General features: G+C 73.2%; 109 protein-coding genes and 2 pseudogenes (1 of these 111 cut by a window edge). 61 read left to right on the top strand and 50 right to left on the bottom strand.

The genetic code is table 11. The features are described 5' to 3' along the window. The 3 genes from ACFYXU_RS03605 to ACFYXU_RS03595 all read right to left on the bottom strand — a co-directional run. Positions 1 to 856, bottom strand: partial view of a phospho-sugar mutase gene (locus tag ACFYXU_RS03605; protein WP_376516884.1) — the 5' portion only. 797 nt of this gene lie to the left of the window's left edge; the window shows 856 of its 1,653 coding nt (coding positions 1-856); the start codon lies at positions 854 to 856; its stop codon lies beyond the left edge, outside the window. A gap of 244 nt (positions 857 to 1,100) precedes the next feature. Next, positions 1,101 to 1,904 carry a purine-nucleoside phosphorylase gene (locus ACFYXU_RS03600; protein WP_329854211.1) on the bottom strand — a complete coding sequence of 268 codons (804 nt, stop codon included), beginning with the start codon at positions 1,902 to 1,904 and terminating at the stop codon, positions 1,101 to 1,103. A gap of 209 nt (positions 1,905 to 2,113) precedes the next feature. Further along, positions 2,114 to 2,551: a gamma-glutamylcyclotransferase gene (locus ACFYXU_RS03595; protein ID WP_352016873.1), complete on the bottom strand. Its 438-nt coding sequence runs from the start codon at positions 2,549 to 2,551 to the stop codon at positions 2,114 to 2,116. A gap of 283 nt (positions 2,552 to 2,834) precedes the next feature. Between ACFYXU_RS03595 and ACFYXU_RS03590 the strand changes: the two genes are divergently transcribed. Beyond that, positions 2,835 to 4,274, top strand: a complete 1,440-nt coding sequence (locus ACFYXU_RS03590) for an NAD(P)H-quinone dehydrogenase (RefSeq protein ID WP_361396261.1) — start codon at positions 2,835 to 2,837, stop codon at positions 4,272 to 4,274. A 225-nt stretch (positions 4,275 to 4,499) separates the two neighbouring features. Continuing rightward, complete coding sequence (locus ACFYXU_RS03585; protein ID WP_376516890.1) at positions 4,500 to 5,426, top strand: DeoR/GlpR family DNA-binding transcription regulator; 927 nt, start codon at positions 4,500 to 4,502, stop codon at positions 5,424 to 5,426. 70 nt (positions 5,427 to 5,496) lie between these two features. On the opposite strand, the gene ACFYXU_RS03580 is transcribed toward ACFYXU_RS03585, so the two are convergent. Together ACFYXU_RS03580 and ACFYXU_RS03575 are read right to left on the bottom strand one after the other, a co-directional pair. Continuing rightward, positions 5,497 to 6,042, bottom strand: coding sequence for a helix-turn-helix domain-containing protein (locus ACFYXU_RS03580; protein WP_329854207.1), 546 nt, complete (start codon positions 6,040 to 6,042; stop codon positions 5,497 to 5,499). A 77-nt stretch (positions 6,043 to 6,119) separates the two neighbouring features. Beyond that, positions 6,120 to 7,874, bottom strand: coding sequence for an acetyl/propionyl/methylcrotonyl-CoA carboxylase subunit alpha (locus tag ACFYXU_RS03575; protein WP_389407404.1), 1,755 nt, complete (start codon positions 7,872 to 7,874; stop codon positions 6,120 to 6,122). Positions 7,875 to 8,247: 373 nt separating this feature from the next. Here ACFYXU_RS03575 and ACFYXU_RS03570 point away from each other — a divergent pair, with 373 nt between their 5' ends. Then, positions 8,248 to 8,676: a hypothetical protein gene (locus ACFYXU_RS03570; protein ID WP_376516892.1), complete on the top strand. Its 429-nt coding sequence runs from the start codon at positions 8,248 to 8,250 to the stop codon at positions 8,674 to 8,676. Position 8,677: 1 nt separating this feature from the next. Here ACFYXU_RS03570 and ACFYXU_RS03565 read toward each other — a convergent pair whose 3' ends face one another. The 3 genes from ACFYXU_RS03565 to ACFYXU_RS03555 form a co-directional block, all read right to left on the bottom strand. Next, a complete protein-coding gene (locus ACFYXU_RS03565; RefSeq protein ID WP_376516894.1) occupies positions 8,678 to 9,283 on the bottom strand; it encodes a Maf family protein in 606 nt (201 codons plus the stop codon). Between the two features lie 98 nt (positions 9,284 to 9,381). Beyond that, on the bottom strand, positions 9,382 to 9,510 hold the full coding sequence (gene mmpB / locus ACFYXU_RS03560) for a morphogenic membrane protein MmpB (RefSeq protein WP_267258901.1): 129 nt from the start codon (positions 9,508 to 9,510) through the stop codon (positions 9,382 to 9,384). A 185-nt stretch (positions 9,511 to 9,695) separates the two neighbouring features. After that, a complete protein-coding gene (locus ACFYXU_RS03555; protein ID WP_389456360.1) occupies positions 9,696 to 10,331 on the bottom strand; it encodes a TetR/AcrR family transcriptional regulator in 636 nt (211 codons plus the stop codon). Between the two features lie 70 nt (positions 10,332 to 10,401). On the opposite strand from ACFYXU_RS03555, the gene ACFYXU_RS03550 reads away from it, so the two are divergent. Further along, the gene (locus tag ACFYXU_RS03550) at positions 10,402 to 11,808 is read left to right on the top strand and encodes an MFS transporter (protein WP_361396240.1); all 1,407 of its coding nucleotides are present in this window, start codon (positions 10,402 to 10,404) and stop codon (positions 11,806 to 11,808) included. Between the two features lie 68 nt (positions 11,809 to 11,876). Here the strand turns inward: ACFYXU_RS03550 and ACFYXU_RS03545 are convergent, their stop codons facing one another. Both ACFYXU_RS03545 and ACFYXU_RS03540 read right to left on the bottom strand, forming a co-directional pair. Then, positions 11,877 to 12,089 carry an acyl-CoA carboxylase epsilon subunit gene (locus ACFYXU_RS03545; RefSeq protein ID WP_361396237.1) on the bottom strand — a complete coding sequence of 71 codons (213 nt, stop codon included), beginning with the start codon at positions 12,087 to 12,089 and terminating at the stop codon, positions 11,877 to 11,879. Positions 12,090 to 12,117: 28 nt separating this feature from the next. After that, the gene (locus tag ACFYXU_RS03540) at positions 12,118 to 13,710 is read right to left on the bottom strand and encodes an acyl-CoA carboxylase subunit beta (RefSeq protein WP_329854199.1); all 1,593 of its coding nucleotides are present in this window, start codon (positions 13,708 to 13,710) and stop codon (positions 12,118 to 12,120) included. 134 nt (positions 13,711 to 13,844) lie between these two features. On the opposite strand from ACFYXU_RS03540, the gene ACFYXU_RS03535 reads away from it, so the two are divergent. From ACFYXU_RS03535 to hutH, 5 genes and pseudogenes are all read left to right on the top strand, one after another. Then, positions 13,845 to 14,690 (top strand): biotin--[acetyl-CoA-carboxylase] ligase, encoded by an 846-nt coding sequence (locus tag ACFYXU_RS03535; RefSeq protein ID WP_376516900.1) that lies wholly within the window; start codon positions 13,845 to 13,847, stop codon positions 14,688 to 14,690. 172 nt (positions 14,691 to 14,862) lie between these two features. After that, a complete protein-coding gene (locus tag ACFYXU_RS03530) occupies positions 14,863 to 16,011 on the top strand; it encodes an adenylate/guanylate cyclase domain-containing protein (protein ID WP_376516903.1) in 1,149 nt (382 codons plus the stop codon). Positions 16,012 to 16,247: 236 nt separating this feature from the next. Further along, positions 16,248 to 17,036 carry an enoyl-CoA hydratase-related protein gene (locus ACFYXU_RS03525; RefSeq protein WP_329854196.1) on the top strand — a complete coding sequence of 263 codons (789 nt, stop codon included), beginning with the start codon at positions 16,248 to 16,250 and terminating at the stop codon, positions 17,034 to 17,036. 80 nt (positions 17,037 to 17,116) lie between these two features. Then, positions 17,117 to 18,226: pseudogene (locus ACFYXU_RS03520) on the top strand (diguanylate cyclase domain-containing protein); the annotation flags it as partial. Positions 18,227 to 18,583: 357 nt separating this feature from the next. Continuing rightward, positions 18,584 to 20,125 (top strand): histidine ammonia-lyase, encoded by a 1,542-nt coding sequence (gene hutH / locus ACFYXU_RS03515; protein WP_376517613.1) that lies wholly within the window; start codon positions 18,584 to 18,586, stop codon positions 20,123 to 20,125. Positions 20,126 to 20,308: 183 nt separating this feature from the next. Here hutH and ACFYXU_RS03510 read toward each other — a convergent pair whose 3' ends face one another. Next, complete coding sequence (locus ACFYXU_RS03510) at positions 20,309 to 20,578, bottom strand: hypothetical protein (protein ID WP_361396223.1); 270 nt, start codon at positions 20,576 to 20,578, stop codon at positions 20,309 to 20,311. A gap of 111 nt (positions 20,579 to 20,689) precedes the next feature. Here ACFYXU_RS03510 and ACFYXU_RS03505 point away from each other — a divergent pair, with 111 nt between their 5' ends. Continuing rightward, entirely contained in the window at positions 20,690 to 21,028 is a 339-nt protein-coding gene (locus ACFYXU_RS03505; protein ID WP_376517608.1) for a hypothetical protein, read from the top strand. 197 nt (positions 21,029 to 21,225) lie between these two features. Beyond that, positions 21,226 to 22,494, top strand: a complete 1,269-nt coding sequence (locus ACFYXU_RS03500) for an Ig-like domain-containing protein (protein ID WP_389456358.1) — start codon at positions 21,226 to 21,228, stop codon at positions 22,492 to 22,494. A gap of 195 nt (positions 22,495 to 22,689) precedes the next feature. On the opposite strand, the gene ACFYXU_RS03495 is transcribed toward ACFYXU_RS03500, so the two are convergent. Next, positions 22,690 to 23,535 carry a helix-turn-helix domain-containing protein gene (locus ACFYXU_RS03495; RefSeq protein WP_376516640.1) on the bottom strand — a complete coding sequence of 282 codons (846 nt, stop codon included), beginning with the start codon at positions 23,533 to 23,535 and terminating at the stop codon, positions 22,690 to 22,692. Between the two features lie 128 nt (positions 23,536 to 23,663). Between ACFYXU_RS03495 and ACFYXU_RS03490 the strand changes: the two genes are divergently transcribed. Beyond that, complete coding sequence (locus ACFYXU_RS03490; RefSeq protein ID WP_376516638.1) at positions 23,664 to 24,716, top strand: NAD(P)-dependent alcohol dehydrogenase; 1,053 nt, start codon at positions 23,664 to 23,666, stop codon at positions 24,714 to 24,716. Positions 24,717 to 24,787: 71 nt separating this feature from the next. Continuing rightward, on the top strand, positions 24,788 to 25,135 hold the full coding sequence (locus tag ACFYXU_RS03485) for a DUF1330 domain-containing protein (RefSeq protein WP_376516635.1): 348 nt from the start codon (positions 24,788 to 24,790) through the stop codon (positions 25,133 to 25,135). A gap of 3 nt (positions 25,136 to 25,138) precedes the next feature. Here the strand turns inward: ACFYXU_RS03485 and msrA are convergent, their stop codons facing one another. Next, on the bottom strand, positions 25,139 to 25,801 hold the full coding sequence (gene msrA, locus ACFYXU_RS03480) for a peptide-methionine (S)-S-oxide reductase MsrA (RefSeq protein WP_389407401.1): 663 nt from the start codon (positions 25,799 to 25,801) through the stop codon (positions 25,139 to 25,141). 123 nt (positions 25,802 to 25,924) lie between these two features. Beyond that, complete coding sequence (locus tag ACFYXU_RS03475) at positions 25,925 to 27,034, bottom strand: hypothetical protein (protein WP_361396197.1); 1,110 nt, start codon at positions 27,032 to 27,034, stop codon at positions 25,925 to 25,927. 72 nt (positions 27,035 to 27,106) lie between these two features. On the opposite strand from ACFYXU_RS03475, the gene ACFYXU_RS03470 reads away from it, so the two are divergent. Next, positions 27,107 to 28,261 carry a cystathionine gamma-synthase gene (locus ACFYXU_RS03470; RefSeq protein WP_376516631.1) on the top strand — a complete coding sequence of 385 codons (1,155 nt, stop codon included), beginning with the start codon at positions 27,107 to 27,109 and terminating at the stop codon, positions 28,259 to 28,261. A gap of 33 nt (positions 28,262 to 28,294) precedes the next feature. Here the strand turns inward: ACFYXU_RS03470 and ACFYXU_RS03465 are convergent, their stop codons facing one another. The 3 genes from ACFYXU_RS03465 to ACFYXU_RS03455 all read right to left on the bottom strand — a co-directional run bounded on the left by ACFYXU_RS03465 (position 28,295) and on the right by ACFYXU_RS03455 (position 29,676). Next, positions 28,295 to 28,546 (bottom strand): hypothetical protein, encoded by a 252-nt coding sequence (locus tag ACFYXU_RS03465; RefSeq protein ID WP_376516629.1) that lies wholly within the window; start codon positions 28,544 to 28,546, stop codon positions 28,295 to 28,297. Beyond that, complete coding sequence (locus ACFYXU_RS03460; RefSeq protein WP_389407397.1) at positions 28,543 to 29,019, bottom strand: sigma factor-like helix-turn-helix DNA-binding protein; 477 nt, start codon at positions 29,017 to 29,019, stop codon at positions 28,543 to 28,545. Before ACFYXU_RS03460 ends, ACFYXU_RS03465 begins: the two co-directional genes overlap by 4 nt. Before the next feature lie 117 nt (positions 29,020 to 29,136). After that, entirely contained in the window at positions 29,137 to 29,676 is a 540-nt protein-coding gene (locus ACFYXU_RS03455; protein ID WP_389456354.1) for a MarR family winged helix-turn-helix transcriptional regulator, read from the bottom strand. Between the two features lie 148 nt (positions 29,677 to 29,824). On the opposite strand from ACFYXU_RS03455, the gene ilvA reads away from it, so the two are divergent. The 3 genes from ilvA (at position 29,825) to ACFYXU_RS03440 (ending at position 33,154) form a co-directional block, all read left to right on the top strand. Then, positions 29,825 to 31,054: a threonine ammonia-lyase gene (ilvA, locus tag ACFYXU_RS03450; protein WP_376516622.1), complete on the top strand. Its 1,230-nt coding sequence runs from the start codon at positions 29,825 to 29,827 to the stop codon at positions 31,052 to 31,054. 223 nt (positions 31,055 to 31,277) lie between these two features. After that, positions 31,278 to 32,303 (top strand): ATP-binding cassette domain-containing protein, encoded by a 1,026-nt coding sequence (locus ACFYXU_RS03445; RefSeq protein ID WP_389456352.1) that lies wholly within the window; start codon positions 31,278 to 31,280, stop codon positions 32,301 to 32,303. Further along, positions 32,300 to 33,154, top strand: coding sequence for an ABC transporter permease (locus ACFYXU_RS03440; protein WP_376516618.1), 855 nt, complete (start codon positions 32,300 to 32,302; stop codon positions 33,152 to 33,154). The genes ACFYXU_RS03445 and ACFYXU_RS03440 overlap by 4 nt, the downstream gene beginning before the upstream one ends. A gap of 77 nt (positions 33,155 to 33,231) precedes the next feature. Here ACFYXU_RS03440 and greA read toward each other — a convergent pair whose 3' ends face one another. Both greA and ACFYXU_RS03430 read right to left on the bottom strand, forming a co-directional pair. Next, positions 33,232 to 33,729 carry a transcription elongation factor GreA gene (greA, locus tag ACFYXU_RS03435; RefSeq protein ID WP_361396180.1) on the bottom strand — a complete coding sequence of 166 codons (498 nt, stop codon included), beginning with the start codon at positions 33,727 to 33,729 and terminating at the stop codon, positions 33,232 to 33,234. Between the two features lie 190 nt (positions 33,730 to 33,919). Beyond that, positions 33,920 to 34,321, bottom strand: a complete 402-nt coding sequence (locus tag ACFYXU_RS03430; RefSeq protein WP_376516615.1) for a DUF4307 domain-containing protein — start codon at positions 34,319 to 34,321, stop codon at positions 33,920 to 33,922. Positions 34,322 to 34,419: 98 nt separating this feature from the next. Between ACFYXU_RS03430 and mca the strand changes: the two genes are divergently transcribed. Together mca and ACFYXU_RS03420 are read left to right on the top strand one after the other, a co-directional pair. After that, on the top strand, positions 34,420 to 35,301 hold the full coding sequence (gene mca, locus ACFYXU_RS03425; RefSeq protein WP_361396175.1) for a mycothiol conjugate amidase Mca: 882 nt from the start codon (positions 34,420 to 34,422) through the stop codon (positions 35,299 to 35,301). Between the two features lies 1 nt (position 35,302). Further along, positions 35,303 to 35,542 (top strand): hypothetical protein, encoded by a 240-nt coding sequence (locus tag ACFYXU_RS03420; protein ID WP_329854166.1) that lies wholly within the window; start codon positions 35,303 to 35,305, stop codon positions 35,540 to 35,542. Positions 35,543 to 35,875: 333 nt separating this feature from the next. Here ACFYXU_RS03420 and ACFYXU_RS03415 read toward each other — a convergent pair whose 3' ends face one another. After that, the gene (locus ACFYXU_RS03415) at positions 35,876 to 39,169 is read right to left on the bottom strand and encodes a tetratricopeptide repeat protein (protein ID WP_389456349.1); all 3,294 of its coding nucleotides are present in this window, start codon (positions 39,167 to 39,169) and stop codon (positions 35,876 to 35,878) included. 110 nt (positions 39,170 to 39,279) lie between these two features. Here ACFYXU_RS03415 and ACFYXU_RS03410 point away from each other — a divergent pair, with 110 nt between their 5' ends. Then, on the top strand, positions 39,280 to 41,301 hold the full coding sequence (locus tag ACFYXU_RS03410; protein ID WP_389456347.1) for a thioredoxin domain-containing protein: 2,022 nt from the start codon (positions 39,280 to 39,282) through the stop codon (positions 41,299 to 41,301). Between the two features lie 79 nt (positions 41,302 to 41,380). Here the strand turns inward: ACFYXU_RS03410 and ACFYXU_RS03405 are convergent, their stop codons facing one another. Then, complete coding sequence (locus ACFYXU_RS03405; protein ID WP_329854160.1) at positions 41,381 to 41,788, bottom strand: rodlin; 408 nt, start codon at positions 41,786 to 41,788, stop codon at positions 41,381 to 41,383. A 374-nt stretch (positions 41,789 to 42,162) separates the two neighbouring features. On the opposite strand from ACFYXU_RS03405, the gene ACFYXU_RS03400 reads away from it, so the two are divergent. After that, positions 42,163 to 42,312: a hypothetical protein gene (locus ACFYXU_RS03400; protein WP_376516606.1), complete on the top strand. Its 150-nt coding sequence runs from the start codon at positions 42,163 to 42,165 to the stop codon at positions 42,310 to 42,312. Between the two features lie 100 nt (positions 42,313 to 42,412). On the opposite strand, the gene ACFYXU_RS03395 is transcribed toward ACFYXU_RS03400, so the two are convergent. Next, the gene (locus tag ACFYXU_RS03395) at positions 42,413 to 42,823 is read right to left on the bottom strand and encodes a rodlin (RefSeq protein WP_329854157.1); all 411 of its coding nucleotides are present in this window, start codon (positions 42,821 to 42,823) and stop codon (positions 42,413 to 42,415) included. Between the two features lie 220 nt (positions 42,824 to 43,043). On the opposite strand from ACFYXU_RS03395, the gene ACFYXU_RS03390 reads away from it, so the two are divergent. Both ACFYXU_RS03390 and ACFYXU_RS03385 read left to right on the top strand, forming a co-directional pair. After that, positions 43,044 to 43,457 (top strand): rodlin, encoded by a 414-nt coding sequence (locus ACFYXU_RS03390; RefSeq protein ID WP_329854155.1) that lies wholly within the window; start codon positions 43,044 to 43,046, stop codon positions 43,455 to 43,457. A gap of 167 nt (positions 43,458 to 43,624) precedes the next feature. Continuing rightward, positions 43,625 to 43,858 (top strand): chaplin, encoded by a 234-nt coding sequence (locus ACFYXU_RS03385; RefSeq protein ID WP_329854154.1) that lies wholly within the window; start codon positions 43,625 to 43,627, stop codon positions 43,856 to 43,858. 101 nt (positions 43,859 to 43,959) lie between these two features. Here the strand turns inward: ACFYXU_RS03385 and ACFYXU_RS03380 are convergent, their stop codons facing one another. Then, positions 43,960 to 45,270, bottom strand: a complete 1,311-nt coding sequence (locus ACFYXU_RS03380) for an ATP-grasp domain-containing protein (RefSeq protein ID WP_389407393.1) — start codon at positions 45,268 to 45,270, stop codon at positions 43,960 to 43,962. 157 nt (positions 45,271 to 45,427) lie between these two features. Here ACFYXU_RS03380 and ACFYXU_RS03375 point away from each other — a divergent pair. Continuing rightward, a pseudogene (locus ACFYXU_RS03375) lies at positions 45,428 to 46,549 on the top strand (glycosyl hydrolase); the annotation flags it as partial. 561 nt (positions 46,550 to 47,110) lie between these two features. On the opposite strand, the gene ACFYXU_RS03370 reads toward ACFYXU_RS03375, so the two are convergent. The 8 genes from ACFYXU_RS03370 to ACFYXU_RS03335 form a co-directional block, all read right to left on the bottom strand. After that, positions 47,111 to 48,256 carry a GNAT family N-acetyltransferase gene (locus ACFYXU_RS03370; RefSeq protein WP_389407392.1) on the bottom strand — a complete coding sequence of 382 codons (1,146 nt, stop codon included), beginning with the start codon at positions 48,254 to 48,256 and terminating at the stop codon, positions 47,111 to 47,113. Then, positions 48,253 to 48,933, bottom strand: coding sequence for a lipopolysaccharide biosynthesis protein (locus tag ACFYXU_RS03365; RefSeq protein WP_376517134.1), 681 nt, complete (start codon positions 48,931 to 48,933; stop codon positions 48,253 to 48,255). The genes ACFYXU_RS03370 and ACFYXU_RS03365 overlap by 4 nt, the downstream gene beginning before the upstream one ends. 13 nt (positions 48,934 to 48,946) lie before the next feature. After that, on the bottom strand, positions 48,947 to 50,080 hold the full coding sequence (locus ACFYXU_RS03360) for a glycosyltransferase (RefSeq protein WP_389456345.1): 1,134 nt from the start codon (positions 50,078 to 50,080) through the stop codon (positions 48,947 to 48,949). After that, the gene (locus ACFYXU_RS03355) at positions 50,077 to 50,877 is read right to left on the bottom strand and encodes a polysaccharide deacetylase family protein (RefSeq protein WP_389456343.1); all 801 of its coding nucleotides are present in this window, start codon (positions 50,875 to 50,877) and stop codon (positions 50,077 to 50,079) included. Before ACFYXU_RS03355 ends, ACFYXU_RS03360 begins: the two co-directional genes overlap by 4 nt. After that, complete coding sequence (locus tag ACFYXU_RS03350; protein ID WP_389456733.1) at positions 50,777 to 52,525, bottom strand: lipid II flippase MurJ; 1,749 nt, start codon at positions 52,523 to 52,525, stop codon at positions 50,777 to 50,779. Before ACFYXU_RS03350 ends, ACFYXU_RS03355 begins: the two co-directional genes overlap by 101 nt. A 298-nt stretch (positions 52,526 to 52,823) precedes the next feature. Further along, positions 52,824 to 54,140, bottom strand: coding sequence for an O-antigen ligase family protein (locus ACFYXU_RS03345; protein WP_389456341.1), 1,317 nt, complete (start codon positions 54,138 to 54,140; stop codon positions 52,824 to 52,826). A gap of 2 nt (positions 54,141 to 54,142) precedes the next feature. Beyond that, a complete protein-coding gene (locus tag ACFYXU_RS03340) occupies positions 54,143 to 55,594 on the bottom strand; it encodes a sugar transferase (RefSeq protein ID WP_329854144.1) in 1,452 nt (483 codons plus the stop codon). Further along, on the bottom strand, positions 55,591 to 56,727 hold the full coding sequence (locus ACFYXU_RS03335) for a glycosyltransferase (protein WP_389456339.1): 1,137 nt from the start codon (positions 56,725 to 56,727) through the stop codon (positions 55,591 to 55,593). The genes ACFYXU_RS03340 and ACFYXU_RS03335 overlap by 4 nt, the downstream gene beginning before the upstream one ends. A gap of 149 nt (positions 56,728 to 56,876) precedes the next feature. Here ACFYXU_RS03335 and ACFYXU_RS03330 point away from each other — a divergent pair, with 149 nt between their 5' ends. The 7 genes from ACFYXU_RS03330 (at position 56,877) to ACFYXU_RS03300 (ending at position 61,558) form a co-directional block, all read left to right on the top strand. Then, positions 56,877 to 57,107 carry a hypothetical protein gene (locus tag ACFYXU_RS03330; RefSeq protein WP_389456337.1) on the top strand — a complete coding sequence of 77 codons (231 nt, stop codon included), beginning with the start codon at positions 56,877 to 56,879 and terminating at the stop codon, positions 57,105 to 57,107. 522 nt (positions 57,108 to 57,629) lie between these two features. Then, the gene (locus tag ACFYXU_RS03325; protein ID WP_329854140.1) at positions 57,630 to 57,869 is read left to right on the top strand and encodes a chaplin; all 240 of its coding nucleotides are present in this window, start codon (positions 57,630 to 57,632) and stop codon (positions 57,867 to 57,869) included. Between the two features lie 273 nt (positions 57,870 to 58,142). Beyond that, positions 58,143 to 58,724 (top strand): hypothetical protein, encoded by a 582-nt coding sequence (locus ACFYXU_RS03320; RefSeq protein WP_389456335.1) that lies wholly within the window; start codon positions 58,143 to 58,145, stop codon positions 58,722 to 58,724. A gap of 222 nt (positions 58,725 to 58,946) precedes the next feature. Then, on the top strand, positions 58,947 to 59,222 hold the full coding sequence (locus tag ACFYXU_RS03315; protein WP_389456333.1) for a hypothetical protein: 276 nt from the start codon (positions 58,947 to 58,949) through the stop codon (positions 59,220 to 59,222). Positions 59,223 to 59,455: 233 nt separating this feature from the next. Further along, positions 59,456 to 60,349, top strand: coding sequence for a hypothetical protein (locus ACFYXU_RS03310; protein ID WP_389456331.1), 894 nt, complete (start codon positions 59,456 to 59,458; stop codon positions 60,347 to 60,349). 117 nt (positions 60,350 to 60,466) lie between these two features. After that, the gene (locus tag ACFYXU_RS03305; protein ID WP_389456329.1) at positions 60,467 to 60,979 is read left to right on the top strand and encodes a hypothetical protein; all 513 of its coding nucleotides are present in this window, start codon (positions 60,467 to 60,469) and stop codon (positions 60,977 to 60,979) included. 297 nt (positions 60,980 to 61,276) lie between these two features. Next, the gene (locus ACFYXU_RS03300; RefSeq protein WP_361396122.1) at positions 61,277 to 61,558 is read left to right on the top strand and encodes a chaplin; all 282 of its coding nucleotides are present in this window, start codon (positions 61,277 to 61,279) and stop codon (positions 61,556 to 61,558) included. Positions 61,559 to 61,619: 61 nt separating this feature from the next. Here ACFYXU_RS03300 and ACFYXU_RS03295 read toward each other — a convergent pair whose 3' ends face one another. Next, a complete protein-coding gene (locus ACFYXU_RS03295; protein WP_329854134.1) occupies positions 61,620 to 62,486 on the bottom strand; it encodes a tyrosinase family protein in 867 nt (288 codons plus the stop codon). Next, positions 62,470 to 62,886 carry a tyrosinase family oxidase copper chaperone gene (locus ACFYXU_RS03290; protein ID WP_376513536.1) on the bottom strand — a complete coding sequence of 139 codons (417 nt, stop codon included), beginning with the start codon at positions 62,884 to 62,886 and terminating at the stop codon, positions 62,470 to 62,472. The genes ACFYXU_RS03295 and ACFYXU_RS03290 overlap by 17 nt, the downstream gene beginning before the upstream one ends. A 150-nt stretch (positions 62,887 to 63,036) precedes the next feature. On the opposite strand from ACFYXU_RS03290, the gene ACFYXU_RS03285 reads away from it, so the two are divergent. Genes ACFYXU_RS03285 through ACFYXU_RS03275 form a run of 3 tightly spaced genes read left to right on the top strand, consistent with a single transcriptional unit; the run spans position 63,037 to position 65,248 of the window. Beyond that, positions 63,037 to 63,540: a DUF5949 family protein gene (locus ACFYXU_RS03285; RefSeq protein WP_361396113.1), complete on the top strand. Its 504-nt coding sequence runs from the start codon at positions 63,037 to 63,039 to the stop codon at positions 63,538 to 63,540. An 18-nt stretch (positions 63,541 to 63,558) separates the two neighbouring features. Next, on the top strand, positions 63,559 to 64,206 hold the full coding sequence (locus ACFYXU_RS03280) for a vitamin K epoxide reductase family protein (RefSeq protein WP_361396110.1): 648 nt from the start codon (positions 63,559 to 63,561) through the stop codon (positions 64,204 to 64,206). 1 nt (position 64,207) lies between these two features. Continuing rightward, positions 64,208 to 65,248, top strand: coding sequence for a glycoside hydrolase family 26 protein (locus ACFYXU_RS03275; RefSeq protein WP_389407386.1), 1,041 nt, complete (start codon positions 64,208 to 64,210; stop codon positions 65,246 to 65,248). A 14-nt stretch (positions 65,249 to 65,262) separates the two neighbouring features. Here ACFYXU_RS03275 and ACFYXU_RS03270 read toward each other — a convergent pair whose 3' ends face one another. Both ACFYXU_RS03270 and ACFYXU_RS03265 read right to left on the bottom strand, forming a co-directional pair. Further along, positions 65,263 to 65,856, bottom strand: a complete 594-nt coding sequence (locus ACFYXU_RS03270; protein ID WP_389407385.1) for a TetR family transcriptional regulator — start codon at positions 65,854 to 65,856, stop codon at positions 65,263 to 65,265. 17 nt (positions 65,857 to 65,873) lie between these two features. Continuing rightward, positions 65,874 to 66,560: a hemolysin III family protein gene (locus ACFYXU_RS03265; RefSeq protein ID WP_329854127.1), complete on the bottom strand. Its 687-nt coding sequence runs from the start codon at positions 66,558 to 66,560 to the stop codon at positions 65,874 to 65,876. 197 nt (positions 66,561 to 66,757) lie between these two features. Between ACFYXU_RS03265 and ACFYXU_RS03260 the strand changes: the two genes are divergently transcribed. Continuing rightward, positions 66,758 to 68,575, top strand: a complete 1,818-nt coding sequence (locus ACFYXU_RS03260; protein WP_389407384.1) for a phosphoenolpyruvate carboxykinase (GTP) — start codon at positions 66,758 to 66,760, stop codon at positions 68,573 to 68,575. 124 nt (positions 68,576 to 68,699) lie between these two features. Here the strand turns inward: ACFYXU_RS03260 and ACFYXU_RS03255 are convergent, their stop codons facing one another. The 6 genes from ACFYXU_RS03255 to ACFYXU_RS03230 form a co-directional block, all read right to left on the bottom strand. Beyond that, on the bottom strand, positions 68,700 to 69,617 hold the full coding sequence (locus tag ACFYXU_RS03255; RefSeq protein ID WP_376513528.1) for a poly-gamma-glutamate hydrolase family protein: 918 nt from the start codon (positions 69,615 to 69,617) through the stop codon (positions 68,700 to 68,702). Positions 69,618 to 69,654: 37 nt separating this feature from the next. After that, entirely contained in the window at positions 69,655 to 70,239 is a 585-nt protein-coding gene (locus ACFYXU_RS03250; protein ID WP_389407383.1) for a hypothetical protein, read from the bottom strand. Then, positions 70,226 to 71,794: a substrate-binding domain-containing protein gene (locus tag ACFYXU_RS03245; protein ID WP_389407382.1), complete on the bottom strand. Its 1,569-nt coding sequence runs from the start codon at positions 71,792 to 71,794 to the stop codon at positions 70,226 to 70,228. Before ACFYXU_RS03245 ends, ACFYXU_RS03250 begins: the two co-directional genes overlap by 14 nt. Beyond that, positions 71,791 to 72,927: a hypothetical protein gene (locus ACFYXU_RS03240; protein ID WP_389407381.1), complete on the bottom strand. Its 1,137-nt coding sequence runs from the start codon at positions 72,925 to 72,927 to the stop codon at positions 71,791 to 71,793. Before ACFYXU_RS03240 ends, ACFYXU_RS03245 begins: the two co-directional genes overlap by 4 nt. Before the next feature lie 188 nt (positions 72,928 to 73,115). Continuing rightward, positions 73,116 to 73,517, bottom strand: coding sequence for a hypothetical protein (locus ACFYXU_RS03235; RefSeq protein WP_376513545.1), 402 nt, complete (start codon positions 73,515 to 73,517; stop codon positions 73,116 to 73,118). A gap of 81 nt (positions 73,518 to 73,598) precedes the next feature. Then, on the bottom strand, positions 73,599 to 74,810 hold the full coding sequence (locus ACFYXU_RS03230) for a pyridoxal phosphate-dependent aminotransferase (protein WP_376513523.1): 1,212 nt from the start codon (positions 74,808 to 74,810) through the stop codon (positions 73,599 to 73,601). Between the two features lie 461 nt (positions 74,811 to 75,271). On the opposite strand from ACFYXU_RS03230, the gene mptB reads away from it, so the two are divergent. Continuing rightward, a complete protein-coding gene (gene mptB, locus ACFYXU_RS03225) occupies positions 75,272 to 76,750 on the top strand; it encodes a polyprenol phosphomannose-dependent alpha 1,6 mannosyltransferase MptB (RefSeq protein ID WP_389407380.1) in 1,479 nt (492 codons plus the stop codon). Here the strand turns inward: mptB and ACFYXU_RS03220 are convergent. Continuing rightward, on the bottom strand, positions 76,724 to 78,316 hold the full coding sequence (locus ACFYXU_RS03220; protein ID WP_361396085.1) for a D-aminoacylase: 1,593 nt from the start codon (positions 78,314 to 78,316) through the stop codon (positions 76,724 to 76,726). The genes mptB and ACFYXU_RS03220 overlap by 27 nt on opposite strands. Before the next feature lie 20 nt (positions 78,317 to 78,336). Continuing rightward, a complete protein-coding gene (locus ACFYXU_RS03215) occupies positions 78,337 to 79,602 on the bottom strand; it encodes an alanine racemase (RefSeq protein ID WP_389407379.1) in 1,266 nt (421 codons plus the stop codon). Positions 79,603 to 79,725: 123 nt separating this feature from the next. Between ACFYXU_RS03215 and ACFYXU_RS03210 the strand changes: the two genes are divergently transcribed. From ACFYXU_RS03210 to ACFYXU_RS03200, 3 genes are read left to right on the top strand one after another with little or no spacing between them, the layout of a single operon-like run. Further along, positions 79,726 to 80,883, top strand: a complete 1,158-nt coding sequence (locus ACFYXU_RS03210; RefSeq protein WP_389407378.1) for a sugar kinase — start codon at positions 79,726 to 79,728, stop codon at positions 80,881 to 80,883. Continuing rightward, positions 80,880 to 81,644, top strand: a complete 765-nt coding sequence (locus tag ACFYXU_RS03205; protein WP_361396077.1) for an IclR family transcriptional regulator — start codon at positions 80,880 to 80,882, stop codon at positions 81,642 to 81,644. Before ACFYXU_RS03210 ends, ACFYXU_RS03205 begins: the two co-directional genes overlap by 4 nt. Beyond that, on the top strand, positions 81,641 to 82,051 hold the full coding sequence (locus ACFYXU_RS03200) for a RidA family protein (RefSeq protein ID WP_376513513.1): 411 nt from the start codon (positions 81,641 to 81,643) through the stop codon (positions 82,049 to 82,051). The genes ACFYXU_RS03205 and ACFYXU_RS03200 overlap by 4 nt, the downstream gene beginning before the upstream one ends. 55 nt (positions 82,052 to 82,106) lie before the next feature. Here the strand turns inward: ACFYXU_RS03200 and ACFYXU_RS03195 are convergent, their stop codons facing one another. Further along, a complete protein-coding gene (locus ACFYXU_RS03195; RefSeq protein WP_376513511.1) occupies positions 82,107 to 83,459 on the bottom strand; it encodes a M14 family metallopeptidase in 1,353 nt (450 codons plus the stop codon). Between the two features lie 117 nt (positions 83,460 to 83,576). On the opposite strand from ACFYXU_RS03195, the gene ACFYXU_RS03190 reads away from it, so the two are divergent. After that, positions 83,577 to 84,860, top strand: coding sequence for a serine/threonine-protein kinase (locus ACFYXU_RS03190; RefSeq protein WP_389407377.1), 1,284 nt, complete (start codon positions 83,577 to 83,579; stop codon positions 84,858 to 84,860). Positions 84,861 to 84,926: 66 nt separating this feature from the next. Here the strand turns inward: ACFYXU_RS03190 and ACFYXU_RS03185 are convergent, their stop codons facing one another. Further along, complete coding sequence (locus ACFYXU_RS03185; RefSeq protein ID WP_389407376.1) at positions 84,927 to 86,648, bottom strand: chitinase; 1,722 nt, start codon at positions 86,646 to 86,648, stop codon at positions 84,927 to 84,929. 352 nt (positions 86,649 to 87,000) lie between these two features. On the opposite strand from ACFYXU_RS03185, the gene ACFYXU_RS03180 reads away from it, so the two are divergent. The 12 genes from ACFYXU_RS03180 (at position 87,001) to ACFYXU_RS03125 (ending at position 96,409) form a co-directional block, all read left to right on the top strand. Further along, the gene (locus ACFYXU_RS03180) at positions 87,001 to 87,975 is read left to right on the top strand and encodes a hypothetical protein (protein WP_376513508.1); all 975 of its coding nucleotides are present in this window, start codon (positions 87,001 to 87,003) and stop codon (positions 87,973 to 87,975) included. A gap of 67 nt (positions 87,976 to 88,042) precedes the next feature. Then, positions 88,043 to 88,762, top strand: a complete 720-nt coding sequence (gene cpaB, locus ACFYXU_RS03175) for a Flp pilus assembly protein CpaB (protein ID WP_361396062.1) — start codon at positions 88,043 to 88,045, stop codon at positions 88,760 to 88,762. 7 nt (positions 88,763 to 88,769) lie between these two features. Then, complete coding sequence (locus tag ACFYXU_RS03170; RefSeq protein WP_389407375.1) at positions 88,770 to 90,020, top strand: CpaE family protein; 1,251 nt, start codon at positions 88,770 to 88,772, stop codon at positions 90,018 to 90,020. Positions 90,021 to 90,022: 2 nt separating this feature from the next. Next, a complete protein-coding gene (locus tag ACFYXU_RS03165; RefSeq protein WP_389407374.1) occupies positions 90,023 to 90,388 on the top strand; it encodes a TadE/TadG family type IV pilus assembly protein in 366 nt (121 codons plus the stop codon). Further along, positions 90,385 to 90,783, top strand: a complete 399-nt coding sequence (locus ACFYXU_RS03160; RefSeq protein WP_389456326.1) for a TadE/TadG family type IV pilus assembly protein — start codon at positions 90,385 to 90,387, stop codon at positions 90,781 to 90,783. The genes ACFYXU_RS03165 and ACFYXU_RS03160 overlap by 4 nt, the downstream gene beginning before the upstream one ends. Then, entirely contained in the window at positions 90,780 to 92,123 is a 1,344-nt protein-coding gene (locus ACFYXU_RS03155; RefSeq protein WP_389456324.1) for a CpaF family protein, read from the top strand. Before ACFYXU_RS03160 ends, ACFYXU_RS03155 begins: the two co-directional genes overlap by 4 nt. 117 nt (positions 92,124 to 92,240) lie before the next feature. Next, the gene (locus ACFYXU_RS03150) at positions 92,241 to 93,188 is read left to right on the top strand and encodes a type II secretion system F family protein (RefSeq protein WP_376513498.1); all 948 of its coding nucleotides are present in this window, start codon (positions 92,241 to 92,243) and stop codon (positions 93,186 to 93,188) included. Positions 93,189 to 93,199: 11 nt separating this feature from the next. Next, entirely contained in the window at positions 93,200 to 94,087 is an 888-nt protein-coding gene (locus ACFYXU_RS03145) for a DUF5936 domain-containing protein (protein ID WP_329854101.1), read from the top strand. 207 nt (positions 94,088 to 94,294) lie between these two features. Further along, positions 94,295 to 94,519: a Flp family type IVb pilin gene (locus ACFYXU_RS03140; protein WP_361396046.1), complete on the top strand. Its 225-nt coding sequence runs from the start codon at positions 94,295 to 94,297 to the stop codon at positions 94,517 to 94,519. 38 nt (positions 94,520 to 94,557) lie between these two features. Further along, on the top strand, positions 94,558 to 95,166 hold the full coding sequence (locus ACFYXU_RS03135; protein WP_389456731.1) for a pilus assembly protein TadG-related protein: 609 nt from the start codon (positions 94,558 to 94,560) through the stop codon (positions 95,164 to 95,166). A 28-nt stretch (positions 95,167 to 95,194) separates the two neighbouring features. Further along, complete coding sequence (locus tag ACFYXU_RS03130; protein WP_389456322.1) at positions 95,195 to 95,779, top strand: hypothetical protein; 585 nt, start codon at positions 95,195 to 95,197, stop codon at positions 95,777 to 95,779. Between the two features lie 9 nt (positions 95,780 to 95,788). Then, complete coding sequence (locus ACFYXU_RS03125) at positions 95,789 to 96,409, top strand: OmpA family protein (RefSeq protein WP_376513494.1); 621 nt, start codon at positions 95,789 to 95,791, stop codon at positions 96,407 to 96,409. Between the two features lie 20 nt (positions 96,410 to 96,429). Here ACFYXU_RS03125 and ACFYXU_RS03120 read toward each other — a convergent pair whose 3' ends face one another. Beyond that, a complete protein-coding gene (locus tag ACFYXU_RS03120) occupies positions 96,430 to 97,350 on the bottom strand; it encodes a hypothetical protein (protein ID WP_389456320.1) in 921 nt (306 codons plus the stop codon). A gap of 122 nt (positions 97,351 to 97,472) precedes the next feature. Between ACFYXU_RS03120 and ACFYXU_RS03115 the strand changes: the two genes are divergently transcribed. Both ACFYXU_RS03115 and ACFYXU_RS03110 read left to right on the top strand, forming a co-directional pair. After that, complete coding sequence (locus ACFYXU_RS03115) at positions 97,473 to 97,847, top strand: hypothetical protein (RefSeq protein ID WP_329854096.1); 375 nt, start codon at positions 97,473 to 97,475, stop codon at positions 97,845 to 97,847. A gap of 30 nt (positions 97,848 to 97,877) precedes the next feature. Beyond that, entirely contained in the window at positions 97,878 to 98,996 is a 1,119-nt protein-coding gene (locus tag ACFYXU_RS03110; RefSeq protein WP_389407369.1) for a hypothetical protein, read from the top strand. Here the strand turns inward: ACFYXU_RS03110 and ACFYXU_RS03105 are convergent. Further along, positions 98,968 to 99,339 carry a DUF192 domain-containing protein gene (locus ACFYXU_RS03105; protein WP_389407368.1) on the bottom strand — a complete coding sequence of 124 codons (372 nt, stop codon included), beginning with the start codon at positions 99,337 to 99,339 and terminating at the stop codon, positions 98,968 to 98,970. The genes ACFYXU_RS03110 and ACFYXU_RS03105 overlap by 29 nt on opposite strands. 40 nt (positions 99,340 to 99,379) lie before the next feature. Here ACFYXU_RS03105 and ACFYXU_RS03100 point away from each other — a divergent pair, with 40 nt between their 5' ends. Then, positions 99,380 to 100,117, top strand: a complete 738-nt coding sequence (locus ACFYXU_RS03100) for a prepilin peptidase (protein WP_376513487.1) — start codon at positions 99,380 to 99,382, stop codon at positions 100,115 to 100,117. 454 nt (positions 100,118 to 100,571) lie between these two features. Here ACFYXU_RS03100 and mgrA read toward each other — a convergent pair whose 3' ends face one another. Next, a complete protein-coding gene (gene mgrA, locus ACFYXU_RS03095; RefSeq protein ID WP_389456318.1) occupies positions 100,572 to 101,609 on the bottom strand; it encodes an L-glyceraldehyde 3-phosphate reductase in 1,038 nt (345 codons plus the stop codon). Between the two features lie 111 nt (positions 101,610 to 101,720). Between mgrA and ACFYXU_RS03090 the strand changes: the two genes are divergently transcribed. The 5 genes from ACFYXU_RS03090 to ACFYXU_RS03070 all read left to right on the top strand — a co-directional run bounded on the left by ACFYXU_RS03090 (position 101,721) and on the right by ACFYXU_RS03070 (position 107,421). Continuing rightward, on the top strand, positions 101,721 to 102,482 hold the full coding sequence (locus ACFYXU_RS03090; RefSeq protein WP_329854090.1) for an isoprenyl transferase: 762 nt from the start codon (positions 101,721 to 101,723) through the stop codon (positions 102,480 to 102,482). A 307-nt stretch (positions 102,483 to 102,789) separates the two neighbouring features. Then, positions 102,790 to 104,115 (top strand): PhoH family protein, encoded by a 1,326-nt coding sequence (locus tag ACFYXU_RS03085; RefSeq protein WP_361396022.1) that lies wholly within the window; start codon positions 102,790 to 102,792, stop codon positions 104,113 to 104,115. 378 nt (positions 104,116 to 104,493) lie between these two features. Beyond that, complete coding sequence (locus ACFYXU_RS03080) at positions 104,494 to 105,213, top strand: lytic transglycosylase domain-containing protein (protein WP_329854087.1); 720 nt, start codon at positions 104,494 to 104,496, stop codon at positions 105,211 to 105,213. Between the two features lie 106 nt (positions 105,214 to 105,319). Then, positions 105,320 to 106,750 carry an AI-2E family transporter gene (locus ACFYXU_RS03075; RefSeq protein WP_389456316.1) on the top strand — a complete coding sequence of 477 codons (1,431 nt, stop codon included), beginning with the start codon at positions 105,320 to 105,322 and terminating at the stop codon, positions 106,748 to 106,750. Further along, positions 106,747 to 107,421 (top strand): hypothetical protein, encoded by a 675-nt coding sequence (locus ACFYXU_RS03070; protein ID WP_389456314.1) that lies wholly within the window; start codon positions 106,747 to 106,749, stop codon positions 107,419 to 107,421. Before ACFYXU_RS03075 ends, ACFYXU_RS03070 begins: the two co-directional genes overlap by 4 nt. 127 nt (positions 107,422 to 107,548) lie before the next feature. Here the strand turns inward: ACFYXU_RS03070 and ACFYXU_RS03065 are convergent, their stop codons facing one another. Continuing rightward, positions 107,549 to 108,082, bottom strand: a complete 534-nt coding sequence (locus ACFYXU_RS03065; RefSeq protein ID WP_361396014.1) for an alkyl hydroperoxide reductase — start codon at positions 108,080 to 108,082, stop codon at positions 107,549 to 107,551. 12 nt (positions 108,083 to 108,094) lie between these two features. Beyond that, the gene (locus ACFYXU_RS03060; protein ID WP_024758658.1) at positions 108,095 to 108,649 is read right to left on the bottom strand and encodes a peroxiredoxin; all 555 of its coding nucleotides are present in this window, start codon (positions 108,647 to 108,649) and stop codon (positions 108,095 to 108,097) included. Between the two features lie 132 nt (positions 108,650 to 108,781). On the opposite strand from ACFYXU_RS03060, the gene ACFYXU_RS03055 reads away from it, so the two are divergent. After that, positions 108,782 to 109,756, top strand: coding sequence for a LysR substrate-binding domain-containing protein (locus tag ACFYXU_RS03055; protein ID WP_376512667.1), 975 nt, complete (start codon positions 108,782 to 108,784; stop codon positions 109,754 to 109,756). Positions 109,757 to 109,868 lie beyond the last annotated feature (112 nt).

Genomic DNA, 109,868 nt, shown 5'->3' with positions numbered 1-109,868 from the left:
CGGCCCGGGCGGCCTCGAAGGCCAGGTCCATGGCGCCCGGCTCCTCCGGGTTCGGGAAGGCGACCGTCGGGAAGGCCGGGTCCGGCTCGGCCTGGGCGGCGACGAGCGCGGGCGGCGGGAAGCCGGCCCGGGCGAAGGCGGCCGTCAGGACGTCCTTGCCGACGCCGTGCATGGCCGTGTAGACGGTCCGCGCGGTGCGGGGGGAGCCGGAGGTCAGGACGGCGTCCGTGCGCTCCAGGTAGGCGTCGAGGACCTCGTCCCCGAGGGTCTCCCAGCCGCTCTCGGGCCGGGGCACGTCGTGCAGCGAGCGGACGGCGTCGATCTCGGCGGCGATCCCCGCGTCGGCCGGGGGCACGATCTGCGAGCCGTCGCCCAGGTAGACCTTGTAGCCGTTGTCGCGCGGCGGGTTGTGGCTCGCGGTGACCTCGACGCCGGCGACGGCGCCCAGATGCCTTATGGCGTAGGCGAGGACGGGCGTCGGCAGCGGGCGGGGCAGCAGCGCGGCGCGCAGCCCGGCGCCGGTCATCACGGCGGCGGTGTCGCGGGCGAAGTCGGCGGACTTGTAGCGGGCGTCGTAGCCGATGACGACGAGGCCGCCGGTCCGTCCCTCCGCCTTGAGGTACGCGGCGAGTCCCGCGGCGGCGCGGATGACCACCGAGCGGTTCATCCGCATCGGCCCGGCGCCGAGCTCACCGCGGAGCCCGGCCGTGCCGAACTGGAGCGTCCCGGCGAAGCGGGCGGCGAGCTCGTCGGTCGCGCCGGCCTCGATGAGCCGCGCGAGCTCCTCGCGGGTCTCGGCGTCGGGGTCCTCGGCGAGCCAGGCCTGGGCCCGGGTGAGGAGGTCGTCCTGCGTCACGGTGTGCCTTTCGGGGAGTCGGCGGGGGAGGGGGTGCGGGCGGGTGCGGGCCGTGGACCGCTGCGCGGAGCCTTCCCCCACCCCGCCCCCTCCCGAAACGGGGGGCGGGCCCGCGGCCCCCGTACGGCCCGGGGCCGCGCCCTCGCACGCCGGGCGGGCCGGAACGCGGCCCTGCCCGCGGGGGAGGGGCGGGGTGGGGAAGAAGTCCCGTGCGGCGGCCCCGGCCGGCGGGTGCGCCGAGGACTCAGATCCGGTCGAGGACCCGCGTCAGGAGCTCGCCCATGCGCGCGGCCGAGTCACGGCCGGCCTGAAGGACCTCCTCGTGGTTCAGCGGCTCGCCCGAGAGCCCCGCCGCCAGGTTGGTGACGAGCGAGATGCCGAGGACCTCGGCGCCGGCCTCACGGGCCGCGATGGCCTCCAGGACGGTGGACATGCCGACGAGGTCGCCGCCCATGACGCGGACCATGTTGATCTCGGCCGGGGTCTCGTAGTGCGGGCCGGGGAACTGGACGTACACGCCCTCCTCCAGCGTCTCGTCGACCTCCTTGCACAGCGCGCGCAGCCGCGGCGAGTACAGGTCGGTGAGGTCGACGAAGTTCGCGCCGACGATCGGCGAGGCGGCCGTCAGGTTGATGTGGTCGCTGATCAGGACCGGCTGGCCGGGGCGCATGCCCTCGCGGAGGCCGCCGCAGCCGTTGGTCAGGACGATGGTCTTGCAGCCGGCGGCGACGGCGGTGCGGACGCCGTGGGCGACGGAGGCGACGCCCCGGCCCTCGTAGAAGTGGGTGCGGCCGAGGAAGACCAGCGCGCGCTTCTCACCGATCTTGTACGAGCGGACCTTGCCGCCGTGGCCCTCGACGGCCGGCGGCGGGAAGCCGGGGAGCTCGGTCACCGGGAACTCGGCCTCGGGGGCGCCCAGGGCGTCGACGGCGGGGGCCCAGCCGGAGCCCATGACCAGGGCGACGTCGTGCTGGTCGACGCCGGTCAGCTCGCGAAGACGTGCGGCAGCGGCCTCGGAGGCCTCGTACGGGGTGGCAGTTGCGTTCACTGACTCTCTCGCCTCGGGGAGGGGGGTCCGAGGGGAGCCCCGGACGGATTTGGTACGCGAAGCAGCGTAGCCGGAGAATGCCTACGCGCGTAGATGACGATGCTGACGGACATGCGATCGTTGTCTTGTCGTTTCCGACGAACGAGGGATTCCGGTCACCCGGTCGGATCGGCCCGCCCGGCCGGGGCCGCCCGTGCCGCCCGGCCCGGTCAGCAGGGGCGCTTGCGCAACTCCATCACGTAGTCGTGCGGCGCGCCCGCCGACTCGGCCGCGTCGGCGACCTCGCCCAGGTAGCGCGCGGACGGCAGGCCGCCCTCGTACGCGTTCAGGACGTAGACCCAGGCGGCCTCCTCGCCGTCCAGGGTGTGCACCCGCACCCGCATCCGGCGGTAGATGTCGAGCCCCACGCCCTCCCAGCGGTCCATGGAGTCCTCGTCCATCGGCGCGATGTCGTACAGCGCCACGAAGACCTGGGACCGCGGGGCCTCCACGATCGTGGCCAGCGCTCCCTCCCAGCCCATCTGCTCTCCGCCGAAGGTCAGCCGCCAGCCGTTCAGCCAGCCGGTGCCGCGCAGCGGGGAGTGCGGTGCGCGGCGGCTCATCAGCCGGGCGTCGAGGTTGCCGGCGAACGCGGCGTAGAGCGACATGGGACCGAGGGTACGGGAGGGGAAGGCGTGTCCGGTGAAAGCCGAGGTGACGCCCGTGCGGCCGCCGCCCGCGCCCCGTACGGCGTCCGGCGAAGGCCGAGGTGACGGCCGTCCGGCCCCCCTCCGCGCCCCGTACGGCCGCCTTCGCGCCCCCCGGCGCGAGGCCGCGCCCGGCGTGCGGGAGAATGGGGTACGCACTTGAAGCGTGCGGGACAATGGCGTACGCACTGCATCCCAGCGGGGGGACCCCCCGGCAGAACGAGAGCGCGAGGCGTAGATCCCAGTGACCCGGATCGTGATCATCGGCGGCGGACCCGGCGGATACGAGGCGGCCCTGGTGGGCGCCCAACTCGGCGCGGAGGTGACCGTCGTCGACTGCGACGGCCTCGGCGGCGCGTCCGTCCTGACCGACTGCGTCCCCTCGAAGACCCTGATCGCCACCGCCGAGGTGATGACCACCTTCGACTCCTCCTACGAGGAGCTGGGCATCATCGTCGCGGACGACACCCCGCACATCGAGCAGGCCGCCCGTGTCGTCGGCGTGGACCTCGGCAAGGTGAACCGACGGGTGAAGCGCCTCGCGCTCGCCCAGTCCCACGACATCACCGCCTCCGTGACCCGGGCCGGCGCCCGCGTCCTGCGCGGGCGCGGCCGGCTCTCCGGCCGGCAGGCGATGGACGGCTCCCGCCAGGTGGTCGTCACCGCCGCCGACGGCACGGAGGAGACGCTGACCGCGGACGCCGTGCTCATCGCGACGGGCGGCCACCCGCGCGAGGTGCCCGACGCCAAGCCGGACGGCGAGCGCATCCTGAACTGGACCCAGGTCTACGACCTCAAGGAGCTCCCCGAGGAGCTCATCGTGGTCGGCTCCGGCGTCACCGGCGCCGAGTTCGCCGGCGCCTACCAGGCGCTCGGCTCCCGGGTCACCCTCGTCTCCTCGCGCGACCGGGTCCTCCCGGGCGAGGACCCGGACGCCGCGGCCGTCCTGGAGGACGTCTTCCGGCGCCGCGGCATGAACGTCATGGCCCGCTCCCGCGCCGAGTCCGCCAAGCGGGTCGGCGACCGGGTCGAGGTCACCCTCGCGGACGGCCGGGTCATCTCCGGCACCCACTGCCTGATGGCCGTCGGCGCGATCCCCAACTCGGCCGGGATGGGCCTGGAGGAGGCGGGCGTCCGCCTGAAGGACTCCGGTCACATCTGGACCGACAAGGTCTCCCGCACGAGCGCCCCCGGCGTCTACGCGGCCGGAGACGTCACGGGCGTCTTCGCGCTGGCCTCGGTCGCCGCCATGCAGGGCCGCATCGCGATGTACCACTTCCTGGGCGACGCGGTGGCCCCGCTCAACCTGAAGACGGTCTCCTCCAACGTCTTCACCGACCCGGAGATCGCCACCGTCGGCTACACCCAGGCCGACGTGGACGCGGGCAAGATCGACGCCAAGGTCGTCAAGCTGCCGCTGCTGCGCAACCCCCGCGCGAAGATGCAGGGCATCCGGGACGGCTTCGTGAAGATCTTCTGCCGTCCGGGCACCGGCATCGTGGTCGGCGGCTGTGTCGTCGCCCCGAAGGCGAGCGAACTGATCCATCCGATCTCGATCGCGGTCGACAACAATCTGACGGTCGAACAGATCGCAAATGCTTTCACCGTGTACCCCTCCCTGTCGGGCTCGATCGCGGAAGTGGCACGGCAGTTGCACACCCGAAAGGCCGCGGGCGAGGCGTAACACCCCGGCCCGGCCCGGCTCCCGCCTGCGGGAACGGTTCGCCGACTCGGACATCCCCCGGCAACCCCGGGCAAAGAACGATCAACGACGGGGCCTCCCATACCACTTGGAGGCCCCGTCTGTGCGCAACTTCTGCAATTCGGCGCATAGTGCTGAAAAGTATCGGCCGGTCACGTTACTGTCAGTTTCGTGTTCGCTGCAGAACGTCGCCAGTTGATCCTCGAAATGGTGCGAGCCAATGGGGCCGTGTCGCTCCGCGAGCTCGCCCGCGTCGTCCAGACCTCGGAAGTGACCGTACGGAGAGACGTACGGGCCCTTGAGGCAGAAGGACTCCTCGACCGCCGCCACGGCGGTGCGGTGTTGCCGGGCGGATTCACGCGAGAATCCGGCTTCCCGCAGAAATCCCATCTCGCCACAGCGGAGAAGACGGCCATCGCCGACGTCGCCGCGAGCCTCGTCGAGGAGGGCGAGGCCATCGTCGTCGGCGCCGGGACCACCACGCAGGAGCTGGCCCGCCGGCTCGCCCGCGTGCCCGGCCTCACCGTCGTCACCAACTCCCTGCTCGTCGCCCAGGCCCTCGCCCACGCCAACCGGGTCGAGGTCGTCATGACCGGCGGCACCCTGCGCGGCTCCAACTACGCGCTCGTGGGCAGCGGCGCCGAGCAGTCGCTCCAGGGGCTCCGGGTCTCCCGGGCCTTCCTCTCCGGCAGCGGCCTCACCGCCGAGCGCGGCCTCTCCACCTCCAACATGCTCTCCGCGAGCGTGGACCGGGCGCTGGTCCAGGCGGCGGCCGAGGTCGTGGTCCTCGCCGACCACACCAAGCTCGGCTCCGACACCATGTTCCAGACGGTGCCCACGGACGTCATCACGCGCCTGGTGACCGACGAGCCCCCGGCCCACGACGAGCGGGCCGCCACCGAGCTCCAGGCCCTCGCCGACCAGGGCGTCCAGATCGCCGTCGCCGGTACGGGCGGGGCCGGCGCGCCCGGCGGCGGTGAGCAGCTCCCCCCGGGCGCCCGGCCCCGCCGTGACCTGCCGCTCCCCGTCCAGCGCGGGCGGATGGCGGCCGGGCAGTTCCGCGGACCGGGCGGCGCCATGGCCGCGGAGACGCTGGAGCGCACGGCCCGGGTCGCGGACATGCGCCGCCGCTGACGTCGCCCGGCGCCCGCCGCGGCACCCGAGGGACCCTCCCCCAGGGGTCCCGCGCCGCTCCCGGACGCCCTCAGTCCTTCAGTCCCCGCAGCGTCAGGGCGAGCAGGCGGTCCGCCAGCTCCGCGTCCTCCGGGCACTGCTCGGCCGCCAGCGCGATCGCGTTGGTCAGCTGCATCAGGTCGCCGATCGACACGTCGGCGCGCACCTGCCCCGCCGCCCGGGCCCGTTCGAGCAGCCGCTCGCCCGCCGTGCGCAGCGGGTCGCTGCACCGCGCCAGGGCCGAACTCCGGTCGTACGAGGCGGACATCAGCGCGTGCGCGAGCCCCCGGTACTCGCCCGCGTGGGCGATCAGGGCGCGCAGCCACTCCACGAGCGCCCGGCACGGCTCGTCGGCCTCGGCCAGCTCCCCCGAGCGGTCCAGGAGTTCGGCCAGCGCCTCCTGGAAGACCGCGTTCAACAGGTCGGCCCGGGTGGGGAAGTGGCGGTACAGCGTGCCGATCCCCACGCCCGCGCGCCGTGCGATCTCCTCCAGGGGCGCGTCCGCGCCCTGCGCCGCGAAGGCGGCACGGGCCTCGATCAGCAGTCGCTCGTGGTTGCGGCGTGCGTCGGCGCGCATGGGCGGTACGGGTCCCCTCGACGAAGGGCCCGCAGGCGGCTGCCTACGGGCCCTTCGTACCGTACTTGCTGCGAGGGTCAGTCCTTGATGTCGCAGATGGCGGCACCGGAGGTGAGGGAGGCGCCGACCTCGGCCGTCAGGCCCTTGACGGTGCCCGAACGGTGGGCGTTCAGGGGCTGCTCCATCTTCATGGCCTCCAGGACGACGATCAGATCGCCCTCCTTGACCTCCTGGCCCTCCTCGACCGCGACCTTCACGATCGTGCCCTGCATCGGGGACGCGAGGGTGTCGCCCGAGGCGGTCGGGCCGGACTTCTTCGCCGCGCGACGCTTCGGCTTCGCACCGGCCGCGAGGCCCGTGCGCGCCAGCGTCATGCCGAGCGAGGACGGCAGGGAGACCTCCAGGCGCTTGCCGCCGACCTCGACGACGATCGTCTCGCGGCCCGACTCGTCCTCGTCCGCCTCGGCACCCGCCGGGGCGAAGGGCTTGATCTCGTTGACGAACTCCGTCTCGATCCACCGGGTGTGGACGCGGAACGGGTCGGCGGTGAAGTCGGGGTCGACGACGACGGCCCGGTGGAAGGGGATGGCCGTGGCCATGCCCTCGACCTTGAACTCCGCGAGCGCGCGGGCCGCGCGCTGGAGGGCCTGCTCACGGGTGGCGCCGGTGACGATCAGCTTGGCCAGGAGCGAGTCCCAGGCCGGGCCGATCACGGAGCCGGACTCGACGCCCGCGTCGAGGCGGACACCGGGGCCGGTCGGAGCCTGGAAGAGGGTGACCGTGCCGGGGGCCGGGAGGAAGTTGCGGCCCGGGTCCTCGCCGTTGATGCGGAACTCGAAGGAGTGACCCCTTATGGCCGGGTCGTCGTAGCCGAGCTCCTCGCCGTCGGCGATCCGGAACATCTCCCGGACCAGGTCGATGCCCGCGACCTCCTCGGTCACCGGGTGCTCGACCTGGAGACGCGTGTTGACCTCCAGGAAGGAGATCGTCCCGTCGGCGGCGACCAGGAACTCGACCGTGCCGGCGCCGACGTAGCCGGCCTCCTTCAGGATCGCCTTGGACGCCGCGTACAGCTCGGCGTTCTGCGCGTCCGTCAGGAACGGCGCGGGGGCCTCCTCGACGAGCTTCTGGTGACGGCGCTGGAGCGAGCAGTCACGCGTGGAGACGACGACCACGTTGCCGTGGGTGTCGGCGAGGCACTGGGTCTCGACGTGGCGGGGCTTGTCGAGGTAGCGCTCGACGAAGCACTCGCCCCGGCCGAAGGCCGCGACGGCCTCGCGGACGGCCGAGTCGTACAGCTCGGGGACCTCTTCGAGGGTGCGGGCGACCTTCAGGCCGCGGCCGCCACCGCCGAAGGCGGCCTTGATCGCGATCGGCAGCCCGTGCTCCCGGGCGAACTCCACGACCTCGTCGGCGCCCGAGACCGGGTCCGGCGTGCCGGCGACCAGCGGGGCGCCGGCGCGCTGCGCGATGTGGCGGGCGGCGACCTTGTCACCCAGGTCCCGGATGGCGTGCGGCGGCGGGCCGATCCACGTCAGGCCCGCGTCCAGGACGGCCTGGGCGAACTCCGCGTTCTCGGAAAGGAACCCGTAGCCGGGGTGGACGGCGTCCGCCCCCGAGTCCTTCGCGGCCTGGAGCACCTTGGCCATGTCCAGGTAGCTGGTGGCCGGGGTGTCACCGCCCAGAGCGAACGCCTCGTCAGCCGCCCGGACATGCAGGGCATCCCGATCCGGATCGGCGTACACGGCCACGCTGCCGATGCCGGCGTCCCGGCACGCCCGGGCCACACGGACAGCGATTTCGCCACGGTTGGCGATGAGCACCTTGCGCACGATGGCTCCCTCCTTGAAACAAGCTGAGTTTAGGGACTGCCGACACGGCCTTTCGACCCGTCCCCAGTGGTGAGCTTGCCCACACGGAGCGTGACCCCGGGCGCGCTCGGGTCGTGAATTCCCTTGTCGCACCACGGTACGCAGGGTTCCTTTACGGCACAGTAGCTCCGAGGTGTGGCGCAGGTCTCTGTTCGTGGGGCCAGGGGCCGTTCGGGTTTCTTTGTCGGGTCCCTACGAATGGCTCAACGATTCTTTGCCCCCGAGTCCGTCGTGTCCCGCCGTGCGCGAACTCTTGTCCAGGGGTTTACCGGCCAGTAGCCTCCGTGCTGTCGAACGTACTGCCGGTAACAGGTGAATTCAGGGGGTGGCCGAGGTGGCCCGCAGACCGATAGCGCTCGTGACGGCCGCGGTGCTCTTCCTGGAAGCGCCCGGCATCGTCGCGGTCAACGCCGTCATGGCCGGCTTCCTGGAGGCCCAGTCGATGTCCCTCGACGGGATGGACCCCGACGCGATGGTCAAGGGCACCTGGGGGCTCGGCATCGCCTCCGGCGTCGCCCTCGTCGTCTGCGCCCTCGTCGCCCTCGTCGCGGGCGTGCGCGACCGGCGCCCCGGCCGCTTCGGCCGGGGCCTCCTGATCGGCTGCGCCGTCGTGCACGGGGTCCTGGGCGCCGTCGCCGTCGCCCTGCTCGGCTGGACCGCCTTCGCCTTCCTGGTGGCCGTCCTCGGACTCGTCGTCCTCACCCTCGTCGCGTACGGCAAGGAGACCGCCGCCCCCGAGGGGCGGGCGGTCACCGCCGGCTGACTCAGGCCCAGAGGTCGGTGATCTCGACGTCCAGCTTGCGCAGGAGCCGGCGCAGCAGCGGCAGGGACAGGCCGATCACGTTGCCCGGGTCGCCGTCGATGCCGTCGATGAACGGGGCCGAGCGGCCGTCCAGGGTGAACGCGCCCGCCACGTGGAGCGGTTCGCCGCTCGCCACGTACGCCGCGATCTCCTCGTCCGTCGGCTCGCCGAAGCGGACCACGGTGGAGGCCGTCGCCGACTCGTAGCGCTTGGCGGCCGTGTCGTAGACGCAGTGGCCCGTCTGGAGGATGCCGACCCTGCCCCGCATCGCCTGCCAGCGGGCGACGGCCTCCGCGGCGTCGGCCGGCTTGCCGAGGGCCTGCTTGTCGAGCTCCAGGACCGAGTCGCAGCCGATGACGAGCGCGCCGAACGCCTCGGGCCGGGCGGCGACATGGGCGGCCTTGGCCTCCGCGAGGGTGAGCGCCAGCTCGGCCGGGGTGGGGGCGTGGACCTTGTCCTCGTCGACGCCGCTCACGATCACCTCGGGGGCGAGTCCGGCCTGCCGGAGCAGACCGAGCCGGGCGGGGGAGGCGGAGGCGAGCACGACACGGCGCGGATCAGCAGTCATGGGGGCAGCGTAGCCAGTGGCGGGCGCGCGCACGTGCGCGCGTGCGGTCCGATCCGAAGCGCGCCGCGCGGGGGCCCCGGCCGGTCGGCTCCCCGGGGTCAGCGGGCGGTCGCCACGAACATCGCCACCACCATCGCGAGCGCCAGCAGGACGCCGGTGCGGCGGAGCATCGCCTGCATGTCGCGCAGGAACTTCGGCGGCTGGTTCTTCGGGTCGGACCACAGCATGCCTCCGATCCTGCGGGCGGGACGGGCCGGGCGCCTGAGTACGGATACTCAGGCCCCCGGGTCCGGAAGGCCCAGATCCGGAAGGGCCCTCCCCGTCCGGCGCCTCAGGTCGTACGAAGACCCCGTCCCGCGCCTCAGGCCGTACGAAGACCCCCGTCCCGCGCCTCGGGTCCGTGTCCCGCACCTCAGGTCCGTACGAACACCCCGTCCCGCGCCGCCGCCAGGGCCGCGGCCACCGCCCGTTCGGCGACGGCCCCGTCGAGCTCCTCGTGGGTGACCGCGAAGCGGTAGTAGAGCGGCGCGGAGACGGCGCGGAGGACCTCGACGGGGTCCGTGCCCGCCGGGACCTCGCCGCGCGCCGCGCCCCTGGTCACGACCGGGGCCCATTCGGCGAGCCGGGTCCGGTAGAAGCCGGCGAGGGCGCGGGCGCACTCCTCGTCGCCCGCCGCCGCGGCGATGACCGCGCGGAAGACGGCTCCCATCCGGGGGTCGACGAGCGTCGCCCGGACGAGTTCGGCGTTGGCCCGCAGGTCGCCCGCGAGGCTGCCGGTGTCGGAGGCGGGCAGCGACTGCTCCGCCATGTCGTGCAGGAGGTCGGTGACCAGGCCGACGGGGGAGCCCCAGCGGCGGTAGACGGTGGTCTTGCCGACGCCCGCGCCCGCGGCGATCCGGTCCATGTTCAGGGCGTGGAAGCCGGTGTCGGCGAGGGCGTCCCGGGTGGCGTCGAGGACCGCCCTGCGGACCTTCGCGGTGCGGCCGCCGGGGCGCACGGTGCCGGGCGAGGCCGGTGGGCTCTCACTCAAACGGGTCTCCTGTTCCATTAAGGCCTTCGACTCTGCTACGGTACGGGACATCTTAACGGAACGACGCTCCCATTAAGGAGTCTCCCGCATGGTTGCCCTCGATCACCCCGCACCCGTCTCCGCCCCCGCGGACGGCCCCGAGACCCGGATGACCGGCCGGATGCGCATCGTCCTCGTCGTCCTCCTCCTCGCCCAGTTCATGCTGGCCGTCGACTTCTCGATCCTGAACGTCGCCCTGCCCGTCATCGGGCAAGGACTCGGCTTCACCCTCGGCGGCCTCCAGTGGATCGCCACCGCCTTCGCCCTCGCCGCCGCCGGATTCACCCTGCTCTTCGGGCGCGTCGCCGACCTGATCGGCCGCCGCCGCCTCTTCCTCGGCGGCATGGCCCTCCTCGGCGTCTCCTCCCTCGCCGGCGGACTCGCCACCGGCCCCGAGGTCCTCATGGCCGCCCGGGTCGCGCAGGGCCTCGCCACCGCCGCCGTCACCCCCGCCGGGCTCTCCCTGCTCACCGCCTCCTTCCCCGAGGGCCCGCTGCGGGCCAAGGCGCTCGGCCTCAACGGCGCCCTCATGTCCGCGGGCTTCACCACCGGCGCCATCCTCGGCGGCGTCCTCACCGACCTGCTCTCCTGGCGCTGGGCCTTCCTCGTCAACGTGCCCGTGGCCCTCGCCGTCCTGCTCGTCGCCCCCGCCGTGCTCAAGGAGAGCCGCCCGGCCGTCCGGCCCCGCCTCGACGTGCCCGGCGCGATCACCGTCACCGGCGGACTCCTCGCCCTCGTCTACGGCCTCACCGCCACCGGCGAGCGCGGCTGGACCGACCCCCTCGCGCTCACCGCCCTCGCCGTCGGCGCCGCGCTCCTCGTCGCCTTCGTCCTCGTCGAACGGCGGGCCGCCTCGCCGCTCGTCCCGGTCCACGTCCTGAAGCGCCGCACCGTCGTCTGGGGCAACCTCGCCGGGCTCGTCGCCTTCGTCACCGAGACCTCGCTGGTCTTCCTGATGACCCTCTACCTCCAGGACGTCCTGGGCTTCTCCCCGCTCGCCGCCGGACTCTCCTTCGGCGTCCTCGGCGCCGGCACGGTCCTCGGCGGAGTGGGCGCCTCCCGCTTCATCGGCCGCTTCGGCGCCCGCGCCGCCCTCGTCTCCGGCGGACTCCTCCAGGCCCTCGCCACCCTCGCCCTCCTCGGACTCGGCGACGACCGGGGCAGCCTCGCGCTGCTGCTCACCGCGACCTTCGCCGGCGGCGTCGGCAACATGCTCGCGATCGTCGGCTTCATGGTCACCGCCACCTCCGGCATCCCCGAGGGCGAGCAGGGCATGGCGACCGGGCTCGCGACCATGACCCAGCAGATCGGCATCACCATGGGCACCCCGGTCATGAGCGCCGTCGTCGTCTCCACGCCGCTGCTCCTCGACGGCATCGGCCGCGCGGTCCTCGTCAACGCCGCGATCGTCGCCGTCGGAGCCGTACTGTCGGGCGTCTTCCTCCGCCGTACGTGACCCGCCCCGGGACAGCGAGAAGGCCGGATCCCCGCACACGGGATCCGGCCTTGCTCATGCCGTGACGACTACACCGGCCAGTACGACCGCGCCCAGGCCCGCGGGCCCGGCCGCTGTCCGGCCGTGCGCGCGATCCGCGAGGGATCCGACCAGCCCTCCGGCGCCGCCGGGCCGCCCGTCCCGGCGGACTCCGCCGCCGTCGCCGCGGCCCGGGCTTGGACCACCGCCAGTGCGGCGGCCAGCTCCTCCGGGGTCGGGTTGCCTCGTACGACCTTGATCATGTCGGCTCCTTGAGGGTCCGGAAGGGGCTTAGAGCGGGATGTTGCCGTGCTTCTTCGGAGGGAGGGATTCCCGCTTCGTCCGCAGCTGACGCAGACCCTTCACGATCTGCGGGCGGGTGTCCGACGGCATGACCACCCCGTCGATGTAGCCGCGCTCGGCCGCGATGTACGGGTTGAGCAGCGCGTCCTCGTACTCCTGCATCAGCCGCGCCCGCTCGCCGTCCTGGTCCGCCGCCTCGGAGATGGTGCGCCGGTGCAGGATGTTCACCGCGCCCTGCGCGCCCATGACCGCGATCTGCGCCGTCGGCCACGCCAGGTTCAGGTCCGCGCCCAGGTGCTTGGAGCCCATCACGTCGTACGCGCCGCCGAAGGCCTTGCGCGTGATGACCGTGATCAGCGGGACCGTCGCCTCCGCGTACGCGTAGATCAGCTTCGCGCCGCGCCGGATGATGCCGCCGTACTCCTGGTCCACACCGGGCAGGAAGCCCGGCACGTCCACGAAGGTGAGCACCGGGATGTTGAAGGCGTCACAGGTGCGCACGAAGCGCGCCGCCTTCTCGCTCGCGTCGATGTCCAGGCAGCCCGCGAACTGCATCGGCTGGTTCGCGACGACACCCACCGGGAAGCCCTCGACGCGGCCGAAGCCGGTCAGGATGTTCGGCGCGAACAGCGACTGCGTCTCCAGGAACTCGCCGTCGTCCAGGACGTGCTCGATGACCCTGTGCATGTCGTACGGCTGGTTCGCCGAGTCCGGGATGAGCGTGTCCAGCTCGCGGTCCTCGTCCGAGACCTCGGTCTCCGCGACCTCCGGGAAGGCCGGCGGCTCCGACAGGTTGTTCGAAGGAAGGTACGAGAGCAGGGACTTGACGTACTCGATCGCGTCCTTCTCGTCCCCCGCCATGTGGTGCGCCACGCCCGAGGTCGCGTTGTGCGTGCGGGCGCCGCCCAGCTCCTCGAAACCGACGTCCTCGCCGGTCACCGTCTTGATGACGTCCGGACCGGTGATGAACATGTGCGAGGTCTGGTCGACCATCACCGTGAAGTCGGTGATCGCGGGGGAGTACACCGCACCGCCCGCGCACGGGCCGACCACCAGGGAGATCTGCGGGATCACCCCCGAGGCGTGCGTGTTGCGGCGGAAGATCTCGCCGTACATGCCCAGCGCGCTCACCCCCTCCTGGATGCGGGCGCCGCCGGAGTCGTTGATGCCGATGACGGGGCAGCCCGTCTTCAGCGCGAAGTCCATCACCTTGATGATCTTCTGGCCGTACGTCTCGCCCAGCGCGCCGCCGAAGACCGTGAAGTCCTGCGAGAACACGGCGACCGGACGGCCGTCCACCGTGCCGTAGCCGGTGACGACGCCGTCGCCGTACGGCCGGTTCTTCTCCAGGCCGAAGTTGGTCGAGCGGTGGCGCGCCAGCTCGTCCAGCTCCACGAACGAACCCTCGTCCAGGAGAAGGGCGATCCGCTCGCGCGCGGTCAGCTTGCCCTTGGCGTGCTGCTTCTCCACCGCGCGCTCCGAGCCGGCGTGCGTGGCCTCGTCGATACGGCGCCTGAGGTCCGCGATCTTGCCCGCGGTCGTGTGAATGTCGATCTCGTACTGCTCTGCCGGCTCGGACATCGGGATGCGGCTCCCTGCCTGGTCACGGGGGGTTCGTTGACTACGAATGGCCTACTGCTGGCCTACTGACCCGTAGCGTATCGACGCCGATACGGTTCGGCACTGCGGTCTTTGCCACACCTAGTCTGGCTTGCATGACGTCCTCACAAGGCTCAGGCGGACGCTGGTCCGACCTCGACCGGCCCCCGCTGAACGCCACGGCGCTGCGCCGCGCGCTCGTCCTCCCCGACGGACTGTGGACCTCGCTCGACGTGGTCACCAGCACCGGCTCCACCAACAGCGACCTCGCCGCCCGGGCCGGTGAACTGCCCGAAGGCGCCGTCCTCGTCGCCGAGGAGCAGACCACGGGCCGAGGGCGGCTCGACCGCACCTGGACCGCGCCCGCCCGCTCCGGGCTCTTCCTCTCCGTCCTGCTCAAGCCGGACGTCCCCGTCCACCGCTGGGGCTGGCTCCCGCTGCTCACCGGGGTGGCCGCCGCCACCGGCCTCGCCAAGGCCGCCGGCGTCGACACCTCCCTCAAGTGGCCCAACGACGTGCTGGTTTCCGTCGCGGGCGAGGAGCGCAAGGCCGGCGGCATCCTCGCCGAGCGCGCCGGCGAGGACGCGATCGTCGTCGGCCTCGGCATCAACGTCACCCTCCGTGAGGACGAGCTGCCCGTCCCGGCGGCCGGCTCCCTCCTCCTCGCCGGCGCGGTCTCCACCGACCGCGACACCCTCCTGCGGGCCGTCCTGCGCTCCCTCGCCCAGTGGTACGGCGACTGGACCCGGGCCGACGGCGACCCGGCCGCCTCCGGCCTCCAGACCGCCTACACGGCCGGCTGCGCCACCCTCGGCCGCCGGGTGCGCGCCGAGCTGCCCGGGGAGCGCATGCTGGAGGGAGAGGCCGTGGCCCTCGACGGGGACGGCCGCCTGGTCGTCGCCACGGAGGGCGGCGGCACCGAAGCGGTGGGAGCGGGCGACATCGTCCACCTGCGGACATGACCCGCGTGTGCGGCGCCCTCCCGCCGGTCCGCCCGGAGGGCCCGCGCGCACCCGCCGGGCGGCGGCGATCGCGCGTGAGCCAGCACACACCTGTCGTATCGTGGAGCGCGATCCACGGCGACAGATCGGCAGGACAAGTGGGCAGCGGCAGGGAACGGGCAGGAGGCGGCCGGTGACCGTCGACGACGCGAACGCGGGCGACGGCGCCGAGCCGGCCGGACCGCCGACGTACCCCACGCCCCACCACGAGGTCGACCACACGGCCGAGCCCAGCCACGACCCCCTCGCCATCCGCCTCGAACAGCTCATCCTCGGGGCCGACCGCCGCTACACCCCGTTCCAGGCCGCCCGCACCGCCGGCGTCTCCATGGAGCTCGCCTCCCGCTTCTGGCGCGCCATGGGCTTCGCCGACATCGGTCAGGCCAAGGCCCTCACCGAGGCCGACGTCCTCGCCCTGCGGCGGCTCGCCGGACTCGTCGAGGCCGGACTGCTCAGCGAGCCGATGGCCGTGCAGGTCGCCCGCTCCACCGGGCAGACCACCGCGCGCCTCGCCGAGTGGCAGATCGACTCCTTCCTGGAAGGCCTCACCGAGCCGCCCGAGCCCGGCATGACCCGCACCGAGGTCACGTATCCGCTGGTCGAGCTGCTCCTGCCCGAGCTGGAGGAGTTCCTGATCTACGTGTGGCGCCGGCAGCTCGCCGCCGCCACCGGCCGGGTCGTCCAGGCCGCCGACGACGAGGAGATGGTCGACCGGCGGCTCGCCGTCGGCTTCGCGGACCTCGTCGGCTTCACCCGGCTGACCCGTCGGCTGGAGGAGGAGGAGCTCGGCGAGCTCGTCGAGGCCTTCGAGACCACCTGCGCCGACCTGGTCGCCGCGCACGGCGGCCGGCTCATCAAGACCCTCGGCGACGAGGTGCTGTACTGCGCCGACGACGCGGGCACGGCCGCCGAGATCGCCCTCCGGCTCATCGAGACCCTGAGCCACGACGACACGATGCCCGCGCTCCGCGTCGGCATCGCGTTCGGCACCGTCACGACCCGGATGGGCGACGTCTTCGGCACCACCGTGAACCTGGCCAGCCGCCTCACCTCGATAGCCCCGAAGGACGCGGTCCTCGTCGACGGGGCCCTCGCGGAGGAGCTGACCAGGACCAAGGAGGCTCCCGCCTCGGAGGCGGCGGCCGCGGAGGAGGCGGCCCGCGCCGAGAAGGAGGGCCGCCCGGCCGAGACGTACCGCTTCGCGCTCCAGCCGATGTGGCAGCGCCCGGTCCGAGGCCTCGGCGTCGTCGAACCCTGGCTCCTGAGCCGCCGCCCGACGTAGCGGGTGCCGTGCCGATCGGGCCTGGGCCGGGCTCGCGGTGCCGGGCACCGCGAGCCCGGCCCGCCCGGCTTGCTCCCCGACGCCCTGGCGCCGGATCAGGCCGCCCTCACCCGCCGCGCGGCCGCGCGCGGCGGGTGCGGTGGGCCCCTGCCGGATCCGGCCGCCAGGCCCTAGGATCTCCCGGTGAACGCCCGTTAACACTCGTCGACGGGTCCGAACCGGGAGGGTGTGCGGTCATGTCCGAGCAGCGCTTTGGTGAGTTCGTGGTGGTCCGGAAGGACGGTCACGTCGCGGAGCTGGTCCTCGACCGGCCCAAGGCCATGAACGCCGTCTCCTCCGAGATGGCCCGTTCCCTCGGGGCCGCCTGTGAGGCGCTCGCCGCCGACCCCGAGGTCCGCGTCACCGTCCTGACCTCCTCGAACGATCGCGCCTTCTGCGTCGGCGCCGACCTGAAGGAGCGCAACTCCTTCACCGACGCCGAGCTCGTCCGGCAGCGCCCGACCGCCCGCGCCGCCTACACCGGCGTCCTGGAGCTGCCGATGCCGACCGTCGCCGCCGTGCACGGCTTCGCCCTCGGCGGCGGCTTCGAGCTGGCGCTCGCCTGCGACGTCATCGTCGCCGACGCGACCGCCGTCGTCGGCCTCCCCGAGGTCTCCGTGGGCGTCATCCCCGGCGGCGGCGGTACGCAGCTGCTGCCGCGCCGGGTGGGCGCGGCGCGCGCCGCCGAGCTGGTCTTCACGGCCCGCCGGGTGGAGGCGGCGGAGGCCCGCGAGCTCGGTCTGGTCGACCTCCTGGAGGACGACGCCCGGACGGCGGCCCTGGAGCTCGCCGGCCGGATCGCGGCGAACTCGCCGGTGGGCCTGCGCGCCGCGAAGAAGGCGATGCGGCTGGGCCAGGGCCTGGACCTGCGGGCCGGTCTCGAGGTCGAGGACGCGGCCTGGCGTTCGGTGGCCTTCTCGGGCGACCGGGCGGAGGGTGTCGCGGCCTTCAACGAGAAGCGGAAGCCGAACTGGCCGGGCGAGTAATTTCAACGCATTCCTATCGAATGTCACTAAAAGTGACGTCTCGGTGAGGAAATCGCATCAAACCTCCCTAAGCTGGAGGAATGGGTGAGGACGTGCGGCTGCGGGCCGTGGTGGCGCTGGCGCAGAGGATGGCGGCGGCGCACACCCCGCGCGAGTTCTGGCTGGCTGCGGCGCTCGGGGCCCGCGAGGGGCTCGACGGGAGCTTCGCCGCCCTCTCCGTCTGGCAGCGGGACCTCGGCCGCCTGAAGGTGCTGGTGAACGCCGGGGACCGGGCCGTGGGCGAGGAGGAGTTCCCCGACTCGGAGACGTACCCGGTGCACCAGTTCCCCGAGATCACCGAGTTCCTGCACGAGCTGTGGGCGGGCGGCGGCGAGCCGGACGCCTGGGTGGAGACGGCCGACGCCCCCGTCGCGACCGGCCGGGTGACCGGCCTGCGCCGCCGGGGGCGCGGCTGCTGCGTGGTCGCCCCGATCGTGCTGCACGGGCGCGCGTGGGGCGAGCTGTATGTGGCCCGCACCCCGGAGCAGAATCCTTTCACCCGGGGGGACGCCGACTTCGCGACCGTCCTGGCGGCCGTCGTCGCCGCCGGCATCGCCCAGGCCGAGCGTCTGGAGGAGGTCCGCAAGCTCGCCTTCACCGACCCCCTCACCGGCCTGGCCAACCGCCGGGCCGTCGACACCCGCCTCGACGAGGCCATCGAGCGCTACCGGGCGGACGGCTCCGTGGTGAGCCTCCTGGTCTGCGACCTGAACGGCCTCAAGAGGGTCAACGACACGCACGGCCACGCCGTCGGCGACCGCCTCCTCGAACGCTTCGGCTCGGTCCTGTCCCGCTGCGGCGCGATGCTCCCGGGCGCCCTCGCGGCCCGGCTGGGCGGCGACGAGTTCTGCCTCCTGACCGTCGGCCCGACGGCGGACGAGGTGGTCGCGGTGGCGGAGGAGCTGTGCGTCCGGGCGGCGGAGCTGGAGCTCGGCGAGGGCGTGGCCTGCGGGGTCGCGTCCACCGGCGATCCCATCGGCCCGCTCAAGTCGGCCCGGCGGCTCTTCCGGCTCGCCGACGCCGCCCAGTACCAGGCGAAGGCCGACCGCTCGACGAAGCCCGTCGTGGCGGGCCGCGACGGCACGGTCATCCGGCTCGCCGACGCCCCTCCCGGGGCCCGGGACCGCCGCCGCTTCCGCGACGCCCCACCGACGGCGCCGCCCGCGCCGCCCGTGCCGCCTGCGGTGGATCCGCCGCCGACCGATCCGGCCGCCCCGGGGAACCCGAGGGCGCCGGGGGGCGATCCCGTGGCTTGATCCGGTGGCCCCTGGTCCTGCGGCTCGACCGGATCGGTTGCTCTTGGTCCCGTTCAGGCACAGGCACAGGCACAGGCACAGGCACAGGCACAGGTGTGCAGGTGCAGGTGCAGGTGCAGGTGCAGTCACAGGCACAGGCGCAGACCCGGGGCGGCGGGCATCGGCCCCGTAAGGGTCCGTCCCGTGGGGGGACGGTGACGAAGTCGACTAGTGACATGTCGGTCTTCAATCCGTAGGGTGCTGAATATGGATATGCAGACAGTCGTCCTCGGCACGTCCGGCACGACCCCGCAGGACGTCATCGACGTCGCCCGCCACGGCGCCCGCGTCGAGCTGTCGAACGAGGCCGTGCGCGCCCTGGCCGCCGCCCGGGCCATCGTCGACGCGCTCGCCGCCAAGCCCGAGCCCGTCTACGGGGTCTCCACCGGCTTCGGCGCGCTCGCCACCCGGCACATCAGCCACGAGCTCCGCGCCCAGCTCCAGCGCAACATCGTGCGCTCGCACGCCGCCGGCATGGGCCCGCGCGTCGAGCGCGAGGTCGTGCGCGCCCTGATGTTCCTCCGCCTCAAGACCGTCGCCTCCGGGCACACCGGCGTCCGCCCCGAGGTCGCCCAGACCATGGCCGACGTCCTCAACGCGGGCATCACCCCGGTCGTCCACGAGTACGGCTCCCTCGGCTGCTCCGGCGACCTCGCCCCGCTCTCCCACTGCGCCCTCGCGCTCATGGGCGAGGGCGACGCCGAAGGCCCCGACGGCGAACTCAGGCCCGCCGGCGAGCTCCTCGCCGCCGCCGGCATCGCGCCCGTCGAGCTCAGGGAGAAGGAGGGCCTCGCCCTCCTCAACGGCACCGACGGCATGCTCGGCATGCTGGTCATGGCCCTCGCCGACCTCGACACCCTCTACAAGTCGGCCGACATCACCGCCGCGCTCTCCCTCGAAGCCCTCCTCGGCACCGAGAAGGTCCTCGAACCCGAGCTGCACGCCATCCGCCCGCACCCCGGCCAGGCCGCCTCCGCCGCCAACATGCTGGCCGTGCTGAAGGGTTCCGGCCTCACCGGCCACGCCCAGGCCGGCGAGGCCCCCCGCGTCCAGGACGCCTACTCGGTGCGCTGCGCCCCGCAGGTCGCCGGCGCGGGCCGCGACACCATGGCCCACGCCCGCCTCGTCGCCGAGCGCGAGCTGGCCGCCGCCGTCGACAACCCGGTCGTCCTCCCCGACGGCCGCGTCGCCTCCAACGGCAACTTCCACGGCGCCCCCGTCGCGTACGTCCTCGACTTCCTCGCGATCGCCGCCGCCGACCTCGGCTCCATCGCCGAGCGCCGCACCGACCGGCTCCTCGACAAGAACCGCTCGCACGGCCTCCCGCCGTTCCTCGCGGACGACGCCGGCGTCGACTCGGGCCTGATGATCGCCCAGTACACGCAGGCCGCCCTGGTCAGCGAGATGAAGCGGCTCGCCGTCCCGGCCTCCGCCGACTCCATCCCGTCCTCCGCCATGCAGGAGGACCACGTCTCCATGGGCTGGTCCGCCGCCCGCAAGCTGCGCACCGCGATCGGCAACCTCAACCGGATCATCGCGGTCGAGCTGTACGCGGCCACCCGCGGCGTCGAGCTCCGCGCGGGCCTGACCCCGGCGCCCGCCTCGCGGGCCGCCATCGACGCCCTGCGCGCGGCCGGCGTGGAGGGCCCGGGCCCGGACCGCTTCCTCGCCCCGGACCTGGCGGCCGCCGACGCCTTCGTACGTGAGGGAAAGCTGGTCGCCGCGGTCGAGCCGGTCACCGGACCGCTGGCCTGACGACGACCGCGGTACGAAAGGGCCGCCCCCGGCATCCGGGGGCGGCCCTTCGCGTGCAGACGCGAGGAGCTGTCCCGGAGGTTCTTCGCGCGGGCGCGGGAAGCTCAAGAGCCGCCGTCCCGGCGGCCCTTCGCCATGAGGGAGCGGTTCGGAAGGCGCGGGCCCGGAGGTCGGTCCTCCGCTTCAGAAGGCGCGGCCCCGGCGGCGCATGGCCAGGGCCACGAAACCCGCGCCGACCCCCAGGAAACCCGTCCCGCCGAGCAGGTACGGCAGGGTGTCCCCGTTCCCGGTCTCGGCCAGCCGCCCGTCGTCCGTCAGGGGCCCGTCCTGGGTCACCCCGATCCTCACCCCACCCTGCTGATCGGTGGCGTTCGCGGACGGCACGAACCACAGGGCGCACAGCAGCGTCCCCGCGGCGGCGGCGGTCAGCAGTGGGCGTCGGGCCACGGACACGGAAATTTCGATCCCCCTTGCGGAAACCGCGAATTGGTCGGTGTGCCGATGCTACGGAACACAGCGGGTCGCGGGAAACCCGAGGGCTCCCGGCCCCCTACGCTCCGACCCATGAGCACTTCTGAGAACGCCCGCTACATCCGCCTTCGCGTCGATGTCGTCCTGGAGGTCGACGGACCCGCCGAACTGACCGAGGCCGCCGTGGCCCGGATCGGCGGCGACGAGTTCATGCCCGAGGAGGAGCGCGTGCAGGCGCGCGCCGCCGCCCGCGAGGACGCCGCCGAGGCGCTCGCCCACCTCGTCGAGCCCTTCGACCTGATCCGGGACGTCCCCGGGATCGAGATGGTCCAGGCCTCCTGGAGCAGCGAGGAGATCGATTACGACCCCGACGCACTGGAGTGGGACCTCGACGGGGAAGATGGTGACGAGGAAGACGACGACCAGCCGTAGGGCCGGGCATCCGCCCGGTTCGAAGGGCCCCGGGACGCCGTCCCGGGGCCCTTCCCGGTTTCGCCGGGTCGATCTCGGGAACCGGAAGTCCGGTGGACGCGTGTGGATCAGTGGTGTTCCCCACAAACCGTCCGGTCACGGAACCGGACGGGGTGTCATGGGCGTTCATAGAAGAAGTTGGCAGGGAACCGGCGACGATGGAGAAGCGTGTGATGACGGTCGGCAAGCGCCGCAGGAGCCTGGCGGCCGCCGCCGCGGTGCTCAGCGGCGTACTCGTGCTCTCGGCGTGCAACGACGGTGACAAGGACGGCGGCGCCTCCGGTTCCGCGACGCCGCAGTCACAGGCGCAGGTCGACGAGGCGGCCGCGCAGAAGACCTCCAAGGCGCAGATCACCATCTCGCCGAAGAACGGCGCCCAGAACGTCTCCATCAACAACGACGCCAAGGTCACCGTGACCGAGGGCAAGCTCACCCAGGTCACCATGACCTCGGCCGAGGGCGCCGCGGTCAAGGGCGAGATAGCGGCCGACGGGCTGAGCTGGAAGCCCAGCCAGCAGCTGGAGCGCGCCACGGTCTACAAGATCGCCGCCACGGCCGCCGACGCGGAGGGCCTGGAGGCCCACGAGAACGCCTCCTTCACCACCGTCTCGAAGGCCAACAGCTTCATCGGCAACTTCACGCCCGAGGACGGCTCCACCGTCGGCGTCGGCATGCCGGTCTCGATCAACTTCAACAAGGCGATCACCGACAAGAAGGCCGTCCAGGACGGCGTCAAGGTCACCTCCAGCTCCGGCCAGGAGGTCGTGGGCCACTGGTTCAGCCCGACGCGTCTGGACTTCCGCCCCGACGCGTACTGGACCGAGGGCTCGACCGTCACGCTGAAGCTGGACCTCGACGGCGTCGAGGGCGCCGACGGCGTCTTCGGCGTCCAGCAGAAGACCGTCACCTTCAAGATCGGCCGCAACCAGGTCTCGACCGTCGACGTCGCCACCAAGACCATGACGGTCAAGCAGGACGGCAAGACGATCAAGACCATCCCGATCTCCGCCGGCTCCCCGGACAACACCACCTACAACGGTCAGATGGTGATCTCCGAGAAGTTCAAGGAGACCCGGATGAACGGCGCCACCGTCGGCTTCACCGACGACGACGGCAAGGGCGAGTACGACATCAAGGACGTGCCGCACGCCATGCGTCTGTCCACCTCCGGCACCTTCATCCACGGCAACTACTGGGGCGCGCGGTCGATCTTCGGCAGCGTGAACACCAGCCACGGCTGCGTCGGCCTCGCCGACGTCAAGGGAGCCGGTGACCCGAACCAGACGGCCGCCTGGCTCTTCGACCACTCGCTCATCGGCGACGTCGTGATCGTCAAGAACTCCAACGACAAGACGATCAAGCCGGACAACGGCCTCAACGGCTGGAACATGAGCTGGTCCGAGTGGAAGGCCGGCTCGGCGGTCTGACCCGCGGATCCTCGCACGTACGCGAGCGGCGGCCCCCTCACTCCGAGGGGGCCGCCGCTCGCGTATGCCCAGGCTCGCGTAGGTCGGGTATATGGGTGTACGTCCGGGCGAGGGCGCGCCCGGGAAACCGTCGGCGGGGCGTGGGCCTACGTCTGGCGGGGTCCGGGCGCACGCCCGGTTCCGCGCCCGTCCCGGTCACCGCAGGGCGTGGTCCGCGCCCCAGCTGGCGAGCAGACCCAGCGCCTCCTCCGAGGGCGATCCCGGCTCCGCGTGGAAGGTCGCGAGGCACTGCTCCTCGTCGCCGGCCACCACCAGCGTCTCGCACCAGAGCGTCAGCTCGCCCACCAGCGGGTGGTGCAGCCGCTTGCTGCCGTGCCCCTTGTCCTTCACGAGGTGGGCCGCCCACAGGCTCCTGAAGGCCTCGCTCTTCATCGACAGCTCACCGACCAGCGCCGACAGCAGCGGATCGTCCGGATGACGGCCCGCGTCCAACCGCAGGAAGCTCACCACCTCGCACGCCTTCTGCTCCCAGTCGACGAACAGGTCCCGGTAGCCGTCGCTCAGGAACAGCAGCCGGGCGATGTTCCGCCGCTCCGGCGGCAGCGCGGCGATGTCGCCGAACAGCGCGGTCGCCATGCGGTTGGACCCGAGGACGTCCGTGCGCCGCCCCACGACGTACGCCGGGATCCCCGTCATCGCGTCCATGAGCTGCTGGACGCCCGGACGCAGCCGCTGCGGCCGCGAGGGCCGCCGCCGTGCGGGCGCGGGCTTCGCCAGCCGGGTGAGGTGGTCCCGCTCGGCCTCGCTCAGGCGCAGCGCCCGCGCGATCGAGTCGAGGACCTCCATGGACACGTTGCGCCCGTTGCCCTGTTCCAGCCGGGTGTAGTACGCCACGGACACCCCCGCCAGCTGCGCCAGCTCCTCGCGGCGCAGACCCGGTACCCGGCGGTGCCGTCCGAACTCCGGCAGGCCCACGTCCTGGGGCTTCAGCCGGGCCCTCCGGGAGCGGAGGAATTCACTGAGTTCGGCGCTGAGGTCCATACCGCCCCATTATCGCGCCCGGGCCGCGCGGACGGACGTACGTTCCTGACCCTGCCAGTGGTAGGCACACCGGTCGTAGGTAGAACAGGTGTCTGGGTAGGGTCCGCGCGCTCCGCCATGCTGGAGGCATGACCACGAACGTGACCACCGTCCCCGCCTACGCCGCGCCCGCCCCCGACGCCCCGCTGGAGCGCACCACCGTGCCGCGCAGGGCCGTCGGAGAGCACGACGTCCTCATCGAGATCAAGTACGCCGGAATCTGCCACTCCGACATCCACCAGGCCAGGAACGGCTGGGGCGAGGGCATCTTCCCGATGGTCCCCGGCCACGAGATCGCCGGCATCGTCGCCGAGGTCGGCCCCGGCGTCACCCGGTTCCGGGCCGGCGACCGGGTCGGCGTCGGCTGCTTCGTCGACTCCTGCCGGGAGTGCGACCACTGCCGGCGCGGCCTGGAGCAGTACTGCGAGCGTGGCATGACCGGCACGTACAACGCGCTCGACAAGAACGGCGAGCCGACCTACGGCGGCTACTCCACCCACATCGTCGTCGACGAGAACTACACCCTGCGCATCCCCGAGGGCATCGGCCTCGACGAGGCGGCCCCGCTGCTCTGCGCCGGCATCACCCTCTACTCGCCGCTCGCCCACTGGGGCGCGGGCCCCGGCAAGAAGGTCGCGATCGTCGGCCTCGGCGGCCTGGGCCACATGGGCGTCAAGATCGCCCACGCGCTCGGCGCCGAGGTGACCGTCCTCAGCCAGTCGCTGCGCAAGCGGGACGACGGCCTGAAGCTGGGCGCCGACCACTACCACGCGACCAGCGACCCGGAGACCTTCAGCGAGCTCGCCGGCACCTTCGACCTGGTGGTCTCCACGGTCTCGGCGCCGCTCGACTTCGACGCCTACCTGAGCCTGGTGAAGACGGACGGGGCCCTGGTGAACGTCGGCGCGCCCGAGGAGCCCGTCAAGGTCAGCCTCTTCTCCCTCATCGGCGGCCGCAAGACCCTCGCGGGCTCGGCGATCGGCGGCATCGCCGAGACCCAGCAGATGCTCGACTTCTGCGCCGAGCACGGCCTGGGCGCCGAGATCGAACTGATCCGCGCGGACCAGATCAACGAGGCCTACGAGCGGGTCGTGAAGAGCGACGTCCGCTACCGCTTCGTGATCGACACCTCGACGATCTGAGCACGCGGGCGGCCGGGGCATGACCTCCGGGGTAATCGACCCGGTGGGGCATGCCGCGGCACGCTGGTCCCATGACCGCATACGCCATCGGAAACCTGCACCCGAAGCCCGTCCTCGACGAGGACATCTTCCTCTACATGGAGCGCATCCAGGACACCCTGGACCCCTTCGGGGGCCGCTTCCTCGTCCACGGCGCCCCCGCCCGCGAGGTCCGCGAGGGCAGCTGGCCGGGCGCCGTGGTGATCATCGGCTTCCCGTCGTACGAGGACGCCAGGGCCTGGTACGACTCCGAGGCCTACCAGGAGCTGATCCCCCTCCGCACCCGCCACATGTCCGGCGACATCCTCCTCGTCGAGGGGGTCCCGGCGGACTACGAGGCCGCCGCGACGGCGGCCTCGCTGCGGGCGGCGCACGGCTGAGCGCTACTCGGCCTTCGCCACGCCGATCGGGCAGGACAGGCCCGTGCCGCCGATGCCGCAGTAGCCGGCCGGGTTCTTGTCCAGGTACTGCTGGTGGTAGGGCTCCGCCGGGTAGAACGGGCGGGACTCGTCGGCCGGGAGGACGTGGGTGGTGATCTCTCCGTAGCCGGAGCCCGTCAGAACCTTCTGGTAGGCCTCGCGGGACGCCTCCGCCTGCTCGGCCTGGGCGGGGGAGTGCGTGTAGAGCGCCGAGCGGTACTGGGTGCCCACGTCATTGCCCTGCCGGAAGCCCTGGGTGGGGTCGTGGGACTCCCAGAACAGCTTCAGGAGCGTCGCGTACGAGACCTTCGACGGGTCGAAGACGACCCGGACGACCTCGGTGTGCCCGGTCATGCCCGAGCAGACCTCCTCGTACGCCGGATTCGGCGTGTGGCCGCCCTGGTAACCGACGAGCGTCGTCCAGACGCCCTCGGTCTGCCAGAACTTGCGCTCGGCCCCCCAGAAACAGCCCAGCGCGAAGTCGGCGACCTCCAGGCCCTCCGGGTAGGGGCCCAGCAGCGGGTTGCCGAGGACGGTGTGGCGCTCGGGCACGGAGAACTCCGGCTCGGGCCGGCCGCGCAGGGCCTGGTCGGGAGTGGGGAGTACGGGGGTGCGGGACAGGAACATGCTGCATCTCTCCTCGACGGTCGTCGGCGACAGGCACAACGCGGCGGGACCGGAAGGGATTCCCCACCCGCCCGAAGGCCGTCCTGAACGGCGGTCGCCCCGCCCCGGGAAGCGCGGGCCCGCTCAGCGCGGCAGGGTCGCCGGGCTGCCGCCGTTCGCCTCGTAGCCCGCCACCGCCAGGTTCCGGAAGACCGTGTACTCCGCCGCCGGGTCGCCGCTCAGCGTCCACGGGACCGCGCCGACGTGTCCGTCGACCCGCACCAGCTGGTGCATGGCCTCCGACCAGCGCTGCGCGCGCACCAGGAACCAGACGAGGAGATGGCGCACGTGCGCCAGCATCGGGTCGTCGGGGCGCGCCGAGTGGACCGCGTACAGCGCGCCGTCCATCGCCTTCGACACCACCGCCGTGCGGAAGAAGTCCTGCACGAGCACCACGTCCGGCACGTGCTCGTACACCGCGAACAGCGGCAGCGCGGCCAGCAGCGAGCCCCGCGGCGCGCGCGCCGCGGCCGTCGTCGCGAAGTGGTCCGCCTCCTCGCGCGAGCCGTGCCACTTCTCGCACCAGTAGTGCAGCGCCGCCAGGTGCGCCCCCATGTGCTCCGGCGCGCGGTCGATCACCTTCGCCCACACCTGGTCGAACTGCTCGTGGTCGTAACCGAGTCCGCGCGCCACCGCGAGCCGCGTGATGTACGGCACGGGGTCGCCCGGGGCGAGCAGCGCCGCCTCCTCGGTGACCTTCAGGGCCTCCTCCAGGATGATCCGGAAGTCGTCGGTCCCGGCCGACGAGGACCGCCACGCCTGCTGCACCAGGAACTCGGCGTGCACGGCCGCGCCGCCCGCGTCCTTCGGCTCCTCCGCCCGCCAGGTCCGCAGCCACGCCCCGCCGGCCCCGGGCCGCTCCTGGAGCTCCAGGGACGCCGCGCCCGCGAAGGCCTGGACGCGCTGCCAGCGCACCTCGCCCTCCTTGCCGGTGGCGGCGAGCAGCCGCGACGCCGGCCGCCAGTCCTGGGTGGCCTGCACGACGTCGAGGACGTGCAGGAGCTCCTCGTCGGCACCCGGCATCCGCACGTCCTGGTCCTCCTGGCGCACGAAGCCGTACGCCTCGGGGTCCGCCGCGTCCGGCGCCCCCGGCGCGGCCAGCCGGATCCCGCCGCCGCCCCGGCGGCGCAGCACGTAGGGACCGAGGACGCCGAACAGGAGGCCGAGCGCGATCAGGAACCAGAGAATGTCCATGTGTCCATTGTCCAGGACACCCGGTGAGACGAACTCAGCGGCGGGAGGCGCGCGGCACTACGCTCCTGACCCATGAGCGACCAGCACTCCCACCAGAGCTTCGAGACCCGCGCGATCCACGCGGGCAACACCGCCGACCCGCTGACCGGCGCGGTCGTCCCGCCCATCTACCAGGTGTCCACCTACAAGCAGGACGGCGTGGGCGGGCTGCGCGGCGGATACGAGTACAGCCGCAGCGCGAACCCGACCCGCACCGCGCTGGAGGAGAACCTCGCGGCCCTGGAGGGCGGGCGCCGCGGCCTCGCCTTCGCCTCCGGCCTCGCCGCCGAGGACTGCCTGCTCCGCGCGCTCCTCGCGCCCGGCGACCACGTGGTCATCCCGAACGACGCCTACGGCGGCACCTTCCGGCTCTTCGCGAAGGTCGTGCAGCGCTGGGGCGTGGACTTCTCCGTCGCGAACACCTCCGACATCGAGTCGGTGCGCGGTGCGGTCAACGACCGCACGAAGCTGATCTGGGTCGAGACCCCGTCGAACCCGCTCCTCGGCATCACCGACATCGAGGCCGTCGCCGGTGTCGCCCGCCAGGCCGGCGTGAAGCTCGTCGTCGACAACACCTTCGCGTCCCCGTACCTCCAGCAGCCGCTGGCGCTCGGCGCGGACGTCGTCGTGCACTCCCTGACCAAGTACATGGGCGGCCACTCCGACGTCGTCGGCGGCGCCCTGGTCACCGCGGACGAGGCGCTCGGCGAGGAACTCGCCTACCACCAGAACGCGATGGGCGCGGTCGCCGGCCCCTTCGACTCGTGGATCGTGCTGCGCGGCATCAAGACCCTCGCCGTGCGCATGGACCGGCACAGCGAGAACGCCGAGAAGATCGCCGAGATGCTCACCCAGCACCCGAAGGTCACCCAGGTCCTCTACCCGGGCCTCCCGGAGCACCCCGGGCACGAGGTCGCGGCCAAGCAGATGCGTTCCTTCGGCGGCATGATCTCCTTCCGCGTCCAGGGCGGCGAGGAGGCGGCCGTCGAGGTCTGCAACCGCGCGCAGCTGTTCACCCTCGGCGAGTCGCTGGGCGGCGTCGAGTCCCTCATCGAGCACCCGGGCCGGATGACCCACGCCTCCGTCGCGGGCTCCGCCCTCGAGGTCCCGGCCGACCTGGTCCGCCTCTCGGTGGGCATCGAGAACGTCGACGACCTGCTCGCCGACCTCCGTCAGGCGCTGGGCTAGTCCCGCGCGGTGACGGCCGGGCCTCCCCGGCCGTCACCAGCCCTCCAGCGGGGGCGTCGTCCCCGCCGGCGGGACCTCCCACGGGCGCGTCATCGAGGCCCACACGACGAACGCGAGCACGGCGACCGCGCCCAGGGCCCACAGCACCCGCCGCACCCGCCGGGCCTGCCGGAGCCGTCGCGTCCCGCGCTCGGCGGCGCGCAGCGCCAGGTCGCGGGGGACCGGCGGATGGGCCGTGTCGAGCAGCCGCCGGACCGCCGCCTCCTTGTCCTCGTGACGGCTCACGCCGCCGCCCCGCGGGCGCCCGCCGCGCCCCGGGCCGCCGCCCGCAGCGCGGCGACCGAGCGGGCGCACACCGCGCGGACCCGGGCCTCGGGGAGGCCGAGCACGGCCGCGACCTGCTCCTCCGCGATCCCCTCGTACAGCCGCAGCACGACGACGAGACGTTCCTGCGGGGAGAGCGGGGCGAGCACCCCGCCGCCGCCGCGGTGCCTCCACGCGGTGCACGCGAAGCGGGCGGCGAGGTCGCGCCGCGCGAGATCGTACGGGTCCTCGTCGCGCAGCCGGTCCCACACCGCGTACGTGTGCGCGAGGGCGGCCGTCAGCAGCGCCTGGGCGTACGGGTTCCGGGTGCGGGTCTCGGCCGTGAGCAGCGTCGCGGCGTGCAGCAGCCGCCCCGCCGCCCCGGCCACGAACGCCTCGAACTCCCGGGTGCGGTCGGCGCGTTCGCCACTCCGTCCGCGCTGACGCTCTCGCACCTCCTCATCTGAGGACAGCGCGGGTGCCGGGTCAAGAGGTCTGCGCGGACTCCGTCCCCGGTCCGCGGCGACCACGGAGGCAGAGCCGCTCCGTCCCCGGCGCGCGGCGGCGCCCCGTCAGGCCGTGGCCCCGGACTCCGGCGCGACGCTCCCGGCCGGCTCCGCCGGGACGTGGCCCGCGTGCGCCGACTGCCGCACGGACAGGGCGGTGTTGAAGCGGGTGAGCAGGGAGCAGAAGGACTCCCGCTCGTCCTGCGTCCAGCCCTCCGTGACCTCGGCCATCAGCTGCCGGCGCGAGGAGCGGACCTCCTCCAGACGTGCCAGACCGCGCGGCGACAGCTGGAGCACGACCGCCCGCCCGTCCTCCGGGTGCGAGGTCCGCTTCACCAGTCCGGTGTCGACCAGCGGCGCGACCTGGCGGGTCACCGTGGACGAGTCGATCCCCATGCCCGCCGCGAGCGCCTTCACCCCCATCGGCCCTTCCTGGTCCAGGCGGTTCAGGAGGAGGTAGGCCGCGCGGTCCATGGAGTTGCGGAGCTGGCCGGTGCCGCCCAGACGCGTCTGCTCGGCACGGCGGGCGAAGACGGCCACCTGGTGCTGGAGGGCATCGAGGAGACCGGGGTCGAGCGCAGTCGTCATGTCCTGGGAAGGGGGCATGGCTGGGGTCTCTCTCGTGCGGGGGTGGTCGGTCGGTGGGGGACAGAGTACGCGGACCCGCCGGAGTCCGTACCGGCGCTGCGCAAACCCGTCCCACCACCCGGCCACCGGGCGGTCACGGGGGCCGTGAGCTGCGAGACTTGCTGTCATGAGCTTCCGTACGCCACACCCCTTGCACGGTCTGATGCTCGACGACGTGCGGGGGGCGCAGAAGATGCTGGCCGGGGTGGCCAGGATGACGGCGATGGAGGGCAGCCGCCATCTGTCCTCGCTGGTGGGAGCCCCGGTCCACCTCAAGTGCGAGAACCTCCAGCGGACCGGCTCCTTCAAGCTCCGCGGGGCGTACGTACGGATCTCGGGGCTGCGGCCCGAGGAGCGCGCCGCCGGAGTCGTCGCGGCCTCCGCCGGAAACCACGCGCAGGGCGTCGCGCTCGCCTCGAAACTGCTCGGCGTGCACGCGACCGTCTTCATGCCGGTCGGCGCCCCGCTGCCGAAGGTCGCGGCGACCCGCGACTACGGCGCCGACGTCCGGCTGCACGGGCACGTCGTCGACGAGACGCTCGCCGCGGCCCAGGAGTACGCCCACGAGACCGGCGCGGTCTTCATCCACCCCTTCGACCACCCCGACGTCATCGCCGGCCAGGGCACCGTCGGCCTGGAGATCCTGGAGCAGTGCCCCGAGGTCCGGACGATCCTCGTCGGCATCGGCGGCGGCGGGCTCGCGGCCGGCATCGGGCTCGCGGTGAAGTCGCTGCGCCCCGACGTGAAGGTCGTCGGCGTCCAGGCGGAGGGCGCCGCCGCCTACCCGCCCTCGCTGGCCGCCGGGCACCCCGTCGTGATCGAGGCGCCGGCGACGATGGCCGACGGGATCAAGGTCGGGCGCCCGGGCGACGTGCCGTTCGACCTGGTCAGGGAGTACGTCGACGAGGTCCGCACGGTCTCCGAGGACGCCCTCTCCTCGGCGCTGCTGCTCTGCCTGGAGCGGGCCAAGCTGGTGGTCGAACCGGCGGGCGCGAGCCCGGTGGCCGCCCTCCTCACCGACCCGGCGTCCTTCCGCGGGCCGGTCGTCGCGGTCCTCTCCGGCGGGAACGTCGATCCGCTGCTGCTCCAGCGGATCCTGCGCCACGGCATGTCCGCCGGGGGCCGCTACCTGAGCCTGCGGCTGCGCGTCACGGACCGGCCGGGCGCGCTCGCCACGCTGCTCGCGGTCCTGACGGTGGTCGACGCGAACGTCCTGGACGTGGGCCACGTACGGACCGATCCGCACCTCGCCCTGACGGAGGCGGAGGTCGAGCTGCACCTGGAGACGAAGGGCCCGGAGCACTGCCGGGAGGTCGAGGCGGCCCTGCGGGACGCGGGGTACACGGTGCTGGGCTGAGGCCCGCGCGCCCGGCCCGGGATCCGCGGTGCTCGGCCGTGGGACCCCGCACCCGGCGCGGGGTCCCCTCGCCCGCCTCGGGGGCGTCCTGTCGGCCGGGCCGGAGCGAGAGGCGGACGCCCCCGCATGATCGTGTGACCCGGGTCACGGATTCACCGGGCGCGCGGGGCGCGGAAATCCTACGATCGGTAGGAAACGCCCGAATCTCCCTGGGAGAATCCACATGCCAGGCGCGATCTACGCCGAGGGTCTGGTGAAGACCTTCGGCGACGTACGAGCTCTGGACGGGGTGGACCTGGACGTGCCGGAGGGCACGGTCCTGGGTCTGCTCGGCCCGAACGGCGCGGGGAAGACCACCGCCGTGCGGGTCCTGACGACCCTCATCAAGCCCGACAGCGGACGGGCCGTCGTCGCCGGGATCGACGTCCTCAGGCACCCGGACGAGGTCCGCCGCTCGATCGGCCTCTCCGGCCAGTTCGCGGCCGTCGACGAGTACCTCACCGGCCGCGAGAACCTCCAGATGGTCGGCGAGCTCTACCAGATGCGGTCCCGGGCCGCGAAGGCCCGGGCCGTTGAGCTGCTGGACCGGTTCCACCTCGCCGACGCCGCCGACCGGCCCGCGAAGACGTACTCCGGCGGCATGCGCCGCCGCCTCGACCTCGCGGCGGCGCTCGTCGTCTCCCCGCCGGTCATGTTCATGGACGAGCCGACCACCGGCCTCGACCCGCGCAACCGCCAGGAGCTCTGGGAGGTCATCAAGGAGCTCGTCGCCGGCGGTACGACCCTGCTCCTCACCACCCAGTACCTGGAGGAGGCCGACCACCTCGCCCACGACATCTGCGTCATCGACCGGGGCCGGGCCATCGCACGCGGCACCTCCGACCAGCTCAAGGCCCAGACGGGCGGCGAGCGCGTCGAGGTGGTCGTGCACGACCGGGGGACGATCCCGGAGGCCCGCGGGGTCCTCGCCCGCTACGGCGCCGCGGGCATCGGCCACGGCGAGGTGTCCGTCGAGGAGCACACGCGCAGGCTCACCGTCCCCGTCACCGGCGGCGCCAAGCTGCTCGCCGAGGTCATCCGGGACCTGGACGCCGTCGGCGTCGAGATCGACGACATCGGCCTGCGCCGCCCGACCCTCGACGACGTCTTCATCTCCCTCACCGGCCACGCGGCCGAGCGGGACGAGGAGGAGGCCGAGCAGCGGGCGGCGGCCAAGGCCGGGAAGAGCCGGAAGGAGACCGTGAAGTGACCACCGTCACCGGGCCGGCGGACGACCTGGCAGCCCCGCGCCGGCGCGGGGCCGTCGTCCAGTCCGTCGGCGACTCGCTCGTGATCGCCCGCCGCAATCTGATCAGGATGTCCCGCATCCCCGAGATGATCATCTTCGGGCTGATCCAGCCGATCATGTTCGTGGTGCTGTTCAGCTACGTCTTCGGCGGCTCGATGCAGATCGGCGACTCCACCTCGCCGGCCGTCTACCGCGAGTTCCTGATGGCCGGCATCTTCGCGCAGACCGTCACCTTCGCCACCGCCGGAGCGGGCGCGGGCATCGCCGACGACATGCACAAGGGCCTCATCGACCGGTTCCGCTCGCTGCCGATGGCCCGTGGCGCGGTCCTCACCGGCCGTACGCTCGCCGACCTGGTGCAGACGACGCTCACCCTCTTCGTCCTGGCGATCGTCGCCCTGCTCGTCGGCTGGCGCATCCACGAGGGTGTCCCGAAGGCCCTCGGCGCCTTCGCCCTGCTGCTCCTCCTCGGTTACGCCTTCTCCTGGATCGGGGCGCTCATCGGCCTCTCGGTCCGCACCCCCGAGGCGGCCACCTCCGGCGGCCTGATCTGGCTCTTCCCCGTCACGTTCATCTCGAACGCCTTCGTGGACTCCAGCAATCTGCCCTCCTGGCTCCAGCCCATCGCCGAGTGGAACCCGTTCAGCGCGACCGTCCAGGCCTGCCGGGTGCTCTTCGGCAACCCCGGGGTCTCGACCTCCGACGCCTGGCCGATGCAGCACTCGGTGTGGGCCTCGCTGATCTGGTCGATCCTGATCATCGTGGTCTTCCGGACGCTCTCGGTCCGCAAGTACCGCTCGGCGACGGCCTGAGCCGGCCGGGATCCGCGCGCGGACACGACGAAGGGCCGGTCCCCGGGGGACCGGCCCTTCGCCCGAAGAAGTGCGGCTCAGCCGACGTACGGCTTCGCGCTGAGGATCTTCACCGTGGCCTTCTTGCCGTTCGGCAGCTCGTACTCGGCGTCGTCGCCGGCCTTCTTGCCGTTCACGCCGACGCCGAGCGGCGACTGCGGCGAGTACGTCTCGATGTCGCCGCTCGCGTACTCGCGGGAGGCGAGCAGGAAGGTCATCGTGTCGTCCTCGTCACCGTCGAAGGCGATCGTGACGACCATGCCCGGCTCGACGACGCCGTCGTCCGCCGGCGCCTCGCCGACCTTGGCGTGCTGGAGCAGCTGGGTGAGCTGGCGGACCCGGAGCTCCTGCTTGCCCTGCTCCTCCTTGGCCGCGTGGTAGCCGCCGTTCTCGCGCAGGTCCCCCTCTTCGCGCGCCGCGGCGATCTTCGTCGCGATCTCGGTACGCGCGGGACCAGACAGGTACTCAAGCTCGTCCTTGAGCTTGTTGTACGCCTCCTGGGTGAGCCAGGTGACGTTGTCGCTGGTCTGGGTCACGGGTGCTCCTCGTAGGTACTGGGAATACAAAGCATCGCCCTACACGGGAAGGCCTTGCTGTCCCGGGTGGGCGAAACCACGAGCCTAACAATGAGTGGCGGAAAGCGGGAGGACATAAACCATCAAGATGGCGTCACCCCAGGTCACCGCAGTGACTCGCCGGGACTCGACATGCCGTCCCTACCCACCGCTACCGGGCCGTACACCCGATGAGCTCGGCACTGGTCGCGCGGGCGGTCGTGCGGAGCGTGAAGACGCGGTCGATCCGGGACGCGGCGTCGTCGACGCGGACGTCCTTGCGGGCCACCTCGGTCCCGTCCTCGGAGCGCGAGCGCAGCGTGCAGACGCCCTTGGCGTCCTCGTCCTTGCGGATCTCCAGGTGCACCTGCACCTCGGCGTCGCTCACGACCTCGAACTTGATCATCTCGGCGCTGATCTTGTTGTCGACGACGTAGTACCAGCCGAACCAGCCCATCACGCCGAGGAACACCACCCCGAGCACGGCTCCCACGACCCTGAGCCTGCGGTCGGCCCGCTCGTCCGCGGAGCGCCCGTAGCGTCCCTCGGGCAGCTGCTCTCGCACCGCGCTCATGGGGGATCCTCTCGAAGCCGGGGGTGGCGGAATTTTCACTCCCCCGATTCCGTCACTATAGAGACCACCCTCCGCGTCGAATCACTGAGGATCGAGTCTTGACTGAGCAGCTGCGATTGATGGCCGTTCACGCCCACCCCGACGACGAGTCGAGCAAGGGTGCGGCCACGATGGCCAAGTACGTGTCCGAGGGGGTGGACGTCATGGTGGTGACGTGCACGGGCGGCGAGCGCGGCTCGGTCCTGAACCCCCAGCTTCAGGGCGACCCCTACATCGAGGCGAACATCCACGAGGTGCGCCGCAAGGAGATGGACGAGGCCCGCGAGATCCTCGGCGTCTCCCAGGAATGGCTCGGATTCGTCGACTCGGGCCTGCCCGAGGGCGACCCGCTGCCCCCGCTGCCCGAGGGCTGCTTCGCCCTGGAGGACGTGGACGACGCGGCCGGCGCGCTGGTCCGCAAGATCCGCGCCTTCCGCCCGCAGGTCGTCACGACGTACGACGAGAACGGCGGGTACCCGCACCCCGACCACATCATGACCCACAAGATCTCGATGGTGGCCTTCGACGGCGCGGCCGACGCCGCGAAGTACCCGGAGGACGAGTTCGGGCCGCTCTGGCAGCCGCTGAAGCTGTACTACAACCAGGGCTTCAACCGCCCCCGCACCGAGGCCCTGCACAACGCCCTCCTGGACCGCGGCCTGGAGTCGCCGTACGGGGACTGGCTGAAGCGCTGGGACGAGTTCGGCGGCAAGGCGCGCACCCTCACCACCCACGTGCCCTGCGCCGACTTCTTCGAGACCCGCGACAAGGCCCTGATCGCCCACCGCACCCAGATCGACCCCGACGGCGGCTGGTTCCGGGTCCCGATGGACATCCAGAAGGAGGTCTGGCCGACGGAGGAGTACGAGCTCAGCAAGGCGCTGGTCCCGACCTCCCTCCCCGAGGAAGATCTCTTCGCGGGCATCCGCGACAATGCCTGACATGAGCGCACACCTGGCACTGACCCAGCTTGTCCCCTTCGCCGCCGAAGAGCTGGACAAGAACAAGGTGACCCCCGGCGTCCTCGGCTTCGTCGTCTTCGCGGCCCTGGCCCTCGCGGTCTGGATGCTGATGAAGTCGATGAACCGCCACATGGGCAAGGTCTCCTTCGAAGAGGCCCCGGACCCGTCGGCGGCGACCCCGGACACCCCGGCGAAGAAGGCCGGCACCACGGGCAAGTGACCCACCCGCCCCGGCCCGCACCACGCTGGTGCGGGCCGGGGCGCGGGGCGGGCTGACGGGCACCGGAGGGCTCTGGCTCCCGGTGCCGGTCGGTTCCAGCTTCCGGCCGTCCAGCTCCCGGCCCGGGCGGCTTCGGTCATCGGCACCGGAAGGCCCCGGCTCCCGGCCCCTTACGGCTGCGGTCGCCCGGCCCCGTACGGCTGCGGTCACCCGGCACCGGAAAGCTCCGGGCCCCGTACGGCTTCGGCCGCCCGGCCCCGTACGGCTCCGGTCACCCGGCCCGGGGGAGCCCCCGCTTCCCGCCCGGGGGGAGGCACCCCCACACCCCGTACGTCACCGCGGCCCCGGCACCCCCAGAACCTCCCGCGCGTGGCGCGTCGGGACCAGGCCCAGGTCCCAGGCCTGCCAGGGGGTCCTGGGGGCGATGTCGCGCCTCAGGAGCAGTACGTGGGCCTCGGTGCACTCGTCGACCCTCGGGTCGCGCGCCGGATGCCGGTCCGCCGCCAGGGCCGCCAGCTCCTCGCGCGCCGTCGCCGCACCCGGATCCGGGCTGCCCGGCACCGCGTGCGGGAGCAGCCCGCAGCGCAGGAGGCGGGCCCAGTCCGCGCCCCGCCGGTCCCCGTACGCGTCGAAGAGCGCCCGTGCCTCCTCGCACAGCGCGAGCGCCTGCGGGACCCGCCCGTTCCCGGCGTCCACGACCGCCAGCTCCAGACACGCCCAGGCCTCCCCGTGCGCGACCCCGATCCGGCGGAAGTCCGCCCGCGCGTCCACCAGCAGCTGCCGGGCGAACCCCGAGTTGCGCAGGTTCCCGGCCCGCGCCCCCTGCTGGTCCCGGGTGACCCGCCCCAGCTGGTGGCGGGCGCACGCCAGCCCGTACAGGTCCCGCATCCGCGAGAACATCGACCGCGCCCGCCCCAGCTCGCGCACCGCCTCGTCCCGGTCGCCCCGCTCCTCCAGCGCCTGCCCCAGGTAGTACAGCGTCCACGCCTCGCCGCGCGCGTCCTCCTGGTCCCGGTGCCGGCCGAGCGCCCCGCGCAGCTCCTCCACCGCGCGCTCCGCCTCCCCGGCGGCCAGCCGCGCCCGGGCCAGCTGGGTCAGCGCCCAGGCCTCGCCGCGCCCGTCGTGCACCTTCCCGTACGTCTCCAGGGCCCGCCGCAGCTCGTCCCGGGCGCCCGGCGCATCGCCCCGGAGCAGCAGCACCTGGCCGTGCTGGAAGTGCGCCCAGGCCTCGCCGTGCAGCGACTCGTGCTCCCGGTGCAGCGCGAGGGACCGCTCCAGGAGCGCCGTCGCCTCGGCGAGGCCGCCCCGGTCCCGCTCCACGGCGGCCAGCGCGTGCAGCGTCCAGCCCCGGTCGGCGGCCAGCGACTCCGGCTCCTGGAGCGCCAGCGCCTCCCGCAGGCGGTCCGCGGCCTCCGTCAGCCGCCCCTGGTGGTGCAGCGTGATCCCGAGCGAGCAGAGCGCGAGCGCGGCGCCCGCGTCCTGGTCGGCCTCCTGGTAGAGGGAGACGACCGAGGTCAGCGTCGTGTGGGCCTTGTCGAGCTCACCGAGCTGCCGGGCGGCGATGCCGGTCCGCCACCGCACCGAGCGGGTCAGCAGCCCCTGCCCGACGGACTCGGCCAGCTCGTTGATCTCCCCCAGCCGGTAGAGGTCGCCGCGCAGCAGGCAGTAGTCGCAGAGCGCGCTGAGCAGGCCGAGGACCGTGTCCTGGTCGACGCCCTCCGCGTGCCGCAGGGCCGCCGTCAGGAAGCTGGACTCCTCGTCGAGCCAGCCGAGCGCCGCCTCCAGGGAGCCGAAGCCGTGCCCGTCGAAGCGGTTCGCGCGGGTCGACATCTTGCCGTCGACCATCCGGATCACCGCGTCGGCGAGCTCCGCGTGGTTCCGTACGAGCCGCTCCTGCGCCGCCGCGATCCCAGCCGCGTCCTCCTCGTCCCGGAGCCGCGCGGCCGCGAAGGCGCGCACCGCGTCGTGCAGCCGGTAGCGCTCCCCGCGCACGTGGTCGAGCAGCCCCGCCGACGAGAGCTCCCGCAGCCGCCCGGCCGCCTCGGGACCGCTGCCCCCACCGAGCAGGGCGGCGGCCGCGGCCGCGCCCAGGGAGGCCCGCCCGGCCAGCGCGAGCCGGCGGAGCAGCTGCCGGGCATCCTCGTCGAAGTCGAGGAAGTACCGTACGGAGAGGGCGCGTTCGACGGGGTCGGTGCCCCAGCCGGGGCGGGCGAGCAGATGCGCCAGGTCGTCCATCGAGCGCTGCCCGAGCAGGGACCCGGCCACGCGCAGCGCCAGCGGCAGGCCGCCGCACAGCTCCCGGATCCGCTCGAACGCCTCGGCGTCGTAGGGGCCGGGGTCGGGTCCGCCGGCGGTGGCGCGCAGCAGTTCCTCGGCGCCGGCCGCGTCGAGCGCGTCGACCGGCAGGGCGTGCACCTCGGCGGGGACGTCCGCGCCGAGGTCCAGCGGCTCCCGGCAGGTCACGAGGACCAGGCTGTCGGAGCGCCCGGGCAGCAGGGACCGCACCTGGGCGGGGTCGGCGGCGTCGTCGAGGATCAGCACCACGGGCACCCCGCCCAGCTGCCGCAGGTACAACTCCGAGAGCTTGCGCACCTGTTCGTCGGCCGAGGCGCCCTCGCGGAAGAGCAGCCGGTCGCGCGGGGCGCCGAGCCGGTTCAGCAGGTGCAGCAGCGCCTCCCGGGTCGTCACCGGACGCTCGCCGGCCCCGCCGCCCCGCAGGTCCACGACACAGGCCCCGTGGAACCGCTCGCGCAGCGCGTGCGCGGCCCGCACGGCGAGGGCGGTGCGCCCGGACCCGGGTGCGCCGTGCAGCAGGACCACGGTGGGCCGGGTGCCGGTCGCGTCCCGCACCCAGCCGGAGATCCGGCCCAGCTCCGCACGGCGGCCGGTGAACACCCCGCCGGAGTCGGGCAGATGCCCGAAGGACCGGGCGAGGACGGTACGGCTCCGCGCGGCGGCACTACGGTCCGCCCCCCGCACCCACCGACCACCACCCCCGACGCCGCCACCCCCTCCGTCACCGACCACCGAAGCCCCACCCCCGGAGCCCCCGCCACCCGCAACCGAAGCCCCGCCCTCGGCCTGGGCCCCGCCCTCCCTGCGCGCCCCGCTCTCCGCCACCTCCGGTTCCGCCGCCATGACCGCACCGCGCCCCGTCAGGTCCGCCCGCGCCCGCTCGCGTTCCAGGAAGGGCCGCACGCCCCGGGTCTCCAGGGCCGCCAGCCAGTCCCGGCGGAGGCGTTCGGCGTCTCCCCGGCCGGCCGTCGCGCGGAGCACGGTAGCCGCCGCGCCGGCCACCACGACGGCCGCGCCCGCGCCGAGCGCCGTCCCCGCCGCCGTACCGAGGGCGAGGTCCGCGCCGAAGGCCGCCGCCGCGGCGACGCCGGTCACCAGCGCGGGACCCCCGACGGCCGGCCCCGCGAGCTGGCCCGCCCGGGTGCGTCCGCTCTCCGCCCGCAGATAGGCGGCGTACTCCTCGCCCGCCCCGGCCGCCATCGCGTCGAGGCCCGCCCGGCCCCGCGCGAGCAGCACGTCGGCGTCGCCCGGCGCGCCTCCGGAGGCCCGCACCTCCTCCACGACGGCCCGCTCCAACAGCCGCTCGGCCTCGGCCCGGTGACTCTCCCGCATCTGCGTTCCCCCTCCGCACGCGCCCGACGAACCGGGCCCAGTGTCCTGCGTCGCGCGCGTCGGCGCGAGGGAGCGGAGCGAGCGGGAGACCGCTGCGGCAGGATGGGACTATGCCGAACCGACTGGCCCAAGAGACCTCCCCGTACCTCCTCCAGCACGCCGACAACCCGGTCGACTGGTGGCCGTGGTCGGCCGACGCCTTCGAGGAGGCCCGCCGCCGCGACGTCCCCGTGCTGCTCAGCGTCGGCTACAGCTCCTGTCACTGGTGCCACGTCATGGCGCACGAGTCCTTCGAGGACGGTGCCACCGCCGCCCTGGTCAACGAGAACTTCGTCGCCGTCAAGGTGGACCGCGAGGAGCGGCCGGACGTCGACGCCGTCTACATGGAGGCCGTGCAGGCGGCGACCGGGCAGGGCGGGTGGCCGATGACCGTCTTCCTCACCCCGGACGCCGCGCCCTTCTACTTCGGTACGTACTTCCCGCCCGAGCCCCGCCACGGCATGCCGTCCTTCCCGGAGGTCCTGGAGGGCGTCAAGGACGCCTGGGCCGGCCGGCGTGAGGAGGTCGCCGAGGTCGCGGACCGGATCGTGAAGGACCTCGCGGGCCGCTCCCTCGCGTACGGAGGCGACGGCGTCCCCGGCGAGGAGGAGCTCGCCCAGGCCCTCCTCGGCCTCACCCGCGAGTACGACGCGAGTCGCGGCGGCTTCGGCGGCGCCCCCAAGTTCCCGCCGTCGATGGCCCTGGAGTTCCTGCTCCGGCACCATGCCCGCTCCGGTTCCGAGGGCGCCCTCCAGATGGCCGCCGACACCTGCGAGGCGATGGCCCGCGGCGGCATCTACGACCAGCTCGGCGGCGGCTTCGCCCGCTACGCCGTCGACCGCGCCTGGGTCGTCCCGCACTTCGAGAAGATGCTGTACGACAACGCCCTGCTGTGCCGGACGTACGCCCACCTGTGGAAGGCCACCGGCAGCGACCTGGCCCGCCGGGTCGCCCTGGAGACCGCCGACTTCCTCGTCCGGGAACTCCGCACCCCCGAGGGCGGTTTCGCCTCCGCGCTCGACGCCGACTCCGACGACGGCACCGGCGCGCACGTCGAGGGCGCCTACTACGTGTGGACCCCCGCACAGCTCACCGAGGTCCTCGGCGCGGAGGACGCCGCCCTCGCCGCCACCCACTACGGCGTCACCGAGGACGGCACCTTCGAGCACGGCAGCTCCGTGCTCCAGCTGCCGCAGGAGGCCGGCCCGGCCGACGCCGGCCGGATCGCCTCCATCGCCGCCCGGCTCCTCGCCGCCCGCGAGGAGCGCGCACGCCCCGGCCGTGACGACAAGGTCGTCGCCGCCTGGAACGGCCTCGCGATCGCCGCCCTCGCCGAGACCGGCGCCCTCTTCGACCGCCCCGACCTGGTCGAGCGCGCGACCGAGGCGGCCGACCTCCTCGTCCGCGTCCACATGGACGAGTCCGCCCGGCTGACCCGGACGTCCAAGGACGGCCGGGCCGGCACCAACGCGGGGGTCCTGGAGGACTACGCGGACGTCGCCGAGGGGTTCCTCGCCCTCGCCGCCGTCACCGGCGAGGGCGCCTGGCTGGAGTTCGCCGGCTTCCTCCTGGACCTCGTCCTCGACCGCTTCACCGCCGAGGGCGGCGCGCTGTACGACACGGCCCACGACGCCGAGACCCTCATCCGGCGCCCCCAGGACCCCACCGACAACGCGACCCCGTCCGGCTGGACCGCCGCCGCCGGAGCGCTCCTGTCGTACGCGGCGCACACCGGCTCGGAGGCCCACCGCGCCGCCGCCGAGGGCGCCCTCGGCGTGGTCAAGGCCCTCGGCCCCCGCGCGCCCCGCTTCATCGGCTGGGGCCTGGCCGTCGCCGAGGCCCTCCTCGACGGGCCCCGCGAGATCGCCGTCGTCGGCGACCCCGCCGACCCGGCGTTCCGCGAGCTGCGCCGTACGGCCCTGGCGGCGACCACCCCCGGCGCGGTCGTCGCCACCGGGGTCCCCGGCGGCGAGGAGTTCCCGCTCCTGAAGGACCGGCCGCTGGTGGCCGGGGCGGCCGCCGCGTACGTGTGCCGTCACTTCACCTGCGACGCGCCCGTCACCGACCCGGCGGAGCTGCGCCGGAGGCTCTGACCACGGCCTCGTACGGGAACGGCCCCGTCGCCCCTCCTCGGAGGGACGGCGGGGCCGCGCCGTGGCCGGGTGGTGGCGGTCAGCTGTTGCCGGCGCCGTTGCCCGAGAGCACCGGGATGTCGCTGAGGATGTGCGACAGCGGCTCGTCACCCTTGGCCTGGGTGGAGTTCTCGGTGCACTGCTGGTTCTGCGGGGAGGACAGGACGTTGACGTCCTGGACCGCGATCGGGACGAGGCCGATCAGCGAACCGGCGTTGACCTTGGCCGGCAGGCCGACACACGGCTTGTTCAGGGAACCCTGGACGAGCGCGAACTGCGGGCTCATGTCGCCGTGGGTCGAGGAGTTGCCGAACTCCTGGTGCGCGCCGTTGCCGGACAGCGAGGTGGTGCCGCCGTCGTCGGCGATCGCGAGCGCCTGACCGGCACCCGCCGCCGTCGCGCCGAGGACGGACGCGGCCACAGCAGCCGTCGCCAAGAGCTTCTTCATTGTTGAGGCCTTTCGGATCCTGGCCCCGCTGACTGCAGGGCCGTGCTGATCAACTGGTCAGCGGCCCGGAGGTTCCGGGAAGTCCACCGGACGGACTACGGGCAGATGAGCGAGCACCCCGGCGGGCCCGTGCGCGGCCGTGGGTTTACCGCTCGGCGAGCGGGGGAAACCGGATGTTCCGCGGACACCGGAATTTCATCTCCGCACCGTATTTTCGAATCGCTCGCACACAGGTGCGCGACGCCACCTGAACAGGACCGATCACTCTCCCGCAGCGCCTGTGTCATGATGCGGGAATCGCAGCGGAAGGAGCGAAAATGGCGCCGGATCCCGGGAAATGGGAACGGATGGCCTTCATTCCGAAGAGCCGATATGTGAGTGACCCGTCCCCGGTCGACAGCACCCCGTTCCCCCTCTATTCCGCTCTGGTCAGCCAGTGGGTGCAGGCGGGGCGGGCCGTGCCGGGGATGCCCGACCGGGAGTGGGAGCGCCTGATGGCGACGCCGGTCTGGCCGACCTGGTAGAGCCCCGCCGCGAGGGGGCGGTGGAAGCGCGGAACGACGAAAGGGGCCGCCCCGGAGGGCGGCCCCTGACGTGTGAACGTCGTCGTGCTCAGGCGGAACGTCAGTTGTTGCCGACGCCGTTGCCCGACAGGACCGGGATGTCGTCCAGGATGTGCGACAGAGCCTCGTCACCCTTGGCCTGGGTGGAGTTCTCGGTGCACTGCTGGTTCTGCGGGGACGACAGGACGTTGATGTCCTGGACGGCGATCGGGATGGCACCGATCAGCGAACCGGCGTTGACCTTGGCCGGCAGGCCGATGCAGGGCTTGTTCAGGGAGCCCTGGACGAGCGCGAACTGCGGGCTCATGTTGCCGTAGGTGGCGGAGTTGCCGAACTCCTGGTGCGCGCCGTTGCCCGAGAGCGACGTGGTGCCGCCGTCGTTGGAGATGGCGAGCGCCGGAGAGGCCACGGCGGCGGTGGCGCCGACGATGGAGACGGCTGCGGCCGCGGTGGCCATAACCTTCTTGATCACGGGAGTTCCCTTCTAGAACCTGCTCCGTGCAGGGAGCGACCTGATCAACAGGCCCTCGGACGCCGGGGTTCCGGTGTGTCACCCCGTTGGCGGAGCGCGCGTGGCAGCGCGAAACGCGGACACAGTCGAACGAGTGAAGCGCCGGAACCAAAGCCCGCGGACGCAGTTGATCCGGTCGCATCAATCAGGTCGGTTGGTGGGAACAGGAAACGGAATCACCGTGAACAAGAAGATTATGGCGGCTGCGGCCCTTACGGCCTCTGTTGTCGGCGCTTCTGCTGCGGCGGCCTCCCCGGCGCTCGCCATCGCCGACGACGGCGGCACCACCTCGCTCTCCGGCAACGGCGCGCACCAGTCCTTCGGCAACTCGAAGACCACCGGCGACCAGAGCCCGCAGTTCTCGGCCGTCCAGGGCTCGCTGAACAAGCTCTGCCTCGGTGTCCCGGTGAAGGGCAACCTCGGTTCCCTCGTGGGCGTTCTCGTCCCGGTCGCCGTCCAGGACGTCAACGTCCTGTCCTCCCCGCAGAACCAGCAGTGCGCGGAGAACTCCACGCAGGCCAAGGGTGACGAGCCGCTGTCGCACCTCGTCGAGGACATCCCGGTGCTCTCCGGGAACGGCGCCTTCAACGGCTGATCCGTCCCGCACACGACAGGGCCGGAAGGAACGCACACGTTCCTTCCGGCCCTGTTCCGCGTGCAATGGAGTGAAACAAAGAATGTCGCAGCTCCCTCGGTTGCCTTTGTGCGGCATGTTCGTTGTGCTGCATGGAAATGTTCCGCCACCGAAAGGATGCAGACGAAATGAACTGTAAGAAGGCTGCTGCCGTCGTCGCCGGAATCATCATGGCCATGGGTGCGGCCACCCCCGCCTTCGCGGACGCGGACGCGGCCGGTGCGGCCATCGGTTCGCCGGGCGTCCTCTCCGGGAACGTCGTGCAGATCCCGATCCACATCCCGATCAACGCCTGCGGCAACAGCATCAACGTGGTCGGCCTGCTGAACCCGGCCTTCGGTAACACCTGCATCAACGCCTGAGTTTCCGGCGCCCATGGACACGGGGCCGGTTCCGAGGAGCGTCCGCTCCTCGGAACCGGCCCTCCGTCATGCCGGGACCGGCGACCTCGTGCCGTCCGCGTTCATCGCCGGGTGAGCTGGTCGGTGGAGGCGCGCGGCCGGGGCGGCACCGGCGCGAGGGCCGGGTCCGGCCGACGGACCCGGACGGCCCGGCGCAGCCTGCCCAGCGCCTTGCGGAGCAGGTGCGCGAGCCAGGCCCGGCCCATGGAGAGCGCGGGCGCCGGGTCGTCGGCCGCGAACCAGGCGCACTCGGTCCGCCCCCGGCCGCCCTCCGGCTCCGGCGCGTACCGGCGGCGCGGGGAGACGAGCAGTGAGAGCGCCGCGTAGTTCTCGACGACGAACCGGCGGCCGGGGACCGGGGCGTGCGCGGGGACGGGGCGGCCGGTCAGGTCCAGGTGCAGCGCCCGCACCACGTCCAGGCCGTCCGGGTCGGTGAAGAGCCGGAACTGCGCGCCGGGCCGCGGGTTGAAGTCCAGCAGGTGGTACGCGCCGGTCGCCCTGTTCAGCCGGAAGTCCAGGTCGCACACGCCGCGGTAGTCCAGTGCGGCGAGCAGGTCGCGGGCCGTCCGCTCGACGGTCGGGTTCCGCGTCCAGCGACCGGAGGCGGTGAGCCCCGCCCCGTCCGGCCAGGAGCGCTCCTTGCGCCCGGTCGCCCCCGTGGAGCAGCGGCCCGCGGCGTCCACGTACCCGTGGAAGAACCAGTCGAGGTCCCGGCCGTCCGGGAGCATCTCCTGGAGCAGCAGCCGGCTGCCGGCCTCCGGGGTGCGGGCGTACAGCTCCCGCACCTCCGCCAGGGAGCGCACGATCGTGGTGCTCCGCAGCCCGCCGCCGCCCGGGAGCAGCCAGGGCCGGCTCCACTTGGCGACCACCGGGAGCCCGAGCGACCAGGCCATGGCGGCGGCCTCGTCGGCTCCCCCCGGCAGCTCGGTGCGGGGGTGGGGGAGCCCCAGGCCCGCGCAGGTCTCGGCGAGCTCGGCCTTGTCGGCGACCCGGAGCAGCTGCTCCTCGGTCTGCGCGGGCAGCAGGAAGCGCGGGACGAGACCGGAGCGGCGCCGGGCCAGGGCGAGGGCGCTGACGTCGTCCAGCGGCACCGCGAGCACGGGATGTGACGGATCGTCGGTGATCTCGTCCGCGACGCGGGTCAGCAGCGCGGACAGCTCGGCGGCGGAGTCCGTGCCGGGGCGCGCCCGCGCCGAGCTGACGTACCGGGAACGGGTGACCGGACTGCTGCTCGATTCGATGACGGCGTGGACCGGAATTCCGGCTCTTCCCAGCGAACGCGCGGCACCGAGAGTGCCGTGGTGGAAGGGATTCCGGTCGAGCCGCACAAGGACGGTGGGGACGCTGGTGTCGAAAGACTGATGGCTCAGCACGGCATGCCCTTCCTCTCGGGTGCCCCAACTGGGCGATCAAATCCTCTAATGGACTACTGATCAGAGGGAAGCCGAGTTCACGGTCGGCTCATTAGGAATACTTTCGGAGCATCGGATTGACGGACCATCAAAGGGCGTACGACGCGAAGGAGCGGCCATGGCAGCTGCACATCGGAGAACTCCGAGACGATGGTTGGGGGTGTTCACCGCCGGCCTTCTCGCCTCGGGCTCAGTCGTGCTCTCGTCCCCCGCGCACGCCGCCGATTCCCCGGCGGCGAAGGACCCGGTACCGTCCCTCAGCACCGCCATGGGCGCGTTCCTCGACTCGGGCGACTCCGGGGTCGCCCGCATCGGACAGCTCGAACGGTGGCTCGGCGGTCACGAGCTCCGCGTCGGCCACACCTACCTGCCCGGCGACCTCTGGAAGAACATCGAGGGACCCCCCGGCTTCCTCGACGCATGGGCCCGCTGGCGCAACGAACGGTCCGACCGGCTCCTCGTCCTCAACGTGCCCATGCTGGAGCGCAACGAGGCCCGCGTCCCCGACCACGAGGTCCGCCGCCAGCTCCAGCTGGGCGCCGCCGGGTACTTCGACCACCACTTCGAGGCCCTCGCCCGGCGTCTGGTCGACCTGAACGCCAAGGACACCGTCATCGACCTCGGCTGGGAGATGAACGGCACCACCTACACCCACCGGTGCGCCCCCGACCCCACCGCGTGGAAGAAGTACTGGAACCGGATCGTCACCACGATGCGTTCCGTACCGGGCCAGAAGTTCCGTTTCGACTTCAACCCGAGCCGGGGCCGCGACGCGATTCCGTGGACCGAGTGCTACCCGGGTGACGACGTCGTCGACATCATCGGCATGGATTCGTACGACCAGCCGTCGGGCAGCAGTTTCGACCAGCACGTCAGCGAGCCGTACGGGCTCCAGAAGCAGGTCGACTTCGCCGCCGAGCACGGAAAGCAGATCTCCTATCCCGAATGGGGTCTCTTCCGGAACGGCGACAATCCGGAATACATGCGGCGCATGCTGGAGTGGATGAAGCAGCACAAGCCGCTCTACCACACCATCACCGACTACTGTCCGCACGGCGTATGGCAGTGCGACGACAATCCGCGGTCGTCGCGGGTGTTCCGGGAGATGCTGTACGGCACGGAACCGCAGATCCCGACGGAGCCGACGGATCCGACGGAGCCGACGGAGCCGACGGACCCGACGGACCCGACCGAGCCCACGGACCCGACCGAGCCCACGGACCCGACGGATCCCACGGACCCGACGATCCCCGAGCCCAAGCCGGAACCGAAGCCTGAGCCCAAGCCTGAGCCGAAGCCTGAGCCCAAGCCGGAACCGAAGCCGGAGCCGAAGCCTGAGCCGAAGCCCGAGCCGAAGCCGGAACCGAAGCCGGAGCCGAAGCCCGAGCCGAAGCCCGAGCCGAAGCCGGAACCGAAGCCGGAGCCGAAGCCCGAGCCCAAGCCGGAGCCGAAGCCCGAGCCCAAGCCGGAACCCAAGCCTGAGCCGAAGCCCGAGCCGAAGCCGGAACCGAAGCCGGAACCGAAGCCCGAGCCGAAGCCGGAGCCCAAGCCGGAACCGAAGCCCGAGCCGAAGCCGGAGCCCAAGCCCGAGCCGAAGCCGGAACCGAAGCCGGAGCCCAAGCCCGAGCCGAAGCCGGAGCCCAAGCCCGAGCCCAAGCCCGACTGCTGGACCGTAGAGCTCGGTTCGTGGGTGGAGAGTTGGATCGGCGGGCCCGTCTGCGTGCCGAAGGACAACTGGAAGGACCAGGTCGACCTCGACTGGAAGGACACCCTGAAGGAGGTCTGGCCCTTCTGACGTCTGTCACGGCGGCGGTGCCGGAGTCCCCCCGGCCCCGCCGCCGCGGCGCAGCGCCCGCCCCACCCAGGCCCGTTCCCGCGCCTGCCGGGCCACCCAGCGCCGGGCGTCGGCCGCGCCCGCGCGCAGCCACAGGAGCGGAGCCGTACCGCGCCCCGTGAGGAGCAGCCGCCGGTTGCGGACCGGCTCCGGCCGCCAGTGCTGTTTGTACGGCTCGCTGCCCCGCAGCATGCTCAGCGTGGCGCGCCCGCCGGAGCTGGTCTCGCGCGCCCCGTGGCGCAGCAGCATCGTCGCCACGTCGACCTTGCGGGCGCGCAGCGCCGGATCGGCGCCGTACAGATAGCCTCCGGCGAGCCGCGGGGACATCAGGGTCAGGTCGGCGGCGACCACGTCCCCGGCGAGCCGGAACTCGGTGACCATCGCGTCGCCCCGCTCGACCATCGGCCGCACCGCCCGCGTGAGGTGCTGGGCGAAGCGCTCGCTGGTGTGCTCGGCGGTCACGCCCCGCCCCTGCCACTGGAGCTGGTGGAGCCTCAGGAGCCGGTCGAGCGCCGCCGGGACCTCCTCGCCGGTCACCACGTGCGCGTCGATGCCGAGCGCGTCGAGCTTCCGCAGCTTCGCGCGGACCCGCTGCGCCTTCCCGGACGGGATCCGTTCCAGGAGGCCCTCCATGGGGACGGCGGGCAGCTCCAGGCAGAGCGAGTCGGGCAGCCGCCGGCGCGGGCCCCGCCAGTGCGCGAAGACCCGCTCGCTGGCCGCGCCCGGCCGGACCTCGCGCAGGTCGACGACCGCGCCCCGGGCGGCCCGCGCGAGGGCCCCGGCCAGGGCCGGTGCCGCCTCGGGGCAGCCGTCGTCGAGCAGGACGTCGGTGAAGTCGGTGATGCTGCCGCCGAGCTGGGTGAGGACGGGCAGCGGCCCGCCGGACCGCATCAGGGGCGCGGCGGCGACGAGCTCGCCGTCCTCCCGTCGTACGAGCACCACCCGCAGCGCACCGGGACGGCCGTACGAGAGCCACCAGGAGTGCAGCCAGGAGTGGGACTGGAAGGGGGTGGCGGAGGCACAGCGCCCGTACAGCGCCGTCCACTCGGCCGAGAGCCGCCCGAACTCCTCCGCGTCACGGCAGACCTCGGTCCGCAGGGTTCTCGGGCTCACACCGTCTCCGGCTGGTGCGCGGCGGCCGGGGCGGGGGCGGGCACCGGGGCGGACCCGGCGGGGACGGCGGCCTGGCGGGAGTGCCGGGCCCCGTCGCGCGGGACGGAGCGCTTCGGACGGACCAGGAGGACCAGACCGCCGAGGAGACCGCCCGCGCAGCCGCCGACCAGGGCGGAGAGCGGCGCGGAGGGGGAGACCGGGTCCACGGGCTTGGTGGCGCGGGAGAACTGGACGACCTTCACGCCGGTGCTGCCGGCGACATGCGTGCTGTTCAGGACGAGCGAGCGGGCCACCCCGTCCGCCATCGACACCGCCTGGGCGGGCTTCGCGGCCCGGGCGGTGATCGAGATCATCGGCGCGTCCGGCGAGGTCTCGGCCTGCACGTTCTTGCGCAGGGTGTCGGCGGTCACCCCCGCCCACACCTGGGCGTCGCCGGTCACCGCGATGTCCGTGGCGACCCGCCCGTACGCCTGGGCGAAACCGATCGCCGCCGCCGGGTCGGACTTCTCCGCCGGTACGACGATGACGTAGCTGGTCGCCGCGTACTCCGGGGACTTCAGGGCGCCGTAGCCGCCGCCGAGGACCGCCCCGGCGAGGACGGCCGCCGGGAGGACCGCCCAGCGGCCCGGGGAGCGCAGACCTGCGGGAAGGGCGGCGCGGGATCGGGTGGTGTTCATCGGAGGGGCTCTCTCACTTCGCGGGGGACGGGTCGCCGTGGACGGCGTGGTCATACAGGGACATCAGCTGCCGTGCGCTGTGCGCGATGTCGTAGCGGCGGGCGGCCTCGGGCGGCGGGAGCCGGTCGGGCCGGGCGTCCCGGACGCCGCGCAGCGCGGAGACCAGCTCGGGCTCGGACGCGCCGATCCGGCGCGCGCCCGGCGCCGCGTCCGGGGGCAGGTCCTCGATCGCCGGGCAGGCCACGTACAGCACGGGAAGCCCCGCGGCGAGCGCCTCGACGGCCGCGAGGCCGAAGGTCTCGTCGGGGGAGGTGGAGACGAAGACGTCCATGGCGGCGAGGAGTTCGGGCATCGTGGGCCCCAGCGGCCCGCCCGCCGGCGGGTCCTCGCAGGCCCCGAAGAGCAGGGTCCGGCCCCCGGCCCCGCACTCCCGGGCGACCCGCAGCAGCTCCGCGCGGTGCTCGCCCTCGCCGACCAGGAGCAGCCGGGCCTCCGGCACCGCGGCCACCGCCCGGACCAGCCGGTCGAAGCGCTTCCCGGGCGTGAGCCGCCCGACGCCGCCGACGACGTAGGCGTCCTCCGGGATGCCGAGGACGCCCCGGGTGAGCCGCCGGGCGCGCGGGTCGAAGGCGAAGCGGCCGGTCTCGATGCCGTTCGGCACCACCCGGATGCGCTGCGGGGGCACCCCCCAGTCCGCCAGCCGGCGGGCGACGCTGGGCGAGACGGCGACCGTGGACGTGCCCAGGCGCTCGGAGGCCAGGTAGAGGGCGCGGGTGGCGGCGGAGAGCGGACGGCCCTCGATCTGGGTCTCGCCGAGGGAGTGCTCGGTGGCGATGACCCGGCGGACCCCGGCGAGCCGGGCCGCCGTCCTGCCGTACACGCACGCCCGGTAGAGGTGCGTGTGGACGAGGTCGTAGCGGCCCTGCCGGACGATCCGGGCGAGCCGGGGCAGCGCCCCGACGTCCCGGTTCCCGGTCATGCCGAGGTGGGTGACCTTCGTGCCGTCGGCCACGATGCCCGCGGCGACCGCACCCGGGTTGGTGAGCGTGACGACCTCGCCGCCCACCGGCAGGTGGCGCAGCAGGAGCCGCAGCTGCTGCTCGGCGCCGCCGATGCCGAGTCCGGTGATGACGTGCAGGACCCTCATGGCGCACCGACCGTGGCCGGGGCGGACGGGACGGAGACCAGGTCGGCGGGCCGGCGGCGGCGCAGCGGGTGCAGGACGCGCTTGGCGGCGAGCCGCGCGGCGGTGTCGTTCTCGCCGATGTGGATCCGGGGCAGGGCGTACGTGCTCGTGTGCGGGCCCGGGTCGATCGCGCAGGCGTAGCGGTAGCCGGCCCCGCGGACGGCCTGGACGGCGCGCGGGTCGACCTGCCCGTACGGGTAGCAGAAGCCGTCCACCGGGCGGCCGGTCATGTCCTCCAGGAGCTCGCGGCTCAGCCGCGTCTCGGCGGCGAGCGTCGCGTCGTCCGCCTCGGTGAGCGGGACGTGCCGCAGGCCGTGCGAGCCGATCTCCATGCCGGCGTCGGCGATCCGCCGGATGCCGTCCTCGTCGAGCAGCGGCTTGCGCGGCCCGGCGGTGTCCCAGCCGTTCTCGCCGCCGAGGCGGCCCGGCAGGACGTACACCGTGGCCGTGAAGCGGTGCCGGAGCAGCAGCGGCAGCGCCGAGTCGACGAAGTCCGCGTACCCGTCGTCGAAGGTCAGGCCCACGAGGCCCTTGGCGCGCCCCGCCGCGGTGGCGTCGAGCAGCTCCCGCACGGAGACCCCGCGCAGCCCCCGGTCGGTGAGCCAGTGCAGCTGCCGGGCGAAGCGCACGGGGGAGACGGTCACCCGGTACGGATCGTCAGCGGTGTCCGTGATCGAGTGGTACATCGCCACCCACAGGGGCGGCTTCCACAGGGGCGGCTGCGGCAGCAGACGGCGCAGCGCGGTGGCGGCGGGCATGGGCGGTCCTCCGGAAGGCGGAGCGGGGCAGGGGCGGGATCTCGGGCGCCCTGGGGGCGCAGGCGATGAAGAGGACGAAGACGCCGGCGACGACCAGGGCGGTGGCGGCGACGGCGAGGACGGCGGGGCCTATCGCGAGCTGGACGAGCCAGCCGGCGCCGGTCGCCCAGGCGCCGGCGGCGGCGAGCCGGAGCAGTCCCCCGCCGAGGTGGGCGACGTCGAGGGGGACGGCCTGGCGGTGCGCGCCGCGCAGCAGCAGCACGGCGCTGAGGGTGATGCCGAGGGCGTTGGCGGCGGCGATGCCGACCGCGCCCCAGTAGTGGGCGCCGGGGATGCCGGCGACGGCGGTCGTGGCGAGGCCCGCGGCCATGGCGACGGCCGGGTACCAGAGCGGGCGCGCGGCGGAGAAGTAGCAGCGGACCAGGGCCCCGACCATCGTCTGGCCCAGCAGGCCCAGCGCGTACACCCGCATGACGGCGGCGGTGGCGGTGGTGTCCGAGCTCGTGAACTCGCCCCGCTCGAAGAGCAGTTCCACGATCCTGGGCGCGACGGCGATCACCGTCGAGGAGCCGACCAGGACGACCACGGCGGCCAGCAGCAGGTCCCGCTCGACCCGGCGGCGGGCCGCCTCCGGGTCGCCCGCGGCGAGCGCGCGGGCCACCACCGGGAAGCTGACCGTGCACAGCATCAGGGAGAGGATCATCGGCATCTGCGCGACCTTCTGCGCGTAGTTCAGATGCGAGATGGCGCCGGCGGGCAGCGGGGAGGCGAGGAACCGCTCGATCAGCGTCTGGGACTGGCGGCACAGCGAGAAGACGACGACGGGCGCGATGAGCCCCAGGGCCAGGATGCGTCCCTCGCCCGAGGAGACGGGGCCGGCCGTGACGGGCTCCGGCCGGCCGGGGGCCCGCAGTTCCCGCAGGAGCGTGGGCGCCTGGACGAGGACCATGAGCACCCCGCCGACGGCGACCCCGGCGGCGGCCGACCGCACCCCCCAGGGCCCGCGCAGCACCAGGATCGTGCCGATGATCCCCACGTTGTACGCCACGTAGATCGCCGCGGGCGGGAGGAACCGGCCGTGCGCGCGCAGCGCCGCCGAGCAGTAGCCGACCAGGGAGAAGGTCAGCACGCAGGTCCCGGTCAGCCGCGTGCAGTCGATGGCGAGCGCCGGGTCGGGCAGGCCCGGCGCGAGCGCCGCGACGAGCAGCGGCGCGGCGGCGATCAGGACGACGGCGGCGAGGCCCAGCGCGAGGACGATCCGGGGGAGCGTCCCGCGCACCAGGGCGCGCACCGGGTCACCGGCGAGGGCGGACGAACGGCGGGCCAGGGCGCGGGAGAAGGCCGGCACCATGATCAGCGCCATGGCGTCCTCGATGAGCAGCGTCGAGGCGAACTCGGGCACCGTCCACGCCACCAGGAACGCGTCGGTCCCGGCCCCGGCACCGAAGTACCCCGCCATGATCTGGTCCCGTACGAGCCCGAGGACCGCCCCGGCCGCGGTGAGCCCGGCGGTGACGGCCGCGGCCTTCGCGAGGAATCCGCCGCTCCCGCCGCTTCCGTCGCGCCCGCCGCGCACCCGGGCGTGCGCCCGGCGCCCGGCGGGCGGGACGGGAGCGGCGGGCGGAGCGCCGGCGGGACGGCGCGTCACCCACCGCGCCCCCGTGACGAGCCGGACGTCCGGGGAGCCTCCCGCGCCGACGGGACCTGTCCCGGCCGCCCCCGAGGCGGCGGGATCCGGCCGGGGGGCCGTCGCGCTCCGTACGGTCCGGGCCGCGCGGGACGCCCCCGGCAGCACGACGGCCCCCGGGGCCCACGAGGAGTCCGTGGGGCCCGGAGGCGAGGCCGGCCAGGGGTCGGTCAGCGGGGTGCCGCAGGGCGGCCGGGGCGACGGGCGCGGCCCGTCCGACCAGGCCGCGTCCGTGGGCTCCGGCTGCCCGGCCCACGGGTCACGCACGCCTCGCCTCCGCCACCGACCACCAGGCCGCCAGACCGAACACGACGGACATCAGGACCGTCGAGGGCCCGCCGATGTCCGCGTAGAAGAAGTCGACGAGCTGCCAGACCAGCAGGCCCGTCGCGACCAGCGCGCAGTCCGCGCCCCGCCGCTGCCGCCGCAGCGCGCCGACCAGCAGCGCCACCCAGCTGCCGACCAGGGCGAGGAAGCCCACCAGGCCCTGCTCGCTCAGCACCAGCAGGTACATGTTGTGCGGGGACAGCAGCGGCTGACGGGCGAACCCGGCGCCCGCGCCGGCCGTGTCGCTGCCGGAGGAGAGCGCGAGCGAGGCGTTCGAGTCGCGGTACCGGGGGAAGCCCTTGAGCCCGACGCCCGTGACCGGCTCCGCCCGCCACATCCGCCCGGCCGCCGCCCACATCGTGTACCGGTCCGTCACCGACTGGTCCGGCGCCGCCGTCACCCGCGTGATGCTGGTGACCCGCTCCTTCACCATCTCCGAACCGATCCCGAGGCCCCCGACCAGGACCACCCCGAGCGCGCCCGCCACGAGCGCCACCCGCACCGCCCGCCGGGCCCCGGAGAGCAGCAGCTGGAGCGCGAGGGCGAGCACGGTCGCGATCCACGCGCCCCGGCTGAACGACAGCACCAGCGGCACGAGCAGCAGCCCCGCGCAGGCCGTCGCGGCCGTGCGGACGCGCCCGGGCCCGCTGCCGAGCGCGAGCCCGGTGGCGACGACCAGCCCGTACGCGACGACCGTGGCCATGCCCATCACGTCGGTCGCCCCGAAGGTGCCGACGGCCCGGATGTCCTCGCCCTGGTACGAGGCGCCCGTCCCGGTCAGGTACTGGGCGACCCCCACCGCGCCCTGGAGCAGCGCGAAGAAGACCAGGGCCCAGGCCACCACGGCGAAGTCCCGCCGGTCACGGATCATCAGGAGCACGGCCCCCGGCACCAGGACGAAGATCTGCACGTAGCGGGCGACGCCCGGCAGACTCGCCGCCGGGTCGTGCGAGGTGATCGCGGACAGGCAGACCCCGAGCACCGGAAGCCCCAGGACGACGGCCGCCGCCCGGGTCAGCGGCCGGGTCCCGCCGCGCGCCACCCGCACCAGGCAGACCAGGACGAGGAGCCCGGAGGCCGCGTCCGCGACCGTTCCCGTGCCGCCGGTGCCGCCCTGCGCGCCGCCGCCGCCCGGGACGAGCAGCAGCGCGATCACGGCGAGCACCGGGGACAGCGCCCCGGCCCGGCGGGCCCAGTCCCGCACCGCGGCACCGGTGTCCGGCACCGGCGCCGTCACGGCCGTGGCCATCGTCAGCTCCCCGTGGGTCGGACGAGCCCGGCCGCCGTGCGCAGCAGGATGCAGACGTCCTGCCAGAGCGACCAGTGGTCGATGTAGTGGTTGTCGAAGCGGCAGCGGTCCTCGATCGAGGTGTCACCGCGCAGCCCGTGCACCTGCGCGAGACCCGTGAGCCCCACCGGCATCCGGTGCCGGGCCGCGTAGCCCGCGTGGATCTTGCTGAACTGGGCGACGAAGTAGGGGCGTTCGGGACGGGGCCCGACCAGGCTCATGTCGCCGCGCAGCACGTTCCACAGCTGCGGCAGCTCGTCCAGCGAGCTCTTCCGCAGGAAGCTCCCGGCCGCGCTCATCCTCCGGTCGCCCGCCACGTTCCAGCGGGTCGCCGACTCGGTGTCGTCGGAGGGGCGCAGCGTGCGGAACTTCAGCAGGGTGAAGTGGCGGCCGTGCTGCCCCACCCGCTCCTGCCGGAAGAGCACCCCGGGTCCGTCCGAGAGCCGCACGGCCAGCGCGCACACCAGCAGCACCGGCAGCGCGAAGGCGAGCGCGGGAGCGGCCAGCGCGATGTCCAGGGCTCGCTTCGAGGCCCGTCCGGGCCGCTCGCCGAGCGGGACGACCCGCTGCCAGGCGTACCCCCACAGGTGCGCGCCCATCGGCCCGTCCTGGTGCCGGCCGCCGACCCGCCAGGTGGCGCAGCCGTACTGCTGGAAGAGCGTCACCAGGCCCGGGTCCTCGTCGAGGAACACGGCGTCGCGCACCGCGTTCTGGATGACGGCCCGGTGGATCTCCTCGGTCGTGGTGAGCACCGGGAGCCCGGCCTCACCGGCCGGCCGGGGAGCGCCGCCCTGTTCGGGCACGCCCACGATCCCGACCGGCCGCACCCCGTACTCAGGGTGCTGGGCGGCCGCCGCGGCGAACCGGCGCGCGGCGCCCGCCCCGCCGACGACGAGCGCGGAGCGCGGCCGCTCCCGGGCGATCCGGCGCCGCCGCGCGAGCAGCACCGCCCGGACCAGGCACACCAGGGCGAGGTGCGTGGCGTAGGCCGCGCCGAGCCGCAGCGGTCCCATCGCCAGGGCGGGGGAGTACGCGGAGACCGCGGCCGCCGCCAGGCACCAGGCGAAGCCGGCGCGGGAGCCGAGCGCGGGCAGCTCGTCGAGGATCCGGGTGTGCACGGCCGGACGGTAGAGACCCGCCTGCCCGTCGAGGACCAGGACGACCGCCATGACCGGCAGGACGAACCGGGGGTCCTGGTGCACGGCGCTTAGCACCGACGCGGCCGCGAGGACGGCCAGGGCGTCGACGGTCACGAGCGAGGCCACACCGGACCGTGGCCGCGCGCGGCGGTGGCGCGGCAGCACGAGCCGGCCGGGGGCGCCGCGGCGCGGCGCGAGGGAGGCGAGGCCGAGGGCCTGGCCCGCCGTGGGCCAGGGGCCCGGCGAGGAGGGGACGCTGGTACTTTCCGTGGTCACTGCGCAATCGGCTCTCTGGGCTCGGCCCCTCGCGCTCCGGCCAGTTCGCGGTAGACGTCCGCGACGGCCGCGCCGGTGCGCCGGACATCGAATCTGCTGAGGACGTGCTCATGGGCCTCACGGCCCAGGCGGTGCCGCAGCTCCGGCCTGCCGAGGAGGCGGCCCAGAGCGGTGGCGAGCGGGGCCGGGTCACCGGAGGGGACCAGGCACAGGGGTTCATGGGCGGGCGGCAGGCTCTCGCGCGCCCCGTCCACGTCGCTGACGACGACGGGACGGCCGGCGGCCATGGCCTCCAGCGGCGCGAGCGCCATGCCCTCCCAGCGGGACGGCAGGACGACCACGTCGGCGGCCCGGTACCAGGGCACGGTGTCGTCGACGGCCCCGGTGAACCGCACCGAGGGGCCGGCGGCGGACCGCAGCGCCCGCTCGTCGGGGCCGTCGCCGACCAGGACGAGCCGGGCCGTGGGCACCTCGGCGAGGACGGCGGGCCAGGCGGCGAGCAGGACGTCCTGCCCCTTCTGGCGGCAGAGCCGGCCCACGCAGACGACGGTGGGCGCGGGGTTGCCCGGCGGTCCGTCGGTCGCGAACCGGGCCGTGTCGACGCCGTTGTGGACGACCGACCAGGCCGCCGCGACCCCGGCCCGCTCGCCGGTGCGCCGCTCGGCCTCGCTCACGCAGAGGATCCGGTCCGTCCAGCGGGCGCCGAAGCGCTCCCAGCGGCGGGCGACCGCGGCGGTCCGGCCCTCGACGGCCTCGAAGGACCAGGCGTGCGGCTGGTACACCGTGGGGATCCGCCCCCGTACGGCGAGCCGGGCGCACAGACCGGCCTTGGCGCTGTGCGCGTGGACCAGTCCGGGCCGGACCGTACGGATCAGCCGGGCCAGGTCCCGCGTCTCGCGCGGCACGGAGGGGCCGGGGTCGCGCCCGGCCCGCCAGTCGTGGGTCTCGGCGCCCTCGGCGCGGACGGCGGCGGACAGCCCGGTGCCGGGCGGGCAGGCGACCGCGACCCGCAGGCCGGCGGCGCGCTGGACGCGGACCAGGTCGACGACGACACGGGCGACCCCGCCGTCGCCGGGCTGGACCGCGTGCAGGACGGTGACGGACCCGGGGTCCGTGTCGAATGGTGACAGCACGTCAGCGCCGGACGCCGGCCTGGAGGAAGCCCGCGCCGAGCCGGACGTGCGCCCGGCCGCCTCCCGGACGCCGCGCCCCCCGCGGGTCGAACACGGCGGACCCGCGTCCGAGGGTGTTCGTACGATCGGGATTCCGTACGGTCCCACCGGTGCCGAATTCGGTGATGCCGGAGTTCGGCACACCGTCCGCGGAATTGGCGGAATCGGAGAGGCGGGTGATCTTCGAACGGCTCGTTTCCACGGTCGGGAAATCACCGGAAGTGCCCCGGGCGCCCGTGGGCACCACCGGCGCGGTCCGGCCGGAGTTGTACGTGCGGGGCGCGGAATCCACCGAAGTGCGGGCGGCCCGCACGATCCCCCCGTGCCGCACGGCCCGGTGACGCGCGGCGCCGGGGACGCGGGTCGTCTCGCGGGGCCGGGGTGCGGCTGCGGAGGCGCCGGGGGCCGCGGCGGACGGGGCCGCACACGACCGGGCGCACCACACGCTGCGACGCACAGCAAGAAGCGCTGAATTCCGCATACAGGTTCTCCGCTTTGATGAGAGAAGGGAGGGAAGACCCGAGTAGGCCGGGGGAGAAGAAGGTGTCGTCCGCACGAAATGGGTGAACGCGCGGCGGGCCCGGAAGCAACGTTCGGGAACGTTATAACCCCGATGCGGGGCGATAGTACGCATTAGATGCCCGGAAACGCTAACTCCCGTATCCGGGAGGCAGGTTCCTCGTTGTGCGTGTTGCGCCATTCCACGCCCAGTCCCTCCAATGGCCCTCCTATGGCCCAAAGATCGGTTGAACGTCACCCGTTCGGGAGAGCAACCGATGAAATCGGGAACCGTTGTTGAGGGAGTCGGGCCGAACAGCCCGCGCAGTCCGAGTCGCATGAATTCGATCGAGGAGCACCTCCCCATGTCCCGTATCGCCAAGGCCGTTGTCCTGACCGTGGGTGCCGCCGCCGCCGTCGCCGGTACCGCCGGTGCCGCCTCCGCCGACGCCGGCGCCGAGGCCGCGGCCGTGAAGTCCCCCGGTGTCGCCTCCGGCAACGTCGTCCAGGTCCCGGTCCACATCCCGGTCAACCTCTGCGGCAACACCGTCAGCGTCATCGGCGCGCTGAACCCGGCCTTCGGCAACACCTGCGTCAACGCCTGATCACGCACGCCCGATCAGTCCTTCCGAAGCCGGTGCGCCCACCCCGACGGGTGGGCGCACCGGCTTTTCCTTGTCGTCACTGGTCCGGTACTCGTTCGGCGGCACCTTCGTGCGCCGCCCGGTGCAACGGCGTACGCCCCTCAGGGGGGCAGGTCGGGCGCGGGATTCACTCGAACGGAGACGTGGCGCTGCGTAGTTTCGCGGTTGCGGAGGGCTATACCCGCAGGCACCGTGAGAGGGCAGTTGTCCGACGCATAAGGAAAAGGAACACATATGCGTCTCCTGGCCACACGCCGTCTGACCGTCCTGGCGATATCCGCCGCCCTCACCCTCGGCACGGCGGGATCCGCCGTCGCCGGCGAACACCCCCCGTCCACCGCGGCCGACCGGGCCGAGCCCGCGCCCGTCCCCGGCGCCGCCGCCCTCCCTGCCCGGGCCGACGTGCTCGGCGACCTCGGCTCGGTGACCGCCTCCGTGAGCGAGCTCGTCGCGGCCGCGAGGAAAGCCCCCACCGGCGGGCTGTCCGAGGCCGACGTCGAGACCTTCAAGGCCAAGATCGCCACGGCGGTCGCCGCGGCGAAGGCCACGGCGGCGACTCCTCTCCCCGCCACCGCGGCGACCCCGCTCCCGAACACCGCCGCGACCCCGCTCCCGGACACCTCGGTCGCCGCCCTGCTCGCCTCCGTCGCCTCCGGGGCCGCCGACGGGATGGTTCCGCAGGTCGCCTCCACCGTGACCTCGCTGGTCGACCAGGTCGTCGCCACCGTGCTCGGCGGCGGACTGCCCGCGGTCCCGGCGGCCCCGCCCGCCACCGCTACCGAGCTGCCGGTCACGCCCCCGCCGCCCGTCCGGTAGCGCCCCGCGCATCCGTACCGGCCCGGTGTCCCCCGGGCCGGTACGGGCGTGCGATCGGCAAATAGCACCGGGCCGCATCGATCGGGTGCAGAACCGAGAAATCCTTCCTCCCGGAGTTTCCGGGGCGCCCACTTCTCGTTACAGAAGCAGAACGCCGTACAGGATTCGGCCAAGAACCCTGTACGGAACGTGACTTGAAAGTCCAGAGGAAGGATTCACTCCATGAAGCCCACCAAGGTCGCCGCGGTCGTCGCCGGTTCGCTGATGGCTCTGGGTGCCGCCGCGCCCGCCATGGCCGCCGAGGCGCTGACCCCCACCAGCCTCAACGGTGGACTCGAAGCGATCGCCGCCAACGGGCTGAAGAGCGACATGCTGAGCAGCACCACGGACGGCTCCCCGGTCCAGACCGTCACCAAGACGGCGGAGCAGCTGAACACCGCCACCAAGGGTGCCTCGCTGCTCGGCGGCCTCCCGGTCGCCGGCGCCCTGGGCGGCTGACGTCCCCTCAGCACCACCGCCCCCACGGGCATTTACGGAGGCCTCCGTGCCACCGTTCCTCACGGTCGGCTGATCGAATGATTTTCTGATCAGCTGCCGTGTGGCCCCGGAATCATGCCGGGCGCCGACCCATACCCTCAGGCCGATCCCATATGAACGTCGGTGCGGATCAGGCCGGTCGGAGCGAGGGGGGATCCTCGCCGGTCTCTCCCTTTCTCCAGAGGAAGAGCGGTATGCGGTCCATCATCAGCAGGAAAGTTCTCACCGCGGCGGCAGCGACGGGCATCCTGTCGCTGAGCGGCGGCTTCGCCCTGGCCGCGAACCCCCACCCCGGTGCGGGCGACGGGCCCGGCTCCGGCAACAGTGGTCAGGTGCAGGCACCCCTTCCCGCGGACGTCTGCGGCCAGAGCAAGGAGCTCGGCGGCTTCGTCGCGGCGGCCGTCGGCGACCTCTGCGCCCACGCGGAGGAGTCCGACGGCTACGGCGACGAGCCGGGTGGGCCGTCGGAGCCCCCCACGCATCCGCCGACCCACCCCCCGACCCACCCGCCCACGCATCCCCCGACCCACCCGCCCACGCATCCCCCGACCCACCCGCCCACGCATCCCCCGACCCACCCGCCGACGCATCCCCCCACGCACCCCCCGACCCACCCGCCGACGACGCAGCCTCCGACGCATCCGCCCACGCACCCTCCGACGACGAAGCCTCCGACGCACCCTCCGACGACGAAGCCGCCGACCCACCCTCCGACGACGCCTCCCCCGCACACGACGCCGCCGCCCCACACGACCCCTCCGGGCCACCCGGGCGGTCCCGGTGACTGTGAGGACTCGGGCTACGGCGAGGACTGCGAGCAGCCGCCGACCACGACGCCGCCGACCACGACCCCTCCCACCCACACGACCCCTCCGGGTCACCCGGGCGGTCCCGGTGACTGTGAGGACTCGGGCTACGGCGAGGACTGCGAGCAGCCGACCAAGCCCGGGCACCCCGGCCAGCCGCAGCTTCCCGACACCGGCAGCAGCGAGCCCGTCCTCATGGGCGCGGCCGCGATCAGCGCCGCCCTGATCATCGGCGGCACCGTCGTCTACCTGCGTGGCGGACGCGTCGCCCGCCGGCACTGACCCCTCCCGCGCGACCGCGTCAACCAAGGGCCCTCACTTTCACCGGTGAGGGCCCCGCGCGTTGCCGCAAACGGGTTAGTCCCGCGACGTTTCGGCCGAGGGGCTCGTTCTCCTCACATGACTCTGCGTTCTCACGCGGGCATGGGTCTCCTCATGACCGCGCTCGCCTCCGCCGCCCTGGCCTCTCCCGCCGCAGCCGTCGAGGCGCCGGTGGCCGTCCCGCTCCAGGGCCTGGAGCCGGTCCTGCCGATGGACGCGCCGACCGTGGCGACCGGCGTTCCCGTACCGATGCCCGGCGCGCCCACCGGCTTCCAGAAGGGCCTCGGCTCGCTCCCGGACGTGGCCCTGCCCAGCGTCCCGATGGCCGGCACCCTGCCGGAGACCGTCGTCGACGCGCCGCTGCCCGAGGTCCTCAAGGGCAGCGAGCGCGGCCGGGCCCTGCTCAGCAGCCCGCATTCGGAGATGAGGACGGCCACCCCGGGGGCCGTCGTCGGCAACCCGCTGGAGGCCCCGCGGGGCAACGGCCTCGGCGGTCTGCCGGGCCTCACGAAGCCTCAGCTCGGTCTCCTCACCCCGATGCTCAGCGGAGCCGTCGACCCCCAGCTCGGGCTGGCGCCGGACGCGGGCTGACCCGTCCGGGTCCGCTCATGCGTACGACCCTTGACCGGCCGGGTGAAGACACGATTCTTCCCCGCCACCCCAAGGGCTCGCGGTCGTTGCAAGAGAAGGCTTGTCGCATGGCCGCGGCCCGCGGCCCGAAGGCGTTCCGTCGTATCCGGCGGCGGACGCGTTCGGGGCGCGGGCCATTTTCCCGATATTCCCTTCGTCCCGTTCGGCCCAAAGGCCGTGACCCGATCCGGGGACGGGCGTTGAACGGAAGTGACGGCCGTGATTCCTGCGGTCGCATTCCAGCCCAAGGAGTTCTTGATGTCTCGCATCGCGAAGGCTGCCGCTGTTCTCGCCGGCACGGGTGCCGTTGCCCTCACCGGAGCCGGCCTGGCCGTCGCCGACGCCGGCGCCGAGGCCGTCGCCGCCCACTCGCCCGGTGTCGCCTCCGGCAACGTCGTCCAGGTCCCGGTCCACGTCCCGGTCAACCTCTGCGGCAACACCGTCAACGTCATCGGTCTGCTGAACCCGGCGTTCGGCAACACCTGCATCAACGCCGACGGCGGTCACGGTGAGCGCGGCGACGGCGGCTACGGCGGCTGATCCCCCCGTTCCCCCTGGGTGTCCCCCCGGTCGTCGGCCGGGGGGACACCCATGTGCGGGGTCAGGCGTACCGGTAGATCCTGCTGTGGTCGGACATCGACGCCGGGGTTACGCCCCAGGGCGCCATCGGGTCGTGCCGGGCCGCGACCTTGCGGTACTGCGCGTCGCCCAGCGGCGGCGGCTCGGCCGGGAGATAGGCGGCCCCGGGGTTGCGCTGCTGCCAGCGCGACCAGACGAGGTCGACGAACGAGTGGTGCAGCCAGAACACCGGATCGTTCACGGAGCCGCCGCCGAGCATCAGCCCGCCGACCCACCGGTGGACCCGGTTGTGGATCCGGAACCGTTCGTTGCCCCGGCCCGGCGCCCAGCCCTCCAGGGCGTTGCGGAAGCCGGTGGCGCTGGTCGAGTTCCAGGGGGACGCGTCGTACACCCGCTCGCGCATGACCGCGTCGAGCTGGGCCGGGGTCGGAAGCGTGATCGGATCCTGGGGACGGCCGAAGTCCCTGGTCAGATAGCGCGCGTCGGTCATCGACTGGGTGATCGTCCACCGCCCGGTGGAGGCCGCGAAGGGTCCGGTCATCACCTGGAGGTCGCCCCGCCGGCCGTTGCCGCCCAGGAAGTCCTCGCGCCAGATCGAGGAGGCCGGGGAGTTGTCCCGGGTCCAGTCCCAGTACGGGACGGAGACCGTCGGGTCGATCCGGCGCAGCGCCGTCTCGAACTCCAGCAGGAACTTCCGGTGCCAGGGCAGGAAGCTCGGCGTCATGTGGGCGATCCTGAGCCTGCCGCCTCCGTCGGCCGTGTAGTAGTCGATGTGGGTCCGGACGAAGCGGTCGTACGCACCGGTCCGCTTCAGTTCCAGGACGGCGGCGACGAACTTGCGGCGCTCGGCACCGGTCAGATCGCGCTGGTTCTTACGCGTGTACACCACGCGGGCTCCCTCCCGTCGGGTCGGTGGAGACGCCGTGGGCGGCCGCGAGCGGGGAGAGCCGGGCCGTGCCCAGCTCGTCCACGGCCGCACGGGTCGCCGCCAGGGGCGTCGGGCAGGACTCGTAGTGGTCGATCGGGCTGACCCAGCCGCCGTCCGCGCAGCGCATCAGGTGCAGCGCGCGGCCGTCGACGAGGGCCGTCGGCTCGCCGCCGGGGCCGGAGAAGCCCAGGAGGCGCCGCCCCCGGTACATCTCGTCGAAGGAGTGCGGATCGCCCGTGCCCCCCGACGCGGCCGGATCCGGCTCCGATCGGGTCGCGACACGGCCGAGGGCACCGCCCGTGAAGGCGGTGACGGCCAGCGCGAACAGGGACCGCAGTGCGACGCGGCGCGGGACGATCATCAGTGATCTCCTGGTGGTCGGCTAATGCCCTCAGGGCACAACGATGAAAACCCGGGTTCGTTCCGCCGGACATGCCAGCGGCGTGAATGTCGGCCGTTCGAGTGAATTCGGCGCGGGGAAAGGAGGGTTGGAGGTCTAGCATCCGGATTCATGACCACTTCCAATGTCGTCTCCTCCGCGCGCAGCGTCTCTCCGCTGGGAACTCTCACGGTGATTCCGTGGTCCAGCGAGCCCTCCGCCGACTCCTCGGGGACGCCCTTCCTGATGGCGTATTCGCTCGGCGACGGCCGGGACGGGCCGGAGGCCGGTCAGCAGGCGATGCGCGCGGCCCTGGAGTCCATGGGCCTCTCCGTCGGCGACCGTCTCTTCGACCTGGACCAGGACGCCGGCATCAAGGCCTCGCTGCTCGTCGAGGGCGGATCGGCCGTGCTCACGCTGCCCTTCCTGAAGGTGCAGTGCCCGGTGCCCGACGAGTGGCAGGCGGCCGCCCGCGAGGCGGGCAAGGTGTACTTCATCTGCTCCGTGCGGCCCTGGGCCGAGGGCGTGCCCGGACAGCCCGTCGACGAGGCGCGGCTGCGGGCCTTCGTCTCGGACGAGGAGATGCTCGCCGACAGCGCCCACGTCCTGCTGCCGGTCCGCCGCATCCAGGGCTGAGCGGGAAGGGGCGGCGTCATGGCGACGGTGGACGTACGCGGCGGAGTGCCGGGCCAGCGGCAGGACGGGTCCGTCCGGGAGACCGGCGGGCGGGTCGGCGCGAGCCGGGCCCTCGGCTGGCTGCTGCTCGTCACCGGCTCGGCGGGCGTGCTCGCCGGCTGGGTGATCACGATCGACAAGTTCCTGCTCCTGGAGGACCCCGGCTTCCAGCCCGGGTGCAGCCTGAACCCGGTCGTGTCCTGCGGCAACATCATGAAGAGCGAGCAGGCGGCGGTCTTCGGCTTCCCGAACCCGATGCTCGGGCTCGTCACGTACGCCGTCGTCGTGGCCGTCGGGGCCGGGCTGCTCGCCGGGGCCCGCTACCGGGGCTGGTTCTGGCTCGGCCTCAACGCCGGGATGCTCTTCGGCGTCGGCTTCTGCACCTGGCTGATGTACCAGTCGCTGTACGAGATCAACGCGCTCTGCCTGTGGTGCTGCCTCGCCTGGGTCGCGACCCTCGTCATGTTCTGGTACGTGACCGCGCACAACGTCCGGGAGCGCGTGCTGCCCGCCCCGGCCGGACTGCGCACCTTCCTCGGCGAGTTCACCTTCGCCCTGCCCGTCCTGCACATCGGGATCATCGGGATGCTGATCCTGACCCGCTGGTGGGACTTCTGGACGAGCTGACGTGCGCCGGAAGCCCTCCCGGCTCCCCCGGTTCTCCTGGCCGCGGGCCGCACTGACCGTGCTGCTCGCGGCCGTCGCCGTCTTCCTCCTGCTGCCCGACGGGATCGTGCCCGGCGGCCGGCGCACGGGGGAGCGGACCGCGCCGGAGGCGGCGCCCCCGCCGCTGACGGGCGTGCCGTCGGGGTTCTTCACCGGCTCCGACGAGGCCGGGGTGCGGCGGATCGCACAGGTCCAGGAGTGGCTCGGCGGAGCGTCCCTGACGGTCGGTCACACCTATCTGCCGGGCGACCGCTGGTCCAACATCGAGGGCCATCCGGCGCTCTTCGGGCCGTGGGCGCGCTGGAAGGCGGCGCGGCCCGGGCGTCTCTTCGTGCTGAACGTGCCCCTGCTCGACCGCAGCGAGGGCGGACTGCCGGACGCCGAGGTGCGGGCGGGACTGCGGCGCGGTGCCGACGGCGGGTACGACGGGCACTTCAGGACCCTGGGGGAGCGGCTCGTGGCGCACGGGCTCGGCGACGCGGTCCTGGTGCTCGGCTGGGAGATGAACGGCACCACGTACAGCCATCGCTGCGGCCCGGACCCGACGGCCTGGAAGGCGTACTGGCGGCGGGTGGTGGAGGTGCTGCGGGGGGTGCCGGGGCAGCGCTTCCGCTTCGACTTCACGCCGAGCCGGGGGCTCGACGCGATTGCCTGGCCGCTCTGCTATCCGGGCGACGACGTCGTCGACATCATCGGGATGGACGCCTACGACCAGCCCGCCGGGCTCTCCTTCGAGGAGCAGGTGGAGGAGGCGTACGGGCTGGCGCACCAGGTGCGCTTCGCCGCCGCGCACGGGAAGCCCGTCTCGTATCCCGAGTGGGGGCTCTTCAGGAACGGCGACAACCCGGCGTACGTGCGGGGCATGCTCGACTGGTTCGCGGCGCACCGGCCGGTCTACCAGACCGTCACCGACTACTGCCCGCACGGGGTGTGGGAGTGCGCGGACAACCCGGAGTCGGCGCGGATCGTCCGGGGCGCGCTGGGGGCTCCGGGCGTGTCTTGAGGGCGCCGGCGGGCCTACGGGGCCGTCAGTCCGGTCCTCAGGGTGTCGACCGTGCGGTTCAGGAGGTCCACGAGGTCGTCGCCCCGGCCGTGCTCGGCCCAGTGGACGGTCGCCTCGCGCAGCGCGCCGAGGACCGCCGCCGTGAAGACCCGTACCTCCAGGTCGTCGGCGCCCCGGCCGGTCCGGTCGGCGATCGCGCGGGCGAGCCGGCGGCCCGTCGCGGCGGTGGTCTCGGTGAGCCGGGCGCGCACGGCGGGGATCTCCACCATGAGCCGGGCGCGCAGCCGGGTCTCCTCCGGCTCCTCGGCGAGGGCCGTCCGGACGGCGTCGACGACGACCGCACGGAGCGATTCGAGCGGCTCCTCGGCGGCGGGGCGGGCGCGGAGCCGTGCTTCGAGGAGCTCATCGTCCTCGTCGGTGAGGAGGATGTCCTCCCGGACCGGGAAGTAGCGCGCGACGGTGGAGGGGGAGACCTCGGCGGCCTCGGCGATCCGGTCGGTGGTGGCGGCGTCCCAGCCGTGGTCGGCGGCGAGCCGGTAGGCGGCCCGGCGGATCGTCGCGCGGGTCTTCGCCTTCTGGCGCGCGCGCAGGCCGGGCCGGTCGGTCATGGCTTCGTGGTCCCGGGTCAGGCGTGCTGGTACGCGACCAGGGAGATGCCGACGTAGTGGACGATGAAGGCCGCGAGGGTCAGCGAGTGGAAGACCTCGTGGAAGCCGAACCAGCGCGGGGACGGGTTCGGGCGCTTGATGCCGTAGATGACGCCGCCCGCGCTGTAGAGCAGCCCGCCGACGACCACGAGGACGAGGACGGCGATGCCGCCGGTGCGCAGGAAGTCGGGCAGGAAGAAGACGGCGGCCCAGCCCATCGCGATGTAGCAGGGCGTGTACAGCCAGCGAGGGGCGCCGACCCAGAAGACGCGGAAGGCGATGCCGGCGGCGGCCGCGGCCCAGACCGCCCACATGAGCGGCTTCGCGGTGGAGTCGGGGAGCAGCAGCAGGCTGAGCGGGGTGTAGGTGCCCGCGATGATCAGGAAGATGTTGGCGTGGTCGAGGCGCCGGAGCACGGCCTCGCCGCGCGGACCCCAGTCGCCGCGGTGGTAGAGCGCGCTGATGCCGAAGAGCAGGCAGGCGGTGAGGACGTAGATCCCGCAGGCGACGCGCGCGCGGGGCGAGTCGGAGAACGCGACCAGCACGAGGCCCGCCACGATCACGGCGGGGAACATGCCCGCGTGCAGCCATCCCCGGAGCCGGGGCTTCGTCGGGAGCGGCAGGGAGCGCTCGGTCGGGGTCACTTCCGGCGTGGCTGCTGTCATGGAAAACCATCCTAGCTACGCACCCGTAGGTACCGGACATGAGTGGCGATGCTCACATGTGCACCCCCCTGGACATATGGGCGGATCCGTCGGATGATCAAATGAGTGCGGTCGGCACCGGATGAGCAGCTACGACGCATCCGGGTCGCAGCCCCCACGGGGCATACAGCGAACACACCCCTCGACAAGGAGCAATCGTGGCGCGCGACAACGCGGCTCCCCTTCCCACCCAGCACCAGGAGCTCGTCTCCTGGGTGAACGAGATCGCCGAGATCACCCAGCCGGACAGCATCGTCTGGTGCGACGGATCCGAGGCCGAGTACGAGCGCCTGTGCGAGGAGCTCGTCGCCAGGGGGACCTTCAAGAAGCTCGACCCGACACTGCGCCCGAACTCGTACTACGCCGCCTCCGACCCGTCCGACGTCGCGCGCGTCGAGGACCGGACCTTCATCTGCTCCGAGAAGGAGGAGGACGCGGGCCCGACCAACCACTGGAAGGCCCCGGCGGAGATGAAGGAGATCTTCGCGGGCGAGAAGGGCATCTTCCGCGGCTCCATGCGCGGCCGCACCCTGTACGTCGTGCCCTTCTGCATGGGCCCGGTCGGCTCCCCGCTCTCCGCCATCGGCGTCGAGATCACGGACTCCGCGTACGTCGCCGCCTCCATGCGCACCATGACCCGCATGGGCCAGGCCGTCCTCGACGAGCTCGGCACCGACGGCTTCTTCGTGAAGGCCGTCCACACCCTCGGCGCCCCCCTGGACGAGGGCCAGGAGGACGTGCCGTGGCCCTGCAACTCCACCAAGTACATCTCGCACTTCCCCGAGACCCGCGAGATCTGGTCGTACGGCTCGGGCTACGGCGGCAACGCCCTGCTCGGCAAGAAGTGCTACGCGCTCCGCATCGCGTCCGTCATGGCGCGTGACGAGGGCTGGCTCGCCGAGCACATGCTCGTCCTCAAGCTGACCCCGCCGCAGGGCGAGGCCAAGTACGTCGCCGCGGCCTTCCCGTCCGCCTGCGGCAAGACCAACCTGGCCATGCTGGAGCCCACGATCTCCGGCTGGACCGTCGAGACCATCGGCGACGACATCGCCTGGATGCGCTTCGGCGAGGACGGCCGCCTCTACGCGATCAACCCCGAGGCCGGTTTCTTCGGCGTCGCGCCCGGCACCGGCGAGCACACCAACGCCAACGCCATGAAGACCCTCTGGGGCAACTCCGTCTTCACGAACGTCGCCCTCACCGACGACGGCGACGTGTGGTGGGAGGGGATGACCGAGTCGGCCCCCGCGCACCTCACGGACTGGAAGGGCAACGACTGGACGCCGGAGTCCGAGACCCCGGCCGCCCACCCGAACGCCCGCTTCACCGTCCCGGCGGGGCAGTGCCCGACGATCGCCCCGGAGTGGGAGGACACCAAGGGCGTCCCGATCTCCGCGATCCTCTTCGGCGGCCGCCGCGCCTCCGCGGTCCCGCTGGTCACCGAGTCCTTCGACTGGAACCACGGCGTCTTCCTCGGCGCGAACGTCGCCTCCGAGAAGACCGCCGCCGCCGAGGGCAAGGTCGGCGAGCTGCGCCGCGACCCCTTCGCCATGCTGCCGTTCTGCGGCTACAACATGGGCGACTACATGGCCCACTGGGTCAAGGTGGGCGCGAACGCCGACCAGGCGAAGCTCCCGAAGATCTACTACGTGAACTGGTTCCGCAAGAACGACGCCGGCGCGTTCGTCTGGCCCGGCTTCGGCGAGAACAGCCGCGTCCTGAAGTGGATCGTCGAGCGCCTCGACGGCAAGGCCGAGGGCGTCGAGACCCCGATCGGCATCCTGCCGACCGCCGAGTCCCTCGACACCGACGGGCTCGACCTGCCGGCCGAGGACCTGGAGTTCCTCCTCAAGGTCGACCGTGACGTGTGGCGCGAAGAGGCCGCCCTCGTCCCGGACCACCTGAACACCTTCGGCGACCACACGCCGAAGGAGCTGTGGGACCAGTACCACGCGCTCGTGGAGCGCCTCGGCTAGTCCCCTCCGAACGCGTGGTGGGCTGCCCCGAAACACCGCCCTGACCAGTGGGGTCACGACGGTCCATCACGACGCAACCGGCCCCCGGAGCCCCCTCAGGCTCCGGGGGCCGGCGCACGTCCGGCTACAGGATCGGCTGGGTCGCCTCGACGGTCGCGATCGCCCGGCGGCAGGCGTCGCGGAACGCCTCGAACCGGCCGCCCGACGCGTCCCAGGTCGCCGCGCGCCGCGAGCGGGAACCGGAGTCACCGAAGAGGCTCTGGCGCAGCTCCGTCGTCATCTCGATCTGCGCGCCCTTGCGGAGCATCGTCAGGTTGCACGGGTTGGTGACGTGACTGCCGTTGAAGTCCTGGAGCCGGTTGAGGTACCGGGAGTCGAAGGCGTCGACCACCGGGATGCCCGCCGCGCCGATCTCGCGCACCAGCGCCGCGCGGAACTCCGCGTTGAGGCCGCCGACGACGGCGAGGCGCGGGTCGCTGGACGGCGGCCACACCATGGGCTCGGGCATGCCCAGCTGGTCGTACTGACAGCCGTGCAGCGACAGCACGTTGAGGTGGCTCGCGGCGAGCGACAGCGCCACGTGGTCGTCGCAGTTGCGCGACGTGACGTGCAGCGCCTTGTTGCCCGTGGAGAGCAGGCCCTCGAAGAGGAAGTAGTCGTGCGTGGAGGGCAGGATCGGCTCGGCCTTGTCCGTGACGGCGCCGGGGTCGTAGCCGGCGATGCCCAGGGCGAGTTCGCTCGTGCCGATCTCGATGCCGCCGCCGTGCAGCGCGAGGATCGCGGTGCGCGGGTACGCGGCCTTCGCGGTCAGGTCGGAGTCGGCGGCCGGGTGTCTTTTGAAGCGGCGGCCGTACGAGGTGCCCTCGACGAGCGCCGGATCCTTGTACAGGGCCGTGTTCGAGGCGTACTCGCCCGGGTCCGCGGCCGCGGCGGCCGGAGCGGCGGCGGCGAGCTGGCCGAGGAGCGGGGCGCCCGCCGTGGCGGCCGCCGCGAAGGCGGTCAGAACGGTGCGGCGGGACGCGGGACGCGGTGAAGGTGTCATGACCGCAACATAGTTGATCTTCGGGCGGCGGTCGGCGTCATCGGTCCTCCACGTACCGGGTGTGGACCTCCTGCCGGATCGCCTCCGCGTCCCGGAGGGCCGCCGCGATCGCCGTCATCTCCCCGTGCAGCGCGGCCAGCTGACGTCCGAGGTGGTCCTCCGGCGCCTCGGCGCCCGGTGTGAGGCGCGACCACCACCGCGTCCGCACGTAGAGGTCCACGGCCTCCGGGACGTCCTGGCGGACCGCGCGGGCCAACGCGTGGAGGTGGCCGGGCTCGCTCACCCAGCCCGGTTCCAGCAGGGCCTCGACCAGGGTCTCGAACGCGGTGAGCCGGTCACGCGCGTCCGGCGGCAGGTCCGCCTCGGCCAGGTAGCCGCGGAGGGTCGCGAAGTCGGCCCGCAGGGCGCCGAGCCGCTCGTCCGCGCTCGGGAACCGCGGGGTGCCGGGGCGCTCGGGCGGGGCGATCAGCGCCCCCGCCGCGTACAGCCCCGCGACCACCAGCGGCCAGAGCCCGCCCGCCGCGCCGGTCAGGGCGATCCCGACCCCGGCCAGGCCACAGGCGCTGCCGGTGAGGTTCTTGCGGGACTCGGCCCACCGGAGCAGGCGGCTACTGGTACCCACGGATCTCCTCGAAGGCGCCGTCGAGCGAACCCCGGGTGGCGTCGAAGAGCTTGCCGCCGGTCAGGCTCGCGAGGTGGTCGAGCTCGCCCCGGTCCGAGTCCCCGAAGAGGATCGGGAAGACCGGTGTGCGCCGCTCCCCGGCCGGGAGCGAGCGGTAGAAGGCGTCGAAGGCGGCCGCCGGGTCGCCGTCGGTGTTCTCCCCGTCGGTCATCAGGACGACCGAGGTGAACGTGGAGTCGCCGGGGGTCCTGCCGAGGAAGCGGTACGCCTCCTGGACGCTGGTGTAGATCGCGGTGCCGCCGGACGCCGAGAGCTTCCGGGAGTCGGCGCGGATCGCGTCGAGCGCCGCCGCCGGCGCGGCCGGGTCGACCGTGCGCGTCCGGACCTCGTCCCGCTTCACCGAGGAGCCGAACGGCATCAGGGTCACCTCCTCGCGGTCCCGGAAGTCCCCGGTCAGCTCGGCGAGCGCCGACTTCAGACGGTCGAGCCGCTCGCCGGCCATGGAGCCCGAGGTGTCGAGCACGTAGACCGTGCGGGACGGCCTGCGCAGGGTGTTGTCGTACGCGTCGAGCAGCCCGTCGGCGACGGCCCGGCTGCCCGGGAACGGCAGCTCGCGGCGCGGGTCGCGGGCCAGCGCGGAGGCCGGCCGCACCCCGGCGACCACCGGGCGGCGCAGGGTCGTCTCGGTGATCCGCCGCTGGGCGTCCGGCGTGCGCAGCCAGGTGGTGAGCCGGGCCGCCGCCTCCTTGGCCTCCGGGCGGGCGGAGGTGAGCAGGGTGAGCGGGTAGTCGGCGGTCACCACCCCGTCCGACGGCCGGATCACGGTCAGCTTCTCGGGCGCCGAGAGCAGCACGGACTCGTAGTTCACGAGGGCGTCGACGTCGGTGCGGCGGGCGTAGGCGGTGGCGAGCCAGCCCGATGAGCCCGAGGTCAGCTTCTGGCCCGAGAAGAACTCCTTGAGCTTCGGGGTGGCCTCGGCGACGTCCGCCCGGGTGAGGGCCGACTGCGCGCCGGACAGCCCGGAGGCGACCGAGACGAGCGCGGAGAAGCCGGAGTTGGAGCGCTTCGGGTCCGTCATCCCGTACGTCAGCCTCCCGTCGGCGACCGCCCGGTGCAGCTGCGACCACGTCACCTTCGCCGGGTCCCAGCCGAGCCGCGCGACGGCGCCGGGCCGCACGCCGAGCGCCACCGGAGACGTCATCACCGGTGTCTCGTTGGTGATCCTCCGCGCGGTGTCCGGACGGAGCCGGAGGTAGTCGTTGGAGGAGAGCCAGACCGCGTCGTACGCCCGGTCCGCCTCGCCCGACGCGATGCGCTCGACGGCGTCCAGGGTGCCGGCGTAGGTCGGCCGGACGGTGACCCCGGTCGCCTTCGCGGCCTCGTCGAGGACCGGAGCCATGTCGGCGAGCTCGGACGAGGCGAGGACCCGGAGCGTGCCGGCCCGGAACTCGGTGCCGTGGTCCTCGGGCCGGTCGCCGCCTCCGCCGGAGCAGGCCGTGGCGAGGAGGACGAGGGCGAGGGCGGGGACCGCGCGGGTCCAGGTGCGGTTCCTCATGCGGTGTCCCCCTGGTCGCGGGCCCGCAGCGCCATCTCGTGCAGCACCTTGCCGGTGGGCACGGGCGCCTGGCGGACTCCGGTCAGCGTCTGGTTGAGGTAGGCGGTGTGGCCGTCGGTCGCGGCGGTGAACTCGCTCGCCGCGCCCTGCGGGCGGAAGCCGTGCCGGACCGCGAGCCGGCGCAGCTCGGGGTCGGTGGAGAGGAGTTCACCGAGCGCCCGGCCGTTCTCGGTGAGCGGTACGAGCGTGTGGTCGCTGTTGACCGTGGTGTCCGGGTAGAGGACGACGAGGTCGCCCATGGGACGCCCGGCGAGCAGCTGCGCGGCGACCTGCGACTCGTACACGAGGACGAGCGGGTTGCCGACGCCGCTGACGAAGTCCCGGAAGGGCGCGTCCGAGCCGGACTGCTGCGCGCCCTGCACCTGGACCAGCTTCCGCAGCAGCGGCGCGGTGCGGGTGACGGCGGCCTCGTCGCCCGCGACCCGGCCGCCGTCGGCGACGTAGCTCGCGGCGGCGAGGTAGAGGGCGCCGGAGCTGGACGCCATCGGGTCGGTGGAGGTGATGAAGAGGGTGCCGCTCAGCTCCGCGTGACCGGCGGACCCCTTGAGCTGCTGCCAGGTGCGGTCGGCGCGGGCCGCCGCCAGATAGGCGTCCATCCGCAGCGTGCCGCTGGTGCCGCGCGGGCCGAGGACCGCCAGGCCGTTGGCGGCGAGGACCTGGGCGGCGGCGCTGTGCGCGACGACGACGAGCGGGGAGTAGAAGGGCCGCAGCGGGGCCGACACCGCCGCGTCCTTCGCCGTCACCCGCGCCTTGGCGCGCAGTCCGTCGGCCGGCGCCTTGGAGGACGGGAAGGCGAAGTCGTAGCCGTCGAGGGGCAGCGCCTCCATGTCCCAGGACCCGGAGGTCTCGGTGCTCACGGTCAGACCCTTGGCGGCCAGGGCCTTCACGACCAGGGGATCGGCGAAGAACTCGGCCTTCTCCGATCCGATGACTCCTCGCACGGTCTTCGTCGCCGTGCCCGTGTCCTTGTCGCCGCCCGTCACGAGGACGGTGGCCACGCCGCCGAGGAGCAGGGCGGCGAGGACGATTCCCAGGATGCGTCTCACGCGGGCAGCGTGCTCGCGGAATTCCACATTCCAGGGGGAGTCGGGTGGACGGGCGGTGAAGGACCGATCCCGGTACCGAACCGGAGCGGGGGGCGCCGCATCGCGGTGCGCCGGGGGCTTTCCGGTGCTGGGCGCTCGGGTCGTGCGCGCCGCGTGGTGCCCGGCGGGTGGTGGGCGCCCGGGCCGCGTGGTTCGTGCCACGCGGCCCGGGGCCGTCAGGGGGTGGCGGCCGTCGCCAGGGTGGGCTCCCCGGCCAGCGCCGTGGTGTGCGCGTCCATCCGCCCGGCGGCGAGGATCGCGGCGGCGGTGTCCGCCCGGGAGGCGGCGACGACCAGGGCGCGGCCGGCGAGGGCGTGCGCCTTGCGGTGCAGGTCCGGCGCGGGCGAGCCGCTCAGCCCGGCGTGCCGCGCGGGCGGGGCGCCGCGCAGCCGCGCGACCTGCCGGGCGATGAGGTCGCCGGCCTCGGTGTCGCCCAGCTCGTCCGTGACGGCGAGCAGGGCGGCGAGGTGTCCGGCGAGCTGGATGTCCAGCTCCTCCTCGCGGGAGCGGTGCGGATACGCGTCCTGGGCGTCGTCGGCCATCCGGTGGACCGACTTGGTGCGGATCGGTTCGTACATGGGGATGGCCTCCAGCGGTTGCTCTGCGGCCATCCTAGCTTAGATCCGGTCTAAAGTTGAGTCTCGTCTCGCTCGTGGGGGTCAGGGCTGGCTGTAGCCGTCCAGGAACCGGCCGATCCGCGTCACCGCGTCCGCCAGGTCCGCCGCCGCCGGCAGCGTCACGATCCGGAAGTGGTCCGGCTCGTGCCAGTTGAAGCCCGTCCCGTGCACCACCATGATCTTCTCGGACCGCAGCAGGTCCAGGACCATCTGCCGGTCGTCCTTGATCTTGTAGACGTTCGGGTCCAGGCGCGGGAAGAGGTACAGCGCGCCCTTCGGCTTCACGCACGTCACGCCCGGGATCTGCGTCAGCAGCTCGTACGCCGTGTCCCGCTGCTCCAGGAGCCGCCCGCCCGGCAGCACCAGGTCCTCGATCGACTGCCGGCCCTGGAGCGCGGCGGCCACCGCGTGCTGCGCCGGCATGTTCGCGCAGAGGCGCATGTTCGCGAGGATCGTGAGGCCCTCGATGTACGAGGAAGCGTGGTGCTTCGGACCGCAGACCGCGAGCCAGCCGGAGCGGAAACCGGCCACCCGGTAGTTCTTGCTCATCCCGTTGAAGGTGAGGACGAGGAGGTCGGGGGCGATCGCGGCGGTCGGCGTGTGCGTGGTGCCGTCGTAGAGGATCTTGTCGTAGATCTCGTCCGAGCAGACGACCAGGTCGTGGCGCCGGGCGAGCTCCGTCAACGAGCGGAGCATCTCGTCGTCGTAGACGGCGCCCGTCGGATTGTTCGGGTTGATGATCACGATCGCCTTGGTGCGGTCGGTGATCTTCCGCTCGATGTCCGCGAGGTCCGGCATCCAGTCGGACTGCTCGTCGCAGCGGTAGTGCACGGCCGTACCGCCCGCGAGCGAGACCGAGGCCGTCCACAGCGGATAGTCCGGGGCCGGGACGAGGACCTCGTCGCCGTCGTCGAGCAGCGCCTGCATCGACATCTGGATCAGCTCGGAGACGCCGTTGCCCAGGTAGATGTCCTCGACGGAGAGCGGGATGCCCTTCGTCTCGTAGTGGCTCATCACCGCCCGGCGGGCCGCGAGCAGCCCCTTCGCGTCGCCGTAGCCGTGCGCCTCGGAGAGGTTGCGGAGCACGTCCTCCAGGATCGCGGGCGGACACTCGAAGCCGAAGGCGGCCGGGTTTCCCGTGTTCAGCTTGAGGATGCGATGACCCGCGGCTTCGAGCCGCATCGCCTCTTCGAGCACCGGACCCCGGATTTCGTAACAGACGTTGGCGAGCTTCGTGGACTGGATCACCTGCATGACGAGAGCTTACGGCGGGGGCGGGCGGGGCGCGGAGTGTTTTGGGCCACGTGGGGCCTGCGGCGGGGTGGGGGCGGGCATCGGCGACGGGGGCCGAGCGTGGCGTCGCCTGCGGCCCGGGGCGGGGCCGCGCCTGTGCGGGCCTTCGCTCCGCGTCCGGGCGGGCCTGTCGCCCCGCGCCCGTGTGCCCGTGCCCGCTTCGGGCGGTGCCCGTCGCCCACGCCCGTGTGGGCAATCGTCCCGCTGGGGCGGGACGGGTGGGCACACGGGACGGCGCCCTTTCGTGGCGCCTCCGCGTCCTGTGCCTGGACCCGCACCGCCCAGTGACCGTGCACGGGGGCGCGGGTCAGGGCGCAGGAGCCTCTGGCGCCGGCAGGGGCGCCGTTCCGTTGTGCCCACCCGTTCCGCCCCGGCGGAACGCATGCCCACAACGGAACGGCTGGGAGGTAGGTTGGCGTGTTGTGTGGGTTTTCAGTGGGGTGGGATGCCGGTGGCTCGGGGCGGGCGGCGCCCTCGCCGTCGCCGTGGGCGGCTGGGCCGCCGGGACGCTGCCCGTGCGCGGCGGCTGGGGCCTGTGGGAGCCGCGCGGCTCCGCGCTCACCGTCGCCGGCGCCGTCCTCGCGTACCTCGGTCTGACCCTCCTCGTCGCCGCCTGGTGGCGGTACGGCGTCCTCCTCGCGCGCGGCCTGCGGGACGGGGTCCTCGCGACCCTCGCCTGCTGGACCGCGCCGCTGCTCCTCGCCCCGCCGCTGCACAGCGCGGACGTCTACAGCTACATCGCCCAGGGCGCGATGGTCCTCGAAGGCCACGACGTCTACGGCGCGGGGCCGTCCGTCCTCGGCCCCGGCGACCTCGGATGGGACGCGGCGGGGAGCGTCGGCGGGAACTGGACCGACACCCCCGCGCCGTACGGGCCCGCCTTCCTGCTCCTCGCCTCGGCCGTCGTGAAGCTGACCGGCGGGGCCGTCGTGCCCGCCGTCCTCGGCATGCGCCTGATCGCCGTCGGCGCGCTCGCCCTGACCGTCTGGGCGGTCCGGGGCCTCGGCGGCGGCCCCGGCGGCCGGGACGGCGCGCTCTGGCTCGCCGCCCTCAATCCGCTGCTCCTGATCCACGTCGTCGGCGGCATGCACAACGACGGCCTGATGATCGGCCTCATGCTCGGCGGCGTGCTGCTCGCCACCCGCGGGCGGTGGGTGCTCGGCTCCGTCCTCGTCGGGCTCGCGATGATGATCAAGTCCCCGGCGGCCCTCGCGCTGCTCTTCATCGGCGTGCTCCTCGCGCGCGGTGGCGGCATCCGGGCCCTCCTGAAGGGGCTCGTGCTGCCCGGAGCCGTCGCGGGGGCCGTCGCGGCGGGGGCCTCGCTCCTCGCCGGGACCGGGTTCGGGTGGCTGCGGACGCAGAGCGTCGCCGCGGCCATCCACACGCCGCTGTCCCTCACGAGCGACCTCGGGCTCGGCCTCGGCCTGCTCCTCGGGGGCGAGGCGGAGCCCGTGAAGGCCGTCGTGCAGAAGCTGGGACTCGTCGCGGCCCTCGTGCTCGTCGCGGCGCTCGCCTGGCGCTCGTACCGGGGCCGTCTCGACCCCGTCCTCGGCCTCGGGCTCTCGCTGGTCGCGCTCGTCGTGCTCTCGCCGATGGTCCAGCCCTGGTACCTGCTGTGGGGGACGGTCGTCGTCGCGGCGGCGGCCTGGCGCGGCCGGGCCGGGCAGGTCCTCGCCGTGCTGTCCGCCGCACTGGTGTACGAGACCCAGCCCTCGGGTCACACGCCGTGGTTCGGGTTCGTGCTGGCGGGGCTGGTGCTGGCGGCGGGGCTTGTGTGGGTGCGGCGGGAGCCGTGGACCGCCGGGCTCCCGTCGGCTCCGCCCGTACCGTCCCAGCGCACGCCCGGCGCGCGGGAGACGGCGAGGGCCCGCGACTCAGCGGGCCGGCGTCCTGCGGACTGACCGGCCCGCCAGGACGTCCGTCCTGCGGCCGTCCTCGATGACGAACCTGCCGTCGACCAGGACGTGCGGGATGCCCACCGGAAGGGCGCGCGGGTTCTCGTAGGTCGCGCCCGACGCGACCGTCGCCGGGTCGAAGAGGACCAGGTCCGCCACGTAGCCCTCGCGCACCAGGCCCCGGTCCGGGAGCCGGAGGCGGGCCGCGGGCCGGGACGTGAGGTGGGCGACGCACTCCTCCAGGGACAGGACGCCCAGCTCGCGCACGTACCGCCCCAGGTACTCGGGGAAGGTGCCGTACGCGCGCGGGTGCGGCTTCAGCCCCTGGAGGATGCCGTCCGAGCCGCCGGTGTGCACCCGGTGGCGCATGATCGTCCGGACGTTCTCCTCGTGGCCCACGTGCTGGAGGATCGTGGTGCCGAGCCGGTCCTCGACCAGGAGCCGGCGGGCGCTCGCCCAGCCGTCCAGCCGACGGCCCACCTGGCCGGTCAGGGCCGGGTCCGCCACGCCCGAGACCTCGATGGTGGCCCAGTCGACGGGCACGCCGTGGCAGCCGTCCGAGCCGAGCTCCTCCAGGTGGTGCCGGATCCGTTCCGCCGTCGCGCCGTCCCGCAGCCGGGCCAGGGCCGCCTCCGGACCGCCCTCGCTCGCCCAGCTCGGCAGCAGCGCGAGCAGCGTCGTGCTGCCCGGGGTGTACGGGTACGTGTCGAGGGAGAGGTCGGCGCCCGCGTCGAGGGCCGCGTCGAGGAGGGCCAGGAGCTCGGGGGCCCTGCCCTCGTTGACGCCGAAGTTCATGGTGGCGTGGGCCAGGTGCAGGGCGCAGCCCGCCTCCCGGGTCAGCGCCACCATCTCCTCGTACGCGCGCAGCGCCCCGGCGCCGTACGAGCGGTGGTGCGGGCAGTAGTAGCCGCCGTACTCCGCGACCACCCGGCACAGCTCGGTGAGCTCGGAGTCCGGCGCGTACATCCCGGGCGTGTAGGTGAGACCGGAGGACAGGCCGACCGCGCCCTGCTCCAGGCCCTCGGCGACCAGGCGCCGCATGCGGTCCAGCTCGGCGGCGGTCGCCGGGCGGTTCTCCCAGCCCATCGCGTACATGCGGACCGTGCCCTGGGGGACGAGGTACGCGGCGTTCACGGCGATGCCCCGGTCGAGCCGGTCCAGGTACTCGCCGACCGTGCGCCAGTCGAAGTCGACGGTCGTGTCCCCGGGCGCACCGCCGTTCCAGCCGGCGATCGTCCGCCGGACCTCCGCGAGGGTGCGGTCGTCGACCGGCGCGTACGACAGGCCGTCCTGGCCCAGCACCTCCAGGGTCACGCCCTGCGCGGCCTTCGCGCTGTGGTCCGGGTCGCGGAGCAGCGCGAGGTCGCTGTGGGCGTGCATGTCGATGAAACCGGGGGCGAGGACGAGGCCCTCGGCGTCCAGCACGCGGCGCGCGGTCGGGCGCTGGCAGCCCGCCGCCGCGGCCTCCTTGACGATCGAGACGATCCGGCCGCCCGCGACGGCGACGTCGGCCCGGTAGGAGTCGCCGCCGCCGCCGTCGACGACCTCCGCGTCCCGGAAGACGAGGTCCATGTCCCTGCCCCCTCTGCCGGTCAGAAGAACGTGCGGATGTGGTCGACCACCGTGCCGTCGGCCTCGACGACCGGGATCAGCTGCCACTTGTCGAAGATCGTGCACGGGTGGGACAGGCCCATCCCCACCCAGTCGCCCACCTCCAGGTCCGCGTCGGGCTCGGTGGCGAGCCAGGTGTGCTGGTCGGAGAGGCCGGTCACGGTGACGCCCTCGGCGGGGCGGATCTCGCCGCTGCGGGCGTCGCGGACCACCTGGGCCTCGGGGAGGTGGAGGTCGTGGGCGGCGTCCCGCTTGCCCGCGTTGGTGAAGGCCTGCTCGGCGGTGGGCCGGGACACGACCTGCGACCAGAGCCGGAAGGCGGGCTGGAGCGCGCCCTCCTCGGGGATCCGGTTGAAGGGGGTGCGGTCGCGGTACTGGCCGTCGTCGTGGGAGACGTACGCTCCGGAGCGCAGCAGCTTCAGGACGGGCAGGGAGAGGTCGGGGATCTCCGCGAAGACCTCGGCGACCGCGTCGAACCACTCGCTGCCGCCCGCGCTCACGACGATCTCGCCGACGGCCGGGTCGAAGCGCCCGGCCTTGTCGAAGTCGGCGGCGAGCGCGACAAGGCGGCGCAGCCACTCCCGCACCCGGTCGGCGTCGGCTCCCGGCATCGTGCCCTCGTACCCGGCGACGCCGACGAGCCGCAGCGTGCTGGTGGCGGCGACCGCGTCGGCGACGGCGGCGCACTCCGCCTCGGTCCGCACGCCCGTGCGGCCCGTCGCTCCGGCGGCCAGCTCGACGACCACGTCCACGGGGCGGGACGGGCTCGCCGCGCGCAGGGCCTCGTCCATCAGCTCGACGCCGCGCACGGAGTCGACGTAGCAGACGAGGCGGAAGTCCGGATCGGAGTCCAGCTCGCCGGCGAACCAGCGGAGGGCGACGGGGTCGACCAGCTCGTTCGCGAGGAAGATCCGCTCGATGCCGTGGGCCCGGTAGACGCGGGCCTGGTGCGGGACGGCGGCGGTGATGCCCCAGGCGCCCCGGTCCAGCTGGCGGTGGAGGAGCTGCGGGGCCATGGAGGTCTTGCCGTGCGGGGCGAACGCGAGGCCGTGGCGCTCGGTGTAGGTCTCCAGGAGGCGGAGGTTGTGCTCGACGGACTCGGCGGAGAGGGCGAGGACCGGGGTGGTGTAGCCGCCGGTGAAGAGGTTGCGCCGCTGGGCGGAGAGCTCGCCGACGGTCAGGCCCTCGGCGTCCGGGGGCAGGGCCTTGAAGCGGTGGTCGACGCGCTCGCTCGCCAGGTCGGGCATGAGGCCTCCTCATCGTGTGCGTTGCGAGATGTGCAACGCTCATTGCGCACAGTGCTCAGGGCTGTCTAACATCCGGGCCGAGGCCGGGTCAATGGACCCGTACGAGTCTGAGGGAGCCCGAGAGTGAGCGGAGCCACGCCCGTGGACGGGCCCGTGGACCAGGCCCCGGACGTCGTCTGCCTCGGCGAGTCCATGGTCACCTTCCTGCCCTCCCGGCCGGGCCGCCTCGCCGACGTCCCCGCCTTCACCCGTGCGATCGGCGGCGCCGAGTCCAACGTCGCCTGTGCCCTGGCCGCCGCCGGGCACCGCGTCCGCTGGGTCGGCCGGGTCGGCCGGGACGGCTTCGGCGACCACCTCGTCTCCGTCATCGGCGGCCACGGCGTCGACGTCACGGCCGTCGGCCGCGACCCGCACCGGCCGACCGGCGTCTACTTCCGCACCGACCAGGACCGGGCCACCGACGCGCACGAGGTCGTCTACTACCGGGCCGGCTCGGCCGCCTCCGCGATGTCGCCGTCGACCGTCCCGTACGCCTCCGTCGCCGGTGCCCGGATCCTCCACGTCACCGGCATCACGGCGGCGCTGTCGGCGGACTGCCTGGCGCTGATGCGGGAACTGACGGCTCCCCGGCCCGGTCGGCCCCTGGTGTCGTTCGACGTGAACCACCGCGCGGGGCTGTGGCGCGACGGGAACGCCGCCGACGTGCTCCTCGGGCTGGCCCGGGGCGCGGACGTCGTCTTCGTGGGCGCGGACGAGGCGGAGCGCCTGTGGGGCACGGCCGATCCGGCGGCGATCCGGTCGCTCCTGCCGGAGCCGTCGGTGCTCGTGGTGAAGCGGGGCGGGGAGGACGCGGTGGCGTTCGAGCACCGGGCCGCCCCGCGCGGCGGCCCCGCGTCCGGTCCCGCGTCCGGCTCCGCCCCGGGCGGCGGCCCCTCCCCTGCTCCCGTCGCTCCCGTCGCTCCCGTCGCTCCCGTCGCTCCCGTCCGTGACACCGTCACCCGCGCCCCCGCCCCCCGTGTCGTCCTCGTCTCGCCCGTCGGGGCCGGGGACGCCTTCGCCGCCGGGTTCCTCTCCGCGGCCCTCCGCGGGCTCGGGACGGCCGCGCGGCTCCGGCACGGGCACCTCGCCGCGGCCGCCGTGCTCACCGTCCCCGGCGACTTCGCCGCCCCGCCCCGCCGGGGCCACGCCGACCGCCTCGTGGCGCTCGACGACGCCGCCTGGGGCACACTTCACCTCGGCCCCGGCTGGACGGGGGACGACCAGGAGGTACGTACGCCATGAGCCAGACCGTCGACCGGGCGCTCAGCATCCTGCCGCTGCTCGCCCAGGGGCCCGCCGACCTCGGCCAGGTCGCCGAGCGGCTCGGCGTCCACAAGTCCACGGCCCTGCGGCTGCTGCGCACGCTCCACGAGCACGGGCTCGTCCACCGCCAGCAGGACCAGCGCTACCGGCTCGGCGCCCGGCTCTTCGCGCTCGCGCAGGAGGCCGTCGAGAACCTCGACGTCCGCGAGATCGCCCACCCCTACCTCACCGCGCTCAACGAGCGGATCGGGCACACGATCCACCTCGCGGTGTACGAGGAGGGGGAGGTCGTCTACATCGACAAGGTCGAGAGCCGCTACCCGGTCCGCATGTACTCGCGGATCGGCAAGCCCGTCGCGATCACCGTCGCCGCCGTCGCCAAGCTGCTCCTCGCCGACCTGCCCGAGCCCGAGCGGCGCGCCGTCGCCGCCCGGCTCGACTACCCCCCGTACACACCCCGTTCGACGCCGAACGCCGCCGCGTTCCTGAAGGAGCTGGCGGTCGTGCGCGAACAGGGCTGGGCCACCGATCTCGGTGGCCACGAGGAGTCCATCAACTGCGTCGGCGCCCCGGTCCGCGGCGCCGACGGGCGCGTCGTCGCCGCCATGTCGGTGTCGGCGCCCAACGTGGTCGTCACCGCCGAGGAACTCCTCACCCTCCTCCCGCAGGTGCGCGACACCGCGGACGCCATCAGCCGCGAGTACTCCGGCACCGCCCCGACGAAGGAAGCCAGCGCATGACCGAGAAGACCGCCCTCATCCCCGCCACCCACACCGCCCCGCCCGCGAGGTTCTCGCACGGCGTGCGGAAGGGCGGTCTCCTCCAGGTCGCCGGCCAGGTCGGTTTCCTCCCCGCCGTCGAGGGGCAGGCCCCGGAGGTCGCGGGCCCGACCCTGCGCGAGCAGACCCTCCAGACCTTCGCCAACGTCAAGGCGATCCTGGAGGAGGGCGGCGCGAGCTGGGACGACGTGATGATGATGCGCGTCTACCTCACGGACGTGGACCACTTCGCCGAGATGAACGAGATCTACGACCAGTACTTCGAGGAGCAGGACCTCAAGGCCCCCGCCTCCGCGCGCACCACGGTGTACGTCGGGCTGCCGGCCGGTCTCCTCATCGAGATCGACGCGCTCGCCGTCCTCGGCTGAGCGGGACGGACGAAGGGGGCGCCCCCGCCGGGGCGCCCCCTTCGTCCACGGGCCGTCAGGCCGCGCAGTACTGGGACTGCTTGCCGATCGAGCGGTACATGCAGTCGGCGTTCTCCAGGAGCTGGAGCACCGCGTCGCGGTTGCGGCTCGTCTCGCGGTCGATGACCTCGTCGGGCGGGTAGAAGCCGCCGCCGCCGTCCGAGGGGTACATCTCGAAGGTGTAGGCGAAGATCTTCTGCGTGCCCCACAGGTAGTCGTCGATCGAGCCGTCCGTGATGTACAGGTCGCTGGACTGCTCGGGCGTGTACCGGTTGCTCGCCGCCATCGACCGGCCGACGGCCGCGAAGGCGTCGCGGTCGTCCTTGGTCATGCCGGTGGTGGTGTCGGCCGTGGTCCAGCCGAAGGGCCAGAGGACCAGCTCGCTGTACGTGTGGAAGTCGATGGCCGCCGTGATCTGCTGCTTGCCGCCGATCACCCGGGACCGGACGAAGTCGGCCACGACCTTCACCTCGGGGGCGGACTCGGGCGCCGCGCCCCGGTAGGTCTCGGAGCTCTTCGTGCCGGAGGAGCCGCCGCAGCAGCCCCACTTGAAGTCCCAGTTCCGGTTCAGGTCCGTGCCGATGTAGGAGGAGCCGGAGTTGGGCTGCCGGTTCTTGCGCCAGCTGCGGTAGGAGCCGCTCGCGATGTCGTACTCGCCGCCGTCCGGGTTGAGGTCCGGGACGATCCAGATCTCGCGGCCGTTCACCATGTTCGTGATCCGCGGGTCGGTGCCGTAGCCCGCGCCGAGCTCGCGCAGCAGGTAGAGCGCCATCTCGACGGTGAGGTGCTCCCGGGCGTGCTGGTGGTGGGTGAAGAGCACCTCGGGCTCGTTCTCGTCGGTGGCGACGTTGTCGCTGACCTTGATGGCGACGATGTCCCGGCCCTGGTACGTCTTGCCGATGACCCGCCTGCTCATGATCGACGGGTAGGCGGCGAGGCGCTGGTCGATCTCCGCGGTCATCTCCGCGTAGTTGTGGTACTTCGCGTCGGCGGAGGGGAAGTCGGCCGGGCCGAGCGCCTTCTCGGCCTCGGTGGCGCGGTCCGGCGGGCCGGGCAGGGCGACCGGCGCGTAGCCGAGGGCCCTGAGCCGGGCGAGCTGCTCGGTGTTGGCGCTGACGACGACCGAGCGGGCGTCGACCTCGTCGATCGAGACGCCGGTGGCGGTCAGCGCGGTGCGGGCGGCGGGGGTGGACGGTCCGGCGATCTCGTACTGCCGGATGACCTCCTCCGCGCCGGAGGCGATGCGGGCGGCGGTCGGCGCGGGGTCGGCCCCGGCGGGTGTGCTGAGCGCGGAGAGGGGCGCCGCGAGGGCGAGCGCCACGAGGGCCGCGAGGGTGGCGGTCCTTCTGCCGCGGGTGGGACGTCGCATGCTGGCTCCTGGGTGGGGAGTGTGGGGGAGTGCGACCAAGTGGTGCGGGTGTCCGGGCACATGGTCCGGCTCTGTCATGGCCCGGTCAAGATATGGAGTTCGGCCATACTGTCCCGCGTGGGGACCCTCATCGGTAGATACGTCATCGAGCACAAGCTAGGCGAAGGCGGCATGGGCACCGTCTATCTGGCCCGATCGCGTGGCGGGCGCGCCGTCGCCGTGAAGGTCGCCCGGCCGGAACTCGCCTCCGACCCGTCCTTCCGCGCCCGCTTCCGCGCCGAGGTCGCCGCGGCCCGGCAGGTCGGCGGATTCCACACCGCGCAGGTCGTCGACGCCGACCCCGAGGCGGAGGCCCCCTGGCTCGCCACCGCCTACATCCCCGGCCCCACCCTCTCCGCGCTCGTCACCGCCGAGGGCCCCCTGGACGAGGCCCGGCTGCGCGCGCTCGGGGCCGCGCTCGCCGAGGCCCTGGAGGCCGTCCACGGCTGCGGACTGGTCCACCGCGACCTCAAGCCCGGCAACATCGTCATGGCCCCCGACGGGCCCCGCGTCCTCGACTTCGGCATCGCCCGCGCCCTGGAGTCGACCCGGCTCACCGCCACCGGCAGCGCCTTCGGCACCCCCGGCTACCTCGCCCCCGAGCAGGCCCTCGGCGAGGAGGTCACCGGCGCCGCCGACGTGTTCGCGCTGGGCGCCGTCCTGGTCGCCGCGGCCGGCGGGCGGCCCTTCGGCGACGGGACGCCGATGGGGCTCATGTACCGGTCGGTGCACGAGGCCCCCGACCTCGCCGCCGTACCGGAGGCACTGCGCGGGATCGTGGGGCGCTGCCTCGCCAAGAACCCCGCCGAACGGCCCACGCCGGACGCCCTGATGGACGAGCTGGCCGGGCTTCCGCAGGGGTCCGCTCCCGCGCCCCCGGCGGTCCCGGACCCGCGGGTGGCGCCGGGGCCCGCCGACGCGACGCCCCCGACCGGGACGGGAGCCGGGGCCGGTGGGATCCAGGGCGCCGCGCCCGCGCCCGTACCGGCGTCCGCACCCGCCCCCGTACGGGCGCCCGCACCCACCCCCGTACCGCATCCCGCCTACCGCTCCGTGCCGCCGCCTCCCCTCGCCCCGCCGCGGCCCGCGCCGGACTTCGCCGCCGCCGACCGGCGCTCGGGCGTCGCCGTCGACGGCAGCGGGGTGTCCCTGCACTTCTTCGGCGAGGAGGCGGACTTCCTCTGGAGCGAGATCCGGGCCGTGCGGTACGAGCGCGTCCGCCGCGACCGGGTGCTCCGCCTGGCCGTCACCCTCTACGACGGCTCGGTCTGGGACTGCGAGGTCGACGGCCGGCGGGCCGCCCGGGTCGACGAGTGGATCCGGCTGCTCGACCCGGTGCTGCGCCACTACCTGCCCGTGTGACACGACGGCGCAGCGCCGCCGGGGGAGCGGCGGCGCTGCGCTGGCGCACGGGGCGTGCGGGTTCCGCTACGGCAGGCCGTGCACGTGCGGGCCCACCGCGTTCGACCAGGCGTTCCCGGCCGTCGCGTCCCAGTTGGTCGACCAGGTCATGGCGCCGCGCAGCGACGGCCAGGTCTGGGCCGGCTTGAAGGTGCCGCAGCCGGTGCCCTTGGTCAGGCAGTCGAGCGCGTTCTTCACGACCTGCGGGTCGACGTAGCCGCTGCCCGCGCCCCGCGTGGACGCCGGGACGCCCAGGCCGACCTGCGACGGCGCGAGGCCGCCCTGGAGCTGGATGCAGGCGAGCGCGGTGAGGAAGTCCACGGAGCCCTGGCTGTAGACCTTGCCGTCGCAGCCGAGCATCGAACCGCTGTTGTAGTACTGGGTGTTGATCACCGTGAGGATGTCCTTCACGGCGAGCGCGGTCTTGAAGTACTCCGAGCTCGTGTTCTGCATGTCGATGGTCTGCGGGGCCATCGTCAGGACCATCGAGGAGCCCGCCTTGGCGGAGAGCTGGCGCAGCGCCTTGGTGAGGTACGTGGCGTTGACGCCGTGCTCCAGGTCGATGTCGATCCCGTTGAAGCCGTACTGCTGCATGAGGGCGTACGCGCTGTCGGCGAAGGCGGTCGCGGTGGCGTCACTGTTGATCGTGACGTTGCCCTTCTCGCCGCCGACCGAGAGGATCACGGACTTGCCGGCCGCCTTCTTGGCCGCGACGTCGGCCTTGAAGTCGGCGACCGAGGTGTAGCCGACGGCCGGGTCGAGGTTGAAGGTGATCTGGCCGGGCGTGGCGGTCGAGTCGGCGAACGAGACCGCGATGATGTCGTACGCGGCCTGGACGTCCCGCAGCTTCTGCTTCGCGGCGCCGTTGTCGAAGTTCTGCCAGTAGCCGGTGACGGCGTGCTTGGGCACGGCCGGGCCGGGGCCCGGGTCGGTGACCTTGGAGGTGCGGGCCGAGACGGCGGCGGACTTCGCGGACTCGCCCGCGGCGTTCGTCGCGGAGACCTGGAACTGGTACGCGGTGTCGGCGGTGAGCCCGGTGACGGTGGCCGAGGTGCCGCTCACCGTCTGCGGGTTGGCGCCGTCCCGGTAGACCTTGTAGGCCGTGGCGCCGTTGACCGCGCCCCAGCTCAGGGCGACGGAGCTGGAGGTGACCGTGCCGGTGGCGAGACCGGCCGGGGTGGACGGGACGACCGGGTCGGGGTCCTGGCCGCCGCCCCCGTCGGGCCCGAAGACGCTCACGTCGTCGACGAGGTAGGGGGAGGTGCCGTACCAGCCGTGCGTGTAGATCTCGACCGAGGTGGTGCTCGCACCGGTGGTGAAGGTGGTGGTGAGCTGCTTCCAGGAGGGGCTGTCGGGCGTCCAGGTGGAGACGGTGCCGGTGCCGGTCCCGGTGTTGTTCGCGCCGAGGTAGGCGTAGCCGCCCTGGACCCAGGCGCTCAGCGTGTAGGTCGAGTTGGGCTTCACGGCCACGGTCTGCACGCATTTGGCGTTGTCCTGGCCGGCCGGGGCGGCCTTCAGCGCGCCGGTGCCGGTGCGGACCGGCGAGGAGACGGCGGAGCCGCTCCCGGCGGAGCAGGACCAGTTGGCGAGGCCGTTCTCGAACCCGGCGTTCTTGGCGACGTTGACGTCCGCCGCCTGCGCGGTGCCGGCTCCGCCGACGAGGACGAGCCCGGAGCCGACGGCGAGCGCGAGGGCTCCGGAGAGCCGGCGCCGTCCGCGGGGGCGGGTGGTGGTGCGGTCCACGTGCATCCTCCGGTGGGGGAGTTGGGGAGGTGGAGGTGCCGTACGTCGTCGTACGGAGGGGAGGTGCGGGTCAGGGAGTACCGACGGTGGCCACCGCTGTCGCACAAGTTGGTCCAGACCAATCGCGTTGTCAATACCTCCGGCACCGAACGGAGTTCGCCCGGGGCGGCGCGGAAGGGGCCGGGGCCCGAGGTCAGGGCGCAAATTAGTGGGGGCAGCTTGGCGGATTGTCTGTTCACCACCCCGGGAGACGTGGATAAGGTGCAGAGACGGCGGCACCCTGCGGTGACGCCGCGAACGCGGTAAGTGATCCGCGGCCCCCGCGGCGCCGGAGGCCGGAGGGGACGGGGGGTCCGACGTGCCGACAGCGATCGCCGTCACCAGCACCGACCTGGTGCTGCCGCCGGCCGACCCCCGCACCCCGCAGGCGGCCGTGCTCCCGCCCCCCGGGAACCGCCCGCTCGACGCCTCCCTCGCGGACATGCAGCAGCTCCTCGCCCGCCACGGACACGTGGTCGTCGTCTGCCCCGCCTCCGAGCCACCCGCCGTGGAGCGCCGCCTGCGCACCGTCCGCGGCCTCCTGGAGAGCGACCGGATCGCCCTGGTCCGCACCGACCTGCCGCCGCTCGGCGCGGCCGTCCTCGTCCGCCAGCTGCGCCAGCTCGCCGGCTGCGACTTCAGCCCCGGAGTCCTCGCCTCCGCCGCCCGGCTGCTCGCCCACTACATCTACGCCGGCGCCGTCCTCGGCTCCGTCTCCCGCCTCGACCGCGTCCCCGTCAGCCTCGGCTCGCACCTCAAGGGCTGGCTCCCCGGCGCCCACTTCGCCGTCCTCGCCGGACCCACGCCCCAGCTCGTGCGCCTCGGCTCGGCGGAGGAGCGCCTCGCCGGACCGGAGTTCGGCACCGAGCTCCTCCTCGCCCGCGGCCAGCTCCAGACCGACTGGCCCACCAGCACCCTCGTCCCCGCGTGGCGGATCCCCGGACCCGTGCACGAGACGCCGCTGCCCGCCTCCTCGCCCGGCTGGTGGGGCACCGGCAAGCTCGTCGAGTTCGCCGCGTACCTGCCGGACCTCTCCGTCCTCCACCAGCTCGTCTCCTCCGTACGGCGGGAGGCCTGCCATTGGTGCGGGATGGAGCTCATCGGCGACCGCTGCGGCTTCTGCGCCGCGCCGCTGACCCCGGCGGCCCCGCCACCGCCGCCCGACCGGGGCGCACCCGCCCTCGGGCCCGGGACGCGCACGGGACCGCACGCCCTCGGACCGGTCGCGCCGGGCGGGGCGCCCGCCCGCGCCCTGGGGCCCGGCACCGGATCCTCCCGCGCCGCGCTGCCGTGAGCGGCCCCGTGTCCGCCCGCCCCCGCCCCCGCCCCCGCCCCACGTCTCCGATCGAGGAAGTACGGTCATGAACTCCCGCCAGCGCCGCGGCGTGATCCTGCTGCTGCTCTCCGTCCTGTGCGCCCTCGGTGCCTTCGCCGGCGTGCTCGCCGTCATCAGCGACGTGAACTCGAAGGTCGGCCCGGAGACCACGGCGTACCGGCTCAAGGGCGACGTGGCCCCCTACAAGCCCCTGAGCGCCCAGCAGTTCGAGAAGATCACCATGCCGAAGCGCTGGCTCTCCGCGACCGCCGTGACGGACCTCCGGCAGATCGAGGGCAAGATCGCCGTCACCACCCTCAAGGCCGGTTCCCTCCTCCAGACCGACATGATCGTCGAACGGCCCCGGCTGAAGCCCGGGGAGCAGGAGATCGCCATCATGATCGACGCCGCCACCGGCGTCGCCGGAAAGATCTACACGGGCTCGACCGTCAACATCTACGCGACCTTCTCCGGCGAGAAGAAGGGCGCCCCCGACCAGTCCCGGATGATCGTCGCCGGCGCCCGCGTCCTCGACGTCGGCCGCCTCACCCCGGCCGCCGAGAGCAACGACCGGGCCGGCCGCGCCACCTCCACCGTGCCCATCACCTTCGCGCTCTCCACCCTCGACACCCAGCGCGTCGCCTACGCCGAGTCCTTCGCCGCCCACGTACGCCTCGCGCTCGTCGCCCCGTCCGCCGACGGCTCACCCGGCGGCTCCCCGGCCGACAAGGGCGACCGCACCTACACGCTCGACAAGGACAAGTGAGGCCGGTATGACCACCAGGATCCTGCCGGCCGTCGGCGACCCCGACGCGGCCCGGTCCGTCAGCACGCTGCTCAGCCAGCTCCCCGACGCCGAACCCGCCCCACCGGTCGCCGACTCCACCCAGCTCGTCGACACCCTCGCCCGCCTCGCCGCCGCCTCCCTCGACGAACTCCCCGAGGTCGTCCTCGTCCACGAGCGGATCGGACCCGTCCCCGCGCTCGAACTCGTCCGCGAGGTCGCCCTCCGCTTCCCCGCCGTCGGCGTCGTCCTCATCACCGCCGACGCCAGCCCCGTCCTCTTCTCCGCCGCCATGGACTCCGGCGCCCGCGGCCTCGTCACCCTGCCCCTCGGCTACGAGGAGCTCGCCAGCCGCGTCCAGGCCGCCGCCCAGTGGTCCCTGGGCGTCCGCCGCCACCTCGGCGGCGGCGCCGAGCGCGCCACCGGACCCGGCGGCACCGTCGTCACCGTCAGCGGCGCCAAGGGCGGCGTCGGCACCACCGTCACCGCCGTCCACCTCGCCCTCGCCGCCCAGGCCTCCGGACGCAGCGTCGCCCTCGTCGACATGGACCTCCAGAGCGGCGACATCGCCTCCTACCTCGACGTCCAGTTCCGCCGCTCCGTCGCCGACCTCGCCACCATCGCCGACATCTCGCCCCGCGTCCTCCAGGACGCCGTCTACGTCCACGAGACCGGCCTCTCGCTGCTCCTCGCCCCGGCCGAGGGCGAGCGCGGCGAGGAGGTCACCGACCGCGCCGCCCGCCAGGTCGTCAGCGCCCTGCGCGGCCGCCACGAGGTCGTCGTCGTCGACTGCGGCTCCCGCCTCGACAGCGCGAACGCCGCCGCGATCGAGAGGGCCGACACCGCCCTCCTCGTCACCACCCCGGACGTGGTCGCCGTCCGCGCCGCCAAGCGGACCGTACGGATGTGGGAGCGGCTCCAGGTCCGCAAGGCCGAGGAGACCGTCACCCTCGTCAACCGCCTCCACCGCTCCACCGAGATCCAGCCGCCGCTCGTCCAGAAGATCACCGGCACCCGGACGGCGGGCATCGCGGTCCCGGACCACTCCAAGGAGCTCCAGGCCGTCGTCGACGCCGGCCGCCTCCACGAGCTCGACGCCCGGTCCACCGTCAAGCAGGCCCTGTGGGGCCTCGCCGGCGAACTGGGCCTCGTCCAGGGGGCCGGACAGCCCGGCAAGGAACTCGCCCGCGCGGGCGACCGCGGCTCCCTGGGCCTGCGCCGCCGCACCGGAGGCCGCTGACCGTGCGCGCGCACCGGGACGACGACAGGGGGCAGGTGGCGGTGGAGTTCCTCGGCATGGTGCCGCTGATCCTGCTCACCCTGGCCCTGCTGTGGCAGGTCGTCCTGGTCGGCTACACGTACACCCTGGCGGGGAACGCGGCGGACGAGGCGGCGCGCGCCGGTGCCGTCGGCGACGACTGCGGGGATGCGGCGAAGCGGCACCTGGACGGGGCCTGGCTGGACGGCGCCCGGGTGAGCTGCCCGACGGGCGGCGGGATGGTGACCGCGGTCGTCAGCCTCCAGGTCCCCGCACTGGTCCCGGGCGTGGGAGGCCTCTTCCGGGTGGAGGGCGAGGCGGGCGCGATCTCGGAGGTCCCCGCACCATGAGCGAACAGCCGCGCGGGAGGACCCGCGACCGCGGCCAGGCCGCCATCGAGTACCTCGGCTTCCTGCCGATCCTGCTGCTCGTCGGGCTCGCGGGCCTCCAGCTCGGCGTCGCCGCGTACGCGGCCCAGCAGGCGGGCACGGCGGCGCGCGCGGCCGCGCGGGCGGCGAGCAGCGACGCGGAGGACGGGCCCACCGCGACGGCGGCCGGCAAGGCGGCGGTGAGCGGCTGGATCGCCGACCGCACTCAGATCGAACCCCACGCCGGCGGAGGCGAAGTGACCGTCACCGCCATCGTCACCATCCCGTCCGTCATGCCCTTCGTGGACGACTTCGGGACCGTACGGAAGACCGCCACCATGCCGCTGCCCGAGTCGCCCGAGGAGGACCTGCCGTGAGCCTGCGCGCCCGGATCAACGCCCCCGAGGAGGGCGGTGCCGCCGCCGCCCGGGAGGACGGGCACCTCGTCGCCGCCTTCCGGGCCAAGCTCCTGGAGGAGATCGACCTCACCGAGATGTCCGGGCTCGCGGCCGCCGAGCGCCGGGCCCGTCTGGAGCGCGTCCTCGGGCACATCATCAGCCGCGAGGGCCCGGTCCTCTCCACCGCCGAACGCGCCCAGCTCATCCGGCGCGTCGTCGACGAGGCCCTCGGCCTCGGCGTCCTCGAACCGCTCCTCGAAGACGCCTCCATCACCGAGATCATGGTCAACGGCCCCGACCAGATCTTCATCGAGCGCGGCGGCCGGGTCGAACTCCTCCCGCTCCGCTTCGCCTCCCACGAGCAGCTCATGCAGACCATCGAGCGCATCGTCTCCACCGTCAACCGGCGCGTCGACGAGTCGAACCCGATGGTCGACGCCCGGCTCCCCTCCGGCGAGCGCGTCAACGTCATCATCCCGCCGCTCTCGCTCACCGGCGCGACCCTCACCATCCGCCGCTTCCCCCGCGCCTACACGCTCCACGAGATGGTCGGCCTCGGCTCCCTCGACGAGCAGATGCTGCTCCTGCTCTCCGGGCTCGTGCAGGCCAAGTTCAACCTGATCGTCTCCGGCGCCACCGGCACCGGGAAGACCACCCTCCTCAACGCCCTCTCCGGCCTGGTCCCGGACGGCGAGCGGATCATCACCATCGAGGACTCGGCCGAACTCCAGCTCCAGCAGTCCCACGTCATCCGCCTGGAGGCCCGCCCGCCGAACATCGAGGGCCGCGGGGCGATCTCCATCCGGGACCTCGTCCGCAACTCCCTGCGCATGCGCCCCGACCGCATCATCGTCGGCGAGGTCCGCGGCGGAGAGACGCTCGACATGCTCCAGGCCATGTCCACCGGCCACGACGGCTCGCTCGCCACCGTCCACGCGAACTCCGCCGAGGACGCCCTGATGCGCCTCCAGACCCTCGCGTCGATGTCCGAGGTGAAGGTGCCGTTCGAGGCGCTCCGCGACCAGATCAACAGCGCGGTCGACGTCCTCGTCCAGCTGACCCGCCACCCGGACGGCACCCGCCGCGTCACCGAGATCTCCGTCCTCGCCTCGCACGGCAGGGAACGCTTCCTGCTGGCCACGGTCTGCCGCTTCCAGGCCGAACCGCTCGCGGCGGACGGGCGGGTGTACGGACGGTTCACCTACCACCCCCTGCCCCGGCGCGTCGCCGAGCGCCTGTACCTGGCGGGGCAGCCCATCCCGCAGGCCTTCGGCGTGGCCGTGACGGACGCCCATCTGGCCACCCGAGAGGCGCAGTGATGACCGAGGACCCCACCTGGCGGCCGGGCGACGGAGAGCCGGCCGAGGACCCCACCTGGCGCCCGGGGGAGCGGCGATGACCGACGACGACCCGAACCGGCGACCCGAGGCGGGACGATGACGACGGACCCCTTCTGGCTGACGACCGGCGTGGCGCTGCTCGCCTGCGTCCTGGGCGTCGTCGGCGTCCAGCTGTACGCGAGCGGCGCCCGCCGCCACGCGGCCCTCGTCGCCCGCCTCGACGAGAGCGGCGCGCCCGAGACCGCCACCGGCCGCCGCAGACGACGCTTCCGGGGCGTCGACCGGCGCGTACGGAAGACCGCCCTCGGGCGGAAGCTGGAGCTGCGGATCGCGGCGACCGGACTCGACGTCACGCCCGGCGAGTTCACGATGGCGCTCGCGGCGACGGTGGCGGTCCTCTGGATCGTGGGCCAGGCGGCGCTGTCCCCGTTCTTCGGCCCGCTCTGCGGCCTGCTCGGGATCTGGGTCGCGATGGGCTACCTCAACTGGCAGCGGCAGAAGCGCATCGAGCGGTTCATCAACCAGCTGCCGGAGCTCTCCCGGATCCTGGCCAACGCCACCCAGGCCGGACTCGCCCTGCGCATGGCCCTCAGCCTGGCCGCCGACGAGATGGAGGCGCCGGCCGGGGACGAACTGGAGAAGGTGGCGCAGCAACTGGCCGTGGGCACCTCCCTGGACGACGCGCTGGGCGAGCTGGCCGAGCGCCTCCCCTCCCGCGAACTGGTCGTCCTCGTCACCACCCTCGTCCTCGCGAACCGGGCCGGCGGCACCGTCGTCTCGTCCCTGCGCAACCTCACGGAGACCCTGGAGGAGCGCAAGGAGACCCGGCGGGAGGTCCGCACCCAGCTCTCGCAGGTGAGCATGACCGCGTACTCCGTGCCGGTCATCGGCGTCGGCTCGCTGCTGCTCATCGACAACATGCAGCCCGGCGCGCTCGACCGCATGACCGCCTCCGGCATCGGGCGGGCCGCGGTCGTCGCGGCGTTCGCGCTGTACGTGGTCGGCTTCGCCGCCATCCGCCGCTTCTCGAAGATCGACGTGTAGGGGACGCCGCCGTGGACCTCCTCCTGTCCCTCCTGGCAGGCCTCGCCGTCGCGGGCTTCGCGTACGGCCTGCGGCTCTACCGGGCCGACGCCAAGCTCCCCGACGACCTCAGACTCGCGCTGGAGGTCGGCGGCACCCGCACCGGAGCCGTCGACTCGGCGGTCGACCGGCTGGGGATGCGGTGGTCGCCGGCGGTGCTGCGCCTGATGGGCCCGAAGCGGGTGAACGCGGTCCGGCGCCGCATCGACCTGGCGGGCAACCCCGGCGGCCTGACGATCGACCGGTATGGGGCGAGGCGGGCGGTCTACGGCTTCCTGGGCGGGCTCGGCGGGCTGGTGATGCTGAGCAAGGGCTCGTACGTGACGGCGCTGCTGCTGCTGGCCTTCGGGGCGTTCTGGACGGAGGTCGGGATCTGGTCGGCGGTCCGCATCCGCAAGGACCAGATCGAACGCACCCTGCCGGACTTCCTGGACGTCCTGGCGGTGGTGGTCAGCGCGGGCCTGGGCTTCCGGCAGGCACTGGAACGGGTGGCCGAGAAGTACGAGGGCCCCTGGTCGGACGAACTCCGCATCACCCTGCGGCAGATGGACATGGGCGTGAGCCGCCGGAAGGCCTTCGACGAACTGCGCCGCCGCAACGACTCGGAGCAGGTGGCCCAGTTCGTGACGGCGCTCCAGCAGGGGGAGGAGCTGGGGGCGCCGATCGTGGACACGCTGATCCAGATCGCCAACGACATGCGGCGCACGGACGCGCAGAACGCCCGGCGCAAGGCCGCGAAGGCGGTGCCGAAGGCGACGATGGTGATCACGACGCTGATGGTCCCGGCGACGATGATCCTTCTGGGCGCGGGGCTGTTCCTGGGGACGGGGACGGACTTCGGGTCGGTGACGGGGGAGTGACCGACTGACGGGATGCGGTGACATATTCCGGGGAAAGGACTTCGCGGGCGCAACCCGATGTGCCACAGTGCGGACAGAGTGTGAGGGGGGTGGACGTGATGGACCGGACGCTTCATCGGACCCACCCGCCGACCGGGCCCTGCCCGCCGACCCGCCCGTCGGCGTACGGTGCCCCAGCGCAGGCGTTCGAACGCGGAGGGGACCACGATGAACGACGCGATGCTGAAGACCCTGACCAAGGCACGCATGCAGCTTGCCGCTTGGACGGACCGCCGCACGAGGGACCGGGGTCAGACGGCGGTGGAGTATCTGGGGATCATCGTGGTGGTGGTGGCGATCGTGATCGCGATCACCGGTACGGACATCGGCCAGTCGATCAAGAATGCGATCGCTCAGAAGATCAGCGAACTCACCGGCGGTGGCGGCGAGTAGGTCGACGCGACGACGCGGGGCAGGCGTTTCCCGTCTACATCGCAGTCATCGCTGGGCTTCTGTTTCTGGCCTTCGCCTACTTCTTGGTGGGGCAGGCGGCCTTGACGCGCAATGGCGCGCAGACCGCCGCGGACGCGGCGGCCCTCGCTGCGGCTCAGGACGCCCGGGATCAGCTGCGTGACGGGTGGCTCGCCGTGATTCTCGATCCGGACCAGTGGGACGGGTTCCTCAAGGGCAGGTCCTACTCCGAGGGCCAGGCGTGCGGACGGGCCGCGGAGTTCGCGTCCCGGAACGAGGCGCGGTTCTCGGGCGGCGGATGTGTGTCGCTCGCCACGGGTGAGCCCGGCTTCCGCGTGACGGTGATGACGACAGGCGGTGAGCCGCGGCAGGCCACGGCATCCGCCGAAGCCGTGATCGAGCCGCTTTGTAGTTACGCGGAACCGGAACCCTCTCCCGATCCGCCCACGTCTCCTCCGAGTTCGACATCGCCGACCCCGACGCCCAGCCCCGGCGGCGACGGCGACAAGCCGGACGAGGAGGGCCCCTTGGTCGGCCTCACGTGCGACGGCGAGCCGTGGGTGATCGAGCCTGACAGTCCGATCCTCCCCAGCGCCGCAGATCTCTTCAGAGTCCGACTGTCGGACTGACCCGCGACGAGCAAAGGAAGCACGCTTCATGAACGCGCGCTACGCAAAGAAGGTCCGCACAGGGGCGGTCGCCGTCGCGATCACATCCGTGGCGCTCTTCGCGGCCGGGTGCGGCGCTGACGAGAAGCCCAGTGACAACAAGCCGGCGTCGACGGGTGCGGCTTCTCAGCAGGGATCACCCACCGTCCAAGGCTCTCAAGAGGCCGAGGAGCCCACCGAGACCTTGGCGGTCCTCAAGGGGCAGAAGGGCTTGGAGCTCACCATCAACACAGCGGACCGCGATCGGGGCGGGTTCCTCACCATCAAGGGGCGGTTGAAGAATACGTCCGAGACGCCTGGGATCATTCCGGCCCAGATGAGCGGCGACGAGACCGAAGTCGTCAAGCACGGCAACTCCCTCGGTGGCGCGACCCTCGTCGACTCGGTCGGCAAGAAGCGGTACTACGTGCTCAGGGACACGGACGGGCGGCCGTTGACCACTTCCTCGCTCGACAGTCTCGGACCCGGCAAGTCCACTGCCGTCTTCCTCCAATTCCCCGCCCCCCCCGCCTCCACCACCGAAGTCTCCTTCCAGCTCCCCACCTTCGAACCCGCCACCCTCAAGCTCTCCTGAGGCGACGCCATGACGACGACCACTCACCGCCGCCTCGCCGCCCTCGCTCTCGTCTCCGTCGTGTTCTGGCCCGGCGCCGTGTCCGCCGCCTACGCCGACGATCCGCCCGGGTCCGCCGGGACCTCCTCGCCCGCTCCCGTCATCGACCCCGAGGCGCCCGGCCTCATGCTGCCCGACGGCGCCACCCTCGCCCCCGCCAAGGTCCTCGACATCAAGCAGATCGTCGAGGACGAGGGCGGGCAGGAGCGGCGGCAGGACACCAACGTCGACGTGACGTTCGCGCTCCAGGCCGAGGTGCTGTTCCCCAAGAACAGCGCCAAGCTGACCCCCGCCGCCACCTCCCGCATCGCCGCCATCGCCGCCGAGATCCAGAAGATGGGCTCCGGCCGGGTGCGGGTCTTCGGGTTCACCGACAACCTGGGGACGTACGAGCACGGCCTCAAGCTGTCGAAGGAGCGGGCCGTCGCCGTGCAGCAGGTCCTCGCCCGCGCGCTCGACCCCGGGACGACCTTCGACATCCGCGGCTACAGCGAGGACTACCCGATCGCCGACAACCGCACCGAGGAGGGACGGAAGAAGAACCGGCGCGTCGAGATCTCCTTCCCCCGGACCTCCGCACCCCCCGCCTGACCGACGCGACCCCGCACCCCCTAAAGGCCCAGCACCGCCCGGATCGTCGCCGTCATGCGGTCCGGGTGGTGGAACACCTCCCGTGCCGTGAAGCGCAGCACCCGGCGGACCTCCGGGCAGGACTGGAGCGCGTTGAAGCGGGCGACGTCCCGTTCGTGGGCGCGGCGGGTGCCGTGGAAGGCGTAGCCCTCGACCTCGACCGCCAGGCCCGCCCTCCGGAAGAGGAAGTCCGGGCGCAGCGGCCGGCCCTCCGCCGTGCGGAGCGTCGGCTGGCACTCCGGGGCCAGACCCGCGTCCCCCATCCTCAGCCGGGCCACCGTCTCCGCCGGGGAGCCCGAAGCCGGTTCGGCGAGCCGCAGCCAGGCGCGGGCCCGGGCCGCACCCCGGCGGGGCGCGGCGAGCTCCGCGGCGAGCTCCTCGCGCCGGACGAGGGCCTCCCGGCGCACGCCCCCGACCACCCGGCGCGCCAGGGCCGAGTCCGCGACGACGACCGCCTCCTCCCGGGTCGCGGAGGCCCGTATCAGGTCGCCGACGGTACGGGCCGGGGTCGTGGTGCGCAGGCCCCGTCTGAGCGACCGGTCCCCGTCCGTGAGGAACCTGGTGGTGCGGATCCGCAGGCCCCGGCCGCGTGCCGACCCGGCCGCGGGCGGCCCCGTGAAGTCGAGCCGGTCCTCCGCCGCCTCGCCGCCCAGTACCTCGATGCGGTGCAGCCGCGCCGCCGTCCCGTGGCTGCACACCAGCTCCGGGCGCAGGAACTGGAGGGCCGTCGCCCTCAGCCGCCAGTCCACCTCCCGCCCCGGGGCCGCCCAGGCTCCCCGGCAGATCCGCTGCCAGCCGTCCCGGCGCAGCCGACCGGCCAGCCGGCCCGGCGGCCAGCCCGCCGCGACCGCCCAGACCGTCAGGAGGACCCCGCCCCTGGCGAGGATCGCCAACTCGTACATACGCCCAACGATCCACGGAAGAGGGACACTTCGCACCCCCTGTGGAAAACCAGCCGAAAGACGTCGCCAGGAAAGCGTAAATCCGGCGGGACGCACGCTCCGGACGGGAGCATTCTGGACCGATGACGGCGAGCCCGAACCTCACTTCCAGCGTCCAGTTGGTCAGTGATCTCGTCACCCGCATCCCCGAGTTCCGGGGCGTGTACGAGACCCATGTCTTCCATCAGGGCGGCGTCCTGCCGCACGTCTTCTTCTGGGACGTCGTCCAGGACACCGTCCGGTCCTTCCTCGGCGAGGCGCCCGGCGTGCCCGACTGGCGCAGCACCCTCGCCTTCCTGGAGGAGCAGAGCGCCCGGGGCGTCCTCGGCATCGACGAGGTCATCGTCACCTCCTTCCTGGGCGACCTGCCCTCGCCGCAGGAGCCCGGGCACGCGATCGTGGAGCAGCTCGGTCCCGTGATGGCCGCGAAGTTCGTCCGCATAAGGCCCCTCGGCTGAGGCGGCGGGCGCCCCGGGATAATCGGGGGCATGTCCCCGCCCCTTCCCCCGTCCGCCCGCCGGCCCGACCGCGCGCTCCTCGCCGCCCTCGGCGGCTACGCCGCCACCCGCGTCATCGGCCTCGTCGTCCTCGCCGTCGCCGCCGCCGCGACCGGCGAGGACGGCCTGCACCGGCTCAAGGGGCGCTGGGACTCCGTCTGGTACGTCCGCGTCGCCGAGCACGGGTACGGGTACCAGGTCACCCTGCCGAACGGCGACGTCCACTCCGACCTCGCCTTCTTCCCGCTCCTCCCGGCCCTGGAGCGCGGCCTCTCGGCGGTCCTCCCCGTCGACGCCGCCACCGCCGGGCTCCTCGTCTCCTGGACCGCGGGGCTGGCGGCCGCGTGGGGGATCCACCGCTGCGGCAGCCATGTCGCGGGGCCACGCGCGGGCGTGCTCCTCGCCGTCCTGTGGGGCGTGTACCCGACGGCGTTCGTCCAGTCGATGGCGTACACCGAGACGCTGTTCACCGCGCTCGCCGCCTGGTCGCTGTACGCGGTGCTGCGCGGGCGCTGGATCCTGGCCGGCGCCCTGTGCGCGGCCGCCGGGCTGACCCGGCCGACGGCCGCCGCGCTGATCGCCGCCCTCGGCGTCACCGCCCTCGTCGCCCTCGTACGGGACCGTCGGCTGCCCGCGCGGACGGTGGCCGGGGTGCTGATCGCCCCGCTGGGCTGGCTCGCGTACATCGCCTACGTCGGGGTACGCGAGGGCGCCCCGACCGCGTACTTCCAGGTCCAGGCGGCCTGGGGCAACTCCATCGACGGCGGCGTCGCCCTGGCGCGGTTCATCGCGGGCCTGCCGTGGCCCGCCGCCCTCGGCCTGTGCGCGGCGCTCGCGCTGCTCGGCGGGCTGGTCGCGCTGTGCGTGCGGCAGCGCCAGCCGCTGCCGCTGCTCGTGTACACGGTCGGGGTGGTGTTCGTGTCGCTCGTGGGCGCCGCGTACTTCGGCTCCCGGCCGCGTCTGATGATGCCCGCGTTCGGGCTGCTGCTCCCGCCGGCCGTGGCCCTCGCGCGCGTGCGGACCCGTACGGCCGTGCCGGTCCTCGCCGGTCTGGCCCTCGCCTCCGCCGCGTACGGGGCGTTCACCCTGCTCGGTCCGGGGCCCCCGTGAGGTCCACGCGCACGCGTACGCCCGGCTCCAGGCCCCACGCCGCCATGGCGCCCGCCTCCGCCTCCAGGACGTGCCGGCCGCGCGGCCGGATCATGCCGAGCCGTCCCGGGCGCATCGTGACCACGGACCGGACGGTGAACGAGCCGTCCAGGTGGGCCACGTCGATCGGGAACCGCATGCCGAAGGTGTGGACGCTGTTCGTGCGGACGATCAGCAGCGCCCCGGTGATCCCGTCCCGGCCGAGGAGCCCCCTGCGCCGGGCCCGGTAGGAGGCCGCCACCTCCAGCGGGACCTCCCGCGCGGCCACCGTCAACGTCCCCGGGCCGTCCGTCCATTTCCCCATGCGGCAGACCGTAGCGGCACGGAAGCCTAAGGTCTCGTCCGTGTACGTCACGCTGATCGCCGCCGCCGCCCTGTGGGGGGCCGCCGTCGGGCTGCTCGTGCCCCGGGCCGCGTACCGGTTCTCGGTCGAGCCGGAGGAGCCGTGGCGGGACCGGTGCCCCGCCGGGCACGTCCTCGACGGGCCCGCGCGGGGCTGGCTCGGCGGCCCCGGGCGGCAGGACTGCGCGACCACCGCGAGCCCCCTCGTCGCGCCCGTGCTCACCGCCCTGGCCTGCGCCGCGCTCGCCACCGCCACCGGTGGCCCCCGGCCCGAGCTCGCGGTCTGGCTGCTCGGCGCGCCCTTCGCCGTGCTGCTCGCCACGGTCGACGCGCGCGTGCACCGGCTTCCCGACGGTCTGACCCTGCCGCTGGCCGCCGCCGTCCCGCTGCTCCTCGGCGTCGCCGAGCTCCTCCCGTACCGCGCCGGATCCTGGTCCCACGCGCTGCTCGGCGGGCTCGTCCTCGGCGGCGCGTACCTGGTGCTCCACGCGATCAGCCCGAGCCAGCTCGGTCTCGGCGACGTGAAGCTGGCCGTCCCGCTGGGCGCCGCGCTCGGCTGGTACGGCTGGGGCGTGCTCTTCGCCGGGGCCTTCGCGGGCTTCCTCCTCGGCGCGGTCTACGGACTGGGGCTCGTCCTGCTGCGCCGGGCCGACCGCTCCTCGGCGATCCCCTTCGGCCCCTTCATGCTCGGCGGCCTCCTGCTCGGCCTCCTCCTCGGCGCGTTCACCGCCCCGGCCTGAGGGCCCGCCCGACCCTCCGGAGCGGCAGCGGACCGAGTCGGCGCCCGCGACGCGCACGTACGGTGACGAGACCCTGGCGCGGCGGTACGGGATCGCGCTGCCGCGCCGCCGCTCCGGCGGGCCCACCTGCCGGGGAGCCGGTCCGCGCGGGCCCACGCGTCAACGCCGCGCCCCGGCCGGACGGTCCCCCGTGGGAGGGACGGAACCCCGCCGCCACGCCGGGGCGCAAACCCGCCACGGGGCCTCGGATCCCTTGTGCCGCTTGGGATCCGCCGCGTTCGGCGCGGTTCGTTCGGCGCGCGTGGCGCGCGGGACGACTAACGAAGGGTTATGGTGGAAACCCCCCCTCGGGCCGGTCCGTATCCCCCCCACGGACCGGCCCGTTTTTTCTTCTCCGGAGCCCGGCCGGGTTCTCGAGAGCCCCGCGGGTTCTCCGGAGCCTCGCGGGGGACCGTCAGCCCCGGCCGGCCCAGATGTTCGTGCCGGCGGTGTCCACCGCGAACGAGTCGATCTCCTTGAGCTCCTCGTCCGTGAGCGGCGCGCCCGCGAGCGCGGCCACGTTCTCCTCCAGCTGGGCGACGCTGGACGCGCCGATCAGCGCCGAGGTCATCCGCTCGTCCCGCAGCACCCACGACAGCGCCAGCTGGGCGAGGGACTGCCCGCGCCGCTCGGCGATGTCCGCGAGACCGCGCAGACGCCGCAGCACCTCGTCGGAGAGCAGGTTCGGGTCCAGGGACTTGCCCTGGGTGGCCCGCGAGCCCTCCGGGATGCCCTTCAGGTACTTGTTGGTGAGCAGCCCCTGCGCGAGCGGGACGAAGGAGATGCAGCCCATGCCGGCCGCCTCCAGGGTGTCCAGGAGGGCGTCCTCCTCGGTCCACCGGTTGATCATGGAGTACGAGGGCTGGTGGATGAGCGGACGGACGCCCATCTCCGTGAGGATCCGCGCGGCCTCGGCGGTCTGCTCGCTGTTGTACGAGGAGACGCCGACGTACAGCGCCTTGCCCTGCTGGACGGCGGAGGCCAGGGCCCCCATCGTCTCCTCCAGCGGGGTGTGCGGGTCGAAGCGGTGCGAGTAGAAGATGTCGACGTGGTCGAGGCCCATCCGGTTCAGGGAGGCGTCGAGCGAGGACAGCAGGTACTTGCGGGAGCCCCATTCGCCGTACGGGCCGGGGTACATCTCGTAACCGGCCTTGGTCGAGATGATCAGCTCGTCGCGGTAGGGCGCGAAGTCCTGGGCGAAGAGCTTGCCGAAGTTCAGCTCGGCGGAGCCGGGCGGCGGCCCGTAGTTGTTCGCCAGGTCGAAGTGGGTGACGCCGAGGTCGAAGGCGCGGCGCAGGATCGCGCGCTGGGTGCCGAGGGCCTTGTCGTCGCCGAAGTTGTGCCAGAGGCCGAGCGAGACGGCCGGGAGCTTGAGGCCGCTGCGGCCGCTGCGGCGGTACTCCATGGCGTCGTAGCGGTCCGCGGAGGCGCGGTACAGGGGGGAATCAGTCACGTATCTCTGCTTATCACGGACTTGTGACAGTCCCGGGCTGGGAGCCCGTCGCCCGCGCGCAGTAGTGTGGGCGGCTTCGGGGGCCGACACTGCATGGAGGGGCAAAGAACAGTGAACCTGCGCGACCTGGTGTACGGGCTCTACGCACGCCGGGTGGAAGGCCGCCTCGACCACACCCAGGTGCCCAAGCACATCGGGGTCATCCTGGACGGCAACCGCCGCTGGGCCAAGGCGTCCGGCGGGACCCCCGAGCAGGGACACAAGGCCGGCGCGGACAAGATCCAGGAGCTGCTCGGCTGGTGCGCCGAGACGGACGTCGAGGTCGTCACCCTCTGGATGCTCTCCACGGACAACCTGAACCGCCCCGAGGAGCAGCTCGTCCCGCTGCTCGGCATCATCGAGAACGCGGTGCGTTCGCTGGCCGCCGACGGCCGCTGGCGGGTCCACCACGTCGGCACGATGGACCTGCTGCCCGCCCGCACCCAGACGGTGCTGAAGGAGGCCGAGCAGGCCACCCACGGCAACGCGGGAATACTCGTGAACGTCGCGGTCGGCTACGGCGGCCGGCAGGAGATCGCGGACGCGGTCCGCTCGCTGCTCCTGGAGCACGCGGAGCGCGGGACCAGCTTCGAGGAGCTCGCCGAGATCGTCGACGTCGAGCACATCTCGGAGCACCTCTACACGCGCGGCCAGCCCGACCCGGACCTGGTGATCCGGACCAGCGGCGAGCAGCGGCTGTCCGGGTTCATGCTGTGGCAGAGCGCCCACTCGGAGTACTACTTCTGCGAGGTCCACTGGCCGGCCTTCCGGAAGGTCGACTTCCTGCGGGCGCTGCGCGACTACGCGGCCCGGCACCGGCGCTACGGCTCCTGACCGTCCGCGGACACCCCTCCGGACATTCCCGGTCGGAACCGATCACCTCATGTTCATGAACACGTCGTCATATGCCATGGCATGGCTGTGGCTGTTCGAGGGCATATCCCTGGTGAAGTGAGCGGCACGGAGACCGCCACCCGGGAGGCCCCTTGCACCAGGACGACCGTGCGGGACACGTACGGGAGAAGCGGAGGGCCGTGGTTCGGCCCGCGCATCGCGGCCTGAGCCCGGTCCCATTCCGCAGCGACACCGGTTCCGTCGCACCCCGACCTCACAGGGGTCTTCCGAGGGGGTCTGTCCTTCCGTGGTGACCAGCACGAAGCGCCGCCTTTCCGACCGGCGCACCTATGTTCTCGACACCAGCGTCCTGCTGGCCGACCCCAACGCCGTCGCGCGCTTCGAGGAGCACGAGGTGGTGCTCCCGATCGTCGTCGTGACGGAGCTGGAGGCCAAGCGGCACCATCCCGAGCTCGGCTACTTCGCCCGGCAGGCCCTGCGCCTGCTCGACGACTTCCGGGTCCGGTACGGACGCCTCGACGCCCCCCTCCCCGTCGGGGAGCTGGGCGGCACCCTGCGTGTCGAACTCAACCATTCCGACCCCGGCATCCTGCCCGCCGGCTACAGGTTGGGGGACAACGACTCACGGATCCTCGCGGTCGCGCGCAACCTCCAGGCCGAGGGGTACGACGTCACGGTCGTCTCCAAGGACCTGCCGCTGCGCATCAAGGCCTCCTCGGTGGGGCTGCTCGCCGAGGAGTACCGCGCCGAGCTCGCCATCACGGACGCCAACGGCTGGACCGGGATGTCCGAGCTGGCGCTCTCCGGCGAGCAGGTGGACCTGCTCTTCGAGCAGAACACGCTGTACGTCCCCGAGGCCGCCGAGCTCCCGGTCCACACGGGCCTGGTGCTCCAGTCCGAGCGCGGCAAGGCGCTCGGCCGCGTCACGCCCGACGGGAACGTGCGCCTGGTCAGGGGCGACCGGGAGGCCTTCGGGCTGCACGGCCGCAGCGCCGAGCAGCGGATCGCGCTGGACCTGCTCCTCGACCCGGACGTCGGCATCATCTCCATGGGCGGCCGGGCCGGCACCGGCAAGTCCGCGCTCGCGCTGTGCGCGGGCCTGGAGGCGGTCCTGGAGCGCCGACAGCACCAGAAGGTGATGGTCTTCCGCCCGCTGTACGCGGTCGGCGGCCAGGAGCTCGGCTACCTGCCGGGCAGCGAGTCCGAGAAGATGAGCCCGTGGGCCCAGGCCGTCTTCGACACGCTGTCCTCGGTCGCGAGCCGCGAGGTCATCGAGGAGGTGCTCGGGCGCGGGATGCTGGAGGTCCTGCCGCTCACCCACATCCGCGGCCGCTCGCTCCACGACGCCTTCGTCATCGTGGACGAGGCCCAGTCCCTGGAGCGGAACGTCCTCCTGACCGTTCTGTCCCGGATCGGGGCGAATTCGCGGGTGGTCCTGACCCATGACGTCGCCCAGCGCGACAACCTCCGGGTCGGCCGGTACGACGGAGTCGTCGCCGTGGTCGAGAAGCTGAAGGGGCATCCGCTCTTCGCCCACGTCACGCTCACCCGTTCCGAGCGCTCGCCGATCGCCGCGCTCGTGACGGAGATGCTGGAGGACGGCCAGATCTGACCGATTCGTACCCGTCCGTACGGGTAGGGAAGTTGGCGCCGCCCGGCAAAGCGCAGGAGCTTAGCCGGGCGGCGCCCTGCTGTCCCACGGATCCGTCAAAACACCTGCGTCCAAAGAGGTGTGAGCTTTCACACGCAACACGGAATTGCCTTGCGGCATCGCCGTCCGGCAGAGTCTTGCTTCCGTCAGGCCCCGCATACGGCACACGTGCACCCTCAGGGGTGCGCACAGCACCGCACAACTCCACAGCCGTCGACCGTATGCCGCCCACAGCACCACGGGCCCGTGTCTTCTGTGACCCCGTACGTCGGAGACCAGTGCCAGGGGCAAGATTTCGCTCGCGTGGTCACCTGTGCGGGCGTGCTGGAAGGAAACCGTGTGAGCCGGATCTCGGTCCGGGGATTCGCGGTGGCTTCGGCCACTGCGGTCACCACCGTCGGCGCTGTCGTGGGTGTTGCCTCGGGCAACGCCGCCCAGGCCTCGGACGACAACTTCGAAGCCACCGCGGCCGACACCACGCTGCTCGCGGACATTCCCGCGGGCGAGCAGGCCCAGGTACAGGTCTCGTCCCTCTCGGAGCAGGCCGACGTCCAGGCCGCCGCCGCCGACTCGGCGGCGAAGAAGTCCGCCGAGGAGACGGCCCGCCTCCGTGCCGCCAAGGACGCCGAGGCGAAGAAGGAGGCGGCCGACAAGGCCGCCGCCGAGGAGAAGGCCGCGAAGGCCGAGAAGGAGCGCAAGGAGGCCGAGGAGCGCGCGAGCCGCTCGGCCGCCCGCGACGCGACGTCCTTCGCCGCGCAGGGCTCCTACAGCGTCTCCGAGATCAAGTCGATGGCCCGGCAGATGATGGCCTCCGACCAGTTCCAGTGCTTCAGCAACATCGTGGACCACGAGTCCGGCTGGAACTACCGCGCCTCCAACCCGTCTTCGGGCGCCTACGGCCTGGTCCAGGCCCTCCCGGGCTCCAAGATGGCCTCGGCCGGCGCGGACTGGCAGACGAACCCGGCCACCCAGATCAAGTGGGGCCTCAGCTACATGGACGGCCGCTACGGCAGCCCGTGCGGCGCCTGGTCGTTCTGGCAGGCCAACCGCTGGTACTAGTACCGCGCTCAACCTCCGGGAGCCCCTCACCGTCCTACGGTGGGGGGCTCTTGCGTGTAGGTTCGCGACGAGGAATGAGCAGGGGAGCGGGGGGAAGAGGGAAAAGATGTCCAGAGTGCCAGGGTGGTTGGGACGGCTGGGCGCGAGCCTGAGCCGCGTGGGTCAGCGCCTCGACGAGCGTCGGGCGGAGGCCGAGCGGGAGGACCCGCTCGGTCCGCCGTACAGCCGAGACCTTCCGTACGAGTCCATGCCCGCGTCCGCCCACGCGCGGGCCGACACCGATCCCGACACCGCCGCGCCGCTGCCCGACGCCGCCGGGGCGGACGGCGCCCCCGGCGAGCCGGGCCAGGTGCCCGCGCCCCCGTCGTACGCGCCGGCGGTCGCCGCCCGTCCCGACCCCGTCGCCGCCATCCCCTGGGGCATGCGCGTGGCGGCCGAGGCGAGCTGGCGGCTCCTCGTCCTCGCCGGCACGGTCTGGGTCCTGATGAAGGTCATCAGCTCCGTGCAGCTGGTCGTCCTCGCCTTCGTCGCCGCGCTCCTCGTCACCGCCCTGCTCCAGCCCACCGTGGCCATGCTGCGCCGCAAGGGCCTGCCCCGCGGGCTCGCCACCGCCGTCACCGCCGTCTCCGGCTTCGTCATCATGGGGCTGGTCGGCTGGTTCGTGGTCTGGCAGGTCATGGACAACATCGACAACCTGTCCGACCAGGTCAAGAACGGCATCGAAGAGCTCAAGCGAGGGCTCCTCAACAGCCCCTTCCACGTGACCGAGCAGCAGATCAACGGCATCGCGAAGAACCTCAGCGACTCCGTCGGCGCCAACGCCGAACAGATCACCCAGGTCGGACTCCAGGGCGTCACCGTCGTCGTCGAGGCGATGACGGGCATCCTGCTCGCCATGTTCTCGACGCTCTTCCTGCTCTACGACGGGAAGAAGGTCTGGGAGTGGACGCTCAAGCTGGTGCCCGCCCAGGCCCGGCCCGGAGTCGCCGGCGCCGGCCCGCGCGCCTGGCGCACCCTCACCGCCTATGTGCGCGGCACGGTTCTCGTCGCCCTCATCGACGCCGTCTTCATCGGCCTCGGGCTCTGGTTCCTCGACGTGCCGATGGCGGTGCCGCTGGCCGTCTTCATCTTCCTCTTCGCCTTCATCCCGCTGGTCGGCGCGGTGATCTCCGGCGCCCTCGCCGTCGTCGTCGCCCTCGTGACCAACGGCCTGTTCACCGCGCTGATGGTGCTCGTCGTGGTCCTCGCCGTGCAGCAGATCGAGGGCCACGTCCTCCAGCCCTTCATCCTCGGCCGGGCGGTCCGCGTCCACCCGCTCGCCGTCGTCCTCGCGGTCGCGGCCGGCGGCCTGACCGCGGGAATCGGCGGCGCCGTCGTCGCCGTCCCGCTGGTCGCCGTCGCCAACACGGCGGTCGGCTACCTGCGCGCCTACAGCACCGAACAGGCCCTCCGCAGCAGCCCGGAGCCCCACGGGGCGACCGCCTTCGCCGTGGCGCCGGTCCCGGCTCCGGGCGGCGCCGACGGGCCGAAGGCGTGATATCCGAGCCGGAACTCGTGGGCGGCGAGGCGTTCGACGCCTCCGAGGTGCTCAGCGACGCCCCGCCGCCGCGCCCGCCCCGGGCCCGCCGCCCCTGGGTCTGGGCGCTCGGCGGCGCGGTCCTCGCCTCGGCGGTGTGGGGCGGCGGGCTCTACGCGTACGGGCAGCGGAAGGACCCGGGCCCGGACCTCGGCGGATACCCGACGGGGGTGAAGCTCTGCGAGAAGGCCGGGCTGAAGGCGCTCGGCGGGATCCTGGGCAAGCGCTCCGAGGACGGCGTCGGGCCCGAGATGGACGATCCCACCGTGTACGAGACGTCCTGCTCGATGGCGTTCGGCGACCCGGACGCCGGGTACAGCGCCCAGCTCTCGTACACCCTGCACAAGGTGACCGACCCCGGGCCCGAGTTCCCGGCGCGGGCGAAGTACTACGACCTCGCGACGCCGATCGGCGGGCTCGGGGAGCAGGCTTTCTTCAGCGACCGGGGCGGCGACGGCGGGGAGATCCGGGTCCTCGACGGCCAGGCCGAGTTCGAGCTCCAGATCTACCGGCAGTACAGCACCGACGAGCAGGGGAAGCCGCTCGGCGAGGGGAAGGCCGTCGACCTCTCCGGGATCGACGTCCCCATGACGCAGGACCTGCTGGCCCTCATGGAGGCGCTCCGGAAGTGACGGAAGGGCCTCCTCATGGAGGCGCTCCGGAAGGGACGGAAGGGCCTCCTCATGGAAGCGCTCCGGAACGGACGGAAGGGCCCCGGGGCGCGACGCCCCGGGGCCCTTCTCGTACGGTCGCGCCCGACTACTCGGCGAGGACCGCTTCCGCGTCGAGGGTGACGCCCACCGCCTGGATCACCGCGGCGATCTTGACGGCCTCCTGGATCGTGGCGCGGTCGACACCGGCCTGGCGCAGGACCTGCTCGTGCGAGTCCAGGCACTGGCCGCAGCCGTTGATCGCGGAGACGGCCAGCGACCACAGCTCGAAGTCGACCTTCTCGACGCCCGGGTTGCCGATGACGTTCATCCGCAGACCGGCGCGCAGCGTCCCGTACTCGGGGTCCGACAGCAGGTGCCGGGTCCGGTAGAAGACGTTGTTCATCGCCATGATCGCGGCGGCGGACTTGGCGGCCTGGTACGCCTCGGGCTTCAGGTTCGCCTGGGCCTCGGGCTCCAGCTCGCGGAGCACCTTCGGCGAGCGCGAGGCGATCGCGCAGGCGAGGACGGTGCCCCACAGCTGCTGCTGCGGGAGGTCACTGTTGCCGATGACCGAACCGAGGTTCAGCTTCAGGTCCTTGGCGAAGTCCGGTATGGCGGACTTCAGTTCGTCGAGAGCCATGTCGGATCGCCCTTACTCGCCGGAGAGGAGGGCGGCCGCGTCGAGGGTGCCCTCGCCCTTGTTCCAGTTGCAGGGGCACAGCTCGTCGGTCTGGAGGGCGTCGAGGACCCGCAGGACCTCCTTGGGGTTACGGCCGACGGAGCCGGCGGTCACCATCGTGAACTGGATCTCGTTGTTCGGGTCGACGATGAAGACGGCGCGCTGGGCGAAGCCGTCCTCGCCGCGGACGCCGCAGTCGCTCATGAGCTCGTGCTTCGAGTCGGCCAGCATCGGGAAGGGCAGGTCACGCAGGTCGGCGTGGTCCTTGCGCCAGGCGTGGTGGACGAACTCCGAGTCGCCGGAGACGCCGAGGATCTGGGCGTCACGGTCGGCGAACTCGTCGTTCAGCTTGCCGAACGCCGCGATCTCGGTCGGGCAGACGAAGGTGAAGTCCTTCGGCCAGAAGAACACCACGCGCCACTTGCCCTCGTAGGCCTTGTGGTCGATCTGCTCGAACTCCTTGCCGCTCTCCAGCGACACGCAGGCGGTCAGGTCGTAGGTGGGGAACTTGTCACCGACAGTGAGCACGCGCTCTCCTCGCAGACGGGAAGGGTCCCTTTTGGGGTCTTCCGTGGGGGTTGGACGGCTCACAGCATGGCACGGAGTGCATTGATCAGTGAAATAGCTAGAGTGGGTCGTGTTGATCGAAGGTGGTTATCAGTGGCATCCCCGTACAGCACCCCGCACACCCCGCACCGCGGCAAGCAGCCCAGCCTCTCCCAGCTCAGGGCCTTCGTGGCGGTCGCTGAGCATCTGCACTTCCGCGACGCGGCGGCCGCCATCGGCATGAGCCAGCCCGCTCTTTCGGGCGCGGTTTCGACGCTCGAAGAGGCACTCGGTGTCCAGCTCCTCGAGCGTACGACGCGGAAGGTACTGCTCTCGCCCGCGGGGGAGCGGCTCGCGGCCCGCGCCCGCACCGTCCTCGACGCGGTGGCGGAGCTCATGGAGGAGGCGGAGGCCGTCCAGGCGCCCTTCACCGGCGTCCTGCGGCTCGGCGTGATCCCCACCGTGGCGCCCTATCTGCTGCCCACCGTCCTGCGGCTGGTCCACCGGCGTTACCCCGAGCTCGACCTCCAGGTCCACGAGGAGCAGACCTCCTCGCTCCTGGAGGGGCTCACCGCCGGGCGGCTCGACCTGCTGCTGCTCGCCGTGCCGCTGGGCGTGCCCGGGGTCACCGAACTTCCGCTCTTCGACGAGGACTTCGTCCTGGTCACCCCGGAGGGCCACCAGCTGGCCGGACGGGACGCCATCCCGCGCGAGGCGCTCAAGGAGCTGCGCCTGCTGCTCCTCGACGAGGGGCACTGCCTGCGCGACCAGGCCCTCGACATCTGCCGGGAGGCCGGGCGGACCGACGGCGCCGAGGTCACCACCACCGCCGCCGGGCTCGCCACCCTGGTCCAGCTGGTCGCCGGCGGGCTCGGGGTGACCCTGCTGCCGCGCACCGCCGTGACCGTGGAGACCGCCCGCAACACGGCCCTGTGGACCGGGCGGTTCGCCGAACCGGCCCCCTCGCGGCGGATCGCCCTCGCGATGCGCACCGGCGCGGCCCGGCACGCCGAGTTCGAGGAGCTCGCGGAGGCGCTGCGCGGCGCGATGCGGGGGCTCCCGGTCCGGGTGCTGGGCGCGCGGGCCTGACCCGAGCGTGTCGTCCCGTACGGGTGAGGGGCGTGGGGGGGGGGGGGCCCCCCCCCCCCCCCGGCCCCCCCCCCCCCGGGGCCGCCCCCCCACGGGGGATCACCGCGGCCCC

Source organism: Streptomyces sp. NPDC002232, assembly GCF_042890295.1.
Lineage (GTDB): Bacteria > Actinomycetota > Actinomycetes > Streptomycetales > Streptomycetaceae > Streptomyces.
Note: the sequence above shows the minus strand (reverse complement) of the source record. Positions and strands in the feature narration are given on the sequence as shown.

Bases quoted from the DNA above. Each gene is read 5' to 3' on its own strand.
- mmpB (WP_267258901.1), bottom strand. From the start codon at position 9,510: ATGCTGTGGTCCGACCCGAAGAACCAGCCGCCGAAGTTCCTGCGCGAC.
- ACFYXU_RS03265 (WP_329854127.1), bottom strand. From the start codon at position 66,560: ATGACAGCAGCCACGCCGGAAGTGACCCCGACCGAGCGCTCCCTGCCG.
- ACFYXU_RS03355 (WP_389456343.1), bottom strand. From the start codon at position 50,877: ATGCCCGCCGCCACCGCGCTGCGCCGTCTGCTGCCGCAGCCGCCCCTG.
- ACFYXU_RS03420 (WP_329854166.1), top strand. From the start codon at position 35,303: ATGAGCGCACACCTGGCACTGACCCAGCTTGTCCCCTTCGCCGCCGAA.
- ACFYXU_RS03565 (WP_376516894.1), bottom strand. From the start codon at position 9,283: ATGACTGCTGATCCGCGCCGTGTCGTGCTCGCCTCCGCCTCCCCCGCC.
- ACFYXU_RS03445 (WP_389456352.1), top strand. From the start codon at position 31,278: ATGCCAGGCGCGATCTACGCCGAGGGTCTGGTGAAGACCTTCGGCGAC.
- ACFYXU_RS03215 (WP_389407379.1), bottom strand. From the start codon at position 79,602: ATGCCCGACCTGGCGAGCGAGCGCGTCGACCACCGCTTCAAGGCCCTG.
- ACFYXU_RS03525 (WP_329854196.1), top strand. From the start codon at position 16,248: ATGTCCGAGCAGCGCTTTGGTGAGTTCGTGGTGGTCCGGAAGGACGGT.
- ACFYXU_RS03200 (WP_376513513.1), top strand. From the start codon at position 81,641: ATGACCGAGAAGACCGCCCTCATCCCCGCCACCCACACCGCCCCGCCC.
- ACFYXU_RS03405 (WP_329854160.1), bottom strand. From the start codon at position 41,788: ATGAAGAAGCTCTTGGCGACGGCTGCTGTGGCCGCGTCCGTCCTCGGC.
- ACFYXU_RS03540 (WP_329854199.1), bottom strand. From the start codon at position 13,710: ATGTCCGAGCCGGCAGAGCAGTACGAGATCGACATTCACACGACCGCG.
- ACFYXU_RS03105 (WP_389407368.1), bottom strand. From the start codon at position 99,339: ATGGGGAAATGGACGGACGGCCCGGGGACGTTGACGGTGGCCGCGCGG.
- ACFYXU_RS03280 (WP_361396110.1), top strand. From the start codon at position 63,559: ATGGCGACGGTGGACGTACGCGGCGGAGTGCCGGGCCAGCGGCAGGAC.
- ACFYXU_RS03220 (WP_361396085.1), bottom strand. From the start codon at position 78,316: ATGGACCTCGTCTTCCGGGACGCGGAGGTCGTCGACGGCGGCGGCGGC.
- ACFYXU_RS03410 (WP_389456347.1), top strand. From the start codon at position 39,280: ATGCCGAACCGACTGGCCCAAGAGACCTCCCCGTACCTCCTCCAGCAC.
- ACFYXU_RS03205 (WP_361396077.1), top strand. From the start codon at position 80,880: ATGAGCCAGACCGTCGACCGGGCGCTCAGCATCCTGCCGCTGCTCGCC.
- msrA (WP_389407401.1), bottom strand. From the start codon at position 25,801: ATGTTCCTGTCCCGCACCCCCGTACTCCCCACTCCCGACCAGGCCCTG.
- ACFYXU_RS03545 (WP_361396237.1), bottom strand. From the start codon at position 12,089: ATGATCAAGGTCGTACGAGGCAACCCGACCCCGGAGGAGCTGGCCGCC.
- hutH (WP_376517613.1), top strand. From the start codon at position 18,584: ATGCAGACAGTCGTCCTCGGCACGTCCGGCACGACCCCGCAGGACGTC.
- ACFYXU_RS03310 (WP_389456331.1), top strand. From the start codon at position 59,456: ATGCGGTCCATCATCAGCAGGAAAGTTCTCACCGCGGCGGCAGCGACG.
- ACFYXU_RS03580 (WP_329854207.1), bottom strand. From the start codon at position 6,042: ATGCGCGCCGACGCACGCCGCAACCACGAGCGACTGCTGATCGAGGCC.
- ACFYXU_RS03500 (WP_389456358.1), top strand. From the start codon at position 21,226: ATGGAGAAGCGTGTGATGACGGTCGGCAAGCGCCGCAGGAGCCTGGCG.
- ACFYXU_RS03385 (WP_329854154.1), top strand. From the start codon at position 43,625: ATGAACTGTAAGAAGGCTGCTGCCGTCGTCGCCGGAATCATCATGGCC.
- ACFYXU_RS03160 (WP_389456326.1), top strand. From the start codon at position 90,385: ATGAGCGAACAGCCGCGCGGGAGGACCCGCGACCGCGGCCAGGCCGCC.
- ACFYXU_RS03535 (WP_376516900.1), top strand. From the start codon at position 13,845: ATGACGTCCTCACAAGGCTCAGGCGGACGCTGGTCCGACCTCGACCGG.
- ACFYXU_RS03290 (WP_376513536.1), bottom strand. From the start codon at position 62,886: ATGATCGTCCCGCGCCGCGTCGCACTGCGGTCCCTGTTCGCGCTGGCC.
- ACFYXU_RS03505 (WP_376517608.1), top strand. From the start codon at position 20,690: ATGAGCACTTCTGAGAACGCCCGCTACATCCGCCTTCGCGTCGATGTC.
- ACFYXU_RS03125 (WP_376513494.1), top strand. From the start codon at position 95,789: ATGACGACGACCACTCACCGCCGCCTCGCCGCCCTCGCTCTCGTCTCC.
- ACFYXU_RS03325 (WP_329854140.1), top strand. From the start codon at position 57,630: ATGTCCCGTATCGCCAAGGCCGTTGTCCTGACCGTGGGTGCCGCCGCC.
- ACFYXU_RS03065 (WP_361396014.1), bottom strand. From the start codon at position 108,082: ATGGCTCTCGACGAACTGAAGTCCGCCATACCGGACTTCGCCAAGGAC.
- ACFYXU_RS03150 (WP_376513498.1), top strand. From the start codon at position 92,241: ATGACGACGGACCCCTTCTGGCTGACGACCGGCGTGGCGCTGCTCGCC.
- ACFYXU_RS03140 (WP_361396046.1), top strand. From the start codon at position 94,295: ATGAACGACGCGATGCTGAAGACCCTGACCAAGGCACGCATGCAGCTT.
- ACFYXU_RS03170 (WP_389407375.1), top strand. From the start codon at position 88,770: ATGACCACCAGGATCCTGCCGGCCGTCGGCGACCCCGACGCGGCCCGG.
- ACFYXU_RS03130 (WP_389456322.1), top strand. From the start codon at position 95,195: ATGAACGCGCGCTACGCAAAGAAGGTCCGCACAGGGGCGGTCGCCGTC.
- ACFYXU_RS03320 (WP_389456335.1), top strand. From the start codon at position 58,143: ATGCGTCTCCTGGCCACACGCCGTCTGACCGTCCTGGCGATATCCGCC.
- ACFYXU_RS03415 (WP_389456349.1), bottom strand. From the start codon at position 39,169: ATGCGGGAGAGTCACCGGGCCGAGGCCGAGCGGCTGTTGGAGCGGGCC.
- ACFYXU_RS03485 (WP_376516635.1), top strand. From the start codon at position 24,788: ATGACCGCATACGCCATCGGAAACCTGCACCCGAAGCCCGTCCTCGAC.
- ACFYXU_RS03495 (WP_376516640.1), bottom strand. From the start codon at position 23,535: ATGGACCTCAGCGCCGAACTCAGTGAATTCCTCCGCTCCCGGAGGGCC.
- ACFYXU_RS03455 (WP_389456354.1), bottom strand. From the start codon at position 29,676: ATGCCCCCTTCCCAGGACATGACGACTGCGCTCGACCCCGGTCTCCTC.
- ACFYXU_RS03115 (WP_329854096.1), top strand. From the start codon at position 97,473: ATGACGGCGAGCCCGAACCTCACTTCCAGCGTCCAGTTGGTCAGTGAT.
- ACFYXU_RS03075 (WP_389456316.1), top strand. From the start codon at position 105,320: ATGTCCAGAGTGCCAGGGTGGTTGGGACGGCTGGGCGCGAGCCTGAGC.
- ACFYXU_RS03245 (WP_389407382.1), bottom strand. From the start codon at position 71,794: ATGAGGAACCGCACCTGGACCCGCGCGGTCCCCGCCCTCGCCCTCGTC.
- ACFYXU_RS03430 (WP_376516615.1), bottom strand. From the start codon at position 34,321: ATGAGCGCGGTGCGAGAGCAGCTGCCCGAGGGACGCTACGGGCGCTCC.
- ACFYXU_RS03270 (WP_389407385.1), bottom strand. From the start codon at position 65,856: ATGACCGACCGGCCCGGCCTGCGCGCGCGCCAGAAGGCGAAGACCCGC.
- ACFYXU_RS03315 (WP_389456333.1), top strand. From the start codon at position 58,947: ATGAAGCCCACCAAGGTCGCCGCGGTCGTCGCCGGTTCGCTGATGGCT.
- ACFYXU_RS03255 (WP_376513528.1), bottom strand. From the start codon at position 69,617: ATGACACCTTCACCGCGTCCCGCGTCCCGCCGCACCGTTCTGACCGCC.
- ACFYXU_RS03285 (WP_361396113.1), top strand. From the start codon at position 63,037: ATGACCACTTCCAATGTCGTCTCCTCCGCGCGCAGCGTCTCTCCGCTG.
- cpaB (WP_361396062.1), top strand. From the start codon at position 88,043: ATGAACTCCCGCCAGCGCCGCGGCGTGATCCTGCTGCTGCTCTCCGTC.
- ACFYXU_RS03345 (WP_389456341.1), bottom strand. From the start codon at position 54,140: ATGGCCACGGCCGTGACGGCGCCGGTGCCGGACACCGGTGCCGCGGTG.
- ACFYXU_RS03305 (WP_389456329.1), top strand. From the start codon at position 60,467: ATGACTCTGCGTTCTCACGCGGGCATGGGTCTCCTCATGACCGCGCTC.
- ilvA (WP_376516622.1), top strand. From the start codon at position 29,825: ATGAGCTTCCGTACGCCACACCCCTTGCACGGTCTGATGCTCGACGAC.
- ACFYXU_RS03475 (WP_361396197.1), bottom strand. From the start codon at position 27,034: ATGGACATTCTCTGGTTCCTGATCGCGCTCGGCCTCCTGTTCGGCGTC.
- ACFYXU_RS03235 (WP_376513545.1), bottom strand. From the start codon at position 73,517: ATGTACGAACCGATCCGCACCAAGTCGGTCCACCGGATGGCCGACGAC.
- ACFYXU_RS03470 (WP_376516631.1), top strand. From the start codon at position 27,107: ATGAGCGACCAGCACTCCCACCAGAGCTTCGAGACCCGCGCGATCCAC.
- ACFYXU_RS03365 (WP_376517134.1), bottom strand. From the start codon at position 48,933: ATGAACACCACCCGATCCCGCGCCGCCCTTCCCGCAGGTCTGCGCTCC.
- ACFYXU_RS03490 (WP_376516638.1), top strand. From the start codon at position 23,664: ATGACCACGAACGTGACCACCGTCCCCGCCTACGCCGCGCCCGCCCCC.
- ACFYXU_RS03110 (WP_389407369.1), top strand. From the start codon at position 97,878: ATGTCCCCGCCCCTTCCCCCGTCCGCCCGCCGGCCCGACCGCGCGCTC.
- ACFYXU_RS03360 (WP_389456345.1), bottom strand. From the start codon at position 50,080: ATGAGGGTCCTGCACGTCATCACCGGACTCGGCATCGGCGGCGCCGAG.
- ACFYXU_RS03585 (WP_376516890.1), top strand. From the start codon at position 4,500: ATGGTGCGAGCCAATGGGGCCGTGTCGCTCCGCGAGCTCGCCCGCGTC.
- ACFYXU_RS03195 (WP_376513511.1), bottom strand. From the start codon at position 83,459: ATGCGACGTCCCACCCGCGGCAGAAGGACCGCCACCCTCGCGGCCCTC.
- ACFYXU_RS03550 (WP_361396240.1), top strand. From the start codon at position 10,402: ATGGTTGCCCTCGATCACCCCGCACCCGTCTCCGCCCCCGCGGACGGC.
- ACFYXU_RS03595 (WP_352016873.1), bottom strand. From the start codon at position 2,551: ATGTCGCTCTACGCCGCGTTCGCCGGCAACCTCGACGCCCGGCTGATG.
- ACFYXU_RS03185 (WP_389407376.1), bottom strand. From the start codon at position 86,648: ATGCACGTGGACCGCACCACCACCCGCCCCCGCGGACGGCGCCGGCTC.
- ACFYXU_RS03555 (WP_389456360.1), bottom strand. From the start codon at position 10,331: ATGGAACAGGAGACCCGTTTGAGTGAGAGCCCACCGGCCTCGCCCGGC.
- ACFYXU_RS03120 (WP_389456320.1), bottom strand. From the start codon at position 97,350: ATGTACGAGTTGGCGATCCTCGCCAGGGGCGGGGTCCTCCTGACGGTC.
- ACFYXU_RS03230 (WP_376513523.1), bottom strand. From the start codon at position 74,810: ATGCAGGTGATCCAGTCCACGAAGCTCGCCAACGTCTGTTACGAAATC.
- ACFYXU_RS03300 (WP_361396122.1), top strand. From the start codon at position 61,277: ATGTCTCGCATCGCGAAGGCTGCCGCTGTTCTCGCCGGCACGGGTGCC.